We start from the raw sequence: 102,082 nt of genomic DNA on the forward strand, positions 1-102,082 counted from the left end.
GGCTTGCCCGCCGCCTTCTACGTTAACATGCTGAACTGTGACGGTCTGTTTGCCGCCGTTGCGATGTTTGCGCAGCGCCTCCATCTGAGCCGTGTAGGTGCGGGCCAGCTTTGTGTAGTTGGAGTTATACGCCGTCGCCTTTTCAACCGTGTCCGCTAACGCCAGCCAACGCCCTGCTCTGACCATCGCCACATGTGTTGCGGCCATCTGGACCGCCAGCATCCGCTCCACCGCATCGCGGGGCGCAAGCTCTTTGATTGCGGCCAGCATGAAGGCGCGTTCATCGTTTCCGGCAAAGTCGTCGCTTGCCTCATTGGCCTTGAGAACCTTGAGGCAGTGCGAAAGCAGGCCGTTTGCCATTTCCGGCAGATCTGTTTGGAACAGGTTTTCAAGAGTATCCTGCTTTGCAAGGTGGACTTGGTGACCCGCTTCTGGCGTTCCTTTTAGGCTGACTCCGAAAGAGCTAAGTTCGATGTTTGGTTCTCTGGTCATGGTCCTGCCTATGGCTAGATGTATAACTGTCCTGATTTTTGTGACGCCCGATTGAGCAAATGACTCCTTCACGTCACGGTTTTTGTGACGCTTTACCCCCCAACCACCCTCAACTTGCCTTTGGTGTCACAACCATTGTGTCGGGGTGGCACGTTTTTTGTGCGGGGGTTTTGTTTTGACTTCCATGCCAAGAAGGATTTGGGCGCGGTTTCTAGATTGTCCGTTGGCACTTCCTCCAGCGCCCAGCGCAAGGATTGCCGCACAAACTATCGAGAACCTGCTACCTCTTCGTTCTGCGGTGCCTCAGTTCCGGTCAAATTTGTAAAGAAATCTGTAACGGCGTTGCTGTCTGTTTTTTTGGGGGCGTTCTTTAGGGATTTCTTCTTTGCAGGTTTCTTCTTTTGGGGCTTTTTTAGAACACCTTCCATAGGGCTTTTGAGCCAGATGGTTGCAAGTTCAACCATTCGCTTTGCTTGTGCGAGTTCGGGGTTATTGGGGTCAATTTTCTTACTGTTATCCCTAATCCCTATGAGATAATCCAACTCTTCCGCCCAGAGTTCTCGCCAAAATTTCAAGGTATCGCGTCTATCCTTCTGCGCCGTCAATGTCCCCATGTAACCAATTACCTTAAGGGCATTCCTACGGTGCACCAAGATCAGCTCAAATATTACAGATGACATTCTTTTCGAAAAACCCTCGATCACGATACTATGCCCCTGACTATTGCCGCGTATAGCGGTCTTGAGGTCCTTATCTTTGACGTTCTTGAGGTTCTTCTGGGTGTAGATGACACTTATCTTTTTTGACTTTTTCTTGGGGGGTGTCTTGTCGATATTGTGTGATGAAGAGGGAGGCTCATTCGATTCCCCTGCGCCTTCCGCGTAGGTCACTTTACCAAACCCAGCCACTGCCATTGAGGCGCTCAAGCCAGACAATGCCCACCGTCTGGAGACATGGGTTACCCGCGTAACACTTTTCATGGGAGCACTCCTTCCAGAGGAATTTGGTCACCAACTTTAGCAAATTTGAGGTTTTCTGGCAAACCTGTATAGGTTCGAGCGCCTAACCTCCCACCACCCTAAGATTGCCCTTGGTGTCACAACCATTGTGACGGGGTGGCACGGTTTCTGTTCGGGGCTTCTGCTTGTCCCGCCACGCCATGAAGGACTTTGGCGCGGTTCTCATGTTGTCCGTTGGCACTTCCTCCAGCGCCCAGCGCGATGATTGCCCGATACCGGAAGGCCCAAGATGATGGCCTTGCGTCATGCGGATAAACCCGCGTTGCTCGAGTTCCTTGAACCACGCCCCCGGCGTATTGCGGCTCACGTTCAAGCGTTGAGCGGCCTCACGATGACTTAGGGCAATTTGCCCGTTGTTCGATCCTGTATAGCGCCGCTTTATCTCCACATAGAGCGCCCTTGGGCCGGGCTTGAGGGTTGCCCATGCCTCTGACGCTTGAAGCCACTCAGGAAGCTGGACGAAACGCCCAGCCCCCTTTTTCTTCGCTTTGTATGGCTTGCGACTCATTTGAGCGCCTCCCTTGCCTTGAGGGTCAGATAGACGCGCGTTGCTACGATCTGGTCAGGACAACCGCCCAAGGACAGCCAGAGCGCCTCTGTGGCCGCTCCAGCGCCCTTGCGGGCCATGACATGCCAAGTCCTGCCTTGACTGGCGAGTTTGAAGCGTTCAGCCATTGCGCGGCCCTCCATAGTGCAGGAAGGCCACCAAACGGGCTTGGGTTTCGGTCAATCCAAAACGGCGGCGCAGGCGGGCAATCTGATGACGGTTCATGCCTTGCCCTCCTCTACGCCCAGCGCCTTGGCTGATTTGGGAAAGCGCAACTTGCTGCGGTCCACGTCTGGCGCAAGGCTGTAAAGGGCGATCTGGCCGGGGCTGGAATACTCCGTCTTGATCGGCCAGCCATATTCCCAGCGCAGGCGGTGAATGATGGCCCCCAAGCGCCAGCCTTTCACGTTTTGGATTTGGGTCAGTTGGGAAATGGTGCGCCCTTCTGTGAGCGCCTTGCACGTCCAGTAGACGCTGGTAGGTTTTGAGTAGAAATATGCCTGTGTCATGGCTTTGCCTTTTTGTTGTAAAGGCGCGGCGCTGGGCGTAGGTGTAAGGAGTATCCTGCAAGATATATTCCTGTCCCATAGGCCCAGCGCAACCGCGCAGGGTGGGACGGGTCTTAACCCGCAAGGGATGCAATCGCTGCATCAACATCGGCCTCATTCCAATATAGGCGAGACCCGATTTTAGTGGGTTCTGGCAAACGGCCCAGCTCTACGTCACGGTATATGGTCGTGCGGCCGCGACCGCCGAGTTTTGCCTGTAAATCGCGAAAAGACAGGTAATGCATTGATACGCTCCATCGTGTTTCATGGTATCAACTTACAATCCTGAATTTCGGCGTCATGTTGCAGAAGTCCGCAGTTCGGCAACACTCACTCAAAAGCTGGCTATTGAATTCTCAGGCATTTAGAAATTGAACGCTCCCGTAGAAGGTTTCATTATAACGCCGCATCCTTTCACGGCGATTGGCTTTCTTAGGAGATACGCAAAGATCTTTAAGTTGAGCAACGGATATCTGAATATCCAATTCAGCCAATACTTCAGATACGACATCACAAGCACTGTGCGCTGGGGACACATCATTTCTAGTCATGGGAAGCCCATGCACGGTAATCGCAACTGTCAGAAGCTCAAACAAGACTAAATCAAAGATGAAATCTTCACTTTTTGGTCTGTTACGCGGAGATGGTCTGATCCACTCTGCATTGAGAACCTTGTTCGCAAATAGCCTAAAAGGGCACGGCATTTCCGCCGCATTTAAGATATTAGTTGTGCAAATTTCCACACAAATATCAAAGGCATCTGGATCTGACCGACTAAGACTTACCAAATGATTGGCGTGAAGTTCGTCAACTACATAACATGTCCTGGTTTCCCCACTAATAGAGAAATCGGTCAGATTGATATACTCTCTACTGGTCAGCCAATTATACAGATATAACTTCATAACGCGCGGGAACTTTTCTTGTTTTTCAAGCGAACGCTGGTATTCCTTCGCAATGACCAGCAAACTAGCAAACGCTTTGGAATAGTCAGTCATTCACTACTTCCTCTCCATCGTAGTTGTTGAATAGTCGCTCCAAGTGGCCTCGTAGTTAGCTCCCCCCACCGCTCCATCAAAATCCGCCGTTGCTCTAGAAAATCCGTCCGCCGATAGGCCCGCTCTACCTTGCCCCCCACAACATGCCCCAAGCAGGTTTCGGCTACGTCATGGGGTGTGTTGGTTGCTTCCGCCACCCAATCCCGAAAGGAGGAACGGAACCCGTGCGGGGTTTCGATCATACCGCGCCGGTGCATGTACTTGGACATGGTTGCATCCGAGATAACGCCACGCCGGACGCCGGGAAAAAGAAAGCCATCACGGGCAAAGGGTCTGGCCTGTTCAATCACCGCCTTTGCCTCTATGGACAGTGGCACCCGAAAGTCTGTGGTTGTGCCTTTGCGCCCTTTCATCAAGTCCGCTGGCACCGTCCAAACATCGCCTTCGATCTGGTCAAGGTGCATGAAGCGCAGGGGATTTGAACGCAGCGCAGTCAGGATAAGCAAGCGCAGCGCCAGTTCCGTTGTCGTGCCTTCGTTCAGCGATTGATAGAAAGCAGGCACGTCCTGCCAATGCAGCGCCGGGGTGTTCTGTGTTCGGTGGCGTTGCTGACCTAAAAGTGCCTTGGCCTTATCGGTTGCCTGCAAATCCACGTCCAAGCCCAGTGCGGCTGCATGGCGCAGGCAAATACCTAGTCGGTTCATGGCCTTCTTGGCGGTATGCGCCTTGTTATGCCAGATCGGTGCAAGGGTGTCGCGTATATCGCGCTGGTTAATCTCTGATACTGGAACCTTGCCCAGCTTGGGCAGCACATGGTTTTCCAAGGGCGAAAACCAGCGCCCCGCCATGCCATCGCCCTTCAACTCTGCTTTGCGGCTTTCGAAGGCATCCAGCGCCACGTCCTGCAAAAGATGCATGTTGCGCTCACTATCCCGGCGTTGCTTATCCCGCAACTTGATTGGGTCTTGCCCTTCACGGACAACGGCCCGCCACTTGTCCGCCTCCAGCCGTGCCTCCTTAAGCGATACGGCAGGATATGCACCCAAACCCATTTCACGCCGCCGTCCATGAACCACGACCCGCAAGAACCACTTGGAGTTTCCATCTTTGGCCCGTGCGAACCAAAGGCCACCACCATCGGAGTATTTGCCGGGTTCAGCCGCTTTGACAGCCTGTGCCGATAGCTTGTTCAATGCTCTTGTCATCTGGTCCACCTTCAGGTCCACCCTCAACATATAGTATGCTGTGGGGCATGGTGAAACACCTTGGGGCAAGAAAACTGAATAAAATATGGAATATTTGCCTTCGGCGATATGCCGTGGTGCCCCAAGATATAGGCTTACAATGCTCTCCAGCAGCACCATCAAACTCCTTTGAATAGCCGCACAAATAGACACGATCCGCTCCATGCACGGATGGATTGGCGTTGACGGATTTGTCGCCCTTCCGTCAATTGCAGCTCCGGCTACCCTTGAGGAACACAAATCAACAATAATTCTGCCTGCTTGTGAAATTGACCGACCCGTCACGAGAGCCAACTCAAAGACAAAGAGGCGCAAGTATGAACTTACCTCGTCAATTCTCGGTGGGCCGCAAAATGTGCCGCCTGCACAGGCCGGACCAAAGAACAAGTCCGCCAAAGCGGCGGAAGAGACCAACGGCCAAGGCAGAAGTTGCACAATCCCAATCGCCCGCGTCTGCGGGCTACGGCGCGGCTGACGCGGCTGCGTGATGACAAAGGGGTTAGTGAGCCGCCGATGGCAGGCGACGCTGCAAAGGCGCGGCGGCTCAATCAGCCGGAATGGTTCAGGGGCAGGACAACCATGAACACGCTGCCTTCACCTTCGACACTTGTTGCGCTCAATGTGCCGCCGTGCGCCTCGATGATCTCGCGGGAGATGGCAAGGCCGAGGCCGGTGCCGCCGATGCCGCGTTTGTTCGAGGAATCAACCTGGTGAAAGGGTTCGAATACTCTTTCGACCTGTTCGGGCGGGATGCCCATGCCGGTGTCTTTGATCCTGATCTCGATCTGGTCCCTGACCACTTCGGCGATCAGGGAGACGCTGCCTTTTTCGGTGAACTTTGCCGCGTTGCCCAGAAGGTTCATCAAAACCTGCTGGATGCGTTTGGCGTCAAGATTCAAGGTTGCCGATACAGGCTGAACGTTTAGTTCCAGACCCTTTTGTTCGACCATAGGTGCCATTTGGCCGGCAGCCGTTTGGATGATCTCACCAATGTCGTTGGACTGAATATCAAGCGAGAGGCCGCTGGCTTCGATCTTGGCGAAATCGAGGATCTCGTTGACCAAGAACAGCAAATGTTCGCCTGACCGTTCCAGCTTTTCCATCATGCCAGAGATCATATCGTAGACCCCGCTCAACTGGGTCTTGAGCGTTTCACTTTCGTCGCCGGGCAATGCCTCAATCGCGGCGGTGAGTTCTTTGGCCTTTGGCAGTCGGTCCACTTGTTTGGACAGACGGGCCGTGCCGAGGATCACGGTCAGCGGCGTGCGCAATTCGTGGCTGAGGACGGCCATAAAGTCCGACTTGGCCTTGTTCGCCGCCTCTGCGCCCAATTGCGCCTCTTTCAGCTCGGACACATCAATGCGCAGGCCCACAATGCTGCCATCGGGCATGGTCCGGTCCGAGGCTTTGATGACACGGCCATCCGACAAGAAATGCTCGGAATCAAAATCGCCGCCGCGCTTTGCGTTCCATTCGGCCAGCCATTCTTCTTCGCGGCCAACGGCGGTTGGGAAAACCCCACGTTTGAGGCCACGCAGCACCAGATCTTCATAGGATGCGCCGGGTTCGATGGCATCGCGGTTCAGATTGTAGATGTCGAGGTATTTCTTGTTGTTCAGCACCAGGCGGTCATTGGGATCGAACATGATGAACCCGTGATCCAATGCGTCAATGGCGTTGGACAACCGAACCTCAGCGATCCGGCGCGTGTCGGCCAGACGGATGATGTACCAAAGCAGAAACAACGCGAGGCCAATCAACACAAAGGCGAGCAAACGATCAGACATATGGTCTGGCTTGTGCAGGGGCCAGCCGCCAACCGGCACCGCCGCCAGTTCCCAGACCCCATAGGGAAAATCCAGCGTCAAAAGGACAGGCCCGGCAGCCAAGATTTCTTGTTGGCCGAAAAGAACCTGATCAGGCGCGCCTTCAGCCGAAACATCGTGAATCAGAATCTCATAGGCTTGCCCGATATCCGGCAACCCAAGCTTTGCGAGGAATTTCTCATAGTCTAGAACAACCGAAATGATGCCCCAAGGCGCCTTATCCGCCCCCTCGCCAATATAGACCGGCTGGCGCAGAATCAGGCCGCTGCCTCCTTGCACCAGATTGACTGGCCCAGTGATCAAACCCTTGCCGGTTTCCATGGCCTGTTTGACCATCGGATATTGCTGTTTGTTGCTGCGATAATCGAGGCCGATGGCGCGTTCATTGCCTTCGGCAGGGATCACGCGCGTGACAACCAGATCCGGCGCGATTCCGATGGAAATCAGATCCGGTGTGGTTTCGATCAATTCCTTAGCACGGGCAGAAAGCTGATCCCCGTCAATGGACGGGTTCTGGCTAACAATTGTAGCAAGTTCGCTTAATTTAAGGATCCGGTCGATGATCTCTTTGCGGATGTTCTCGCGCAGCTCGACCAGCTCCAGCGTGGTCTGCAACTTGGTGTCGTTCAGATAGGCATCATCACCAAGATGTTCGAGCCGTCCTACGATCAGGACGCCTATCAATGCGGCAATACTTAGAACCCCAACCATTCTTATGTTTGAAAACAGGGTAATTCCGCCGCTCATTGCAGGGTCAGTCTCTTCAATTGTTAATCTTCATTTCAGCAAAACCAAACATGGCTGCGGTGTCAACTTGAAGTCGACACCGTAACACATCTTTAAGGAGATGTGCCGCCACGTATGGTTGCAAAGCCTGTTACTGCAGTCTGACGCTTTGATCCAGATGATTTTTGACTGCATATAGAAGATACGAAGGCTCGACGCCCTCGGGCACTTCGTTGCCGTGAATCTGCCAGCTGCTGTAATCAGTGCTCAGACCTTCGGTCTTCAAGAGTTGGGCATCAACCTCGTCAATAGCTGTACCGATGGCATCCTTTAATGTTGTTGACGGTCTGCGCGTTGGTGCAAAGGACAAGATCAGGAACGCACCTTTGCCCAAGTACGTGACGATGCCCTGCCATGGTCCTGCATGGGTGGCGATCACGGAGGCAAGTTTCACCAGATACTGGTGGGTGTATGGTTCTTGCAGGGTCTGCGACACCTCAGGCAGGTTGTTCAGACGCAGCGCCATCAGGCTGACATTGCCGTGCAGAGTGTTGCTGATCCGGGCAAAACAGTTCTCAAACGCCCCCAGACCAACCAGACCGCTTTCGGTGATCTGCGATGGGGTCACCGGACGATGCAAAGCGCAGAACCGTTTCAATGTGACGTCACCGTTGCTGGCATCCTCTGCCACATCTTGCGAACGGCGGGCCAGTTCGACCATACGGGTTTCAACCCCATATAGGCGGGTCTCAAGTTCAAAGAATTCGAACGGTTTGGTGACGTAATCCCATGCGCCTGCCACAAATGCCTCTGCGATGTTCTTTTTGTCGTGCTGCGCGGTGAGCATGATAATCGGGACAAATTCGTACCCGCTGTATTGCCGGATCATCGGGATCAGTTCGATCCCGGTTTGCACCGGCATGTTGATATCAAGGAGAATACACTCAAACGGTGTGCTTGCCCCCTCAATCAATTGCAACGCCTCTTCGCCTGATTTGGCGAATTGGACGTTTTCATAGTCAATGGAGGAAAGAAATAGTTCTAGAATTTCGAGAATTAAAATATCGTCATCAACGACTAGGATCTTCATGGTTAGTATCCTTTGGCTTCTCGCATTCCTTTTGGCTGCTCGGTGCTGCCTAAACGGAGCCAATATTCGGTCCGCAAATAGGGAAGGTGCCTGAGGTGTGCTTCTGCATCAAACTTCATCCCATGACTTTGGGTGGCATCATTCTACCATAAAGGGAGTATTTTCCAAAGAAATAGTGGACGATGTCCACCACATCCACGAAATAAAGCGGCAGGGTTGAAGTTATCCACAGGGAATGTGGATATTCCGAACGACCACACTGCCATTTCTTTAATCTTGCTTAAACTCGCCAAATCTTCCGCCTGAGCGACGGGAAAACTTTCCATCGTTTCACAGGCGTTCGCGCCTCTCACCCAAGCGAGCGAAGCAGCTCTGCTGAGGGGTCACCTGTCGGTGTTTGGCCAATGCTGGACTGATAGGCTGCAATCGCTTTGCGGCTGTTGGGCCCAATCACCCCATCCGCGCCATCTGTGTCAAATCCACGGGCGGTCAGCCGTTCTTGCAGGCGCTGGCGGTCTGCCTTGGTCAACCCATACTTGTCCGGTGGGAAGCTGCCTTTGATCGGCCCGCCCCCGGCGATCCTGTCCGCCAGGTGCCCGACACCAATCGCATAGCTGTCGGAATTGTTATAGCGTTTGATCACCCGAAAATTTGAGGTCACGACAAATTTCGGCCCGCCAGGTTGCGGTTGCAACACCGAACCGGCGCTTGCTGGCAGAGTGCCAAGCTCTCCGCCCCATTTGCGCCCCCGCGTCCATCCGTTGCGGGACAGATAGGCGGCCGTGGAAGCCAGCGCATCGGATGGGTCTTCCGACCAGATATCGCGCCGTCCATCGCCGGTGAAATCCACGGCGAAAGCTTGATAGGAGGTCGGGATAAACTGGGTATGCCCCATCGCGCCTGCCCAGGATCCGGTCATCCTCCCGGCGCTGATGTCGCCGTTTTGCAAGATCTTGAGCGCGGCAATCAGTTGTTTTTCAAAGAACGCACCGCGCCGCCCGTCAAAGGCCAGCGTCGAGGTGGCAGAGATCACCGGAACATCGCCTCGCCGTTCTCCGTAATAGCTTTCCAATCCCCAAACCGCAGCGACTATTTCGGCGGACACACCGTAACGCGCCTCAATCGCCGCCAGCGTACCGCGATGGCGGGCATAGGCCGCGCGGCCTTTTGAGACCCGTTCATCCGAAGCGGCAATGGCAAGGTAGTCTTCTAAGGTACGTGTAAACTCAGTTTGGTTGCGGTCTCGTTTGACCACGCCAGGCAAATATCCGGCGCCACGAAAGGCATTGTTCAGGACTGAGGTTGAGATGCCCTGCGCCTCTGCCCGTCCACGAAAGGCGGCGACCCAAGCGTTGTACCCTGTATTGAATTGCGGCCGGAGATCGGCGGGCAACCCGCCCGTTTGCACCGGCGCCACGCTGCGCCCGCCAGTGGAGCAGGCCGAAAGGCCGAATGCGCCCAAACCCGCGATCATTGTTCTGCGTGAAATATCCATGTGCCTGCTGCCCTGCTTGTTTTCCGCCAGTATAGGGCAGGTTGAGACACGCGCATAGCGGGTACCTGCAGCCCAAGCAAAGATCAGCGGAACTTGGCGCGAGACCGCCCTATTGTGAGGCCTGGTAAAGCGGCACCGTGGACATCGACATCTTGGCAGAGCCGTTTTGAACATCCCGCGCGTGACTGATGTAGATCAGCGTGTTGTTTTCCGCATCAAAGATCCGTTTGACCCGCAGCGTTTTGAATATGATCGAGCGCCGTTCACTAAAGACGTTCTCGCCTTCGTCATCACGATCAATATCGCCAATTTCGATGGGCCCGGTCTGGCGGCAAGAGATTGAGGAATTTGACGGGTCTTCGAACCAATTGCCCTTTTGCAACCGGTCGATCAGGCCGCGCTCAAAATAGGACAGATGACAAGTGACGCCTTTGACCTTGGGGTCTTGCACAGCCTCTACGACGATATCATTGCCCAGCCAGTCCACATCAACGTTGCCGACAACATCGGCAAAGACGGGCACGGAAAGGGCACAGGCGAAGGCGGGGGCGATGATGCGTTTGAATGTCATACAGACAAACGCAATACCCCCGCCCCCGGTTCCATCTTATTGTCAGCCGTCGATGATGTTGTGAGCCGGCCCATAGGGGAAGCCGGTGATGTTCTCCACGCCATCCTCGCTGATCACCAGAATATCATGCTCCCGGTAGCCCCCTGCCCCGGCGGTCCCTTCGGGCACCCAAAGCATCGGCTCCATCGAGACAACCATGCCCGGCTCCAGAACCGTGTCGATATCCTCGCGCAGCTCAAGACCGGCCTCGCGGCCATAGTAGTGGCTCAGAATGCCGAAGGAATGGCCATACCCGAAGGACCGGTATTGCAGCAGGTTTTCCTGCGCGAAAAAGCGGTTGATCTCTTCGGTGATGCCGCTGCAAGTCGCGCCCTGTTTGATCAGGCTGATGCCCAGTTCGTGTGCGGCCACGTTGGCCTCCCACAGGCGCAGGCTTTCGGCGTCGGGCTGGCCGAGGAACAATGTGCGTTCCAGCGCGGTGTAATAACCCGAGATCATCGGAAAGGTGTTCAATGACAGGATGTCACCCTTTTGCAGGGCGCGTTTTGTGACGGGGTTGTGCGCGCCATCTGTGTTCAGGCCAGATTGGAACCACACCCATGTGTCGCGATATTCGGCATCAGGATAGGCGCGGGCGATTTCGGCTTCCATGGCATCACGGCCCGCCATCGCGATCTCAATCTCTGTGGCACCTTCACGGATCGCCGCGTGGATGGCCGCGCCGCCCACATCGGCGGTGCGTGCGCCACCTTTGATCAGGGCAATCTCTTCGTCCGATTTGATCATCCGGGCAGTCATGGTGTCAGGCGCGATGTCCACCAATTCGGTTGCGCCAAGCATTTCGGTCGCCTTGTCACGCATCGCCAGCGTCAGGTGATCGCCCTCGATGCCAATCCGCTTGGCCCCGCCGGTGAGGCCAGCCACAGCCCGCCAATAGTTGTCACGCTTCCAATCGGTGTAGATCACATTGTCTTCAACCGAACGCCGCCACGGCTGCCCTGCGTCAATGTTGGCCGAAACAGTGGTGCAGGCTTCTTGCGTCACGACACAGCCATAGGGACGCCCGAAGGAGCAGTAAAGAAAGCCGGAGTAATAGGCGATGTTGTGCATCGAAGTCAGCAGCACAACGGGAATGTCCCGCGCGGCCATGATGCTGCGCAGCTTGGCCAGACGGCGGGCGTATTCGGCCTTAGAAAACGGCAAAGGGGCTTTGTCACCATTGTGGGACGTGAAAAATTCGGGGCGGTTTGCGATATCGACCATTGTGGGTCTCCTGTCTCAAGGTCGGACAGAAGACGCCCGACCACACGTTCCGGCGTTCAGAACGGGGGAGGCATCGTAGGACGATGGCCGCGCGGCAAGCAGGGTCCACGACGCCATCGCGGGCAAGCTGCGCAAGGGGTTTGCTACTCCCCTTGGCAATTTACGTCAACATTTTTTGCGCGAGTTAAGCCGGAGACATGCCGCGAAGCCGCTCGGACCGGCGGCGCAGAACCTCGACCACAGTCAGCAGCGCGATGGAGACCACAACAAGGATCGTTGCAACCGCCAGAATGGTCGGGCTGATCTGTTCGCGCAGGCCGGTGAACATCTGCCATGGCAGGGTTTTCTGACCAGCAGAGCCCACAAAGAGCACGACAACCACTTCGTCAAACGAGGTGATAAAGGCAAACAGCCCGCCCGAGATCACACCCGGCAGGATCAGCGGCATCTGCACCCGGAAGAAGGTCGTCACCGGCCCTGCCCCCATATTCGCAGCGGCGCGGGTCAGCGAGTTGTCAAAGCCCACAAGCGTGGCCGTCACGGTGATGATCACAAACGGAATGCCAAGCGCAGCATGCGCGAGGACCACACCGATATAGGTGCCTTGCAGGCCAATCCGGCTATAGAAGAAGTACATGCCAGCGGCTGAGATGATCAGCGGCACAATCATCGGCGAAATCAGGATCGCCATGATCGCCCGGCGGAACGGCACGTGCGGCTGGCTGAGGCCAATCGCGGCCAAGGTGCCAAAGCTCACCGACAGAAGGGTCGCCATTGGTGCGATCTGTACAGAGTTCTTGAGCGCGTTCTGCCAGTCCGAGTTGGTCAGGAAGTCGCGGTAATGCTTGAGCGAGTACCCTTCAGGATCAAACCGCAGCATTTCGGGCGTGAAGGTAAAGAAATCCTCGGCGTTAAAGCTCAGCGGCATCACCACGAGGATCGGCGTGATCAGGAACACAAGAATAGCGCCGCAAATCACCCGAAAAGTGAAATGCCACAGCACCTGACCGGGGGTCAGATAGGGCGCAACCCGTGCGCGGTATCGCCCCTCATAGAGCCAGAAACTGAACCAACCAAAGAACCAGCCGAACGCCCCGCCGATGATCATTGCAGGAATGCCGCCCAGAAAGAACCCGACGATGGCCAGGATCACAACAAGACCCCAGCGGCTTGGGCTTTCCACTTTGATGATCTGGGTCATCACAAAGGCAGCTGCGGCCAGCAGGACCGCCCCAAGAACCACGCCGAGCAAGCTTGCCCCTTGCGCGGTGCCGACAAAAAGCCCTGCCACAGCACCAGCGGCGGCAACCACTGGCACATAGAACGAAACAGGCGTGCGGGAGATAGGTGTCAAAGCAGCCATGGATCAGCCCCCCAATTTTACGTTGTCGATGCCGACGATGCGGTCATAAGCCCAATACAGCCCCAGAACCACGGCCAGCAGGATCGCACCCAATGCGGCGGCAAGGCCCCAGTTGAGCGAGCTGGAAATGTGATAGGCAATCCGGTTCGAGATGAACGTGCCGGTCGTGCCGCCCACGATCTCGGGGGTGATGTAGTACCCGATGGACAGGATGAACACGAGGATCGACCCCGCGCCGATGCCCGGCACCGACTGCGGGAAATAGACCCGCCAGAAGGCGGTCCAGTTGGTTGCACCCAGTGATTTGGCCGCACGCAGATAGCTGGGCGGGATTGTCTTCATCACCGAATACAGCGGCAGGATCATAAACGGCAGCAGGATATGCGTCATCGCGATGATCGTGCCGGTTTGGTTGTTGATCAGCGCAAGCCGGCTGTCATCAGCCACAACGCCCAGCCAGACCAAGGTGTCATTCACCACGCCTTGCTGTTGCAGCATCACCTTCCATGCCGAGGTCCGCACCAAAAGGGACGTCCAGAACGGCAGCAACACGAGGATCATCAACAGGTTGGCCGTCCGCGCGGGCAGGTTGGCGAGGATAAAACCAACAGGATAACCCAACAGGATACAGCTGCCTGTGATCACAAGCGACATGAATAACGTCCGCACAAACAGCTTGAGATAAAGCTGTTCGTTTTCCGGGCGCATTTCCGGGCCGTCGATGGTTTTCTGCATATCCACCGCGTTCAGGAAATACCCGGCGGTGAATTCGGGGCTGTAGACCTGCAAGGTGCGCCAGACATCTACGCTGGCCCAATCTTTATCGATCTTGGTGAAGGCCGCGGTGAAATCCACGGTTTCAAAGGAGCTGACCGCGGCGGCGGCCTCTTGCAATTCTGCGGCACCTTCGCCGGAATAGCCCGCCACATTCGCACCGGCGGTCAGATCGTCATAAAGCGCGGAATAGACAATCGCCCATGGATCCTCTTTGGCCAGATTGTCGTTTTCATCCACCTGAACAAACTCGGCAAACAGCGTGAACATTTGCGCGGTCTGCGGAAGCAATGCTGCGATCTCGGGTTTTATCTCAAGTGTGGGCTGCGCGGTTTTGGAGGCCTTGTCCCATGCGTTCTGCGCGGCCAACCAGCTGGAGGTGCCCATCAGCACATTCCAGTTTTCGCCTTTCTTCCAGAACTTGTTGAGATCTTCGAACTGGTCTTGATAGACCTCTCCCATGTCCTCAACCTTGCGGCCGGATTTGCGGAACAGGCTGGAGACGCCCGTCAGTTCGTAATTGAGACGGGAGCCAAGGCGCGTGTGGAGTTTGCGCTCTTTGGCGATAAACATGTCTTCATAGAGATCTTTGAACACCGGCTCTGGCGGGGCTGTATCCCCCGTGGCGTCCCAATCGGCCAGCGCAGCCGTGGTGCGCGGCAGGGTTTCCGACACGATCTGGTTCTCGACAGAACGGAACAGCATGTCGGCAATCGGCGCGATAAAGGTCAACAGCACAAAGATCAGTAGTGGCGCGATCAGCATCAGTGCCCGCAGTTTCTGGCGGCGCAGGGCGCGGTTCAAACTGGATTTCAACGTTGTGCCATCGGCGGCCAGCATAGGGCCATCGGATGCGGTATTTGCGGTGTTGTCGGTCATTCTGCGCCCTCCACGACAAGGATCGTGCTGTCGGCGGTGCGTTGCCGGATCTTGGCAACCTCTTGATATTCGGGGTCGTTATAGGCGGCGAGCGCCTCTTCGTATGATGGGAACTCCAGCACGACGTGGCGCGCGAATGCGTCGCCTTCCATCAGCTGGCTTTGACCGCCGCGCACAAGGAACTTGCCGCCAAGACGTTTGAGGATCGGCGTGTCGCGCTCCACATACTCCTTGTAGGCTTCGGGGTCTCTGACCGTAATATGGCCAATGATATATCCCTTGGGCATCGAGGTGTTCTCCTATCGTAGGGGATCAGGGGCCAATGGCGGCCCCTGATGATAGTTTAGCCAGTCAAGGCTGGCTTATTGTGCCAACCACGCCTGGAATTTGGCGTCGATGTCATCGCGGTAGTCCGCCCAGAACTCGTAGTTATAAAGGAACGTGTTCTTGGCGTTGTTGGGATCTGTTGGCATGTGTGGTGCCATGTCGATACCCAGATCCGCGTGCTGACCGACCAGCGGTGCAGAAGATGCGCGTGCAGGGCCATAGCTGATGTACTTGGCCTGATCGGCCAGACGCTGTGTGTCTGTTGCGAACATGATGTAGTCAAGCGCACGGGCTTTGCGCTCATCGCTCAGGCCTGCTGGGATGATCCAACCGTCAAGGTCAAACACCTGCGCGTCCCAAAGCATCGCAACCGGCTGCTTTTGCTCTTCGATCACGGAGAACAGGCGGCCGTTGTAGGTAGAACCCATCACAACTTCGCCATCCGCCAGCAGCTGCGGTGTGTCGGCACCTGCGGACCACCAGATCACGTCGTCTTTGATCGTGCCCAGTTTGTCGAGCGCACGCTGCTGACCTTCGGCTGTTTCCAGAACGTCGTAAACGTCGTCCTTGGCCACACCGTCACAGATCAGAGCCCACTCCATGTTGTTGATCGGACGCTTTTCCAGCGAACGCTTGCCGGGATAGGCTTCGGTGTCGAAAACCGCGCAAACAGATGTTGGCGCCGTGGCACCGACCATGTCTGTGCGATAGCCGAATGTGGTGGAATAAACGATCTGCGGGATAAAGCAGTCGGAGACCAGCAGGTCACCAAAGTCATCCGCCGCAGATGTGCCATCGGGTGCTGCCGCCAGATGCTCATCCGGGTCGATTTCCATCGCCAGACCTTCGTCGCACAGACGGATCGCATCCGCCGCAACAACGTCAACCACATCCCATGTCACGTTGCCCGCTTCGTTCATCGCGCGCAGCTTGGCCACCGCTTCGGCGGAGGATTCATCGTTGATCACCTTGACGCCAGTCTTTTCCATATAGGGGTCATGGTAGGCTTTTTGTTGTGAGTTGGAGTATGCGCCACCCCAGCTTACGATGGTCATCTCGCTGGCCATGTGGCCATCAGCCGAGGCCATACCTGCCGCAACAGTCAGTGCGGTCGTGGCCAAAAGCGCTTTGGTCATTTTCATTGATAGTCTCCCAGTTATGTACCCGTTGAATGCTTGGCGTGACGGCAACGGGCTTGGCCGACGCGCCTTTGTGTTCGTGGCCCAACGTATTGGACCACGACAAACCCCATGCGCCCGCCCTCAGGCGTCCAGCGCACGGCAGTCCTCTGCAAGCCAGCCGATTTCGATCTGCTGGCCCGGTTTCAGACGCACCTGATCGGGTGCGTTCCGTGTCTTGATGACAAAATCATCCCGCCCTGCAACCCGCAGGCGGGTGCGGAAGATGTCACCCATATAAATGAATTCAAGCACTTCAGCGTTCAGCGTATGCGCATCTGCGCTCAGCCGGTCCTTGTTGTACTCCACCCGCTCTGGCCGGATCGACACGCGGGTCCGCTCACCGACTTTGCTGACGTTCACCGGCTTGGCATCAATCAAACCGCCGCCATCAAGCTGGACCAAGGCGCGATCGTTGTTGATCTCTTTGACCACACCCTCAAGGGTGTTGTTCTCACCGATAAACTGCGCAACGAAACTGTTTTCCGGCGCCTCATAAAGCTGATCCGGCGGGGCCAGCTGTTGGATGCGGCCATCGTCAAAAACCGCAACGCGGTCCGACATCGTCAGTGCTTCGGTCTGGTCATGGGTCACGTAAACAGTGGTAATGCCCAGATCATGGGCCAGATTGGTGATCTCGAACTGCAATGTTTCGCGCAGCTGTTTGTCCAAAGCGCCCAATGGTTCGTCCATAAGCACCAATTCCGGTTCAAACACCAAAGCGCGTGACAAGGCGATCCGCTGCTGCTGCCCACCGGACAATTGCGCCGGACGGCGACCGGCGAAATCGCCCATCTGCACCATGTCCAGCGCCCGTTTGACCTTCTCTTCACGCTCGGATTTGCCGATCTTGCGCACTTCCAACGGGAAAGACAGGTTTTCGGCCACAGTCATATGCGGGAACAGGGCGTAGTTCTGGAACACCATGCCGATGCCGCGTTTGTGCGGCGGGATGTTGTTGATGGATTTGCCATCAAGCCGGATGTCGCCATGGGTGGCTGTCTCAAATCCGGCAAGCATCATCAGGCAGGTGGTTTTGCCAGAACCCGATGGCCCAAGCATGGTCAGAAACTCACCTTTGGGCAGGGAAAGATTGAGATCCTTCACAACCAGAGCTTCGCCATCATAAGATTTTTGCACGCGTTCGAACTCGACGAAAGCCGCGTCGTTTGACGATGTATTCACGTCGTCTCCCTTCCCCGTTCTGACCGCAGCAGGTTCATCCCGCTGTCACATATGAACGATCCCAATTCAAACGGACCCCTGCCCAATACGCAACTAGAAACTTGATTTGACGCCAAGGATTCAGGTCAACCGGCGCTGTTCAATTGCGCCATATGCCATGCCAGCGCCTGATTGCTGGACAATACAGGTTTTCCAAGCATTTGAGAAACCTCATCAATTACGCCCAAGGTTCGCAAATTTGTGCAACTCATAAAGATGCCTTGAACCGAATCATCTCGGCCAAGGTTAATTGCCGCGTCAATCAAAGACCGCGCTGAAATTCTGACCACTTTTTCCTCTTCGGCGACCCCAAAACTGCCAAACACCGGTGTCTCGATACCTTCTGCCGCAAAGGCGCCGCGCAAGGTTTCATTGACCTCTGCGACATAGGGGGACAACAACGCCAGACGCGAGATGCCTTTGTGCGCGGCATAAGCCACCGCCGCCCGCAATGGGTTCGTCACCTCTCCCGTTTTGCAGGTCTTTTGGACCTGCTCAGCCACCGCTTGCGATCCGATAACCGAACTGGCGGAGGTGCATCCATAGCCCACAACCCGAAAGGGCCGCGCCTTGGGCAAAAGATCGGCGGCGGCGGATATGCCGCCCTTCATCGCGGCAAGGCTGCCTTGAGACACTTCCGGTGCGCTGGCAATGCGGGTCACATAAATCGGGTTCGCTGCGTCCGCGAAATAGTGGCGCATATCACCTTCAAGGGTCTCATCCGTTTGTAGTACAATCAGCCCCATCGGCGGCACGGCTGGATCGTCTGCATCAAGGCAATACGGCAGATGGGTCATAGCGTGGGAATCTCCGGTCCGATCCGGGGCGAAATGAAACGCGGTGCGCCATCCGTGATCACGATGTTTTCTTCATGCACGATGATCTTGTCCCCCACCGCGATCCCCGGCTCCAGCGTCAGAACCATGCCGGCCTCCAGTGGGGTGTGATCCTGCGCAATCAGGGAAGGCCATTCCGTCAATGACATACCAAGCCCATGCCCCAGCCGCCCGGCATCCGTCGCCTCTGCGCCCCGGGTCAGAACGTCATTCATCGCATGAAACAGCTCTGCCGCCGTGGCGCCCGGCCGCGCAATATCAAACGCGGCATCTGAGGCTTCGATCAATTGGGCATGGGCGGTCTGCACGGCAGATGATGCGTCACCAATCGACCAATTGCGATCATAATCACAAAAATACCCGTCCCAAACCATGCCAGTGTCCAGCATCAACACGTCTCCCGCCGCCAACGGGACAGGCCGTGCAGGCGAGATCACATCGGCATATCCGCCCTGCTCTGCCCCGCCCGCCAGATAAGGCACCCAATCGGCCCCTTCCTCCAGACACAACATTTGAAACCGGCGGAACACATCGTCCAATGGCACACCGGGACCGGCAATTTCCGGCACCCGCCCAAATGCGCGGCCTGCAATGGCGCAAGCGGTTTCGATCTTGGCGATCTCCGCCGCCGATTTGACCATCCGCAAGCCCCGCATGATCCCTGCATCCCCGACGATCTGCCGCGCGTCCACCAGCGTTTCAAGCCGCCGAAAGTCCGCCAAAGGCATGCGCAGATGGGTTTCATGCCCGTCCGGCACACCGATACGGCCCCGATCCGGTGTCAGCTCTCGCAATGTCTCGCCCAGCAGGCTTACACCATCGTCGGCCAGATCAGGTGCGCTCCAGCAACGGATATCCTCAATCCATGTCTGCCCCATCAGCGCCGCCCCGATGGATGGGATCACCGCAACTGGCTTGCCGCTGGCGGGAACAACCAAGAACCAAGGACGTGTCGGACTTTCCCAAAATCGTGTGAGGTAGCCGGTAAAATACCGAACCTCGGTCTCGGTCGTCAAAAGCAAGGCGTCAAGACCCGCCGCGCCCATCGCCGCCTGCGCCCGCGCCAAACGCGCCTCAAACTCTGCCTGCTCAAATCCGCGATTGCCCATGCGTTACTCCCTTCGGAAAAGGGAGCGGTAATTGCGCGGCTAAATCAAGAAGAAACTGGCGATCCCTGAAGGACTCGAACCCTCAACCTGCTGATTAGAAGTCAGCTGCTCTATCCAGTTGAGCTAAGGGACCGCTGGCGCGGTTGTCCAACATCGGGCATGGCTTGGCAAGCCTGATCATGGCCGGAAAATCACAAGGTCCGGGTCATAAAGGCACTGAGCGGATCAAGCTGGTAATCACCGAAGGGCGCGCAGGTCTCAAAGCCTTCCGCAGCGTAGAGATTTCGCGCAGCCTGAAACTCTGCCGCGCTGCCGGTTTCCAGACTGATCCGGCTCATGCCCTGATCGCGGGCCTCCTGCATCAACGCCTGCAACAACCGCCGCGCAACACCCTTGCCGCGGGCCTCTTGCGCCGTGTGCATGGACTTCAGCTCGCCCGCGTCATCGCCAATGCGCGTCAACGCACCTACGCCCAATAAAACGCCAGCCTCGCGCAGGCCCAGCAGGGTCGCGCCAGCGTCCAGCAATGTCTCGGGTGCCATCACGTGACAGCTTTCGGCAGGCGACAAGGAACGCATCAACGCAAAGTGCCGTTCCAGCAAGGCGCGAACATCAGCGGTGTCTGGTTGTTCTGATGTAACGTCTAGTGGGTCCATGCGCCGCGGCGTCCGGTCGCAAAGTTCTCACCATAGCCACCTGCGCGGATGTTCGGCTTGCGTTTGTTCGGACCCTGCACCTGTGCGTCGATGCCATGCTCGCGGGCATATTCCATCGCCTCTTCCTTCGACGAGAATTGCAACCGAACCTGTGACTGCGTGTCAGAGGATGAGGTCCACCCCATCAGCGGATCAACTTCCCGGCTTTCCGAAGGGGCAAACTCAAGCAGCCAGACGCGGGTTTTGGCGGTGCCTGATGACATCGCGGTGCGTGCGGGTTGGAAGATACGTGCGCGCATATCGGCCTCTTTGCTGCTAGCGTTACTGGCTTATCCGATATTCGCGGGCGCGGGGCAAGAGACAGCAGCGGGCTTTCCCTGTAACAAATCCCGCATTTGATCCAATAGGCACACCATCCGCACCAAAACCGCTCCTCTCCCTTTCTGGCCTTAAATACCTCCGGGGGATCCGGGGGGCTGGCCCCCCGGCATTTGCCGCGGGACCAAAAGCCTATTCTTGCTCACCTCCCCTGTCAGTTTGTGGCAGCAAACCGCCCCGGCCTCTTGATCCTGGGGCAAAAGACGTCACCTATGGGTCTCAGCCTCGCAAGGACCAAAAATGCCCTACGCACAGACCGACAAATCCGGCGGTAACCCCGACGCCATGCCGATCATGGCCAACCCAGCGCCCGATGTGCGCAGCCGGCCAAAGCTGGAGGGCGGGCGCAAGTTCGTCCTGCACACTGAATTTGAACCCGCGGGCGACCAGCCGACAGCCATTACGGAACTGTCTGCTGGCTTGAACGACGGTGACCGAGATCAGGTTTTGCTGGGCGCGACGGGCACGGGTAAAACCTTCACCATGGCCAAGGTTATTGAACAGACCCAGCGCCCGGCGATCATCCTTGCCCCGAACAAAACCCTCGCGGCGCAGCTTTATGGCGAATTCAAAGGCTTCTTTCCTGATAACGCCGTCGAATATTTCGTCAGCTATTATGACTATTACCAACCCGAAGCTTACGTGGCACGGTCCGACACCTATATCGAAAAAGAAAGCCAGATTAACGAACAGATCGACCGCATGCGCCACTCGGCCACGCGGGCGCTGCTGGAGCGGGACGATGTGATCATCGTGGCCTCAGTATCCTGTATCTATGGCATCGGCTCGGTCGAAACCTACGGCGCCATGACCCAGGATTTGAAAGCGGGTACCAGCTATGATCAAAGGCAGGTGATTGCCGATCTCGTTGCCCAGCAATACCGCCGTAATGATGCTGCGTTTCAGCGTGGCTCCTTTCGGGTGCGTGGCGATTCGCTTGAGATCTTCCCCGCCCACCTTGAGGACCGCGCCTGGCGGCTGTCCTTCTTCGGCGAAGAGCTGGAAAGCATTACGGAGTTTGACCCGCTCACCGGCGAGAAGACAGACACCTTTGAACAGATCCGCGTCTACGCCAACAGCCACTATGTGACGCCAAAACCCACGATGCAGCAGGCCGTGATCGGCATCAAGAAAGAGCTGCGCACCCGGCTGGATCAACTGGTCGCCGATGGAAAATTGCTTGAGGCGCAACGGCTTGAGCAGCGCACAAATTTCGATCTTGAGATGCTGGAAGCCACAGGCGTGTGCAACGGGATTGAAAACTATTCGCGCTATTTGACGGGCCGCGCACCGGGTGAACCGCCACCTACGCTGTTCGAATTCATCCCCGACAACGCAATTGTCTTTGCCGATGAAAGCCATGTGTCCGTGCCGCAGATCGGCGCGATGTACAAAGGTGACTACCGGCGTAAGTTTACTTTGGCCGAACACGGGTTCCGCCTGCCATCTTGTATGGACAATCGCCCGTTGAAATTTGAGGAATGGGACGCAATGCGCCCGCAGTCGGTTTTTGTTTCGGCGACCCCTGCCTCCTGGGAGATTGAGCAAACCGGCGGTGTCTTCACCGAACAAGTGATCCGGCCCACTGGCCTGCTCGATCCACAAGTGGAAATCCGCCCGGTTGAGATGCAGGTGGATGACCTGCTGGACGAGGTGCGGCGCATGGCGGCGGATGGTTATCGCACGCTTTGCACCACATTGACCAAACGCATGGCCGAAGATCTGACCGAATACATGCACGAACAGGGTATTCGCGTCCGCTATATGCACAGCGACATCGACACGATTGAACGGATCGAGATCCTGCGCGACCTACGGCTTGGCGCGTTTGATGTGCTGATCGGGATCAACCTGCTGCGCGAAGGGCTCGATATCCCTGAATGCGGGTTGGTGGCCATTCTGGATGCGGACAAGGAGGGCTTCCTGCGCTCGGAGACCTCCTTGATCCAGACCATCGGCCGTGCCGCGCGAAACGCCGAAGGCCGTGTGATCATGTATGCCGATCGGATCACCGGATCGATGGAACGGGCATTGGCCGAGACCGACCGCCGCCGTGCCAAACAGATCGCCTACAACGAGGAACACGGGATCACCCCGGCCACTGTCAAAAAGAACGTCGAAGACATTCTGTCAGGTCTCTACAAAGGCGATGTGGACATGAACCGTGTCACCACCCAGATCGACAAAAATCTGGCGGGCGGTAACATGCAGGCTGTTCTGGACGGTCTTCGGACCGACATGCGCAAGGCCGCCGAGAACCTTGAATTTGAAGAAGCGGCGCGGCTGCGCGATGAGGTCAAACGGCTTGAGGCGGTTGATCTGGCCATCGCGGACGACCCAATGGCGCGGCAATACATGGTCGACAAGGCGGTGGATGACGCACAGAAAGCTTCGGGGCGCAGCACCTTGGGCCGCGGCGGAATGCGCGGCGGGGTGAAACGGCGCAAGGGTCGCTGAGACTGGGATCGAAACAAAAAAAAGCCCCGCAGAATTGCGGGACTTTTTCACTCAGGTCGTCTGATTAGCTGTCGTCGGACGGTGGATTGATCTCCAGCGTCGGAACGGTCAGGCGTTTTTCTTCCATGGTCACTTCAACGTCTGGCACGTCGACAGTAACATCTTCCTGTTCCACGGAAACGGACCCAACCTCTGCTTCAAATTCCGGCAGCTGGCCACCATTCACCGAGACGTCCACATCAGGCATGCGTGTCTCTTGGGTTTGGTCGATATCAATCATGTAGATACCGGCGGCGATAACGACTGCGGCGGCTGCACCACCAATAATTGCTGTGGTCGATTTCATTGTCTTTTCCTTTCAAGTCCGTTGCGTTTGAACGTCATGGTGAAAGAACAGACGGCTCACGATTTGGTTCCCGAAATTTTCAGTGTTTCGATTTCAACGGTTGACGCTTCAGGGCAGTTAATCTTATTTAAGCCTATGTTTTTAAACAAAATATAATACCACAATAAATTCGCCGAACTCCCAAAGCCTCGCGCCCTTCCTTGTATAGGGTCTTTCCATCGCACGGAATTATTTTGCCGGAAATGGAACCGATTGATCCCAAGCGCGGTTAACTCAGCAGAACACCTGTTAACCACAAATGGAGAATAACAATGGAATATGGACTTCTTGGACTGATCATCCTGATCGCTGACATCTACGCCATCTATCAGGTTCTGACCTCCAGCACCTCAACGCTGAGCAAGATCCTCTGGACCCTTGGCATCCTGCTCTTGCCAGTTGTCGGCCTGATCGTCTGGCTGATCGCAGGTCCACGTGGTGGTTCCGTCCGCGTGTAAAATCTGGTCATCGACCACTTCAAAGGCCCGGGGCGCTTATCGCTCCGGGCCTTTTGTCATTCAAATCGCCGAGTCTTGTAAGGAATTGTTAACCTTCGTTTAGGACGATCAGGGTCGGAGGGCCCGATGCGTTATTACCTGCTGATTACCGCGATCCTGCACAGTTTTGCCGCGCCATTGGCCGCCGGCCCGTGGCTTCGCGAAGAGGGCAAGACCTTCTTATCGACCTCCATCAGCAGCACCCGAACCTTTGAAACCCAAAGCAGCACCTATTTGGAATTTGGCCTGACAAAAGAGACAACATTGGGCGCGGATTTGAATCTGGCGGCCAACGACCCCTCGGGCCAGAACGGCAGCGGCGTTTTGTTTTTTCGTCGCGCGCTCGGCCCGGCTGAGGGGAAAAATAAATTCGCCTATGAGATCGGTATCGGCGCAAATTGGGGCAGCTATGGCACGCGCCCAACCCTCAAAACCGGCCTGACATGGGGTCGTGGCATGCAGATGGGCGCGAAAGGCGGATGGGTCACCGTGGACGGGTCACTGCTGTGGGACGTCAAATCCAAGGACTACCGCGCCAAGCTGGATGGGACGTTTGGCCTCAATCTGGGAAAGGCCACCAAGGGCATTTTGGAACTCAATCTCGGTCACTCCGATGGCAGCACTTATGCCACTTTTGTGCCATCGCTGGTGGTCCGCCCGCCGATCACAGATTTCCAGATCCAGTTCGGGATCGAGGCACCGCTCAAAGGGGTCGCCGCAAACCGTATCAAGATCGGTTTGTGGCGCGAGTTCTGAGCAGCCTCTTTATCGTTTATCCATACGCACCATGGCCTGCACTGTTCCTTTGACAGGCGTCGGCCAGACCAGTTGGATATGATCGCCCTGCGTCCCATGCTGCAAATCGACATAGGCCATATCATATTGGCGCACGTTGTTGTCATTGCGGATTGGCCCAAACGGCATCACGCTGTCCACCTGCAACGCTTGTCCCGAGAACGGCAACTGAGCGCTGGCGTCGATCTCCCACGCCGTGGAGGGCTGGTTCTGCTCAAACTCGACATAAGCCGGATTTTCAACCGGGTTGGACACCGCATGAAACGAATTGGCCGCCATCACGATGTTTTTGCAGCGGCTCATGTCCAGATCGGCAAAACTGTCATCGACCCGCTCAACTCGGTCAATCGAACCATTCAAGCTGCGGAACCTGTTGCCGGTGATCGTGACCCCGCTCAGGAAATGTCCCGTGCCATGCGGCTTTACGATAAGATAGCTGAACCAAGGCGCCACCTCCCCTGACAAAAAGATGTTGTCGGTGATGCTGAGCGCGCTGAAGGAAAACTCCGAGTTAAACTCCGGCGCGGCGTCATGTTCATTGGTCCATTCAACGAAACAATTGTCGATGTAATTGCCTGAAATCACGCTGCTGACATGGGTGTTGGCCAGAATAAGCCCGGCAGACCGCACGCCATCTTGCACAGTATCACCTTGGAAAAAGTGATTGCCTGTCACGATGTTATTGGCCCCGGCCAGCAACCCGAAATGCCGGAACTTGGTCGCACGGTTATTGCGGATTTTCACATCATTGGTGTTAGCGTTGAAACCGATAGTCTTGCGGTTTGGCACATCCAGCGGGTCTTCGGCAGACAGGAACTGACACCGGTCCACCAACATCCCCTGACACCCCGTGCCAGCCGATGTGATGCCCCGGTCCATCGGGCGGCTGATGAAGCAATCGCGCAGATGGAAGGTAATACCCGATCGGGCCAGCATGATACCGCTACAACGGTCGTTGCACTGAAACTCGATATCCGCCATCACGAATTTGCTGAGCTGGTTAAAGCCACTGAAATCCACAAGGTATTTGAACCGCTTGAACGTATAGCTTTGGGTGCCCTCTGCATCGAACAAGGGCTGGGTCAGGGTCACTTGCTGCGTCGCTTCGTTCTTGTCCTGAACATAGACCTCTCGCCCCACGCCAGCGCCCTCGACCAAAGCGCCAATCTGCACGTTTGCCACATTGACCACATTGGTCAGCACCCGGTTGTTGCCCGCGTCATAGGTGGCCTGTGAGGTGACCGTATCGGTATTCCACGCTGCGGAATTTTCCGCCTCTAGCTGGCCGTTGCGGATCACCCGGCGCGTGGCATAGCTGTCCCGGTCTGGAACGGCGGCCTGCATATTGAGCGGCTCCGTGATCGTGACCTTGCGACCGCCCAGATCAAGGGTCTCATGATCCGAATTGCTCAGCAGTGCCTGAAACGCCTTGCGAAACGCCTCCGCCTCATCCTCGAAGGCTTCAATATAACTGGGCAGATCAAAGCTGCGGCGCAGCAGCAGTTTGGCGGCGGTTGCCATAGTGACCCGCCCTTCGAATTTGACCGCAGTGTCAAAGGTCACATCGTTGTCCAGACGGAAGACACCTGCTGGCACAAACACCTCGCGCCCGTTGGCCGCAGCATTGGCGACCTCAAATGCTGCGGTATTGTCGGTGGTGCCATCGCCGATGGCGCCATAGTCCGTCACATCAACGGTTGAGATCATCCCGCGCAGGAACACGGCAGTGACATCTTCAATCTCGATATCATCGACCCGAACAATGCCGCCATTGGGCCCCGTCAGGTCTATGCCAAAGTGGCCGTAAACCGGTTCATTGCCCCATGGCATATCCACACCGCCGCGGGTGCCGGTGCCAACAATGCCCCGCACCTCGACCACGTCGCCATAGCTTGTGAGATCAACCGAGGCCGAAAACTCCGTCAGCCCCGAAACCCGGTTGCCGTTGCCCAGCGCCGGATAGCCCGCAATCCGCACCGATGGCAGGTTGCCACTGATCGCCTTGATCCGCGCACGGATTTGCAAATAGCAGCCCGGCAGGATCGGCGTTTGCCCCATAAACCGGATTTTCTGCACCCCTTGCGTTTTCAGAAGTTCCAGAGCGCCGCCAAAATCCTGATCTGCTGGCACGAACAGGGCATTGGGATCGTTGTCATAGGTGTCGGATCCGGGCGTTCCGTCGCCGCTTGAATAGACATCCAGACCATTCGCATAGGGGGTCGGGGCCAACACCAGACCCTCGGTAATTGCCTTGTTCATCGCATTTTCCCTTTGTTCGGGGCCGCAAATCACGGACCGCCAGTTTGCCGCATCTCCCGGCGTTGCCGGGTCGGCTCAGGGAAGTATCGGGCAAGGGTTAACCCCGCCGGACGGGACCGTCCGGCGCAGGTGCAACGATGATGGTCTGTGCGTCAGGCAGTTCCGCCAGGCGCGGCCAACAATTGAACGCCGCCAATGCGCCATCCTTCGGAAGTCTGCTGCATCCGGTAAAGCAACAGGTGGGTGAACCCCTTGGCATCCGTGATCTGCACCTTTTGATAGACCACCGACCCATCCTGCACCTGTTCAAGATACCGCACCTCCGCAGGACGCCAGACCATCGGATACCCGTTGATCACCATCCGCTCGAAGTTCTGCGGGGATTGGAACAATCGTTGCAATGTCGGAGTGGCAAAGGTGAAGGCTTCGGCAAAGTCATCCGCCTTGAACGCCTCGATTTGCTGGTTGATGGTGTCTTCGACTTCGGGCACCTGCGCCGTCGCACCAAACACAAGGAGGGCCGACAGAACCAGCCCTCCGAACACAGATGTTATATAGCTTCGCATCTCTCTCGCTCCCTTACTGACATGACTTAAGCTAAGTCACGCCCGCATCAGGGCAAGAGTTTCAGCCCGCAGTCAGTTTTCCCGCCAGCGCGTCATCAATCAGCGCTACAGTTTCATCCACGCCATATAGCGCGATAAATCCACCGAAACGCGGGCCTTGGCTGGCGCCTAGCAGCACTTCATAGAGCGCCGTGAACCAATCGCGAAGCGGCTCGAACTTGGGTTTGCCGACCGCAAAGACCATGCTTTGCAGCGCCTCGGCGTCCAGCCCCCCATCCCAGGATTTCAGATTGTCGCGCAGCTCTTCCAGCGCGGTGCGTTCCAGATCGCTCGGCGCACGGAAGGTTTTGTTCGGCTTCACAAAATCGTTGTAATACGCCACCGCATGACCCGCCGCCGCATCCATACCGGGGTTGGTTTCCGGCGTCGCTTCCGGCGCATAACGCTGAATAAAGCCCCACAATTGCGACTTGTCCTCGGCGCTGGACACCGACGCAAGATTCAGCAACATCGAAAACGGCACAACCATGTCCGAGGTCGGAACATCGCCGCCGTGGATATGCCAAGCCGGGTTGTTCAGCCGCGCCTTGGTGTCTTGCGTCTCATAGGCCTTAAGCTGTTGATGGTATTCATCCACGGCCTTGGGGATCACGTCGAAATACATCCGCTTGGCCGTTTTGGGCTTAAGGAACATGAAATACGACAGGCTTTCGGTGCTGGCATAGGTCAACCATTGATCAATAGAAATGCCGTTGCCCGAAGATTTGGAGATCTTCTGACCGTTCTCGTCCAAGAACAATTCATAGCTGAAGTGATCCGGCTTCTTGCCGCCCAAAATCTCGCAAATCCGGTCATAGATCGCGGTGTTGGTGGCATGCTCTTTGCCATACATCTCGAAATCGACATCGAGCGCCGCCCAGCGTGCGCCAAAATCCGGCTTCCATTGCAGCTTTACGTTACCGCCGGTGACAGGCAGGGTCATTTCCTCGCCCTCTTCGGTGTCAAAGGTGATGGTGCCAGCCTTGGCGTTCACCTCTTTCATCGGCACATACATCACCCGCCCGGTTTCGGGGTGGATGGGCAAAAAGATCGAATAGGTCTGGCGCCGCTCTTCGCGCAGCGACTTGAGCATCACCGCCATGATATCATCGTACTTTTCTGCGGCCCTCAGCAGGATTTTGTCAAACTGCCCGGTGCGGTAAAACTCACGCGCGGAATAGAATTCATACTCGAACCCAAAGGTATCAAGAAACCGGCGCAGCATGGCGTTGTTGTGGTGGCCAAAACTTTCGTGCGTGCCAAACGGATCTGGCACCGAGGTCAGCGGTTTGTGCATATGTTCGGCCAGCATGTCCTGCTGCGGCACGTTGCCCGGCACTTTGCGCATGCCGTCCAGATCATCGGAGAAACAGATCAGCTTGGTCGGGATGTCTGAAATCTCTTCAAAGGCGCGCTTGATCATCGTGGTACGCAGAACCTCTCCAAAGGTACCAATATGCGGCAAGCCTGATGGCCCGTATCCGGTTTCAAACAGCACATACCCCTTTTCCGGCGGTGCCTTCTGATAGCGTTTGAGCACCCGGCGCGCTTCTTCAAAAGGCCAGGCTTTGCTTGTCATTGCGGCGTCACGCGTCTCGGACATAGGGGTCATCCATTTCATATTGCCCGGCACACTTTGCGCAGGACTGCGGGTCTACCTATTGCGTCACCGTCGAAGCGTCAATATTCTGCACTGCAACATGACCCCTCAAAGGATGCAGCACGATGACGGACACTCTCCCTTCCCCGCTCAGCCCACAAGATTGCCTGATTGCCTTGATGGTTGCGGTGTCCGCGTCTGATGCGGACATCGGAACCACCGAACTGATCAAGATTCAGACCGCCGTGAACATCCTGCCGATCTTTGCCGATTTTGATATCGACCGGTTGAGCAGCATCAGCAAAACTGTTTTTGACCTTTTTGATCAAGAGGATGGCCTCGATGCGCTGTTCGGCCTGATCCGGGGCGGACTGCCTGAGCGGCTTTATGAGACGGCCTATGCGCTGTCTTGTGATGTGGCGGCGGCGGATGGCACCCTCGAAGAAACAGAGCTGCGCCTGCTTGAAGAGATCCGGTATGAGCTCAACATCGACCGTCTGCATGCTGCCGCGATTGAACGCGGCGCGCGGGCACGGCACCTGATCTAAAGGCCGGCCTGCGCTCAATAAAGTTTCATCCCCAGCAGAACGATCTCTGAATAGAGGTGATCAACGTCTTCTGGGGGCAGGTTTCCCGGAGAATAGAATCGCGGCACCGGGATCGGCTCAGTCCGGTCTGGTGTGGTGCCCTCGGCAACAAACCGGCTGTCGACCGACAAAACCGCGGCATGATCATCCGGCAGTACGGCGTCGGCAATCTCGCGGGCATAACGGCCAAATAGGGTACGATTCCCAAGGTACATCACCTCATGGGTGAGGTATTCATCCACTTTTTGTTTGACCCAGACCATCATGAAACACGGCCCATCCGGCGTATCGACCACAACGGGGCGCAGATCCAGATCCGCATGATCCTTCACAATCTGCCGTTCCCGCGCTGAAAGGGCGCCTTCTTCGCCTTTCAGATCCGTGTGAACGCTCAACGGGGACGGCCCCGACCGTTCCCAGACAAATCGGGTGTCATCAAGCACCTGAAGACCAACATTGGCGACCACGCCCAAGGCGCCACGGGCGCTGCTGAGATTGGTGCAGGTCAGATCCGGGTCTGCGGTCACCAGTTGCATGACCTTTTGGCCAACGCCTTGGCCGCGATAAGCCTTGTCAACATACCAAGAGGTCATATTGCAGACCTTGACCGCGCCAAAATCCATCTGGCGCCGCGACATCACGAGGCCCAGAACGCCAACCAAAGCACCTTGATCGCACACGACAACGGCAAAGGGGTCACCTTCCTGTGCCCAGCGTCCGGATAGGAGCATACGCCAGCCCTCGATGGACCACCTGACGCGCGGGAACCGTTCAAACATGAACTGCACCACTGCCTCGCGTTCATCCGGCCTTGCAAAACGGATCTCAGCCATGTGCATGCCCTTGCTTCAACACAGATGCCAATGTGATCCACGTCCCGCCACCAACTCCGGTCAACCGATCCAACAGCGCTTCGGCAAAATCCCAGGTTGCGGCGTCAGTTTGTAGATGATGGGTGAGAAACCCCGTCGGCTCTTGCCGGTCAGCCTGCCCCGTTCGCCGCGCCGCAAGATGGGACACGGCCTGTTGCAACGTCTTGTCGGTCCCGCGAAAGACCGCGCCTTCTTTCCAGCGCACCGGATCGATATGGCAATTGACCTCCAGCAGCCCCTCGGCGGTCGTGGCGCTTGGGCGGGGATCGAAAGCGGACACCATTTGATAGCCCAGCTGCGGAAGCACCTGCACGGTGCGCGGCGCAATGCGGTTCCATGGCGGCACCACCACGGGCAATAAATTGGGCAGCTTGGCGGCCAACATCAGCTCCCACCCGGCCTGCAGATCTGTGATCTGCGATTGCAAATCACGGGTTACCCCGACCTCAGAGGCCCGCTTGCCTTTCGGTTCGTGGTTGATGTGGGCAAATCCGTGCTGCAACACAAAGACTTGCTTGCAAGGGTCAAGACGCGCCGCCAGTTCTGGCCCAACGCCCTTTGGCACCGCGGCCAAATGTAAAGGCGCACCAAAACGGTCCGATAGCCCAATCAATTGATCAAGCGCCGCGGTTGGCCGTTCCGCATCGTCGTCGCGCCACCAGAATGTCGGGATCTCATCGGCTTGCTTCCACAAGGAAAGCTCACGTTCCAATGCGGCCCAGCCGGTCAGATCAACTTCAGCTGCCATAAAGCACCGCCCAACGTTCAATTAGCCCCTGCTGGACCCGTTTGGCCCGCCTGTTCCATGTTTTTGCACCCGGTGCGCGTTCGCGTTCGTCGGGTCTGATCTTGGCGCGCGCGTCTTCGTCCGCTGCGAATATCGCAAAGGCCAACTCACGGCCGTCTTCCGCTGTAACATAGCCCGCCAGACCAGAGACAAAATTCAACGTGCCGGTCTTCGCGTTCACCGCAATTGGATGATCCTTGATCGGGCGTCCCTTTTTGTCGCGCATTTTGAAAGGTTTCAGAATGCTTCGTAGCGTGCTTTCCTGCACCTTGATCAAGGCCAGCGCCATATCCTGTGCAGTCATGCGGCTGGCATCGCCCAAGCCGGAATGGTCCACCAGTTTGGGTGCGCTCAACCCAAGATGATTGATCGCCCAACGGTTCATCTCTGCCGCCGAGCTTTGCAAATCCGCAACTTGGCCTATCCGGCTTTTCGTGGCCGCAAGGCCAACCATCTCGGCGGTGAGGTTCGTGGAATACTTCAGCATGTCCTGCAAAATACCGAGCAACGGGCCGCTTTGGTGGGTGACGATGACCTCGCCCTGCGGCAGCGCGTCAATCACCTCTGGCTTGGCCAGCCGGATCCCCTGCGCCCCGGCCAGTGTCGCAAAGACGTCCCCCGCATAGAGCCCCGGCTTGCGCACCGGCAACCAACGCGCACCGTTTTTGCCCAATGCCCCTTTCGCCACCGTCCAACTGTCGCGCTTTGGTTGATCCTCGTAGGTGTAGATCGGAGCGCGGCGGTCACGGATCTGCATGGAGGCCATGGTCACGGCAGGACGATACCGTTCGCTGCGCCCTTCCATTGTGATGGCATAGCCATTGCTGCCGCGTTTCCATTCGAAATGCACACGGTTGAAGTTCAGCGCCAGACCCGAGACCGCCGGATTATATCCAACCTGATCGGGTTGCGCCGGATCAATTTGCCGCAACACAGGAAAGGCCGCTTCGAACACCTTAAAGCCGCCTTTGACCCCGATAATCCCGGCCTCCTTCAATTGGGCCGCTATTTGCGCCAGGCCATCGGTATCAAGTGTCGGATCACCGCCGCCCACCAATACCAGATCGCCCTGCACTTCGCCGTTCAAGACACCGCCCGTCGCCAAAAGCGTTGTTTGGAATTGATGCGCTGCGCCCAGCGCCTCCAGCGCGTAAAGCGCGGTAAGAGCTTTGGTCACGCTGGCTGGTGCGGTTCCGGTCTGCTCGTTCTCGCATTCCAGCCATTTGCCGGATTTTGCATCCGCCACCGCAAAGGCCACCCGACCAGAAAGTTTTTCGCCGCCGATAATCTCTTGCGCAGAGGGGACCGCACGTTTGTAGAACCCCTCACCGCGTAAATGCGGCCGCAAACTGGTGGCTGGCGGCGCGGCCAATGCACCCGCACCAACAACCCCGAACCCGGCCAGACAGCCCAGAAAACCACGTCGTGAAAAATCGTTACCCATGGTCCGGTTAAACCGCAGTCCGCCGCCCGCCACAAGAACCCCAAGTACAGATTTTCAATCCTCTACCCCCATGCTAAGCGCATTCCATGCAACGTGCCGTTCTTATCATGCTGGTGGCTATGTCGCTGATCCCCGTGGGGGACAGTGCTGGCAAGATCCTGACGTCAGGGCTGGGCGTTGAGCCGGTTTTTGTGGCTTGGTCCCGGTTTGCCCTTGGCACGGTGCTGGTGCTGCCGTTTCTGCCAAAGGGCAGTTTTGCCCTGCTCGGCAATTGGCGGATCTGGGTGCGGGCCTCCATGCTGTGCTGCGGGATCACCTGCATTCAATTTGCCCTGCGCACCGTCGACATCGCCACGGTTTTTGCTGCGTTCTTTATTGGTCCGATGTTCAGCTATGTGCTGGCCACCCTGTTTCTACGCGAACACGTCACAATTGTGCGCAGTGTTCTGATATTGCTGGGCTTTGGTGGTGTTCTGTTGGTCGTCCGCCCCGGAACCGGCGGCGATGCTGATGTGCTTTGGGCGGTCGCTGCGGGGCTGTTTTACGGGGCGTTTCTGACCATGTCGCGCTGGCTTTCGCACTTGGGAAAGCCGCTGTCGCTGACCTTTACCCAACTGGCGATCAGCATGTTTTTGCTGCTGCCCTTTGGTCTGACCAATCTGCCGGAGGCAAGCCTGCCGATAGCGTCGATGACACTGGCCTCGGCGTTGTTTTCTATGCTGGGCAACCTGCTTTTGCTTTATGCCTACGGCTTGGCACCGGCCACGCGGCTGGCCCCGCTGGTCTATTTTCAGCTGATCGCGGCAGTGCTATTGGGTTGGGTTTTGTTCAGCACCCTGCCGGATGCGTTCACATGGGCTGGCTTGGCTTTAATCATCGGCGCGGGCCTTGCCTCAACCCGATTGCGCTGACCAGCCGCCCGTGGCCCGGATCGCCGTGGACGAGGCGTCATGCATCGGCACATTCACAAAACACCACGCGGGCGCATCGGCCCTGGCCAGCAGCTGTGAATAGCGCCCCGGAATGCGGTATGGCGCATAAAGAGCGGCGGCCCGGCTCATTCTTGCAGAAATGCGCTGGCCGGGGCGGGCCAGAATACCCATCGGCACGGTTTGCGCGATCTGCCGCCAATCCTGCCAAAGATGAAACTGCGCCAGATTGTCAGCACCCATCAGCCAGACAAAGCGGACCTTGGGGTAACTTTGGCGCAACTTAGCAAGCGTTTGCGCGGTATAGCGTGTGCCCAAAGCGGCCTCGATATCGGTGACCTGCACACGCGGATGCTGCATCACCTGCTGTGCCCGCTCCATCCGCTGATCCAAGGGCGCAGGCCCCCGCGCCTTGAGCGGATTTCCGGGGCTGACCAGCCACCAAACCTGATCAAGCCCAAACCGTTTGAGCGCCTCACGGGTGATATGCACATGCCCCGCATGAGCCGGATCAAACGATCCGCCCAATAACCCGACAACCTGCCCCGGCGCGGCGTATGGAAACTGATGGCGCACGTTGCGGCCCCCGTAAATGCCTCACAGGTTCAACGGTGTTTGCCTGCGCTTGTCAATCAAGAGGCCTCGATGACGCCGCCACCTTAACGGCCCACGTCCACCGTCAAATCGGGCAATCGTTCCAACGGGTAATCGGGATGCAAACGCCAGATCAGATCAGCATCTTCCTCAAGCGGGCGCAATTCACCTCCGGGAAAGGCGCGGGTGCGCAGCGCCAGAACGATATCGGACAGGACCGCCGGATTGGCACGGAAATAGGAATGGCTGTCGGATCCAATTGCGTTTTCCACCCGGATGAAATGGATCAATGCCTGTTTGCGCAGATACTGAAGCTCGCCCTCAGCAAAATCCTCATCCGTCGCCGCGCCGATGCGCGGTGCATTGGTCAGAATAGAGGACAGGCGCAGGGCAACATCATCCGGATTGACGTAGATGTTGATCTGCTCAAATGCCTCCGACACCCGTTCTGACAACAGGCGTTGCCGCACGATACCCGTGTCCAGATCAGGCGCAGCGAGGATCAACGTACCGGTCTTCATCGCAATCTTTGGCGCCCGCCCCTGCGCGCGATGAAAAATCACCAACTCGCGCAGTGCTTGCGTCATCACTGATGAGCCGCGCGAATGGGTGACAATATCAATGTCTTCAACCTCTGGGATCTCTGCAAGCAGGCGCAGGAACTCCTTGGCGTGGTAAACGCTAAAGTCACCGGATTCCCGGTCCCGGAAATATCCAAGGATGCCGTTGTTGCCTGCAGGCCATGAAAACACGATCGGCACGGACCGCCGCCCGGTGAAATGCCACAGATTGGCCAGCGTTTGGAGCGAGGCATCAAATTCATTGCGAACGCCATGTACAAAAATCAAAATGCGCCCGTTGCCTGTGCGGCGAACCTCGCTGCGGATGGCGCGTTGAAAGGCTTGGGCCTGTTCGTCATAAGCTGCCTGCGCCAGAGGCAGAACGTCAAATCTGCCATCCTCGCGTGCGGCCTCCAGTGGAATATCAGGGAAGCGAACGACCTCGCGAAGCGCCTGCACCTCCAGCCGCGAGATCCGGCCGCGTTCGCCCAGATGGGTGCGGGCCACAAGATCGGGCCAATCCACCGCGCCAAACCGCACCTCTGACGCGCCAAAGGCCATCGCGTCAGACCGGCCCGTGCCGTAGTTTGTTACGACACCATCCCGGTAAACCGGCTCGCGGTCGGTCATGTAAAAGATCGGCGGATCAACAACCTGCAACGAGATCGGCACCAGACTTTCAGGGTAGTTGCGGCCATCAAGGTACAAATTGGGTGGCGGCGCCAGCTCAATCGCGGCGCTACAGCCCGCAAGAACCAGCACCAATAGCCATTTGCACAGCCCCAACCCGACATGTCTGCGTTGATCTTGCCCCATTCGCGGGATATTGCGGTCTGAATCCACTTTTGACCAGACAGGAAACTCTCATGGCCGCCTACCAATTCGTCTATCACATGTCCGGCGTCTCAAAGACCTATCCGGGCGGTAAGAAAACCTTTGAAAATATCCACCTGAATTTCCTGCCGGGCGTGAAGATCGGTGTTGTCGGTGTGAACGGTGCAGGTAAATCAACTCTGCTCAAGATCATGGCGGGTCTCGACAAGGACTTCCAAGGCGAAGCATGGGCTGCCGAGGGGGCCAAAGTTGGCTATCTGCCGCAGGAACCCAAGCTGGACGAAAGCCTGACTGTACGCGAAAATGTTATGCTGGGCGTCGCTGAGAAAAAAGCCATCCTTGATCGCTATAATGAACTGGCGATGAACTATTCGGACGAAACCGCCGATGAGATGGCCAAACTGCAAGACGACATCGACGCGCAGAACCTTTGGGATCTGGACAGCCAGATCGATGTGTCGATGGAGGCCCTGCGTTGCCCACCAGACGACGCCAACATCAAAGATCTGTCGGGCGGTGAAGCCCGCCGCGTGGCGCTGTGCAAACTTCTGCTTGAAGCGCCTGACATGTTGTTGCTCGATGAACCGACCAACCACCTTGACGCCGAAACCATCGCATGGCTGCAACAGCACCTGATGGATTACAAAGGCACAATCCTGATCGTCACCCACGACCGTTACTTCCTCGATGACATCACCAGCTGGATTCTTGAGCTCGACCGCGGCAAAGGCGTGCCGTACGAGGGCAACTATTCCGACTGGCTTGAGCAGAAGGCAAAACGTCTGGCGCAAGAAGCCCGCGAAGACAAATCCAAGCAGAAAACGCTGGAGCGCGAACTTGAATGGATGCGCCAAGGGGCCAAGGCCCGCCAGGCCAAATCCAAGGCGCGTATCAACGCCTATAACGAAATGGCTGACCAGTCAGAGCGCGAGAAACTGACCCGTGCACAGATCGTCATCCCCAACGGCCCGCGTCTTGGCAACAAGGTGATTGAGGTCGCGAATCTGAACAAGGCGATGGGCGACAAACTGTTGGTCGAAGATCTGACATTCGATCTGCCTCCCGGCGGTATCGTTGGTGTGATCGGCCCGAACGGCGCAGGTAAATCGACACTGTTCAAAATGCTGACCGGTCAAGAAAAGCCTGACGCAGGCAGCATCGAATATGGCGATACGGTTGATCTGTCTTATGTGGACCAGTCGCGCGATGATCTGGGCGATGATGATACCGTCTGGCAGGCCATCACAAGCGGCGCCGAACTGATCAAGCTGGGCGATGCCGAAGTAAACTCCCGCGCTTATTGCTCTTCCTTCAACTTCAAGGGCGGCGATCAACAAAAGAAAGTTGGCAACCTCTCGGGCGGTGAACGGAACCGCGTGCACATGGCGCGTCTGCTCAAAGAAGGCGGAAACGTTCTGCTGCTCGATGAACCGACCAACGATCTGGACGTCGAAACCCTGCGCGCCCTCGAAGACGCGCTGGTGGATTTTGCCGGTTGCGCGGTTGTTATCTCGCACGACCGTTTCTTCCTCGACCGGATCTGCACCCATATCCTCGCCTTTGAGGGTGAGGCGCATGTGGAATGGTTTGAAGGCAATTTTGAAGACTACGAAGAAGACAAGAAACGCCGCTTGGGTGCCGATGCGCTGGAGCCGAAGCGTTTGAAGCATAAGAAGTTCGTACGTTAATCACGGGCCGAACACTTCAAAACAAGCAAAGGCGGGGCATGAGATGATCATGCCCCGCCTTTTCAATTCAATAAGACTTGGGTTTAAGCGGCGTCTTCAAGCTGTTCAAACAGCTCATTTTCGCGGTCAGCAGCCAATTCCTGCATCATGTCTTTGTTCTGGAGATGCTCACGCAGCATGTCGCTGGCGCTCAGCCCGGTCCACAGGCGTTTGTCCGTCATCGGAGCAACCTGAATTTCCGGTGGCATCGGTGTGCCGTTGGCTTCGATGTTCCAACCGTTGGTCAGCGCCTCATTCATATGGTCCTGCAAATCGGCGTGGTTCAACCGCGCACGGCCCATCACCACCGCAAGGAAACGGCCGCTGCCCGCATAGCCCATCTTCCAGACCCGGCCATCAAGCGCCTCCTTGGCGGCCTCGGCGACCAGTTCGAGGTTTTGGCGGAAGGCAGGGCTGCCCGCAGCACGCAAAACGCCGCGCAGGCCCATCACGTCGATGGCAACGAGGTTCATCGCGTAGACACCCGCAGGCATCCGCAGAAGTTCGTTTTCAAGGGCCAACAGATCAGTCACTCCGCCGGTGTCCAGCGTCACAGCTTGATCAAAGCGGATCTTGGTCTTTTCGGTCAGTTCCGCCAGCGTATGTTGCGCATGGCGTTCACGGTGCAGGCTGTCATTGAGCATGCCCGCGCTGTTGATCCGAGCGCCGAGTTCGATCCCGTCAAGCGGTTTGGATACAAAATCAGTGGCCCCGGCATGGAACGCGCGGCCCATCAGATCAGCTTCGCGGCTGGCAGTGATCATGATAATCGGAGTGGTGCGATAATATTTCATCGCACGGATCTGGGCACACAGTTCAATTCCGTCGATGCCCGGCAGCATGATATCCAAAAGGAAACAGTCAATCGGCGTGGTCTGGTTTTCGAGAACCACCAGCGCGTCTTCTGCCGTTTCGCAGCAGATCAAATCGCCGCTGTTGTCTTTGTTCAGTGAACCCTTGAGCAGATCAAGGATAATTGGGTCGTCATCAACCGCTAGAATGCGCATTTCTTTTCCCTCTCGTTCAAGATTTTGGTACCAACCCCCATTGGCACAACCTTCTGGCATATGGCCAAGTTATCCCCCTATTGCGGGCATCTTTGCGACCGATTTAAGACAATTGTAGGTCTTGGTGTTTTTCAATCTTTTCAGGCTATTCCTTAAAAAACTGGGATTATTCGCTTCAACTTGGCCGAGAATGAGGCGCAATTGGGCGAACTGCGCCATATGGGCGAGCTTTCGCCCGCTCCATTACGCCCTCTTGTGCGAATCTGACCAAACTGCCATAAGGCGGGTTGCAAACGTTATTCTATTTCGACCCCTGTCTCCTTTTACGGCGCTCAGTTTCGATCCAGACCAACAGAGCCGGGCCATCGCACCTACGCGGATGGCACTAAAATGGAGACTACGGATATGGCCACTGGCACCGTAAAATGGTTCAACACAACTAAAGGCTTCGGCTTTATCGCACCCGATGGCGGCAGCAAGGACGTTTTCGTTCACATTTCTGCTGTTGAGCGCGCAGGCCTGACCGGTCTGGCCGACAACCAGAAAGTGACGTTCGACGTTGAAGCAGGCCGTGACGGCCGCGAAAGCGCGACAAACATCGCACTGGCCTAAGGGCTGCGGGCATTTGCCCACACGCAAAATTGACCGGTCTACTGGCAACAGTAGGCCGGTTTTTTGTTGCCTAAGGGTTGCCAATGAGCCTTAGTTTGCGACAATAAAATCAGATTTTCATAACGAACATGGAGCGTCCTATGCGCCGCCGCACATTTATTGCCAGCACGCTGGCCGCCGCCACCCTTCCACAACTGGCAATGGCAGAGACCGCCGCCTATGATCCCACCCCGCAAGAGGTGCGCATCAAACGCCAGTATCAGCCGGGTCAATTGCTGATCCTGCCGCGCAGCCACTACCTGTATTTCGTGACCGCCCCAGGCAAAGCCATCCGGTATGGTGTAGGCGTTGGCAAAGCGGGCCTTGAGTTTACCGGCACCGCGACGATCGCGCTCAAGAAAGAATGGCCCACATGGCGCCCGACCGACGAGATGATCGAACGTGACCCCAAGGCCTACAAGCGGTTCATCGGCAACACCGAAGCGCAACCCGGCGGCCCCGGTAACCCGTTGGGCGCGCGGGCTCTGTATTTGTTCCAGAACGGCAAAGACACATATTTCCGCATCCACGGCACAACCCAGCCCAATTCCATTGGCCGTTCGGTTTCCAACGGTTGCATCCGGATGATGAATGAGCACGTGAAAGACCTATACGAACGTGTCCCTGTCGGGACGGTTGTGACCGTTCTGTAATCTTTGACGCGATATAGTTTGATGAAAGGGCTGGCCATGCGCCGGCCCTTTTGCGTCAATTCTACAACCCATTTTCTCAGGCCGCTAGTTTCAAGATCCTGAACAGGAAAAGGGCCGATGCATCGCATCGGCCCTTCCTTTTAGTCCGGTTGTAAGGCCGCTTTAGTTCAGCGCCTTGTCCGTGATCTGATGTGTCCAAGCCCCTTCTGGCGCTTTGGAGATCACAGGATCAGATCCACCTGACAGCAAGGATGCGACTGTGCGCTCATAATCCGCCGGATCAAGCGCGCCATTGCTGCCCGCAGTCAGCTTGGCCACTTCGCCCATCATGCGCTTTTGGTGCATTTCGGTCTGTGCGCCGGATGCATCGTTGTCCAGAACGATTTCCGCCGCTTCATCAGAATTGGCTTCGGCGTACTTCCAGCCCTTCATGGACGCCCGCACAAAACGGACCATTTTGTCTTCGAATGCCGGATCAGAAAGTTTATCTTCCAGAACATACAGACCATCTTCAAGCGTCGCGACGCCCTGATCTTCGTATTTGAACACCTGCAGATCGTCCGGTGTCAGGCCCGCATCAATCACCTGCCAGTACTCGTTGTAGGTCATGGTGGATACGCAAGCCGCTTGCTTTTGCAACAGTGGATCAACGTTGAAACCCTGCTTGAGCACAGTCACACCATCATCGCCGCCATCGGTCGAGATGCCCAGCTTGCTCATCCAGCTCAGGAACGGGAATTCGTTGCCAAAGAACCAAACGCCCAGCGTTTTGCCTTTGAAATCATCCGTGCTGGCCACGCCTGCGTCTTTGCGGCAAGTCAGCATCATGCCGGAGCTTTTGAACGGCTGCGCGATGTTCACCATCGCCAGACCTTTTTCCCGCGCGGACAGGGCGGATGGCATCCAATCAACGGTCACATCCGCGCCGCCGCCAGCCAGAACCTGCGTTGGTGCAATATCTGGGCCGCCCGGCTTGATCGTAACATTGAGGCCTTCTTCTTCGTAAAAGCCTTTGTCGAGTGCCACGTAATAGCCCGCGAACTGCGCCTGTGTGACCCATTTCAGCTGCAATGTGACATCGTCCGCCGCCTGCGCCATGGTCCCCCAGAGACCCAGCGCCGCACCGGCTGCCAATTTTGTAAACTTTTTCATTTTGTTATCTCCCTCTTGGTTGGTCTTCGTATCGTAGTTAATTTCGTTGGCTCGGGTGCCAGAATGTCACGCGCTTTTCGACCAAAGCCATCAAGCCATAAAAGGCCGATCCGACAATCGCCGCCACCACAATCTCGGCCCAGACCAGATCAAGCGCAAGCTGTCCGACGGATGTCGAAATGCGAAAGCCCATGCCTTTGACCGGAGAGCCGAAAAATTCAGCAACGATCGCCCCGATCAACGCCAGCGTTGTCCCGATCTTGAGCCCGTTAAACACAAACGGCATTGCCGCAGGCAACCGCAGCTTCAGCAGGGTCTTCCAATAACCCGCCGCATAGGTCCGCATCAGGTCGCGCTGCATCGCATCCGTTGATTGCAATCCCTGCACAGTATTCACCAACATCGGAAAGAACACCATGACCACAACAACCGCCGCTTTGGATTGCCAGTCAAACCCGAACCACATCACCAGAATGGGCGCCATCCCGATCACCGGCAGGGCGGCGACAAAATTGCCCACCGGCAACAGGCCGCGTTGCAGGAATGGAAACCGGTCGATGGCCACCGCAATCAGAAACGCAGAGCCGCATCCAATGATATAGCCCGAAAGGGCACCTTTGAGGACAGTTTGTACAAAGTCGACCCATAGGATCGCGGTAGACGAAGCAAAGCGCACCGCGATGACGCTCGGCGCGGGCAGCAAGACCTGATTGATTTCAAAGCCGTTCACGACCCCTTCCCAGACCGCGATCAAAGTGATGCCAAACACAATGGGTGAGGCCAGCCCAGTGAGCCGCGATGGCGGACGCCGCGCTAGCCAGACATTGAGCATCCAACCCACAATCCACGCGACCACTGCAAAGATAAGCCAGCCCATCACGCCATCCCCATCCGTTTCAGCGTGACCCGCTGAATGATCCCGATGATACCAACAAGGCTCGCCGCCAAGGCCGCCGCCATCAGCAGGGCCGACCAGATCTGGATCGTCTGTCCATAGTAGCTGCCTGCCAGCAGCCTTGCGCCCAATCCGGCGACAGCCCCCGTGGGCAATTCACCCACAATGGCTCCAACCAACGAGGCCGCCATGCCGATCTTGAGCGATGTAAACAAATAAGGCATCGACGCAGGCAAGCGCAGCTTCCAGAACGTTTGGGATTTGCTGGCAAACCAAGTGCGCATCTGATCCAGTTGCATCTGATCCGGGCTGCGCAGCCCTTTCACCATACCAACAACCACCGGGAAGAACGACAGATACATCGAAATCATCGCCTTGGGCAAAAGCCCCGAAATGCCAACGGCGTTCAGCACCACGATGATCATCGGTGCAATCGCCAGAATGGGGATGGTCTGCGAGGCAATGACCCAGGGCATCACGCTCATATCCATGGTGCGGTTGTAGACAATGCCAACCGCCAACAAAATGCCAAGCCCGGTGCCCATTACAAAGCCCAGCAAAGTTGCGCTGAGTGTCACCCAGGAATGATAGATCAACGATCGTTTGGAGGTGATCTTCTTCTCGACCGTGGTTTTCCAAATCTCTTTGCCCACCTGATGCGGTGCCGGCAGCTTGGGTTTCTCTTGTGACCATGTATCGGCCACAAGGGTCGAGGTGGTCAAAACCTCACCGCTGCGCGTCGCCTTGTCATAGGCCCAAGGTGCATTCAGCCAAACCGCAGCCGCATACCACATCACCAGCAAAAACCCGACAACGCTCAAAACAGGAACAACAGATCGCCTCATGCGCCGCCCTCCTGCTTCATTTGGCTAAAAAAACTCATCCGTCCTGCCTGCGCGCGCTGTGCGTCAATCATCTTGATGCCCCGCCCGCAGCCCTTCGCGCACCCGGTGCGCCACTTCGAGAAACTCTGGTGTGTCGCGAATGTCCAAAGGGCGATCCTTGGGCAGCGGGCTGTCAATCACATCCGTGATCCGCCCCGGACGTGGTGACATCACCACGATCTTCGTGCTCAGATAGACCGCCTCGGGGATTGAATGGGTGACAAAGGCGATGGTCTTGCCCGTCCGTTCCCACAGATGCAGCAATTGCTCATTCAGGTGATCGCGCACGATCTCATCCAACGCGCCAAACGGCTCATCCATCAACAGAATGTCCGCATCAAAACTCAACGCCCGCGCAATCGAGGCACGCTGCTGCATGCCGCCCGACAATTGCCATGGGAATTTCTTTTCAAAACCGGCAAGTTCAACAAGCTCCAGAACCCGGTTCACCCGCTCGGCCTGTTCTGATTTGGGAACGCCCATGATCTCAAGCGGCAGCCGGATGTTGCCACCGATTGTTCGCCAAGGGTAAAGGCCCGCCGCTTGAAACACATACCCATAGGCCCGCTGGCGGCGCGCCTCTTCGGGGCTGACACCATTCACCGTCACCGTGCCGCCCGTCGGTTGCTCCAGATCCGCCATGACCCGCAGAAACGTGGTCTTGCCACAGCCTGACGGGCCAATGAACGATACAAAATCGCCGTCCTTTATCTCAAGGTTCACGTCTTTCAACGCATGGACCGGCCCGTCATTGGTTTGAAAGGTCAGGTCTAGGTTTCTGGCGCTGATCACGCTCTGCTTTTCAGTCACTTCATGTCCCTCGCAAAGGGGCAGCGCCCGGCCACCCCTTTTGAATGTCTTGTCCTATCAGATACCCGCCGGAATGTTCAGCGGGTCTCGTTTGATCATCTTCGGGCTGGTCAGCGCCTTCCACTTGCTCAGCGCCACATTGGCGCTTGGGAACGCCGGACGCGGGATAAACTTGCCTCGGCCTGGTTGTGGCTGGCTGTTTTGACCCCAGGCCCAGATCACATCACCGCGGCTGAGGGTGTAACGGGCGTTGGCCGTGACCTCAAACCCCTCGAAAACGTTATAATCCAAAATCGAATGGTGATTGGCCGGGCTGATCGTCTTGGTGATCTTGGGATCCCATACCACGATATCGGCGTCCGCCCCTTCGACAATGGCACCCTTGCGCGGATAGATGTTGAGGATTTTCGCCACATTGGTCGAGGTCGCGGCGACAAATTCATTTGGCGTCAGACGTCCGGTTTCCACACCCTCGGTCCAAAGCACACCAAGACGTTCCTCAAGCCCGTTAGACCCGTTTGGAATGATCCGGAAATCATCACGCCCGGCGCGTTTCTGTTCGGTATTGAACGCCGCGTGATCCGTGGCCACCACTTGCAAGCTGCCCGCCTGCAACCCGGCCCACAGACTGTCCTGATGGTCTTTGGACCGGAACGGGGGCGACATCACCCGCCGCGCGGCATGGTCCCAATCCTTGTTGAAATATTCGCTCTCGTCCAAGGTCAGGAACTGGATCAGTGGTTCACCATAAACCCGCATCCCCTTCTGCCGTGCGCGGCGGATCGCCTCGTGGGTCTGCTCGCAGGACACATGCACGATGTACAAGGGCACACCTGCCGTATCGGCAATGGTGATCGCGCGGTTCGCCGCTTCGCCCTCAAGCTCAGGTGGACGGGAATAGGCATGACCCTCCGGGCCGGTGATCCCCTGATCGAAATACTTCTGCTGCAACTCGGCGACCAGATCACCGTTCTCGGCATGTACCATCGGCAATGCACCCAGTTCGGCACAGCGCTTGAAAGAGGCGAACATCTCATCGTCCTCGATCATCAATGCGCCTTTGTAGGCCATGAAGTGTTTGAAAGAATTGACCCCCATATCCACGGCATCTTTCATCTCGTTAAAGACATTCTCGTCCCAACCCGTGATCGCCATGTGATAGCCGACATCAGAACAGATCTGCGGCGCCGACTTGCGATGCCACTCGTTGATCGCATTCTTGATCGACCCATCCGCGCCGGGCAGGCAAAAATCAACCACCATGGTTGTCCCGCCGCAGGCCGCCGCCCATGTTCCGGTCTCGAATGTCTCTGCCGCAGTGGTGCCCATAAAGGGCATTTCCAAATGGGTGTGCGGATCGATGCCGCCGGGGATCACATAGGCGCCCTCGGCGTCGATGTATTCGTCCCCCTTGAGATCTTCACCGATCTGCTTGATCGTTTCTCCCTCGATCAGCACATCCGCTTTCCACGTCCGGTCTGCCGTGCACACCATTCCGCCTTTGATCACCTTGCTCATCGTCTTTCTCCCATCTTCTTTCTTTTTGGCCCCAAAATACTCCGGGGTTTGGGGCAGCGCCCCAAGTCAAACCGATCCAAAACACCCCAGCGCGGGCCCATGCACACCGATATCCAGAGGCCCAAAATCGCTTTCCACACACAGCGAGAAATATCCCGCCTTGGGCAGATAGACCACCCGGTAGGTGCCATCGCCTCGGCTGACGGACCAACAGCGCTGGGTCAGGCCGCCTGAAAAGTTCACGGTGACCTCGGCGGGCGTGCACCGAAGCGCCGCAAAGTCCTGCGCGGTGCGTCTCAGCACGTCGTCCTGACTTTTCGCGGCCGCGTCCAGTTCGGCATCCAGCAAAGTATCAATCCGCTGTGCGGCTGATGGCTGTTGGTCGTTGCCCGTCATCGCCGGAATTTTTGAAAATTCCGGCCCGATCTTTTCAAAAAGATCGGCGTCCGTGTCACCCCACAACCTCCGCTGTTTCTACCACTGCATGCAGCAACACATCCGCCCCGGCCATCGCCCACTCCCTGGAGATTTCCTCGGCCTCATTGTGGCTCAGACCATCAACACACGGGCACATAACCATCGCAGTGGGCGCAACGCGGTTGATCCAGCAAGCATCATGCCCCGCACCTGAGATTAGGTTCATATGTGAATAACCCAAACGCTCTGCCGCATTGCGCACCGCTGTTACACAGCCGTCATCAAAGGCCACCGGATCAAATCCGCCAACTTTCTCAAATTCGATCTGCAACCCCATGTCATCTGCAATCTTCTGCCCCTCAACACGCAACCGCGCCTCCATGTCTTCGATCACGTTCAATTCGGGCGACCGGAAATCAACCGTAAACACCACTTTGCCGGGGATCACGTTACGCGAGTTGGGATAGACATCGATATGCCCTGCCGCGCCCACCGCATGAGGCGCGTGGGACCATGCAATCTCATCCACCTTGTCCAGAATGCGCGCCATGCCCAGCCCTGCGTTCTTGCGCATCGGCATCGGGGTTGAACCAGTGTGACTGTCCTTGCCGTGGATCGTCACTTGCGTCCAGCTCAGACCCTGCCCATGCGTGACAACTCCGATGTCCTTGCCCTCAGCCTCAAGGATCGGGCCTTGCTCGATGTGCAACTCGAAAAACGCATGCATCTTGCGGGCACCGGTCTCTTCTTCGCCGCGCCAGCCAATCCGTTTGAGTTCATCGCCAAATTTCTTGCCCTCGGCATCTTCGCGGTCATACGCCCAGTCTTGCGTATGAATGCCCGCAAACACCCCCGATGACAGCATCGCGGGGGCATAGCGTGTGCCCTCTTCATTGGTAAAGTTGGTCACAACAATTGGATGTTTGGTTTTGATCCCCAGATCATTCATCGTGCGCAGAATTTCCAGCCCGCCCAGAACGCCCAACACACCATCATATTTGCCGCCCGTTGGCTGGGTGTCCAAATGGCTGCCCACATAGACAGGCAGCGCATCGGGATCGGTGCCTTCGCGGCGGGCAAACATATTGCCCATCTGATCCAGACCCATGGTGCAGCCTGCATCCTCACACCATTTTTGGAACAATGCCCGGCCTTCGCCATCCTCGTCGGTGACCGTCTGGCGATTGTTACCTCCCGCCACACCCGGCCCGATCTTGGCCATTTCCATCAGGCTGTCCCACAAACGATCAGGGTTGATCTTTAGGTTTTCTCCGGGGGCTGGCATGGGCGGGCTCCTTGATCGGCTAGCATCAGAAATTTTACCATTTGGTAAATCCACGATTGCGTCTACCATGTTCCCTGTCAAGAACTGGTTTTACATAGAAAGCCCGTATAGAGGTAAGATGCCTTTTTTTGCGGCAACAACAAGGATTTCGCCACGGTGCCTGATACGAAAAAGCCAAGTCGCATTCAAATGCGCAATCGCCGCGTTATTCTTGATGCCGCTCTGGATGTATTTTCCCGCCACGGCTATCGCGGTGCGACCCTTGACCAAATCGCGACAGAGGCCGGGCTAAGCAAGCCGAACATCCTGTATTATTTTAACGGCAAGGAAGAGATTCACGTCACCTTGCTGAGCCAGCTGATGGAAACCTGGTTGGATCCTTTGGTCGAGATGGACGCAGGCGGCGACCCGCTGGATGAAATCCTGGCCTATGTGCAGCGCAAGCTGGACATGACCCGCGATTTACCCCGCGAAAGCCGGCTCTTTGCCAATGAAATTCTGCAAGGTGCGCCGCGAATGGGCTCGCAATTGCATGATGGCCTCAAACCGTTGTTTGACGAAAAATGCGCGGTGATTACAGGCTGGGTCGCTGCGGGGAAACTGGCGCCGGTTGATCCGCGGCATCTGCTGTTCTCGATCTGGGCCACAACCCAGCACTACGCTGATTTCGAAGTCCAGGTGGATACCCTTTTGGGGGGCGGCGCCGAGGTGTTTGACGGCGCTGCCGCACATCTAGAGACCTTGTTCCGCAAGTTACTGACCCCGTAAACACTTGATTAACTGCAATTGCGACTGATCTGCCGCCTTAAGCTGCCATTTACACATTTGGCCCAAGGTGAATGCGGGTGGCGGGCTCCTCTTGATCAAGATCGGAGCACAGCATGAGTTCTATCTTACTTTCCAATCCGTTTGTCACACAGGCGCCTCCGCCCGGTGTTGCGGCAGAAACCACCAGCGTTCCCGTAATCGCGCCGACCATCGCCGCCTCGCAGGGGCGTGCGGCGGGCAACAGCACCGGTTTTTCCGGATCGGGCAACAGTGGCACAAGCGATCAAGGCGCAAACGTCGCGCTGTTTCGCAAGATGACCAACGGCGCGTTCCCCCGCCCGGCCGATGCGACCCGAAGTTCGGTTGTCGCGGCACAAACCCAAACAGAAAAACCGGCACCTTTGCCCGGTGCCGGCCTTCCCGAAGTGTCGATGCCTGACCCGCTGCCGACCTCGCCCTTTCTTAAGAAAGGATAAGGTCAACAGGTCGGGAGGAGCTGTTATTCTGCCGCGTTGGCGGCAGGGTTGTTGGGATGGGTTGTCCAATTGGCATAGTCCGGCTGGACAACTTTTCCTGTCCGCGGATCAGTCTCGCCCGGTGCCATGGCCTCCATCGTGATGCAGTCTTCGACCGGGCAAACATTGACGCACAGGTTGCAGGCCACGCATTCCTCGTCGATCACAGTAAAGGTGCGATCCTCGGACATAGCAATCGCCTGATGCGAGGTGTCTTCGCAGGCGGCAAAACAACGCCCGCAGGAAATGCACAGATCCTGATCAATCTTCGCCTTTGCGATGTAGTTCAGGTTCAACTGGTTCCAGTCGGTCACATTCGGCACCGCGCGGCCAACAATTTCGTCAACCGACGTGATGCCCTTGCTGTCCATATAATCGCTCAGACCTGAGATCATTTCCTGCACGATCTTGAAGCCATAGGTCATCGCCGCGGTGCAGACCTGCACATTGCCAGCCCCCAAAGCGAGGAATTCGGCCGCGTCTTTCCATGTTGTGACCCCGCCAATGCCGCTGATTGGCAGGCCTTGCAGGCCCGGATCACGCGCAATTTCCGCCACCATGTTCAGGGCGATGGGTTTGACCGCAGGTCCGCAATAGCCGCCATGGGCACCTTTGCCGTCGATGGTCGGTTCTGGCGCAAAGAGATCCAGATCAACAGATGTGATCGAATTGATCGTGTTGATCAGGCTCACCGCATCCGCGCCGCCGCGCTTGGCCGCTTCGGCGGGTTTGCGCACGTCGGTGATGTTTGGCGTCAGTTTCACGATTACCGGCATCCGCGTGTTCGCTTTGACCCAACGGGTGACCATTTCGATGTATTCCGGCACCTGCCCCACGGCCGATCCCATGCCCCGTTCGCTCATCCCATGCGGGCAGCCAAAGTTCAGTTCGACCCCATCTGCGCCGGTTTCTTCGACACGCGGCAAGATCATCTTCCACGGCTCTTCCTCACAAGGCACCATGAGCGAGACAATCATCGCTTGGGCAGGGTAGTCGCGCTTGACCTCTTTGATCTCGTCCAGATTGGTCTGCAACGGACGGTCGGTGATCAGCTCAATGTTGTTCAGCCCCAAAAGCCGGCGGTCCGCACCATAGATCGCGCCATAACGCGGGCCATTAACGTTGACCACATGTGGGTCTAACCCAAGGGTTTTCCACACCACACCGCCCCAGCCCGCATCAAAGGCGCGGCGCACGTTGTACGCTTTGTCCGTCGGCGGCGCAGAGGCCAGCCAGAACGGGTTTGGGGATTTGATCCCGATGAAATTGCTTGTCAGATCAGCCATTCTTCACTCTCCCGTTGGGTGGGGTTCAACCCACCAACACCCCATGCATATCCATTGCCGCATCACGGCCCTCGGCCACAGCGGTCACCGTCAGGTCATCGCCGCCAGATGCGCAATCGCCCCCGGCCCAGACACCGTCCAGCGACGTGCGCCCCGTGCCATCCACTTTGATCTTGCGGCCATCCAGTTCTGGCAGGTCATCCCCTTCAAGGGTCTGGCCGATTGCCTTGAACACCTGATCCGCAGCAAGGCGCAGCGTCTGGCCCGTGCCGTTCATGTCTTCGTCAACATATTCAAATTCGATCTCGCGCACCGCGCCATTGCCATGCACCGCCTTTGGCACCGCATGGGTTACGATCCGCACCCCCTTGGACGCGGCCAGATCCTGTTCAAAGGCACTGGCATTCATCCGGTCACGGCCACGGCGATAAACCAACGTGACATTCAACGCGCCCAGCAGCTTGGCCTGTACGGCGGCATCTACGGCAGTCATACCGCCGCCGATCACCACAACATCACGGCCAATAGGCACCGTTGCAAAATCGCTGGCTTGCCGCAGATCGGCGATGAAATCCACCGCATCTGTCACGCCGCCCTTATCCTCGCCCTCTGCGCCCAGCGCGTTAACGCCGCCCAGACCAATCCCGAGGAACACCGCGTCATACGCATCGCGCAGACCTTGCAGGGTGATCCCCTGCCCCAGTTTGGCATCATGTTGCAGCGTGATCCCGCCAATCTTCAGCAGCCAATCCACCTCGCCCTGCGCAAACCCATCCGGCGTCTTGTAGGCCGCGATCCCGTATTCATTGAGCCCGCCGGGCTTGGGCCGCGCGTCGTGCACCACGACATCATGCCCCATCATCGCCAAACGGTGCGCCGCCGATAGGCCCGCAGGCCCCGCGCCCACGACCGCCACTTTCTTGCCCGTGGCCGCACCGCGTTCAAACGGATGTATACCCTGCTCTTGCAAATGGTCGGTTGCATAGCGCTGCAACTGACCAATCAAAACAGGCTTGCCCTCCGCCAATTCCCGCACGCAGGCCTCTTCACAAAGCGTTTCTGTCGGACAAACGCGCGCGCACATACCGCCCATGATGTTCTGGCTCAGGATCGTTTTGGCGGCCGCATCAGGCGTGCCAGTGGCGATCTGGCGGATGAACAGCGGAATATCAATATCCGTCGGACAGGCCGTGATGCAGGGCGCATCATGGCAGAAATAGCAGCGGTCGGCCGCCACCAACGCCTCATGCGCATCAAGCGGCGGATGCAAATCCGAAAACTGCGCTTCGTAACTCTCTTGATCCAACCTGCCCGGTTTGATCCCTTCGGCAAAAACGTCTGATGACATCTGGTACACCCCTGAATGACCTGATTTTTCAAAACGGTCTCACGGATTCATTTTTTTATCAACTGGTAAAATTATTGCAGCGGCAAGAAATTGGTCTCCCGACCGTTACTGCACAGTCTTTGGGCGAAACACAAAGGCCGCTATTTCCGCGTTGTCTGTCAAATATTGGCTCTTGCGGCCCAAGCCCGCGCGGGCAAACTGATCTCGCCTCCACTGTCCAGTTGCCGTGCAAGCGCGGCTTTCAACGCATCGCGGTGATCCGGATCCAGACTTCCACAAAAGCCCGGCGCGGGACCGGCCCCCATGGTGAAGGGTTTCCAGAACGCCTCAAAATCCGGGAAAACTGTTGCGATTTCAATGGGGGCGACCTCAGGTTGCGCAAGCCCCGCTTCGGAGCAAAGATCCCGCAAGCCTGATCGCGTGCAAAACGGAAACCGTGCGCTTTCGTTCAGTTCAGTGGCAGCGGGATCAACCTCTGCTGCGGCGGTCCAGAAGGCATCAATGAACCCCATACCGCCGCCGGGATAGTCCCAAACATAAAACGACAACAGCCCACCAGGCCGCAGGACACGTTGGATCTCGTGCAGCGCAGCCGGCCTTTCGGGGACGAAATTCAACACCAAGGCTGAGGTGACAACATCAACACTGGCGTCCGCCGCAGGCAAATTCTGCGCCTGCGCCTGACCAAATGCGGCACGTGGATCGGCAATTTCCTTTTGCGCATGCTTCACAAAATCTTCGGATTGATCCGTGGCGAGGACTGATTTCGGATCTGCTTTGGCCAGTATTGCATTGGTCAGCGCCCCTGTGCCGCACCCGATCTCAAGCCAGTCAACTTGCGCTGGTGGTTTGAGCCATTCCAGATAGGAAGACGCAATTTTTCGACTCCAGCGCCCCATGTAATGCTCATAACTGTCCCCCATGCTCCACGCGTCATGTTTGCTGTCTGATGGCATTTTAGGTCCCTTTCCATAGCGATGTTGCTAGAGTGCGTGGCAGCATGCGCCTCAAACAGGGAATTTCAAAATGATATTTGACCGGGAACTTATCTCAAACGGCAACCCAATGGAAAAGATCGTCGGCTTTAGCCGCGCTGTGCGAGTCGGGCCTTTCATATCTGTCGGTGGCACCGCACCGGTTGGGGCAGACGGCAAAACCGTTGGCGTTGGCGATGTTGGCGCCCAAACGCGTCAATGTATCGAGATCATCAAACAAGCGTTGGAGCAGGCAGGATCAGGGCTACATGACGTGGTGCGCACACGGGTCATCCTGACCAATATTGACGATTGGAAAGCCGCCATTGATGTGCGCAAAGAGTACTTTGTTGATGTGCGTCCGGTGGACACGATCATGGCTGTAGACCGGTTCGTAAACCCCGAATGGCTGGTTGAGCTGGAGGCCGATGCGATCATCGGCGGCTGGGGCGGCGCGGGCTAGGCCCCGGACCAATCCACACCCTCGGCCTTTTCAATACGCAGTTGGCCGTCAGGCCACGGCACCATAAGGTTGTGGACATCGGATGCATCGCCCTGCAACCAAAGAGCAATATCGCTTGGCCCCAACAGTACACCCATGCGGTGATGGATCGGTTCAACATCTGCGTTTGGCGGGCAGGTCACCGTGGCGACCTGTTCCACCGTTACGCCGCCGGGGCCATTCCATACGTCGGTGATCGCCGCGAAAAACAGCAATCCACCGTCCCTTGGCGCGATGCGCCATGCGGTTTTCTTGCGTTTCTCACCGGTCCATTCGTACCAGCCATTCACCGGCACAACCGCCCGTCCCGTACCTTCATAGGCGGATTTATCAAAAACGGTTTCGGACCGGGCGTTGATCAACGTTTCCATCACCGGACGCCCCCGCGCATTGACCCGGCCCACCGGAATGATCCCCCACCGCATACGCGACAACCCAAGAGCCGTGACGCACAACAGCTCTTGCCCCGGTGCGATATTATGGCGGGGCGGCTCGCTCTCAAACGCAGATGTATCGGCGCCCAAAACATCGCGTAATTCAGAGACCGGCGATGTCAAAAACAGGCGTCCGGGCATCGGTTAGCCCTCAATCTGGTTGATCAGCTGCAACAGCTCTGGCCCGAACCGCGCAACAATCATCGCCACGCCCTCGGCATTGGGATGCACGCCATCACCCTGGAACAGTGCACGATAGGCGCTGAGGTCTTCGCTTTCCTGCTCCTCGGTCAGCCCCGCAAAGAAGCTGTCGAGATAGAGGGTGTCAAAGTCTTTGGCCAGATCTGGGTAGATCCCCTCAAAGTCGGCTTTGTAGTCTTCGCCATAGTTCCCCGGCGCTTGCATGCCGACCAGCAGAACCTCGACCTCTGCCACCTGGGCCGCAGTGAGGATACCTGTCAGATTGTGCCGCGCCTGTTCCGATGGCAACCCGCGCAGCACGTCATTGCCGCCCAGCGCCACGATCATTCCGTCCACATCCGGCGTCAGCGTCCAATCCACCCGCGCCAATCCGCCAGCCGTGGTATCGCCGGACACTCCGGCATTGATCAACCGCACCTCTGCGCCGTTGGCATCCAGCCAGGCTTGCAACTGCGGCACAAACCCCTGTTCGGCAGGCAATCCATACCCTTGGGTCAAACTGTCGCCCAACGCGGCAATAACCACCTCATCGGCTTGCGCAATTCCTGCGAAACTGACCACAATTCCAATCATTACCTTGCGCATTTCAAACTGACCTCCATATCCAGCAGATACCTAATTAAAGGCGGCCCTATGACAGACCTCGTGTTCCAGCTTAAAGATGTGGCTTTTTCGCTCAGAGGCAATGCCGGACAGGTCGATATCCTGCGCGGAATTTCCCTTAAGGTCCACAGCGGCGAAAGCGTTGCATTGGTTGGTCCCTCAGGGTCTGGCAAATCATCCTTGTTGATGGTCATGGGCGGGCTGGAGCAGGCCACAGGCGGCACGGTCGAGGCTTTGGGCCAGAACCTTAGCACGATGGACGAGGATGCGCTGGCGCGGTTCCGGCAGGGGCGCATGGGCATTGTGTTTCAATCCTTTCACCTCATCCCGACCATGACCGCGTTGGAAAATGTCGCCACGCCGTTGGAGATTTCTGGTCAGACGGATGCCTTTGACCGGGCGCGAGAGGCGTTGGGGGCGGTCGGCCTTGGCCACCGCGTTGATCACTACCCCGCACAGCTTTCAGGCGGCGAGCAACAGCGCGTTGCCCTTGCGCGGGCCTGTGCGCCGCGCCCGGCTATTTTGTTGGCCGATGAACCCACCGGCAATCTGGACAGCACCAATGGCAGCGCCATTATGGATCTGCTGTTCGAGATGCGCGACACCTACGGGGCCACGCTGGTGTTGGTGACCCATGATCCGGCGCTAGCAGAACGTTGTGATCGGTCCGTGGCTCTCGCCGATGGAAAAATCGCATGAGCCTGTCCCTCGCCAGCCGCTTTGCCCGCCGTGAAATGCGCGGCGGCCTCAAAGGGTTTCGCCTGTTTCTGGCCTGTCTTGCACTTGGCGTGGCCGCAATTGCCGCTGTCGGATCGGTCCGCGCCGCTATTGAGGCAGGTTTGCAACGGGAGGGCGCGGCCCTCTTGGGCGGCGCGGCAGAGCTGGATTTTACTTACCGGTTTGCAACGGAAGAGGAACAGGACTGGATCGCGACCCGCGCCACATCTGTATCCGAAATTGTTGAATTTCGGTCCATGGCAGTGGTGGGCGACGAACGGGCGCTGACGCAGATCAAAGGTGTTGATGATGCCTATCCATTGGTCGGGCAGATGGTGCTCGACCCCGCGATGCCGCTGGATGCGGCACTGGCGGATCGTGGCGGCAATCCCGGTGCGGTGATGGAACGGGCGCTGTCGGATCGGCTTGGCATTGCGGCAGGTGACACGTTCAAGCTAGGCAGCAAAGCCTATCATCTATCCGCTTTGATTGTTCGAGAGCCTGACAGCGCCGCCAGCGGTTTTGCCCTCGGGCCACGCACCCTATTGCGCCGAGAAGCGCTGGAGGGGTCCGGCCTTCTGGGCCCGGGCACGTTGTTCAACTCCAAATACCGGCTGACCTTGCCGCAGGGCACTGACCTTGACGGGCTGAAGACCGCCGCCTTGGAACAGTTTGAAAACAGTGGCATGCGCTGGACAGATGCCCGGAACGGCGCACCCGGCGTGGCCCGTTTTGTCAAACGTCTTGGGGCATTTTTGGTGCTTGTCGGGCTGTCCGGTCTGGCGGTGGGCGGCGTTGGTGTGTCGGCGGCTGTGCGGTCCTATCTGAATGGCAAGACAGGTGTGATTGCCACCCTGCGAGCCTTGGGCGCAGATCGCGCGACAATTTTCCAAACCTATTTTCTCCAGATCGGTATCCTGTCGATTTTGGGCGTTACCATTGGCGTCATCCTCGGTGCGGTCGCGCCAATGCTGCTGTCGCCGCTGATCGAGGCGCGTCTTCCGGTGCCTGCCCGGTTTGCCTTTTATCCGCTCCCGCTGATTGAGGCCGCGATCTATGGCTTGCTGACGGCGCTGGCTTTTACCCTCTGGCCACTGGCCCGCAGCGAGGACGTACGGGCCGCCACGCTGTTTCGGGACGCATGGCAAGGCGCACGGCGCCTGCCTGCGCCGCGATATCTGGCGGTGATCGGGCTGATTGTTGCGACGCTGGTGGGGCTGGCGGCGTGGTTCAACGGGTCGTGGATGCTGACGCTTTGGACATTGGGCGGCATTGCTGGGGCCTTGGTCTTGCTGGTTCTCGCGGCGGGTCTGCTGCGCCTGCTGTCGCGCCGGGCGGCGCGGTTGGCGCGGGGGCGTCCCCGCCTGCGATGGGCTCTTGCCGCGATCAGCGGTCAGGGCGAGGGGGCTGGCGCGGTTGTCCTATCATTGGGCCTTGGCCTGTCGGTTTTGGCCGCCGTGGGCCAGATCGACGGCAACCTGCGCAATGCGATCTCCGGCAATTTGCCGGAAGTGGCGCCATCCTATTTCTTTGTCGATATCCAGAAGGATCAAATCGGCGGCTATACCGAACGCTTGGAAAATGACCCTGCCGTCAGCCGCATCGACAGCGCGCCGATGTTGCGCGGTGTTATCACCAAGATCAACGGACAACCCGCTGACGAGGTTGCTGGCGATCACTGGGTTGTGCGCGGCGACCGCGGCGTGACCTACGCCGCAGCGCCTGACCCCGATGCCCGTCTCACCGCAGGATCGTGGTGGCCCGAAGATTATTCCGGTCCACCGCTGATCAGTTTTGCCACCGAAGAGGCCGAGGAAATTGGCCTGTCGTTGGGCGATACGCTGACCATCAATGTGCTGGGCCGCGATATCAAAGGCACCATCGCCAGCTTTCAGGAGGTCGATTTTTCCACCGCTGGCATCGGCTTTGTCCTGACGATGAACCCCGCCGCATTGTCCGGCGCACCGCATACGTTTATTTCAACCGTCTATGCCGAGGCAGAGGCGGAGGGCCAGATCCTGCGCGATCTGGCCAGCGCCTATCCCAACATCACTGCGATACGGGTGCGCGACGCGATTGACAGGGTCTCCGCCGTGCTGGCCGGTCTGGCCGCCGCCACGTCTTACGGCGCTTTGGCAACGCTTTTGACCGGTTTTCTGGTGCTGATCGGGGCTGCCGCCGCCGGGGCACAAGCCCGTACCTATGAGGCGGCCCTTCTCAAGACACTGGGTGCATCCCGCCGCGCCATTGCCGCCAGCTTTATGCTGCGCGCGGCCCTTTTGGGCGTGTTTGCAGGGGCGGTTGCCTTGCTCGCCGGGGTGCTTGGCGGCTGGGCGGTGAGCCGGTTTGTGATGGAAACCGACTTTACAATCATCTGGCCATCGGCCCTGATGATCATTGCAGGCGGCGTGTTGGCCACCGTCCTTGCCGGCCTTGGCTTTGCGCTGCGGTCCCTGAATGCCCGGCCCGCGCAGGTATTGCGTGCCCGTGAATAACAGCCGGATGTGACATGACCCAGGACTTGCCTGCCCCCCTGCCTCCCGCCTTGCGCCCCGCGCAGCAGCAGCACGTCCTGAACATTGTCCGCCGGGCCGCAAAGGCAGAAATCCTGCCACGCTTTCGCGCCTTGGCTGCGGCAGAGATCAGCAGCAAATCGCGCCCCGATGATCTGGTGACCACCGCCGATCTGCAGGCCGAGGCGATGATCACACGGGCGCTCAAGATCGCCTTTCCGGATGCCTTGGTGATCGGAGAGGAGGCCGTTGCCAAAGATCCGTCCTTGCTGGATGGGTTGGCCAATGCGCCGCTGGCGTTCATTATTGATCCGGTGGATGGCACGTGGAATTTTGCGCATGGGCTGGCGGTCTTTGGCGTAATCCTTGCGGTCACACAATTTGGCAAACCCGGTTTCGGGCTGATTTACGATCCACTTGCCGATGATTGGGCTATCGCAGACAGCGCCACGGGGCTTGCAGAGCTGCAAAAGGCCAACGGCAACAGCAGCCCCCTGAGGGTTGCGATGGGCAAGCAGATTGAGAACCTGTCAGGGTATATCCCGCTCAGTTTATTTGAAGGGCCGGTGTTGCGGCAGGTCGCGGCCACATTGCCAAGTTTTGCACGTGTGACCAGCCTGCGTTGTTCTGCCCATGAATATCGGATGGTCGCGCAGGGCCATGTGGATTTCCTGCTGACAGGAATGTTGCACCCGTGGGATCACGCCGCAGGGGCGTTGATCTGTGCGCAGGCCGGCGCTCATGTTGAGATGCTGGATGGCGGGCCCTATTCCGCTGCCCGCCGCAATGGTCATCTGCTGGTTGCGCCCGATCGCACCACATGGAACCGGCTGCGCAAGGTCTTTGATTTCCTTGTGGTGCAAGAACCAAGCGGCGCTTGACCGCTGCCGAAAACACAAAAGGCGGAGCGTTGAGCCCCGCCTTTTGCACTGTGTCAATCCCGCCAGATCATTCCGCCGCTTCGGCGTAATCCTCCATGGGCGGGCAGGTGCAGATCAAATTGCGGTCGCCATGCACGTTGTCAACGCGGTTGACCGGAGGCCAGTATTTGTCCACCCGGAACGCGCCCGGAGGGAAACAACCCTGTTCGCGGGTATAGGGACGGTCGCCCCATTCCAGCACCAGATCCTCAACCGTATGCGGCGCATTCTTGAGCGGATTGTTCTCGCGCGGCATGTCGCCTTTTTCAATCGCGTCAATCTCCGCACGGATCGCCAGCATCGCGTCACAGAACCGGTCCAGCTCTGCTTTGTTTTCGCTTTCGGTCGGCTCAACCATCAGCGTGCCAGCCACCGGCCAAGACATTGTTGGCGCGTGGAAGCCACAGTCGATCAGACGTTTGGCGATGTCATCCACCGTCACACCAGCGCTTTCGTCAAAGGGGCGGACATCAATGATGCATTCATGCGCCACGCGGCCTGATGGCCCTTTGTAAAGCACGTCATAGGCCCCTTCGAGCCGCTTGGCGATGTAGTTGGCATTCAGGATCGCAACGCGGGTGGCCTGGGTCAGCCCCTCACCGCCCATCATCAGGCAATAGGCCAATGAGATCGGCAACAGCGATGGCGAGCCGTATGGCGCCGCCGATACGGCGCTGCCGCCATCATTCGGATGGCCCGGCAGATGCGCAATCAGATGTTCCTTTACACCAATGGGGCCCATGCCGGGACCGCCGCCGCCATGCGGGATGCAGAAGGTCTTGTGCAGGTTCAGGTGGCTCACGTCACCGCCCAGATCACCGGGGCGGGACAGGCCCACCATGGCGTTCATATTGGCCCCGTCGATATAGACCTGACCGCCATGCTCATGGGTGATTTTGGTCACCTCGGTCACGGTTTCCTCAAACACACCATGTGTCGAGGGATAGGTGATCATGCAGCCGGCTAGGTTTTCGGCGTGCTGTGCGGCCTTGGCGCGGAAGTCATCCAGATCAATATCACCGTTGTCGGCAGATTTGATCGGCACAACCTTCCAGCCCACCATCTGCGCGGAGGCCGGATTGGTGCCATGGGCGCTCATCGGGATCAGACAGATATTGCGATGCCCCTCGCCGTTGGCGCGGTGATAGGCCGAAATCGTCAACAGACCCGCATATTCCCCCTGCGCGCCCGAATTTGGCTGCATGGAAATCGCGTCATAGCCGGTGATATCACAAAGCTTGGAGGACAGATCGTCGATCATCTCCTTATAGCCCAGCGCCTGATTGTCCGGCACAAATGGGTGCATCAGGGAAAACTCACGCCAGCTCACCGGCATCATTTCGGCGGCCGAGTTCAGCTTCATCGTGCAAGAGCCCAGCGGGATCATCGCCCGGTCCAGCGCCAGATCGCGATCCGCCAAACGGCGCATGTAGCGCATCATCTCGGTTTCGGCGCGGTTCATGTGGAAAATCGGATGGGTGAGGTATTCGGTCTGCCGGATCAGCTTTTCTGGCATGTGGTAATGCGGGGTGTAATCCTTGTCTGCACGGTCAATCCCAAAAGCCCGCCAAACCGCTTCAATGGTGACGGGTTTGCTGCGCTCATCCAGAGTGATACCAACCTTGGTATCGCCCACTTTGCGAAGGTTCACACCCTCTTCGACCGCTGATTTCATCACGGCCGACTGCAATGGGCCAACCTCAACAGTGATCGTGTCAAAGAATGTCGCAGGACGCACGTCAAAGCCCGCCTGTTTCAGCCCTTCGGCCAAACGCACGGTCTTGCGGTGGATGCGCTGCGCGATGGCCTTCAGGCCCTTTGGCCCATGGAACACAGCATACATCGACGCCATCACCGCCAACAAAGCCTGCGCAGTGCAAACGTTCGAGGTCGCCTTTTCGCGGCGAATGTGTTGTTCGCGGGTTTGCAAGGAAAGACGGTAGGCACGGTTGCCGTGTGCATCAATCGACACACCCACGATCCGGCCCGGCATGGAGCGTTTCATGGAATCTTTGCAGGCCATATAGGCGGCATGCGGGCCGCCGTATCCTTCGGGCACACCAAACCGCTGGGTTGTGCCAACAGCAATATCCGCGCCCATCTCCCCCGGTTCTTTGAGCAAGGTCAGGGACAAAGGATCAGCCGAAATAATCCCGACGCCCTTGTTCTCATGCAACGCAGCGATGTGGCTGGTGAAATCGCGCACATGGCCATAGGTGCCCGGATACTGGAAAATCGCGCCAAAAACCTTGTCCGCTTCCATCTTGTCCGGATCGCCGACGATGATCTCGATGCCCAAGGGGGCCGCGCGGGTTTTCATCACTGCGATGTTTTGCGGGTGGCAATCGTGATCGACAAAAAACGCGCTGACCTTAGCCTTGGACATCCGCTGCGCCATGGTCATTGCTTCGGCACAGGCGGTCGCCTCATCCAACAGCGAGGCATTGGCAACCTCAAGACCGGTCAGATCGCTGATCATGGTCTGGAAGTTCAACAGCGCCTCAAGCCGCCCTTGCGAAATTTCGGGCTGGTACGGCGTATAGGCCGTGTACCATGCCGGGTTCTCAAGGATGTTCCGCTGGATGGCCGGGGGCGTCACAGTGCCATGGTAGCCTTGCCCAATCAGGCTGGTCATCACCCTGTTCTTGGAGGCGGTCTTGCGCATATGCTCCAGCACCTCGCGCTCTGACATGGCCTTGCCGAAATCCAGCCCGCCTTTCATGCGGATGCCGCCCGGCAGGGTGTCATCAATCAGCGCATCAAGCGACTTGGCACCAACCGTGTCCAACATCTGCGTCATCTCTTCGGGTGACGGGCCGATGTGGCGGCGATTGGCAAAATCATACGGAAGATAATCGGTAGGCTTGAAGGTCATGGCACCCGCCCTTTTCTTTTTGGCTGTAAATATTCCCGCCGGAGGCATCCCCGGCGGGCATCATGCGTTACCCGATGAAGGCCTGATAACCGGCTTCATCCATAAACTCGTCCATCTGCGATGCATCGCTGACCTTGAGCTTGAAAAACCACGCTTCGCCCTGCGGGTCATCGTTGACCATGCTGGGGTTGTCGGTCAGGGCGCCGTTCACTTCGGTGATTTCACCGTCGATCGGGGCCAAAATGTCAGAGGCGGCTTTGACGGATTCGATCACCACCACTTCGTCATCTTTGCTGACGGTCGTGCCTTCTTCGGGCAGTTCCACAAATACGACGTCGCCCAATTGCTCTGCCGCGTGGATGGTGATGCCCACAACCACTTCGTCGCCTTCAACGCGCAGCCATTCGTGTTCTTCGGTAAATTTCATGTTGTCGTTCCCTTGTTGATTATCTTTTGAAGTTTGCCGCCACAAAGGGCAGCTTGGCAATCGTCAATGGCAGACGTTTGCCGCGCACTTCGCCCCAAAGCGGTGTGCCGGTTTTGCTGTGTTCCGTGGCGACATAGCCCATGGCAACCGGCCCGCCAAAGGTCGGGCCAAAGCCACCGGATGTGACTGTGCCGACCTGCGTTCCGCCCGCGTCAGCGTCAAAGATCGCCACGCCTTCGCGCATCGGTGCGCGTCCTTCGGGCAGCAGACCCACACGCTTGCGGGCTGCACCGTTTTCAAAGGCAGCCATCACGGCCTCGGCACCGGGGAACCCGCCAGCACGGTCGCCGTCCCGGCGGCGTACCTTCTGCACGGCCCAGTTCAATGCGCCCTCGACAGGGTTGGTTGTGGCGTCAATGTCATGCCCATAAAGGCAAAGCCCGGCCTCAAGACGCAAGGAATCCCGTGCGCCAAGGCCAATGGCCTCAACCCCGTCCTGGGCCAACAGCTTGCGCGTCAGCGCCTCGGCCTGCGCGTCCGGCACCGAAATTTCATAGCCGTCCTCACCCGTGTAACCGGACCGGGAGGCCCAGACCGCGATCCCGTCCAGTGTCAGGTCTCGCACATGCATAAACGTCATATCTGCCGCAGCGGCATCCATCGCGGAGACCGCGGCCTCTGCGCCCGGTCCCTGCACCGCGATCAGCGCGCGATCCGTCAGGGCAGTCACGGTGATCTCGGGCTCAAGCGCCGCCTTCATGCGGGCAATATCGGCGGTCTTGCATGCTGCATTGACCACAACGAACAGATCATCGCCGCGCCGGGCAAACATCAGGTCATCCTCGATCCCGCCCGCGTCATTGGTGAACAAGCCATAACGCTGACGACCATCGCCCAGCCCCAGCACATCCATCGGCACCAGCGTTTCAAATGCTGTTGCGACCGCTTGCCATGATTGGCCCGATAGGATCACCTGACCCATGTGGCTGACGTCGAACAGCCCCGCCGCATCGCGGGTGTGCTGGTGTTCTTTCATCACGCCAAGCGGATATTGCACAGGCATTTCATAGCCCGCGAAAGGGACCATCTTGGCGCCCAGCTCAACATGCAGATCAAAAAGTGGTGTGCGGTTCAGATCGCTCATCCGGTGTGTCCCCTTGTTCAACCGGATGTCGAAAATTGATCAACCGGCACCAATGCACCGCGACATGCGGCCCACGATGCCCCCTCTGTCCTTTCGCCTGAGATCGTTATCCCTTCGGCGGGTGCATCCTCGCACCACTCTCCAGAGTGTCGTTTGTCCATCACGGTCCTTGTGGCCTGAGAGTTTCCGGGGCGGTTGCTCCTTCGGCACCGGCGCTTTGCCGATTCTCCCATGACGGATGGCTATAGGTATGCCGCGGCATACCATTCCGTCAAGCGTGCTTGTGTTTGCGCCGCTTCCGGTGTTGTCTGCGGCGGAAATCCAATGGGCAGACCCTCATGACCCCCTACTTTTTCGGCTATGGCAGCCTCGTCAACCGCAACACCCACGCCTATCCTGATGCGCATCCCGCGCAATTGCAGGGGTGGCGGCGCAAATGGGTGCGCACCAGGTTGCGCGACGTGGTATTTTTGACCGTGGAACCGGACCCCGCATGCGCCATCGACGGATTGATTGCGGCTGTGCCCGATGCCGATTGGGCGGCGCTGGATTTGCGTGAAACCGGCTATGACCGGCAACACTCAGACGGAGCCGTAACGCATCCGCTCCCCCACGCGCCACAGATCGCCCACTACAGCGTCACACCCGAAAACCGCGTGGATGGTGGCGATCATTGCATCTTGCGCAGCTATCTTGATGTGGTGGTGCAAGGGTTTCTGCGCGAATTTGGTGATGAGGGGGTCCAGCGGTTTTTTGACACAACGTCAGGCTGGGAAACGCCTATTCTGGATGACCGTGCCGCCCCGATCTATCCACGGCACCAGACCATCACCAATGATGAAACTGCACTGGTGGATCTGCATCTCAACCGGCTACCTGCGCGCTTGAAATAGCGCCATCAGACGCCCCTCGCGGCCAAAAATCTCTTGTCCCGTTTTGCCGGGCTTGCCGCCCCGCGCGATGCATCGCAGCGCCAGCACCCAAGCGACGATGCCAAACAAAACCCCTGCCAAGGATTGCCCGATCAGCACCCCCTGCGGCCCCCAAATCATCGCGCCCAGCCAGACCAACGGGATCAGTGCCAGCGCATTGCGGCCCCAGTTGGTGAAGGTGGACAGGAACGGCTGACCCAGATTATTGAACGCCGCATTCGCAACAAACAAAACACCGGGAAAGAAAAACGCCAAGGACAGCGGCCCGCAAAACAGATAAATCAGATCGCGGGTGATGCCTGTGGCCTCAAACAAATTGGCAATCGGCACGCGCAGGGCAAAGAGCACCGCAGAGACAAAGATCGTGACCAGCGCCGTGAACAAGACCGCCGCGTTGAACCCGCGCCGCACCCGATCCAAGTTGCCCGCGCCGTAGTTCTGACCAATGATCGGCCCAACAGCCCCGGACAGCGCAAAGACCACGCCAAAAGCCACCGGTATCATCCGCCCGACGATCGCCATACCCGCCACAGCCTCTTCGCCATATCCGGCCATCGCGCGGGTGACATAGGCCTGACCGACAGGGGTGGCGATCTGCGCCAGAATCGCAGGAAAGGCGATGGCGAGCACCGGTGCCAGATCGCGGATCATACCGGCCAGACGCGGACGCACGATGCCGCCATAGATCCGGATCAACGGCAAGATCGCAACGACAGCAATCACCAAACGCGCCACGAAGGAGGCGATTGCCGCGCCGGTCAGTTCCAGATCCAGCCCGAATATCAAGATCGGGTCCAGCACCGCGTTGACCACGCCGCCCGAAATCGTCGCCATCATCGCCCGCCGCGCATCGCCGTGGGCACGCAATACTGCGCTGCCCATCATGCCGAGGATCAAGAACGGCACGCTCGGCACCACAATTTGCAGGAAATGCACGCTCAGTTCAGCGGTCTCCCCGGTCGCGCCCAAAAGCGCCACCATCCATTCCAGAGACAACCAAAAGATCACCGCAAAAACGATGCTGAACATAAACCCATATGTCAGGGCATGGGTGGTGCGTTCCCGCGCCAGTACGGCTTCCCCCGATCCAAGCGCCCGTGCCACCAAAGCCCCAGCAGAAATCGCCAATCCGATCCCGAAGGATGTGGTGAAAAACAAGATCGCGCCAGCATAGCCGACAGCGGCAGCCAGTTCCGATTTGCCCAGCATCGAAATGAAGATCATATCAACAAAATCGACAACAAAGACCGCCATCAAACCGATGGAGGCCGTCAACGCCATCACGGCAGTATGGGCAAACAAATTGCCGGTCAGGAATTTCGCCTGTGCATCAGCCATCTGCGGTCGCGCCGCTGATCTGGCCTTGGGCCGGATGTGTGATCCCCGGCCCGCTGATCATTTTTGCGCTTTGACCACTTGCAACAAGGGCATCACAGCGGCCATTTCCGGCCCGTGTTCCTGCCCCGTCAGGGCCAAACGCAATGGCCGGAACAGGCCGCGCCCCTTGCGGCCTGTGGCCTCTTTGACGGCGGCGGTCCAGTTGGACCAGGTGCTTTCGTCAAACGGCATATCGGGCAGCATCGCCATGGCCTCTTTGATGAAGTCCTCATCGCCCTCTTCGATCACCGGATCGGCGCCATCGCGGAACATCGCCCACCAACCGCTCAGGTCTTTGAGGGTCGAAATGTTTTCGCGAGTGACGGACCAGAACCGGTCAGCTTGATCCGCAGGTACGCCCAGCGCGGCAATCTCATCTGCCACGGCCTCAAGCGGCAATTGCTGCAAATAACGCCCGGTCAGCGGGAACAGATCCTGCACGTCAAATTTGGTCGGAGCAGAACCGAAGTGATTGATATCAAAGCCTTCGATCAGGCTTTCCATATCCGTGCGCAGTTCAACCGGATCGGACGATCCAAGCCGCGCCATCAAGCTAAGCAACGCGTAAGGCTGGATGCCTTGCGCGCGCAGATCACGCAAAGACAAGGTGCCAAGCCGTTTCGACAGCGCTTCACCTTGGGGGCCAGTCAACAGCGAATGGTGGGCAAAGCTTGGCACATTGCCCATGCCCAGCGCCTGCATGATCTGGATTTGCGTCGCGGTGTTTGTGACGTGGTCAGAGCCGCGCACAACATGGGTCACGCCCATCTCCGTGTCATCCACAACACTCGCCAGCGTATAAAGGATTTGCCCGTCACCACGGATCAGCACCGGATCGGAAACGGAGGCCGCATCAATGGAAATATCGCCCAGAATGCCGTCATTCCATTCGATCCGTTCTTGATCCAGCTTGAACCGCCAAACACCATCACCACGTTCGGCACGCAGGGCGTTCTTTTCATCATCGCTCAAGGCCAGCGCAGCGCGGTCATAGACCGGCGGCTTGCCCATGTTCAGCTGTTTCTTGCGCTTGAGGTCCAGCTCGGTCGGGGTCTCGAATGCCTCATAGAACCGGCCTTTGGCCCGCAGATCATCCGCCGCCGCGTGGTATTGATCAAGGCGCTCTGACTGGCGCTCGACGCGGTCCCAGTGCAGGCCCAGCCACGTCAGGTCTTCCTTGATCGCATCAACGTATTCTTCTTTGCTGCGCTCTGGATCGGTGTCGTCAATCCGCAGGATGAAAGTGCCGCCAGCCTTGCGGGCGATCAGATAGTTCATCAGGGCGGTCCGCAGGTTGCCCACATGGATATATCCGGTTGGGGACGGGGCAAAACGGGTAACGGTTTGGCTGGACATTTGGTATTCTCCTATCGCAACGGTCACCTGTCACAGCGCCGCCGAATTGTCCAGTAAGCAGCTGCGCCGCAGGGCTATGTTGGCTGCACCGGCCAATGTCCGTTCAGGTCTTTGAGACCAGCGCGGATCAGTTCGCCGAGGACGTCTGTATCAGCATCGGCCAGCTTGTTAAGGTAAAGGCATGACTTGCCTTTGCTGTGTTTGCCCAGCCGCGCCAAAATCGGATCGAAATTGGCATATCCCGGCATGATGTAGATCGACAACTTCGCCTTGCGGGGGGCAAATCCGGTGGCAAATGTGCTGCCGCTGCGGCCAGAGGCGTAGGTGTAATCGTAGCGCCCATACCCCAACATGCCGCCTTTGTAGAACCGTGGCTGCCAGCCGGTGACTTTGCGAAACAGCGCGTCGAGTTCGTCCGCCTCTGCATGGCGGCGCGGGGGCTCAACCTTTGCCAGAAACTCCGCAACCTCATCCATCGTGCGTCCTTTGCCGCTTGGTCAGCCGCCGTCGTTCAGCGCGCCGTTCTCCCAATCTCCGCTGGCTTCTTCGCCCGTGGCATATCGCATGGTGCCCGCACCTTGGCGTTTGCCTGCTTTGAAGGTGCCCTCATAGACGTCACCATTTGCATAGGTCGCTTTGCCCTGCCCTTCGATCTCGCCGCGGAACCATTGGCCTTCATAGACAAATCCGCTGGCCATGGTGATGTTGCCGGTGCCGTGACGCTGTCCCATATCGAACTCACCCACATAGATGGTGCCATCGGGATAGGTTGCTTTGCCCTGTCCATGGCGCTGGCCATCTTTCCAAGTGCCTTCATAGCGATAGCCATCGGCATAGGTCATAACGCCTTGTCCGTCGTTGCGCGCGTTCTTGAAGTTGCCCTCGTATACCACGCCACTGGGATAGGTCGCCTTGCCCTGCCCTTCGATCACACCGCCCGCCCAGGCACCTTCATAGGTTGAGCCGTCAGGATAGGTGATCTTTCCCTCGCCATCCGCCAGATCATTACGGAACGATCCGACATAGACCGACCCATCAGGATAGGTTACCGTGCCTTGGCCCTCAATCTGCCCCGCCACCCAAGAGCCGGAGTAGACATAGCCATCAGCCCCGGTGAACGTGCCCTGCCCGTCGCGGCGGTCATCCTTAAAGCTGCCCTCGTAGGTGTCGCCATTGGCATAGGTGACCTTACCGCGCCCTTCGCGGCGGCCACTGACAAGGATGCCCTCATAGACATCGCCATTGGCTTGGGTCAGCTTGCCGGTGCCGTCGATCTGGCCGTCTTTCCATGATCCGACATAAATCAAGCCGTCCGGCATTGTCAGCGTTCCGGTGCCGTGGCGTTTACCCTCGCGGATATCACCATCATAGACCGCCCCATCGGGATAGGTGATCGTGCCAACCCCGTGTTTGGCCCCATCCACCCAATCACCCTTGTATTCATAACCGCCCGGGCTTTGCATCACGCCTTTGCCGTGGTGTTTGGCATTGCGGAATTGCCCCTCATAGCGCACCCCATTGGCATAAAGCGCAACGCCCTGCCCCATGATCGCGCCGGCCTCCCATTCACCTTCAAAGGTGCCGCCATCGGCAAAGGTGATCTTGCCAAACCCGTCCGGTTTGCCCTTGGCGAAGTTGCCCTCATAGACCGATCCGTTGGGAAAGCGGGCGACGCCTTCGCCCTTGATTTCCCCGTCTTCCCAATTGCCACTGTACTCATAGCCATTGGGCAGTTTGTAGCTGCCCTGACCGTGCTGCAACCCGCCACGAAAACTGCCTTCGTAGATACCACCGTCTTCATATTGTTTGGTCTGGACCTGCGCCTCCTGTGCCAAGACAGGCAAAGGCAACAGCGAAAGGCAAAGCAACAAAGAACGGAGCGACATGGACATACCTGTTTTTCACGCGAAACTGCGCCGGATCGGTTTGGGCCGCACCCCCTGCGGCCTTTGAGCGGTAGCCTATGCAAAGGGACCAAAGGGGGCAATCGTCTTTTGTCGAGGTCGGTTGTGGCGCGGTTTGCGGCCCTCGACCCGCTGGAAAAAGCCGCCTAGGCTGTCGCAAACAGGAGGTTTTTATGACCGATGACACCCAAACCCCATACACAGGCCATTGTTACTGCGGAGCGCTGGCATATGCCGCCGAAGGCGCACCGGTCTTTAAGGCGCAATGCCACTGCCGCGAATGCCAGTATTTTTCGGGCGGTGGACCGAACTACTTTATGATGATGCCCAAGGATGGCTTTCGCTGGACCAAAGGCAACCCACAGGAATTCACCCGTTCGAATCTGGAAGGGGCCGTCACCCGCTGTTTCTGCGGTGAATGCGGCACCCATATCCTGACCAAACTGCCCGCGCGGGATCATGTGGTCCTCAAGGTTGGCACGCTGGATGAGCCATCACAATTTGGCGCAGCCAAGGCGGCGATCTATATGGTGGACCAACAGCCCTTTCATCTGGTTCCTGATGGCCTTCCCGCCTTTGAACGCCTGCCACCGCGCTGATCGGGCGCAACGCTTGGGCGCGATTGGGGTTTTCCCCCGCCGATGATCTGCTACATCACAGTGCAGACGTATTTATCTATCGAGGCAGCGCATGGCAGACCGGTTTCGCATCACATTGGGTCAGTTGAACCCAACCGTCGGGGATTTGGCGGGCAACGCCGCGCTGGCCCGCGAGGCTTGGCAGGCTGGCAAAGAGGCTGGTGCTGATCTGGTCGCCCTGCCGGAAATGTTCATCACCGGCTACAACGCGCAGGATCTGGTGATGAAACGCGCGTTCCAGCTGGATGTGATGACCCATATTGAGGCACTGGCCGCCGATTGTGCGGATGGGCCCGCACTGGCCATTGGTGCGCCGTGGGCCGAAGGCACCGCGCTGTATAATGCCTATCTGATCCTGAAAGGCGGCAAAATCGCCAGCCGGTCGCTCAAATACAATCTGCCCAACGAGACCGTTTTTGACGAAGTGCGCATCTTTGATGCCGGACCATTGGGCGGGCCATATTCCGTTGGCAACACCCGCATCGGATCGCCGATTTGCGAGGACGCATGGCACCCCGATGTGGCCGAAACGCTAGAAGAAACGGGCGCGGAGTTCCTGTTGGTGCCCAACGGGTCGCCCTATTACCGCAACAAGATGGAAACCCGCATGAACGTGATGGTCGCGCGGGTGATCGAGACCGGCCTGCCGCTGATCTATCTCAACATGATTGGCGGACAGGATGATCAGGTCTTTGATGGCGCGTCCTTTGCCCTGAACCCCGGCGGGCAACTGGCCATGCAACTGCCCGCGTTTGAACGGCAGATCACCCATGTCGATCTGGAACGCGGCCCCGAAGGTTGGCGCGTGGTCCAACAAGACCTGGCGCATCTGCCGGATGCCTGGGAACAGGATTACCGCGTGATGGTGCTGGGCCTGCGCGATTACATGCGCAAAACCGGGTTCAAGAAGGTGTTGCTGGGCCTGTCCGGCGGCATCGACAGCGCCATTGTGGCCACCATCGCCGTGGATGCCCTTGGCGCGGACAATGTGCGCTGTGTGATGTTGCCGTCTGAATATACATCGCAAGCATCCCTTGATGATGCTGAGGCGGTCGCCGAGGCTCTGGGCTGCCGTTACGACTATGTGCCGATTGCCGAGGGTCGCGGTGCGATCACCAACACCCTGGCACCGCTATTTGAGGGTCTAGAACCCGGTTTGACTGAGGAAAATATCCAGTCCCGTTTGCGTGGATTGTTGTTGATGGCGATGTCCAACAAATTTGGTGAAATGCTGCTGACCACGGGCAACAAATCCGAGGTCGCGGTGGGTTATGCCACGATTTATGGCGATATGTCGGGCGGCTACAACCCGATCAAGGATATGTACAAAACCCGCGTGTTTGAGACCTGCCGCTGGCGCAACACCAATCACCGCGACTGGATGATGGGGCCGATAGGCGAGATGATCCCGGACCGGATTATCACCAAACCGCCCACCGCCGAGTTGCGCGAAGATCAAAAAGATAGCGACAGCCTGCCGGATTATCCGGTGCTGGACGCGATCCTTGATATTCTCGTGGATCAAGACGGGTCGATTGAGGATTGTGTTGCCGCCGGATTTGACCGGGATATCGCCAAGAAAGTCGAGCATCTGATTTACATCTCCGAATACAAGCGGTTCCAGTCCGCCCCCGGCCCACGTCTGACCAAAGGCGCGTTCTGGTTGGACCGGCGCTATCCGATTGTGAACCGCTGGCGCGATCCGAGTTAAGGCGATGACGGCGCCGATCCTTGTTCCGATCCGGCGCAGCAGATCGCTGATGATCGCGGGTTCCTTTGCGGTGCTGGCGGCGTTCTGTTTGGGTTTTTTTGGTCTGGTTCTGACACGCGACGCCCCGATGGACGCATTGCCTTTTGTCACGTTCGCAGTAGGGGCCGGTTGTGCGGCGTTGGCGTTCTACTTTGCCGGTGTTGCCCTGCGTGCGCCTTTGGCGCTGCGCATGGATCAAAATGGCATCTCTGGCTACTACGCCGAACCGGCAGAATGGGCCGAGATCAGGGATATCAGCGTGATCACCGGCCAGAAGGGGCATCGTTTTCTGGGCTTTGCCCTGCATGACCCCATTGCCTTTCGGGACCGGCAAACCGCTTGGCGGCGGCTGACCTCTTGGTCCAACGGGCGCAGCACCGGCCATCATATCGTTATTCCTGAACTGATCCTGAAAGACCGATCCGTGGAGGATCTGGCGGCAGAGGCCAAGGCCCTGCATGCAAAGGCTGTGCACGGGGATGTGAATTGAGCCTTGGCGGCATGCGTTGCACTCTGCCCGTCATGCGTATTCTTGCCCTCCTTTTCAGCCTGCTTGCCGCCCCGGCCTTTGCTTGCGGCCCCGACAGTGATTGTGTCATCGGTGATCGATCCTACCGGATCTCATTGCCCCAATCGCAGGATGGCGCGGCCCCTGCAGGCGCGTTGATCTGGTCACACGGTTATCGCGGCAGCGCGGCAGGGGTGATGCGCAACCGCGCCTTGCGGCGGGTGGCAGCGGAGGCGGGAATGGCCCTGATCGCCGCGCAGGGTGTGAACGGATCATGGAACCTGCCCAACGGGCCGCGCACCATGGACAGCACCGGCGCGGCGGAGTTTGCCTATTTTGACGCGGTCATTGCCGATGCTGTTGCCCGTTTTGACATCGACCCCGCCCGTGTGGTCGCCAGCGGGTTTAGCGCGGGCGGCATGATGGTTTGGTATCTGGCCTGCCTGCACCCCGAACCCTTCGCCGCCTTTGTGCCGTTTTCCGGCACTTACTGGAAGGAACCGCCCGCAGACTGCTCCGCACCGGCCCGCAGCATTGTCCATGTCCACGGCGATGCCGACCGCACGGTGCCATTGAACGGCCGGCCTATTGGCGGGACACATCAGGGCCGGGTGATGGACGCCCTGACCCACTACCGCAGCTTTGGAAATTTCGGGAATCCGTCGCAAAGCCAGCCGTTGAACCTGTCTTGTGAAACCCGTGCAAACGCCCCCGGAGGCATTCTGGAATACTGCCTGTTTCCGGGTGGGCATTCGTTCAGCACCAAACACCTTGGCTATGCGCTTAAGCGGCTGAAGGCCAAAGGTCAGCTTTAAAGCCGGCCAAAAACATCTTGAAATGCGGCCTCACCTTCGGGTGAGAACCGGACCACCCGTGTGCCATCCTCACGCTGTGCCCAACCGAGGGTCTGCATCTGTGCCAGAATGGCCCGTCCGACACTGCCCGCCAGATGGGTTTGCCGGGCGCTCCAATCCAGACAGGACCGGCACAGCGGCGTCTTGCTGCGTTTGAGTGCCGCCAGATCGATGCCAAAATCCGTCAGGAACACCTCACCTTTTGCGGTCAGGGTCACGGCCTCTTCGGCCTCATGCAGCATGCCGCGGGCCAATAGACCCTGATAAAGCGTGATGCCCTTTTCACCTGCCAAATGGCTGTAGCAAACCCGCGCCTCCCGCAGTGCTGCATCGCGGGGGCCGGTGCGGGTGCGCAAGTGCCCCGCACCCGCAGCCAGACCCATCAACGCCTCTAGCGCATGAGCAACGTCATCGCTGCCAAGGGTGAAGTATTTGTGCCGCCCCGACTTGCGGCATTGGATCATCTCCGCCGCCTCAAGCTTGGCCAGATGGGCGCTGGCGGTTTGCACGGTCACACCCGCCTCACCGGCCAGTTCGGTGGCGGTCAGGGCCTTGCCCGCCATCAGCGCGGTCAGGATATTGGCGCGGGCCGGATCACCGATCAGCGCCGCAATGCGGGATATGTCTGGGCCGTCTTTCATACTTCGACCATAGCCGAAGCATTGCCGCCGATCAATCCGCTAGAACCGGGCCAGCAACAAGGAGACACCCATGCTGACCTGTATCATCAAGTACTACATCGACCCCACCAAGAAAGCCGCCTTTGAACACTATGCCCGCAACTGGGGGCAGGCGATCCCGCGCTGCGGCGCAGATCTGATCGGCTATTACGCCCCGCACGAAGGGTCCAGCACGCTGGCCTATGGCATCTACAACATCCCTGATCTGGCCGCATATGAGGCCTATCGCGCGCGGCTTGCCGCTGATCCATTGGGCCGCGAGAATTATGAGTTTGCCCAGTCCGAGAAATTCCTGTTGCGCGAGGACCGGACCTTTCTCAAACTGGTGTCCACCCCGCATGGAGCGCCCAAATGATTGCAGTGATTTTCGAAGTGATGCCGCATCCTGACCGCAAAGGCGACTACCTCGACCTTGCAGCCGAGATGAAACCGCTGGTCGATCAGGTGGAGGGGTTTATCTCTGTTGAACGGTTTCAAAGCCTGACCAACCCGGACAAGCTGCTGTCTCTTTCGTTTTTCCGCGATGAAGAAGCCGTGCAGAACTGGCGCAAGCTGACCGCGCATCGCAAGGCCCAGGCCAAAGGGCGGGCGGGGATCTTTACCGACTATCATCTGCGGATCGCCCATGTGATCCGCGACTATGGCCTCGCAGACCGGGATCAAGCACCAGACGACAGCCGCGCCAGCCACGGCTGATCCTGCGCCGCATTGTGACTGGCCCTTGTTTCACGCTAAACAGGGGCCGGACCAACACAGGAAGGAGCCGTGCAACATGGGCAAGGTATTTGTCACCGACCGCGAATTGCGCTTTGGCGATTGCGATATATCCGGCACCGCTTATTTCCCCTCCTACCTCAATCTGCTCAACGGCGTGAACGAGGAATACTGGGCGCACATCGGCTATCCTTGGCACGAGATCATCTGGAAAGAACGCTGGGGCACGCCCACGGTTCACCTGACCTGCGATTTCTCGATCCCGTCGCTGTTTGGTCAAACCCTGACGTTTGAATTACGTGTGGTGCGCGTGGGTCGATCCTCCGTGACGCTCAAGCATGAGATCAGTTGCAAAGGCGAAAAGCGCTGGAACAGTACGCAGGTTCTTGCGGCCTCTGATCTGGACAAACATACCTCGGTGGCATGGCCAGATGCCGTGAAGGCAACGCTGGACGATTGGCTGGTCACGGACGAGGGCGCCTAGGTCAAACCACCTCGCCCGCGTCCAAACGTTTGAGCCATTTGCGCGCATCTATTAAAACGGTTTCGCGCCGGTCCGCATCCATGCGGTCCCATGTGCGGTACATATTGCCCATCCGCGCATTGTCTTTGAACCGGTCCCGATGCCGGTCCAGAAAATGCCAATACAGCAGGTTAAACGGGCAGGCTCCCTCGCCGGTTTTCACGCTGACCTTGTAAGCGCAACCTTTGCAATAATTCGACATCCGGTTGATGTAGGCCCCCGATGACACATAGGGCTTGGAGGCAATGACCCCGCCATCGGCAAACTGGCTCATCCCGATGGTATTGGGTGCCTCGACCCACTCGAACGCATCGGCGTAAACCTCCAGATACCATTCGTGCACCTGCGCGGGGTCCACCCCGGCCAAAAGGGCAAAATTGCCCGTCACCATAAGCCGCTGAATGTGATGGGCATAGGCGCTGGTCTTGGTCTGGCGCACCGCATGGGCGATACAGTTCATATTTGTCTCAGCGCCCCAATAGAAGTCAGGCAAATCCCGGTCATGGCGCAGGGCGTTGCGGGTGACATAATCCGGCCCTTCCAGAAAATAGATGCCCCGCACATATTCGCGCCAACCGATGATTTGGCGGATGAACCCTTCAGCGGCGTTGATCGGTACGCTTCCATCCTGCCACGCCTTTTCTGCCGCTTGGCAGATCTCGATTGGGCCCAGCAATCCAATGTTCAGATAGGGCGACAGCACCGCATGATAGAGGGTTTCATGCTCTTCCAACATGGCATCCTGATAATCCCCGAATTTCGGCAGCGCATGAGTGATGAAGTGATCCAAAGCCTCCAGTGCCTGCGCTCGCGTGGTCGCAAATTCGAAGGGATAAAGATCACCAAAATGATCGGCAAAGCGGGCCTCAACCAGATCCAGCACCTCTGCCGTCTGGGCATCCGGCTCGAACCGCATAGGCCCGTCATGATCTACGTCATCAGGGGCAGGCTTGCGGTTGTCGTGATCATAATTCCACTGCCCGCCAGCGGGGTCATCGCCCTCCATCAACAGCCCGGTCTTACGCCGCATCTCGCGGTAGAAATATTCCATTCGCAAGGCTTTGCGTCCTTCGGCCCAGCCCTCAAAATCAGCATGGGACGCCAGAAAGCGATGATCAGGCAACATCTGTACCTTGATCGGCGCATACTTCAGCTTATCAATCAGCCGCCATTCGCCCGGCTCGGTACAGATCACCTCTTGCGCCCCGGTCTCTTCCGCCCGGCGCAGCAGTTCTCCGACGATGGAGCCAGCATTGTGCGTGTCGTCCAACTGCGTATAGCGCAGATCCCATCCGTCCTCTTTCAACGCCTGCGCAAATTTGCGCATTGCAGCAAAGACCAATGCGATCTTCTTGGGATGGTGGCGTACATATCCGGCCTCATCCGCAACCTCGGCCATGACAACAATATCGCTGCCCTTGTCCGCCTCAGCCAAGGCGCTGAGCCCTTCCGACAACTGGTCCCCCAACACCAAAATCAACCGGCTCACCACGGCACCTCGCTGCCCGCCCAGTCAAAAAAACCGCCAGTTTGTGCAGGCGTCAGGCCATCCATAACACCTATGAGATTTTGCGCAGCTTCCTCCGCTGGTACGGCGGGATGGCGGCCCAGATAGGCCTGGGTAAACGGGGTCGCCACAGTGCCCGGATGCAGCGCCACGCAGATGCTCTGCGGATGGCTGCGGGACAATTCAATCGCTGCTGTGTGGACAATCTGGTTCACCGCCGCCTTGGCACTGCGATAGCTGATCCAGCCGCCCAAACTATTGTCGCCGATGGACCCTACCCGCGCCGACAAAATCGCAAAAACCGCGCGGCGATCCTTGCGCAGCAAGCGATGCGCTTGAGCCAGCACCAGCGCCGGACCAACCGCATTGAGCGCAAATTGATCCATCATCGCGTCCTTGCGCACCGCACGAATGGTCTTTTCCGGCGCTGCGCCGCCAATCTCCAACGCGCCACTGGCGACAATCACCTGATCAAACGGCCCCGCCAGCCGCCCCAAATGATGCGCAACACTGTCAGGATCCGTCACATCGAACCCGTCGCCGGACCGCGACAGGCCCACCACACGATCCCCGCGTGCCTGATGCGCCTGCACCAGTGCCGAACCGATCCCGCCGCTGGCCCCAATGATCAAAACATCTTTCATATCCCGGAACTAGCGGTGCAAATGCGCGGATCAATGTTTCATTTGGCCAAAAAAACTCAATTCCGCACCCGCTGCTCTCACAGCAACAAAGATCATTCACCCCCTTTCCATTTGCAAATGCACGGGTATAACTACGCCCCATGACACACGCCGCCCATATCCCAACACCGCCGCGCCCCTGCGCGGCCATGCTGCGTGCCAACCTGCTGCTACTAATCCGCCTCTGAGCGTGCCATTCCGGCGCGCCCGCTCAGAGGGATGTGCCGCGCGCCAATGGATTTTAAGCAGACAAGAAAGACCCAGACATGACAGATACATCCAAACAAGACCGCGTTTTGATTTTTGACACTACGTTGCGCGATGGCGAACAATCCCCCGGCGCGACCATGACCCACGCCGAAAAGCTCGAGATCGCTGGGCTTCTGGACGAAATGGGCGTTGACATCATTGAGGCCGGTTTTCCCATCGCCTCCGATGGAGATTTCAATGCCGTCAGCGAAATTTCCCGCCTGTCAAAAAACAGCGTGATCTGCGGCTTGGCCCGGGCACAATTTGGCGACATCGACCGCTGCTGGGAGGCCGTGAAACACGCGCCGCAGCCACGCATTCACACCTTTATCGGCACCTCGCCGCTGCACCGCGCCATCCCGAACCTCACAATGGACGAAATGGCCGACCGGATCCATGAGACCGTGACCCACGCCCGCAACCTTTGCGACAATGTGCAATGGTCGCCGATGGATGCAACCCGGACCGAGCTGGATTATCTCTACCGGGTGGTCGAGATCGCGATCAAGGCGGGCGCAACGACGATCAACATCCCCGACACCGTGGGCTATACCGCCCCGCGCGAAAGCGCCGATCTGATCGCCAAATTGCTTGAAAACGTGCCCGGCGCGGATGAGATCATTTTTGCCACCCATTGCCACAACGATCTGGGCATGGCGACAGCCAACAGCCTTGCCGCCGTTGAGGCAGGTGCCCGCCAGATCGAATGCACAATCAACGGCCTTGGCGAACGCGCGGGCAATACCGCACTCGAAGAGGTCGTGATGGCACTGAAAGTGCGCAACGACATCATGCCGTTCCAAACAGGCATCGACAGCACCAAGATCATGAACATCTCGCGCCGCGTTGCGACGGTGTCGGGTTTTGCGGTGCAGTTTAACAAGGCCATTGTGGGCAAGAACGCCTTTGCCCACGAAAGCGGCATCCACCAGGACGGCATGCTCAAGAACGCCGAAACGTTCGAGATTATGCGCCCCGAAGACGTGGGCCTGACCGAAACCAACATCGTCATGGGCAAACATTCGGGCCGCGCGGCGTTGCGCTCCAAGCTCGAAAACCTCGGGTTCGAATTGGGCGACAACCAGCTCAAGGATGTGTTTGTGCGGTTCAAGGAACTCGCCGATCGCAAAAAGGAAGTCTATGACGACGACCTCATCGCCCTGATGCGCACCGCAACCGACAGCGACGCGGACCAGATCAAGCTCAAATCCATGCATGTGATCTGCGGCACCGAAGGCCCAAATCAGGCGCGGATGGTGCTGGACGTGAACGGCGAGGAGCACAGCACCGAGCAAACCGGCGATGGCCCGGTGGATGCGGCGTTCAATTGCGTCAAGGCACTGGTGCCCCACGATGCGCGCTTGCAGCTTTATCAGGTGCATGCGGTGACCGAAGGTACAGATGCGCAGGCCACGGTGTCTGTTCGCATGGAAGAGGACGGGCGCATTGTGACAGGCCAATCGGCAGACACCGACACGGTCGTGGCCTCGGTCCGCGCCTATATCCATGCGCTCAACCGTTTGCTGGTCCGCCGTGAGAAAGGCGGCACCGACAAGCGAGAGGTCAGCTACAAAGACGTGAGCTAAAATGGCTTCGGACCGCAAATGCGGTCCGATCCACCGGGGGCGCGGCCCCCGGACCCCCGAGATATATCTGACCTGCAAAAGAGAAGAAGTAGGCTGCCACGGATACGCCGGGGAACGACATGCGCCCCCCGGCCGAAAAAAGCAGTGCTTCTTCCGCAGGCACGGCCATCGGCGTCCCCGCCTGTACCGCAATTCTTAACCTCTTCGGTAAGCCTTAAGAAAAACTGAACAAAAGTTAGGACTCTTCAATCCCTTCTTTTGTAGGCCAAAAATATTCCTGGGGGGTTCGGGGGGCAAAGCCCCCCGACCGGTCGGGCCATGCCAATGGCCCGAACCCTTACCGATAGGGGTTCTTTGGTTCGCGATCATCACTTAGCGATTTCTGCGCACGTTCCACAATCAGGACAGATGCATCGGCCAGGTGTTCCCGTTCAATCGCTTTGGCTCCACGTGCGACCCGCAATTTATGCGCCTCCAGCATCACTTCGGCATGGCTGATCCCGCGCGGCGGGATAAAGGCATAACAAGCCAATTCAATCAGCAATCCCAATGGATCTTTGAAATAGACCGAATGCATGAACCCGCGGTCCTTGACCCCGGAATGACCGATCCCGCGAGCCTCCAACCGGTCGGTGATCTGATCGAACATCGCACGGTCCACTTCGAATGCGATATGATGCACACAACCCGGATCTGTGGGGGTGCGTTTGTGCACCGGTTTGCGCTCTTCGTTGGTAAAGATTGTGATCAGCCGCCCGTCACCGGGATCAAAATAGAGGTGCCCTTCGTTGGGGTCATCCAGATTGGGCTGGTCAAAGATAAAGGGCATGCCCAGCACCCCCTCCCAAAAGTCGATCGAGCTTTGCCGGTCTGCGCCGGTCAGGGTGATGTGATGCACGCCCAAGCTTTGAATTTTCTTCATTTCAGGCCTCTCTTTGATACCGCTTTGCCCTCCAATATAGGGCACCGGCGACAAGATGCCGAATGTCTTGGCCAAACCCCTTTCACCTGCCCTTGTGCGGGCCTATAAGAACCCCCAGCCCGCCACTGTCAGAGTCGCGGGCCATTATGGCTTTAACAAGGTGCGCGACCTGATGAATATCTTTGGAAACCTCGGCGGTTTGTTTTCGTCCGATATGGCAATTGACCTCGGCACGGCCAACACGCTGGTCTATGTCAAAGGCAAAGGTATCATCCTGTCAGAGCCATCTGTGGTGGCCTATCACGTCAAGGATGGCGTCAAGAAAGTGCTGGCCGTGGGCGAGGATGCCAAGTTGATGCTGGGCCGGACACCCGGCAGCATTGAAGCGATTCGTCCGATGCGTGAGGGTGTGATTGCCGATTTCGACACCGCCGAAGAAATGATCAAACATTTCATCCGCAAGGTTCACAAACGCTCCACCTTTTCCAAGCCCAAGATCATTGTCTGCGTGCCGCATGGTGCCACGCCGGTTGAAAAACGGGCAATCCGCCAATCGGTTCTGTCTGCAGGCGCCCGCCGCGCCGGCCTGATTGCAGAACCCATCGCAGCGGCCATTGGCGCTGGGATGCCGATCACCGATCCAACTGGTAACATGGTAGTGGACATCGGCGGCGGGACAACCGAGGTGGCGGTGCTGTCACTGGGCGATATCGTCTATGCCCGCTCCGTTCGGGTGGGGGGTGACCGCATGGATGAAGCGATCATCAGCTATCTGCGCCGCCAGCAGAACCTGTTGGTGGGTGAAACCACAGCCGAGCGGATCAAAACCTCTATCGGCACTGCACGGATGCCCGACGACGGGCGCGGCACCTCGATGCAGATCCGTGGGCGCGACTTGCTCAATGGGGTGCCAAAAGAGATCGAAGTCACGCAAGCACAGATCGCCGAAGCGCTTGCCGAACCGGTACAGCAGATTTGCGAGGCGGTGATGACCGCACTGGAAACCACCCCGCCAGATCTGGCCGCAGACATCGTAGATCGCGGTGTGATGCTGACGGGCGGTGGTGCGCTGCTTGGTGATCTGGATCTGGCGCTGCGCGAGCAGACAGGTCTGGCCGTGTCTATCGCGGACGAATCCCTCAATTGTGTGGCGCTTGGCACAGGCAAGGCGCTGGAATACGAGAAACAATTGCGCCACGCCATCGACTACGACAGCTAACTGCAACACCCACCGGCCCCCCGGTCAGGAGCGTAACACCCCATGGCCAAAGACCGTTCCCAGTCCAGTGATTACACCGGCCCGCTGCGCCGGTTGCTCTTGGCTGTGCTGGTGCTGGTGCTGGCGGCGGTGTTCCTGTTGTGGCGGATCGATAGCCCGCGCGTGGAGCGGTTTCGCGCCCAGATCACCGACCGTTTGGTGCCCAATCTGGATTGGGCGATGGCGCCGGTCACCGGCACAATCAACCTTTTACGGGATTATCAAAGCTATCAACGGCTGGCCGACCAGAACCTCGAATTGCGCAGCGAATTGCGCCAGATGCAGGCCTGGAAAGAGGCCGCGCTGCAGCTTGAGCAGGAAAACGCCCGACTGCTGGACCTCAACAACGTGCGGCTTGATCCGCGCCTGACCTTCATCACCGGCGTTGTGCTGGCTGACAGCGGATCACCGTTCCGGCAATCCGTGCTGTTGAATGTAGGGGCACGCGATGGACTGGTTGATGGTTGGGCCACAATGGATGGGATCGGGCTGGTTGGCCGCATTTCTGGCGTCGCCAAAAACACCGCACGGGTGATCCTGCTCACCGATGCCTCCAGCCGTATTCCCGCGATCATCCAACCCTCTGGCCAACGGGCGATTGTGGCCGGTGACAACACCGCCGCACCGCCGGTCGATTTTCTGGAGAACCCCGATCTGGTCCGCCCCGGCGACCGGGTGATCAGTTCCGGCGATGGGGGCGTGTTCCCGGCAGGTCTGTTGATCGGCCAGGTTGCCGCTGATCCGGGCGGACGTCTGCGGGTGCGTTTGGCCGCCGATTATGAACGGCTCGAATTTTTGCGGGTGCTGCGGCACCACGGCAACGAACAGGTCTCGGACACGGCGCAGGTGATCACCGACAGTGGCCCATTGCCAGCTGGGCAAGACAACGCCGAAACGGATGATCAGCCATGAACGATCTGTCGCAAACCCGGCTTTGGCTGATGCGGGCGGCGTTTTTGTTTCTGGCGCTGGTGATCCTGTTCTTTCACCTGCTGCCGCTCACCACCACGCCAAGCCGCTGGACAGGGCCGGATCTGCTTTTGGCTTTTGCCTGTGCTTGGTCCTTGCGGCGGCCAGAGTATGTGCCGGCGTTGGCGCTGGCCTTGGCGTTCTTGATGGCGGATCTCTTGTTACAGCGCCCGCCCGGTCTTTGGGCATTGCTGGCTTTGATGGGGTGTGAAAACCTCAAGTCGCGGGGCCGCAACCTGCGCGATTCAAGTTTTGCAGTGGAATGGCTGACGGTGGGCATTGTGATCATCATGGTGATGGTGGCGAACCGGCTGCTATTGGCCGTTGCACTGGTTGAGGTGCCGCATTTGCCACTGGTCCTTTCCGAACTGGGGATGACCTTGCTATTCTATCCACTGGTCGTTCTGATCACCCATGGGCTGATGCGGGTGCGCAAAACCGCGCCGGGTGATCTGGATGCCCACGGCCAACGGGCCTGACAGGGGAGACAGGTTTGAGACGCAACCGCGCCGAAAATGATGCCAGCCACAACAAGCTGACGCGCCGTGCCGCACTGCTTGGCGGGGCGCAGCTGTTGTTTATGGGCGGTCTTGCGGCACGGATGCGGTACTTGCAGGTCGATCAGGCAGATCAGTTCCGCCTTTTGGCCGAGGAAAACCGCATCAACATCCGTCTGATCCCGCCCGCCCGCGGCGAGATTTTCGATCGCAACGGGGTGCGGCTGGCGCAGAATGTGCCGTCTTACCGGATCGTGATTGTGCGCGAGGACGCTGGTGATGTTGAGGCGGTGCTGGACCGGCTGGCGCAGATCATCACCCTTGATCCCGAAGTGCGCGAACGTGTGTTGGCCGAGGTCAAACGCTCCGCGCCGTTTTTGCCCGTGACCATCATCGACGATGTCAGCTGGGAAGACGTGAGCAAGGTCAGTGTCAATGCGCCCGCCCTGCCCGGCGTGACACCCGAGGTTGGCCTCACCCGCGTTTATCCACGCGGCTCGCATTTTGCCCATGTGGTTGGCCGGGTCGGCAGGGTCAGTCAGGCGGATCTCGATGCCCTTGAAGACCCGGACCAATTGCTGCGCATTCCACGGTTCCAGATCGGCAAGATCAACGTCGAAGCCCGGCAAGAAGCCTTGTTGCGCGGCAGTGCTGGCACCAAGCAGGTCGAGGTCAATGCAACCGGGCGGGTGATGCGCGAGCTGGCTCGCCGCGAGGGGCAATCGGGCGCGGATCTGCAATTGACGGTCGATGCCAACTTGCAAGGTTATGTGCAGGCGCGGCTGGGCGAGGAATCTGCCGCCGTTGTCATCATTGATTGCGAAACCGGCGATCTGGTCGCCAATGCCTCTGCGCCCAGTTACGACCCCAACCTCTTTATCGGCGGCATTTCCTCTGCCGACTACAATCCGCTTTTGCAATCGCTCTATCGCCCGCTGGTCAACAAGACTGTGCAAGGCAGTTATCCACCCGGATCAACCTTCAAAATGATCGTGGCCATGGCCGCACTCGAAGAGGGCTTGGTTGGTCCCGATGACACCGCCTATTGTCCCGGCTTTGTCGAAGTGGCGGATCGCAAGTTCCACTGCTGGAAACGCGCGGGACATGGCTGGGTCGATCTGGGCAATTCGCTCAAACAATCTTGCGATGTTTATTATTATGATCTGGCGCTTAAGGTCGGGATCGAAAAGATCAGCGCCATGGCAAATCGCTTTGGCCTCGGGATCAGGCATGATCTGCCACTGTCGTCGGTGTCTTCGGGGCTGACCCCGACCAAGGACTGGAAAAAGACCGTGCGCGGGGCCGATTGGGTGATCGGCGATACCGTCAACGCCTCTATCGGTCAGGGTTTCATGCTGGCCTCGCCGTTGCAGCTGGCTGTGATGACCGCCCGCATCGCAACCGGGCGCGAGATCACGCCGCGGCTGATCAAATCCGTTGATGGGGTAGAACAACCCCAAGGCGTGGGTGCGCCATTGGGCTTGAATGAGAACAACCTGCGCCAGATGCGGCGCGGCATGTATGACGTGGTCAACAACCGGCGCGGCACAGCGTATAAGTCGCGGATCATCGCCGACGGGATGCGCATGGCGGGCAAGACCGGCACCAGTCAGGTGCGCAATATCACCGCCGCCGAACGGGCGCGCGGTGTAACCCGCAACCGCGACTTGCCTTGGGAACGGCGTGATCATGCGCTTTTTGTCAGCTTCGCGCCCTATGACAAACCGCGTTATGCGGTATCGGTGTTGGTGGAGCATGGCGGCGGCGGGTCTACGGCAGCAGCGCCCATCGCCCGCGATGTGATGCTGCAGGCTCTTGCCGGAGGAGAGCCTCCGCTGGAGGCCTATCCAACCGGCGACCGCGACCGCATCCGCGAGCAGCAGCGCAAGTTGCGTAATATTCAGCCGATGGCCAAGATTGACGGCAAGGATCAGGCATGAGTTATCTTGAGCATTCCGTCAAATCCGTTCCGACAGGCCTGCGCAAGGTGTTGTTCCTGAACTGGCCGCTTGCGCTTTTGCTGGCCTCGGTCTGCGGTATCGGCTTCCTGATGTTGTATTCCGTTGCGGGCGGATCATTCTCGCCATGGGCAGAACCGCAGATCAAGCGTTTTGCGCTGGGGCTTGGGGTGATGTTTACTGTGGCCTTCGTACCGATCTGGCTGTGGCGCAACCTGTCCGGCGTGGCTTACGGCGTATCGTTTCTGCTACTGCTTGCCGTGGCCTTCATCGGGGAAGAGCGTAAAGGCTCGCAGCGCTGGCTCGACCTTGGCTTTATGGATCTTCAGCCTTCCGAGTTGATGAAAATCACCTTGGTAATGTTTTTGGCCGCCTATTATGATTGGCTTCCGGCCAAGAAAGTATCGCGCCCGTTCTGGGTATTGCTGCCGGTGTTGATCATCTGCATACCCACTGCTCTGGTTCTCAAGCAACCTGATCTCGGCACTTCTATCCTGCTGCTGACCGCTGGCGGAGGGCTGATGTTTCTGGCCGGTGTGCATTGGGCGTATTTTGCTGCCGTCATCGCGTCGGGTGCGGGGCTAATCACCGCAGTGTTCCAATCGCGCGGGACAACATGGCAATTGCTCAATGACTATCAATACCGGCGCATCGACACCTTTCTGGACCCTTCTGCCGATCCGCTGGGCGCAGGCTATCACATCACTCAATCCAAGATCGCCCTTGGCTCTGGCGGCTGGACCGGGCGGGGATATATGCAAGGCACGCAATCGCGGCTGAACTTCCTGCCGGAAAAACACACCGACTTTATCTTTACCACGCTGGCCGAAGAATTTGGTTTTATCGGGGGTGTGTCTCTGCTGAGCCTTTATGCGCTGATTATTGTGTTTTGCATCGGCACTGCGCTGCTCAACAAAGACCGGTTTTCATCCCTCCTGACACTGGGCATTGCGCTGAATTTTTTCCTGTTTTTCGCGGTCAATATGTCGATGGTCATGGGCCTTGCCCCCGTGGTGGGTGTGCCCTTGCCACTGGTCAGTTACGGCGGCTCTGCGATGCTGGTGCTGCTGTTGGCGTTCGGCCTTGTGCAAAGTGCGCATATACACCGGCCGCGTTGATCCCCCACTTCTCCATTTCAAGGAACTGTAATGAGCATCTTTCACTTGGCCTATAACGTCCGCGATCTGGACAGCGCCCGCACATTCTATGGCGAAACGCTGGGCTGCACGCCGGGCCGGTTCACCGAGACATGGGCCGACTTCAACTTTTTCGGTCATCAGATTTCCCTGCATCTGGGGGAGCCGTTTGCCACCGCCGCCACGGGCAAGGTTGGCGAACATCTGGTGCCGATGCCGCATCTCGGTGTGATCCTCCCGCTTGAGGAATGGCAAACCTTGGCTGACCGGCTCACGCGGGCAGGCGTGGACTTTGTGATCCCGCCCAGCAGCCGCTTTGCCGGAGAGCCGGGCGCGCAAAGCACGATGTTCTTTCGCGATCCGTCGGGCAATCCGATCGAGGTCAAGGGATTTGCCGATATGTCAGGGGTGTTTGCCACATGATTAATGTTCTGTTTGCCGCGCGGCCCGAACGCTGGACCACCTACGAACAACCATTGCGCGATGCACTGGTCAAGGCGGGGGTCGAGGCCAATCTGGCCGTGGAACTGCCCCCCGAAGAGGTCGATTATATCGTCTATGCCCCCAACAGCGATTTGCAGGATTTTACCCCCTTCACCCGCGCCAAGGCAGTGCTGAACCTTTGGGCCGGTGTGGAGAATATCACCGGCAATAAGACCCTGAGCATCCCTCTGGCCCGCATGGTGGATCCCGGCCTGACCAAAGGCATGGTGGAATGGGTTACAGGCCATGTGATGCGTTACCATTTGGGGATCGACACGGACATCCTGCGCAGCGATGCGCAATGGCAACCGCGCACACCGCCTTTGGCGCAGGAACGTTCGGTCGTGATTTTGGGTCTCGGGGCATTGGGCGCGGCGGTGGCACGGACTTTGCTTGGTTTGGGCTTTGAGGTATCCGGCTGGTCGCGCAGTGCCAAATCCATCGAAGGCGTCACCTGCTACTCTGGCGATGCGGGCCTGACGCAAGCTTTGTCACGGGCCGAGATTGCTGTGCTTCTGTTGCCGGATACACCCGCGACAGAAAACACGCTGAACGCTGACACATTGGCGGAGATGCCGCGCGGGGCATTCATCATCAATCCCGGACGCGGGCCTTTGATTGATGACGATGCTCTGCTGGCCGCATTGGATGATGGCCAAATCGCCCATGCCACCTTGGACGTGTTTCGCATCGAACCGCTGCCGCAGGAGCATCCCTATTGGGCGCATCCGCAGGTCACGGTCACCCCGCATATCGCCGCCGAAACCCGTGCCAGCACCGCGTCTGAGGCCATCGTGGAAAATATCCGCCGCGGTGAGGCAGGCGAGCCCTATCTCAATCTCGTGGACCGGTCATTGGGATATTGACCGGCCCGTAGGCGCCAATCAGGCTGCCAGCCCGCGCCCCTTAAGCAGGGCCTCAACCCCCGGCAACCGTCCGCGAAACGCGACATAAAGCTCTGCTGCATCGCGGCTTCCGCCAGTGGACAGGATGTGCTCTTCCAACGCTTTGGCCCGTTCAGGGTCAAAGGCACCGCCTGCCTCCTCAAAGGCTTCAAAGGCATCGGCATCCATCACCTCGGACCACATGTAGCTGTAGTACCCGCTAGAATAGCCATCCCCGGAAAAGACATGGGCAAACTGCGGCGTGGCATGGCGCATGCGGATCGCCTCGGGCATGCCCAACGCGCCCAGCACCTCGGCCTGTTTCGCCATTGGATCGGCGGGAGGCGGGCCATCGTGAAACGCCAGATCGACCAGCGCCGAGGCGACATATTCCACCGTCTGGAACCCCATATCGAAGGTCGCGGCGCCCAGAACTTTCTCTAGCATTTCCTGCGGCATCGGCGCGCCGGTTTTGGCATGGGTCGCGAACTCACCCAGCACCTCTGGCACCTCCAACCAATGCTCATAAAGCTGGCTCGGCAGTTCCACAAAGTCACGCGCCACCGATGTGCCGCTGACGCTTTCGTAGGTCACATTCGACAACATTTGATGCAGCGCATGACCAAACTCATGAAACAACGTGCGCGCATCATCATAAGACAGCAGCGCCGGATCGGACTTGGCAAAGTTGCAAACGTTGATCACCACCGGGCTTTGCACCTTGGGGAATTTCGCTTGTGCGCGCATCGCGGAACACCATGCGCCAGACCGCTTTGACCCACGGGCAAAATAGTCACCGATGAACACCGCCACATGGTTGCCATCGCGGGTGACCTCCCAAGCGCGGCAATCGGGATGATAAAGCGGCACATCAAGGGGCGCGAAATTCAGACCGAACAAACGGGTGGCGCAGGCAAAGGCCGCGTCAATCATCCGGTCCAATTGAAAATACGGTTTCAACGCGGCCTCATCGAGATCATGTTCGGCGGCGCGGCGTTTTTCGGCGTAATAACGCCAGTCCCATGGGGCCAGATCGCCGTTGATGCCATCGTCATGCATCATTTGCGTCAGCACGTCGGCGTCGGCGTTGGCTTGGCGCTTTGCAGGCTCCCACACATCCATCAACAAGCCGCGCACAGCGTCCGGCGTTTTGGCCATTTCGGTTTCCAGTTTGAAATCCGCAAATGTGCCATAGCCCAAAAGATTTGCACGTTCTTCGCGCAGGGCCAGCGTTTCGGCGGCGATGGCGCGGTTGTCGGTGTCACCGCCATTGGCACCGCGTGCCTCCCAAGCGAGAAAAGCCTTCTCGCGCAGGTCTCGGCGCGGCGAGAATTGCAGGAACGGCACGATTAGGGATCGCGACAGGGTTACAACCGGCCCTGCTACACCTTTTTCCTCGCCGGCCGCACGGGCCGCACCCACCACAAAATCGGGCAAGCCCTCCAGATCATCTTCGGACAGTTCCATGAACCAGCTGCGTTCATCTGCCAGCAGGTTTTGGGTGAATTGCGTGCCCAGCACGGCCAGCCGCGCCTTGATGTCTTTCATGCGCTGTTCTTCTGCGCCCTCCAGCGCGGCGCCCGCACGGACAAACCCGCGATGGGTCAGCATCAGAACCCGCGCCTGTTCCTCCGTCAGGCCAAGATCATCACGTCCGGCCCAAAGCGTGGCCACCCGTGCAAACAGGGCCTTGTTGCTGGAAATCTCGGAAAAATGCGCGGCCAGCTTGGGCGAGAAATCGCGCTGCAATGCCTCGCGGGCCGGGTTGCTGTCCGCCCCCGCAACGGTGAAGAACGCGCCCAGAACCTTATCAAGCGCCCCGCCCGCCGCTTCCATAGCGCCGATTGTGTTGTCAAAATCCGGCGCATTTGGATCACCCGCGATGGCGTCAATCTCGGCCCGATGGGCCGTCAGCGCCTCATCCAGTGCGGGGGCAAAATCATCATCAGAAATGGCGTCAAACGGGGCCAGTCCAAAGGGCGTGTCCCAGTCTTGCAAAAGCGGGTTTGTCATGCGGTTCTCCTTTGCGCTCAAGCTAGGGCGCAGGTCCGCAGGTTACAATCGGTGAAGCGCTGCCGCGTGATTAAATCCGCCCATGACCATGGGCGGTCATTCACTTAGGTTTCCGAAGTCGGTTTTCCCCCACAGACCGGGCAATCCTTGCGCCTCGACAGGGTTATGGTGCGGCTTTCGCCATAAAGCGCATCATAGATCAACATTTGCCCTCGCGCAGGGGTGCCTGCGCCGGTGATCAGCTTGATCGCCTCAACCGCCATCATCGCCCCAATCACCCCCGGCAAGGGGCCAATGACCCCCGCCTCGGCACAGCTTGGCGCAAGATGTGCGGCAGGGGCTTGGGGGAAAATACACTGATAGCAAGGCGCATCCAGCGCCGGATCAAACACGCTGAGCTGCCCTTCCCATTGGCTCAGCGCGCCAGACACAAGGGGTGTTTTTTCCGCAACGCAGATCGCATTCACCAGATAGCGGGTGTCAAAATTATCAGTGCCATCCAGCACCAGATCATAGTCGGCAATCAGCTCTGCCGCGATTTCTTCGCTCAGGCGGCGGTGATAAGGGCGGACGGTGATAAAGGGGTTCTGCGCTTCCATTTCCGCTTGGGCGGAGAACACTTTAGGCGTGCCGATGGCGGCGTCTTTGTGAATGACCTGCCGTTGCAAGTTGGCGTTTTCGACGGTGTCGTCGTCAATCACACCGATGGTGCCAACCCCCGCCGCCGCGAGATACTGCAGCGCCGGTGCGCCAAGACCGCCCGCTCCAACCACCAGCACTTTGGCATCCTTGAGTGCCCGCTGACCTGCTCCGCCAATTTCGCGCAGCACGATATGGCGGGCGTAGCGGTTCAATTCGGTATCGGAGAAGGCGGCGGATTTTTCTGGCGCATTCGTTGCGCCTTGCGCATTTGGCGTCGCCCGCTGGCGCAGGTTTTTCAGAATCGCCCGGTATCCCGCCACGATCAGGGCAAGACCACCCAGCAACAGCCAAGGCGCAGGGCTTTGCCCCGTCATCATCCGCAGAGGGTGCAGGTCCGGAAAGGCCAGTTGAGTGCCCAAGACCGCAACATAAAGGATCGCCAGCAACGTGAGGCGCAACCGCCGCGGCACGTCAAACAACATTCCGCCAAACCAGATGCCAGCAGCAATGAGCAGAACCAGAACCATCAGCCAACCCCGGTCGAGCCAAAACCGCCGCTGCCCCGTGCGGTTTCGCCTAATTGGGTTGCCTCTTCAAATGTAGCTTGCACCACCGGGGCAACAACCATCTGCGCGATGCGCATGCCGTGCGTCACCTCAAACGGCTCTGCGCCGGTGTTCAGCACGATCACCCCCACGGGCCCGCGATAATCACTGTCGATGGTGCCGGGGCTGTTGGGCAAGGTGATGCCATGTTTCAGCGCCAGACCAGAGCGTGGACGCACCTGCACCTCAAAGCCAAGCGGGATTTCCATGTGCAACCCGGTCGGGATCAGCGCCCGCCCCATCGGCGGCAGGATCACCGCGCCGCCGGGCAGGTTGGCCCGCAGGTCCGCGCCCGCCGCGCCGGGCGTTTCATATGCAGGCAGGCCCAGCGCAGTGTCCGCGCTTTCGGCCCATGTCATCTTGATGGTTACCACGTTCTACCCCTATGCCGCCTAGCCCAGGACCGCGTCAGCGATCCGCGCGGCCAATTTGCGGGCCACCTCATCCTTGCCCATGCGCGGCCAGCTTTCTGCGCCTGCATCGGTGATCAAGGTCACGGCGTTTTCAGTGCCGCCCATAATGCCTGTGCCGGGAGAGACATCATTTGCCACGATCCAGTCACAGCCTTTGCGTTTGCGTTTTGCCGTGGCGTGGTCAATCACGTCGTTGGTCTCTGCTGCAAAGCCGACCATGAGCGGTGGGCGGCCTTTGGTCATCTGGCTGACGGTTTTGAGGATGTCGGGGTTTTCGGCAAAGGACAGGCTCGGCAACCCATCTTTGGATTTCTTCAGTTTCCGGTCGCTGGCCCCGTCGACGCGCCAATCCGCCACGGCGGCGGCAAAGACACCTGCATCCACTGGCAAGGCATCTTGCACAGCTTCAAACATCTGTTTAGCGGTTTCCACCTTGATGACCGTCACACCCTCGGGCGGCGGTACATCTGCGGGACCGGTGACAAAGATCACCTCAGCGCCCAGCGCCGCCAGAGCCGCGCCAATGGCACTGCCCTGCGCACCGGAGGACCGGTTGGCGATGTAGCGGACAGGATCAATCGGTTCATGGGTCGGGCCAGAGGTGACCAGCACCCGCTTGCCCTTTAACGGACCATCCGCCAGCTTCGCCTCAATCGCCGCGACGATCTCAAGCGGTTCGGCCATGCGGCCCGGGCCAAATTCACCGCAAGCCATGTCGCCCTCATTAGGGCCAACCACGGCAATGCCATCAGATTTCAGAATGTCCAGATTGCGCTGGGTTGCGGGGTGATCCCACATGCGCACATTCATTGCTGGCGCGATCATCACGGGGGTATCTGTGGCCAGCAAAAGTGTTGAGGCCAGATCATTGGCATGACCCTGCGCCGTCTTGGCCATCAGATCGGCGGTCGCAGGGGCCACCACCAACAGATCGGCAACGCGGCTGAGCTGGATATGACCCATCTCGGCCTCGTCACCCAAATCAAACAGATCCTGAAAAACCTTTTTGCCCGCCAGCGCAGAGACGGACAGGGGCGTGACAAATTCCGTTCCGGCCCGCGTCAGAACCGGCGTGACCTCGGCGCCGCGTTCGCGCAGGCGGCGGATCAGGTCAAGCGATTTGAAGGCGGCGATGCCGCCGCCGATGATCAGCAGAATATGTTTGCCTGCCAGCATGATGCGCCCTTTCGCGGCCCCGTTCGGGACAAATCATAGGGCGCGGGGCGGCAATCTGCCAGCCCTTGCGCGCGACTGCGTCAATTCAGGAAATGCCGGATCTCTTTGGTCTGCCCCTCAAGCGATTTGCGCATCTTGCCAAAGGCTGCCGCCTCAAGCTGGCGCACACGTTCTTTGGACAGGCTCAGCTCATCGCCGAGACTTTCCAAGGTGCGGGGTTTGTCGCGCAATTTCCGTTCGCGCAGGATGAACTGTTCACGGTCGGTCAATTCGCCCATCGCAGACACCAACCAGCTGCGCAATTGCGCGATGTCATGGCTTTCCTCGACCACCTCTGCGGCCTGCGCACTGTCATCAACCAGCGTATCTATCCACTCACGGCCCTCGTCCTCGGCCGATTGCGTAGCGTTGAGCGAAAAATCGGAACCCGACAGACGTCCGTCCATCATCTCCACGTCATGCAAGGGCACGCCAATCTCGGTCGAGATCATCTGCCGCAGCTGATGCTGATCAAGGGTTTCACCATTGGAAGAGGCCGTGCGCTCCAGCTGCGCTTGAACCCGGCGCATGTTGAAAAACAGCGACTTTTGGGAAGAGGTGGACCCGGTGCGCACCATGGACCAATTGCGCATCACATGGTCCTGAATGCTGGCCTTGATCCACCATATTGCATAGGTCGAGAACCGCACTCCGCGATCGGGGTCAAACTTGTCCGCTGCTTTCATCAGGCCTAGCCCGGCCTCTTGAATCAGATCATTCATCGGAGCGCCGTAGCGTTTGAACTTGCCCGCCATCGAAATCGCCAGCCGCATATAGGCGGTGATCAAACGGTGAAGCGCGGCCTCGTCACGATTGTCGCGCCATGCATAGGCCAGCTCAAGCTCCGTTTCAGCGTCCAGAAGTTCCGCTTTCATCGCCGTTCGGGTCAATGAAAACTCACGCGCGGATTGCATTGTCATTGGATGATCTCCCCTCCCAGAAGCGGCGCACCTTGTGGTTTACCTTTGTGAAAGATACGCATGAGCCTCAGGTTTGGTTCACTTCTGGAACGAAAAAATGTTGCCGCGATCTACCTTCGTGCTAGGAGGCGCCGCCTCTGGCAAATCAAGCTGGGCTGAAGAGCTCTTGAAAAATGATGCCCGGCCAATGGTTTACCTTGCCACAGGTCAAATCTTTGATGACGAGGTCGCGGCAAAGGTAGAGATTCATAAAAATCGACGCGATGCGCGGTGGCGGACCGTTGAGGCGCCGCTTGACCTTGCGCCCACCCTTGCCAATTTGACCGACACGGAAACCGTTTTGATCGACTGCGCCACCATGTGGCTGACCAATCATTTGATGCAGGAAAGCGATCTTGCCGCCGCCCAATCCGATCTTCTGCAAGCTTTGCGCAATTGCGCTGCGCCATGGGTGATCGTGTCAAACGAAGTGGGCCACGGCATCGTACCCGAAAACGCGCTCGCCCGGCGGTTCCGAGAGGCGCAGGGGCGGCTCAATATCGCGCTGGCGGCCGAGGCTGATCTGGTGGTTCAAGTTACGGTTGGCCTGCCCCATGTTTTGAAAGGCACCTTGCCATGACCGTTTGGCATTGGGTGCGCCATGGCCCGACCCACGAAAGGACCTTTGTCGGTTGGCGCGATGTGCCGGCGGATCTGACGGACTCCGCGCAGATTGCCCGGTTGTCGGATCATTTGCCCACGCCCGCCATCGTAATCTCGTCAGATCTGATCCGTGCCAGTGCGACCGCAGATGTGCTGCACCACCCAGAACGCGAGCGACTGCCCCATACCGCCGACTTGCGCGAGCTGCATTTCGGAGTTTGGGACGGGATGCATTTCACCGAAGTTGCGGCCCGCGATCCTGAACTGTCCCGCGCCTATTGGGAAACCCCCGGCGATGTGATCCCGCCCGGCGGCGAGAGCTGGAACCAAACCGCGGCGCGGGTGAACGCAGTGGTGGATCAATTGAACGCCGTCCATCCAGACGCGCACATCATTGCGGTGGCGCATTTTGGTGTGATCCTGACACAGGTGCAGCGGGCCATGGGCGCGTCTCCGACACAGGCGATGGCCCATAAAATTGACAACCTGTCGGTGACACAGCTGTCACATCACAATGGTGAATGGGACATCCGGCATATCAATCACGTTCCGTGATGACCCTCCCCACGAAACAGCGATTGTCTCTGCTAGAATGCCGCGGTTATCTGCGCGTATGACATATGACCTATATATCGGCGATCGCACCTTCTCTAGCTGGTCCGTGCGGGGCTGGCTGATGTTGGAAAAATTCAACCTGCCATATCAGGCGCATCTGGTCGGTCTCTATGGCGGCACGATGGCGCAGGAGATGGCCGATCTGGCCCCTGCCGTTTTGGTGCCTGCCTTGCGCACACCCGAAGGCACGGTTGTGGGCGAAAGCCTCGCCATTGCCGAAACGCTGGCCGAGCGGCACCCGGAGGCCGGGCTTTGGCCACAAGATGCCGCAGACCGCGCCGCGGCCCGTTGGCTTTGCTCTGCGATGACCGCTGGCTTTGGCGCATTGCGCGATGCCTGCCCGATGCAGCTTCAGCACGTGAATGAAGGATTCTCGGTTTCCGATGCGGTGCAAAAAGACCTCGACCGGCTTGAGGTGCTTTGGCAGCACGCGTGGGACAGCCGGACAGAAGACGGCCCGTGGCTCTTTGGCGCCTATAGCCTTGCCGATGCGTTTTATGCGCCGATCAGCGCCCGTATCGTGGGCTATGATCTGCCGGTCAGCGACGCCGCGCGGCGGTATTGCGAGACCACGATCAATGATCCCGCGTTCAAGGCATGGCGGGCCGAAGGGCTCAAGGTGACCTATGATCCCTTCCCCTATGACATGGGCGTGCCAATCAAAAGCTGGCCTGTCGCGGATTGATCAATCTCCTGAACGCCTGTCCTTTACTGGGGCAGGCGTTAACCATTCCTAAAGACCCCTTGCCTAATCCTTAACCCTCAGACTTTGGGGGGCATATGGTATCACGCGCCTATTCGGTTGCGTTTCAGGGGGTAGAGGCCCGAATGGTCGAGGTGCAATGCGCCGTGACCGCAGGTCTGCCCGCGTTTTCCATCGTGGGCCTGCCAGACAAGGCCGTGTCCGAAGCCCGCGACCGGGTGCGCACCGCCCTGACGTCGATGGCAATTGCGCTCCCGTCCAAACGTATCACCGTGAACCTCAGCCCGGCGGATCTACCCAAAGAAGGCAGCCATTTTGACCTGCCCGTTGCAATGGCTCTGTTGGCCGCGCTGGATATCCTGCCCGACGATGTGACCCAAAACACCGTGGCCTTGGGAGAATTGTCACTGGACGGTACCTTGGTTCCGGTGGTCGGCGCCCTGCCCGCTGCAATGGCCGCAGCCGAACACAATCGTGGCCTGCTTTGCCCGGCAGGATCAGGGGCCGAAGCGGCATGGGTTGGATCCACCCAAGTGATCGCGGCCGCCACTTTGGGCGATGTGGTGCGTCATTACACAGGGCAAAACCCGCTGCCGCCCGCCGAACCCGGCGAAGTGCCGGATGCGCCACAGGGCCGTGATCTGCGCGATGTTAAGGGGCAGGAACGGGCCAAACGCGCGCTTGAGATTGCGGCGGCGGGACGCCATCACCTGATGTTTGTCGGCACACCGGGGTCGGGCAAAAGCATGCTTGCGGCGCGGCTCCCCTCTATCCTCCCGCCCCTGACCCCGGCAGAGGCGCTGGAAACCTCGATGATCCATTCTTTGGCCGGGTTGCTGGATGAGGGCGGAATTTCCCGCGCCCGCCCGTTTCGCGAACCGCATCACACCGCGTCCATGGCCGCGATCATTGGCGGCGGACGTCAGGCCAAGCCGGGTGAGGTCAGTCTGGCGCACAACGGTGTGCTGTTTATGGATGAGTTTCCGGAATTTCCCCGCATGGTGCTCGAAACGCTGCGACAACCGATTGAGACCGGAGAGGTGATGATTGCCCGCGCCAACGCGCATGTAAAATACCCCTGCCGGTTCATGCTGGTGGCCGCAGCAAACCCCTGCAAGTGCGGCTACCTCAGTGACCCCGAACGGGCCTGCGCCCGCGTGCCGCAATGCGGAGAAGACTACCTTGGCCGCATTTCAGGTCCGCTGATGGACCGGTTTGATCTGCGCGTAGACGTGCCGCCCGTGGCCTTCACCGATCTGGATTTGCCGGCAAGTGGCGAAGGCTCTGCCGAGGTTGCCGCAAGAGTTGCCGAGGCGCGTGCGGCGCAAACCTCACGCTATACCGGTATGGCCAATATGCGGGTCAACGCAGATGCCGAAGGCGATCTGCTGGAAGAAATCGCAACCCCCGACAGCGAAGCACGGGCGTTGTTGGTGAAGGCCGCAGAGCGGTTTAATCTGTCGGCACGGGGCTATCATCGGATGATCCGCGTGGCGCGGACCATCGCCGATCTGGATGGATCGGAAACCGTGCGCCAACCCCATATCGCAGAGGCGATCAGCTTTCGCTTGGCCGCTCCGGCAATTGCCTGATCCAGCTGGCCAAATCATCCAAAGTTTGCCGTGCTTCGGGCAGGATATTGTGCAGGATCGGCCAGACATGCGGCAAGTTATGCTTTTCGTCCAACTGCACTGTCACACCGCATTCGCGCAGCCGGGCGGCGATGGCATGGGCATCATCGCGCAATATCTCGGTGTCACCAACCGTTATCCAGACCGGTGGCGCACCGGTAAAATCTGCATGAACCGGGCTGACCGCCGGATCAGCCGGGTCGCAGCCGCCGAGATACGCTTCGCTGCATTCTGCGGCGCGGCTTGCGGGCAACACCGCCTCACGCCGGGCGTTCAGGGTAAAGCTCTCGCTGCTATGCGCCATATCCGTGAGCGGGGAAAAACCGAACAACGCGGCTGGTCCGCCTGCCCCATCGGCACACAGTTCGGCCAAAAGGCCCAGCGCCAAAGCGCCGCCCGCGCTGTCTCCGCCCAATACGATATCGGAAGGGGCAATCCCCTGGGCCAGCAACCCATCCCATGCTTGGCGCAGATCTTGCTTCGCTGCTGGAAAAGGCGCTTCCGGGGCCAACCTGTATTGCGGCAAAAACACCCGTGCCCCGGTGCGCCGCGCCAGTTGCGCCATCATCGCAGCATGGGTGCGCGGGCTGCCAAAAACAAAGGCGCCGCCATGAATGTAAAGAATGACGCGCTTGGCCTGCGGTTTTTTGGGACGCACTTCCAAGGCGTCGACAACGCCACTTGCACTGCTCAGCTTGAGCCAATTCTGCTGTGTGCCACGCGGCGCGTGGAATAGGAACTTTGCCTTCAGCTCAAGCGAACGGCGCAATGCAGCGGCATCTTTGGCGCGGGCCATGGCCGGTTTTTCCACCTGACGCATCCAGAAATTGATCAATGGTCGGCGCAGGCTCATGCGCGGCGGGCCTCGATTGCGTCCCAGATTTTTGCGGCGATGTTGACGCCATCAAACCGTTCCAACTCCTGAATGCCGGTGGGCGAGGTCACGTTGATCTCGGTCAGGTAATCACCAATCACGTCGATGCCGACAAAAACCTGGCCCTTTTCTTTCAGCAGCGGACCAATCGCATCGCAAATCTCAAGATCACGATCGCTCAAACCGATCTTTTCGGGCCGCCCGCCCACATGCATATTTGACCGGGTTTCACCTGCGGCCGGCACGCGGTTGATCGCGCCAACCGGTGCGCCATCGACCAAGATCACGCGTTTGTCGCCCTTGGACACCGCTGGTAAAAACTTTTGCACGATAAGCGGCTCACGAGAGAAACCTGTGAACAATTCATGCAAGGACGTCAGGTTGCGATCCTGCGCATCAAGACGGAACACCCCCGCGCCGCCATTGCCATAAAGCGGCTTGAGAATGACATCGCCATGTTTGGCCTTGAACGCCTTGATGGTTTCAAGATCCCGCGCAATCGTGGTGGGCGGTGTCAGGTCAGGGAAATCCAGCACCAACAGCTTTTCAGGGTAATTCCGCACCCAGAAAGGATCATTGACCACCAATGTGGTCTCTTTCAGCCGGTCCAACAGATGGGTCGAGGTGATGTAATGCATGTCAAAGGGCGGGTCTTGCCGAAGCCAGACAACATCATAGTCCGCAAGATCCACTTCGATCTCCGGGCCAAGCTGGGCATGATCACCCTGAACCCGCTGCACCGTAAAGGCATGTCCGCGGGCGGTGATCCGGCCCTCTTGATAGGCCAGATGATCGGGCGTGTAGAAAAACAGCTCATGCCCCCGCGCCTGCGCCTCCTCAGCGAGACGAAAGCTGCTGTCGGCGTCGATATTCACGTCCCCAATGGGGTCCATCTGAAAGGCGATTTTCATGGGCTTATCCTTACTGCGTTCTCCTTAGATGGCGCAGGAAGGCGGCTTTCGCAATGGTCAGCCGTGCCCGAAAGCGTTTTCGATGATACGGGTGTCGCCGCTACCATCAACCAACGCAACGTCAAAGCGGACCTCTGTCAGACTTCCGGCTGGTTCAAATCCAATAAATTCTTCGGCGGATGCATAAATGCGGCGCATCTGGCGGATGCTCAGGCTGTCGGCTGCACGGTCAAAATCGCGGCTTTGCTTAACTTCGACAAAAATCAACCCGTTGCCATCACGCACAATCAAGTCAATTTCGCCACCTTTGCCACGCCACCGACGCCGCGCGACGGCAAAACCGCGCCGCTCATAGTCTTGTGCGATACGGTTTTCAGCGGCCATCCCGGCATGAAAAGCCGCCTTGCCCCGATGATGTCTGGCGCCTTGTATCATGAATCGCCCTTTCCCATGGCCAATGCGGCTTGATAAACCTGTCTGCGTGGCAGCGCATGTGCCTGCGCCACCATATCGACGGCATCGCGCATAGACATATTTGCCAGGGCTTGCCGCAGGTCTGTTTCTAGGTCCGAAGAATTAACGGAGTGTTGACGATTTCGGTCAATCAAGACCACGACCTCGCCTTTGGGGGCCTTGTTTGCAAAAACATCGGCCAGATCGGTCAGCGGCCCGCGCTGCACCTCTTCGAATTTCTTGGTCAACTCGCGGCACATTGCGCCCTGCCGGTCGGGACCAAGTACCGTCGCCGCGTCGCGCAGCATCGCGCCAAGCCGTTTGGGGGATTCGTAGAACACCAAAGTGCCGGGAATGTCGCGGAGTGCCTCAAGGGCGCTGCATCGTGCCGCTTTTGCGTTTGGCAGGAAACCGGCAAAGAAAAACGCATCCGTTGGCAATCCGCCCAACGCCAGCGCGGTGAGCACCGCCGACGGGCCTGGCGCACAGGTCAGCACCACACCAGCCGCAGCCGCCGCGCGGGCCAGCTCGAAACCCGGGTCTGCAATCAGGGGCATCCCCGCCTCCGAGGCATAGGCGACCGATTTCCCCTCGGTCATCAAGGCAATCAGCTTTTCCTGCACGCCGCTGCCACTGTGATCATGCAGCGCCAGAACCCGGCGTTCCCCCAAGGGCACCCCATGAATATCCATCAGACGGCGCAGGCTGCGTGTGTCTTCGGCGGCCAGCACATCGGCTGAGGCCAGCACATCCAGCGCCCGCAGGGTGATGTCCCTTGCTGTGCCAATCGGCACGCCGACAAAATACAAACCCGCCGATAAGGGTGTCTTTTGATAATTCACGCTGGACCAGCCTTTCGCACTCACTATGATTGCGGCACATCCTGTTTTTGTTTGCGCCGTTGCGCCGTCCTACCACCGGGGGAGTGAGTTTAGAATGATTGCTTTTTTTGATAAGTGCCGCAAGCGGGTGCGGTTGATAGTCCTGCCGCTTTTTGCGATGGCTTTGGCGGCCTGTGATCCGGCGGCAATGGGCAGTTTGGCCAACACCGGCGGGGCCAAAATCGACACCGATGCGCCCGTTCCTGTGGCGCTTTTGATTCCGCGTGGCGGCTCGGCCAGTGACGAATTGCTGGCAAAGAACCTTGAAAATGCCGCACGCTTGGCGATGCGTGATCTGGGCGGCGTGGAAGTAGATCTGCGGGTCTACGGCACGGCGGGCAATGCAGCCACAGCGGCCAGCGCGGCAACCAAGGCGGTCAATGACGGGGCCAAGATCATTCTGGGGCCGGTTTACGGCGAGGCCGCCAATGCCGCTGGCGTTGCCGTGGCCAAGCAGGGCGTGAACGTTCTGTCGTTCTCCAACAATCCTACAATCGCGGGCGGCAACGTTTTTGTTCTGGGGCCAACCTTTGGCAACACAGCCAACCGTCTGGTGCGCTACGGCAAGCGCAACGGCAAGGACCGGATCGTCATCTTGCACAGCCAAGATGTTGCAGGCCAACTGGGACGCAACGCAATCCAGCAGGCGATCTCGGCCAATGGTGCCACGCTTTCAGGCACGGTTGATTACGCGTTGAGCCAGGAATCGGTGATCGCATCTGTGCCGCGCGTTAAATCCACCATGGACGCGTCCGGTGCAAATGCGCTGTTCCTGACCACCTCGTCGGCCAGCGCCCTGCCGTTGTTTGCACAGCTTTTGCCAGAGGCAGGCGTGAGCGCCGCCAACACTCAGTACATCGGCCTGACCCGTTGGGACATCCCGCCACAAACACTGGATCTGCCGGGCGTACAGGGCGGCTGGTTTGCCTTGCCTGATCCGTCAGCCTCAGGCGCGTTCCGCCAGCGGTACAGCGCGGCCTATGGATCTGATCCACACCCGTTGGCCGGGCTGGCCTTTGATGGCATCGCAGCTGTGGGGGCATTGGCCAAATCCGGCAAGGCCACCGCGCTGACCGGCGCAAGCCTGACCCAAGGGGCAGGCTTTCGCGGGGCGACCGGGATCTTCCGTCTGCGCAAGGATGGCACCAACGAACGCGGGCTGGCCGTTGCAACAATCCGCGACAAAGCCGTGGTTGTTGTAGAGAATGCGCCGCAGTCCTTTGGTGGGGCCGGGTTCTGAGTTGCCCGCACAAACCGCAATAAACACCGGATCAGGCGCAGTGACCACGCTGCGCCTGATTTGCGATCCGGCCTTGATTGTCGATCCGCCCGCCGTGATTGCCGCAATCGAAGCCGCCTGCGCCGATCTTGACCCCGCCGGCCAACGCGCCGCCGCTGTGGCGATTTTGCGCGACGTGCAAAAACAGGGCCGCAGCACCATTGCCGAGGCATTTGCAAAAGCGCCCTTTGATGCGCGCGGCATGACGCGAGCCTATACCTATTTGACCGACACTTTGGTGCGTAGCACCATGCATGTCGCCACACAGTTGCTGCATCTCAAACCCAACCCGACCGAAGGCGAACGGCTTTCGGTGATTGGTGTAGGCGGCTATGGCCGGGGGGAAATGGCGCCGTTTTCGGATGTCGATCTGCTGTTCTTGATCCCATACAAAGCCACAGCATGGTCCGAAAGCGTGATCGAAAGCATGCTGTATATCCTGTGGGATCTAAAGCTCAAGGTTGGCCACGCAACGCGCAGCATTGCCGATTGTGTGCGTCTTGGCACCGAAGATTACACCATCCAGACCGCATTGCTGGAACAGCGGTTCATCATTGGTGATACTGGGTTGGCGACGGAATTGCATGACACGCTGGCCCGTGAATTGTTTTCTGCCAAGGGCCGCGCCTTTATCGAAGCCAAACTGGAGGAACGCGACAACCGCCACCTCAAACAGGGCGAGCGTTATGTGGTGGAGCCGAACGTCAAAGAGGGCAAAGGCGGGCTGCGCGACCTGCATTCGCTGTTCTGGATCGCCAAGTTCATCTACGAGGTCGAGAATATCGCCGATCTGGTGGACAAGGGCGTGTTTCGCCCCGATGAGTTTGAAACCTTCCGCGCCGCTGAGGAGTTTCTGTGGGCTGTGCGCGGGCATTTGCACCTGCTAACGGGGCGCGCGACTGAACAGTTGACCTTTGACATGCAGGTTCAGGTCGCCCAAGCGCTGGGATACAACGACACCGCAGGCCGCCGTGCCGTCGAGGTCTTTATGCAGGCCTATTTCCGCTATGCGACGGCTGTGGGTGATCTGACGCGGATTTTCCTGACCGGGCTGGAGGCAATCCACCTCAAGGCAGAACCGCTGCTTGAGCGGATATTCCGCCGACGCCCCCGTATTCGCAAAGGATATGAGGTGGTGCACAACCGCATCTCAGTCACCGATGAGGCGGAGTTTCTGTCAGACAAGCTGAACCTGCTGCGGATCTTTGAAGAGGCCCTGCGCACGGGGATGTTGATCCATCCCGATGCCATGCGGCTGATCAAGGCGAACTTGAATCTGATCGATGACAGTATGCGCCACGAACCCGAGGCGCGGCGGATATTTCATGATCTGCTGCTCAAACACGGCAACCCGGAACGGGCGCTGCGCCGGATGAATGAACTGGGCGTTCTGTCTGCGTTTATCCCCGAATTCGAGCCGATTGTGGCGATGATGCAGTTCAATATGTATCACAGTTACACCGTCGATGAGCATACGATCCAATGCATCGCAAACCTTGCCCGGATTGAGCGGGGAGAGCTGGAAGAGGAGTTGCCCATCGCATCCTCGATCCTGCAACGCGGGGTCAATCGCAAGGTTCTTTACATCGCGCTGCTGCTGCATGACATCGGCAAAGGACGACCTGAGGATCACTCCATTCTGGGTGCAAAGATCGTGCGCAAGGTGGCGCCGCGATTGGGGTTGAAACCGGATGAGGTGGACACCATTGAATGGCTGGTGCGTTATCACCTGTTGATGTCCGATATGGCACAAAAGCGCGATATCGCCGACCCGCGCACGGTGCGTGATTTTGCCAAAGCGGTGCGCACGGTCAAACGGTTGGAACTGCTGTGTGTTTTGACGGTCTGTGACATTCGCGGCGTTGGACCGAACACCTGGAACAACTGGAAGGCCGTTTTGATCCGGGGGCTGTACAACCAGACCGAACGGGCGCTTGAGACCGGGCTGGAAGATCTCAATCGTGCCAACCGTGGCGCAGAGGCCAAAAAGACGTTGCGCGAAGCGCTCAAAGACTGGCCGCGCAAGGCGTTGCAGACCGAAACCGGGCGGCATTACGACCCCTATTGGCAGGGCCTGCATGTCACCGCTCATGTCGCCTTTGCCGAATTGCTGCGCGACATTGGCGAGGACGTGGTGCGCATTGATCTGCACCCTGACGATGACCGCGACGCCACCCGTGCCTGTTTCGTGATGCCGGATCATCCGGGCATCTTTTCACGTCTCGCGGGGGCACTGGCGTTGGTGGGTGCCAATGTGGTTGATGCCCGTAGCTATACGACCAAAGACGGCTATGTGACCGATGCCTTCTGGATACAAGACGCCGATGGCAACGCCTATGAGGCGGCGCGGCTGCCACGGCTGCGACAAGTCATTGAAAAGACGCTGCGCGGCGAGGTTGTCGCCCGTGAGGCGCTCAAATCCCGCGACAAGGTTAAGAAGCGCGAAAAAGCCTTTCGGGTGCCGACCCATATCACCTTTGATAATGAAGGCTCAGAGATCTACACGATCATCGAGGTGGACACCCGCGACCGTCCCGGATTGCTGTATGATCTGGCGCGGACACTGGCGGATTCAAACGTCTATATCGCCAATGCCGTGATCGCGACCTATGGCGAACAGGTGGTTGATACCTTCTATGTCAAAGATATGTTCGGCTTGAAGTACTATTCCGAAAGCAAGCAACGCACCTTGGAAAAACGTCTTCGCCAAGCGATCACAGAGGGCGTGGAGCGGGCGCAGGCCTAAGATTTTTTGCGGCCACTGCGCACCCAAACCTCACGAAAATCATCGCTGAAATTGCGCGCAGAACACCTTTTTACCAAAGGGTTTGGGGGGAATTCTGCCTTGTGACCTGCTCCCCTGAAACGTCCGGTGTTTTGAGTTAGCCTGTTCTCCAACAAGGAGACAGACGATGAAGAGAAGCCGTTTCAGTGAAGAGCAAA

99 protein-coding genes, 1 tRNA gene and 1 riboswitch (1 of these 101 only partly in view) are annotated in these 102,082 nt (G+C 58.3%); of the genes, 36 read left to right on the plus strand and 64 right to left on the minus strand.

Annotated elements, in window-relative coordinates; genetic code table 11:
* The 22 genes from C8N31_RS11665 to C8N31_RS11770 all read right to left on the minus strand — a co-directional run.
* Positions 1-360, minus strand: the 5' portion of a protein-coding gene (locus C8N31_RS11665; protein ID WP_051544655.1) for a hypothetical protein. Its footprint begins 39 nt before the window's first position; only the first 360 of its 399 coding nucleotides appear in the window; its start codon is at positions 358-360; its stop codon lies off the left edge, out of view.
* A 398-nt stretch (positions 361-758) separates the two neighbouring features.
* Positions 759-1,472, minus strand: coding sequence for a hypothetical protein (locus C8N31_RS11670; RefSeq protein ID WP_146173132.1), 714 nt, complete (start codon positions 1,470-1,472; stop codon positions 759-761).
* An 82-nt stretch (positions 1,473-1,554) separates the two neighbouring features.
* On the minus strand, positions 1,555-2,019 hold the full coding sequence (locus C8N31_RS11675; protein ID WP_025049608.1) for a helix-turn-helix domain-containing protein: 465 nt from the start codon (positions 2,017-2,019) through the stop codon (positions 1,555-1,557).
* A complete protein-coding gene (locus C8N31_RS20365) occupies positions 2,016-2,186 on the minus strand; it encodes a hypothetical protein (protein ID WP_156026916.1) in 171 nt (56 codons plus the stop codon). Before C8N31_RS20365 ends, C8N31_RS11675 begins: the two co-directional genes overlap by 4 nt.
* Positions 2,187-2,279: 93 nt before the next feature.
* On the minus strand, positions 2,280-2,567 hold the full coding sequence (locus tag C8N31_RS11680; protein ID WP_025049607.1) for a helix-turn-helix domain-containing protein: 288 nt from the start codon (positions 2,565-2,567) through the stop codon (positions 2,280-2,282).
* A gap of 395 nt (positions 2,568-2,962) precedes the next feature.
* Positions 2,963-3,604 (minus strand): hypothetical protein, encoded by a 642-nt coding sequence (locus C8N31_RS11690; RefSeq protein WP_025049606.1) that lies wholly within the window; start codon positions 3,602-3,604, stop codon positions 2,963-2,965.
* Complete coding sequence (locus C8N31_RS11695; RefSeq protein WP_025049605.1) at positions 3,601-4,809, minus strand: tyrosine-type recombinase/integrase; 1,209 nt, start codon at positions 4,807-4,809, stop codon at positions 3,601-3,603. Before C8N31_RS11695 ends, C8N31_RS11690 begins: the two co-directional genes overlap by 4 nt.
* 587 nt (positions 4,810-5,396) lie before the next feature.
* Positions 5,397-7,421, minus strand: a complete 2,025-nt coding sequence (locus C8N31_RS11700) for an ATP-binding protein (RefSeq protein WP_081785737.1) — start codon at positions 7,419-7,421, stop codon at positions 5,397-5,399.
* 130 nt (positions 7,422-7,551) lie between these two features.
* A complete protein-coding gene (locus C8N31_RS11705; protein WP_025049603.1) occupies positions 7,552-8,490 on the minus strand; it encodes a response regulator in 939 nt (312 codons plus the stop codon).
* Positions 8,491-8,839: 349 nt separating this feature from the next.
* Positions 8,840-9,985 carry a lytic murein transglycosylase gene (locus C8N31_RS11710; protein ID WP_025049602.1) on the minus strand — a complete coding sequence of 382 codons (1,146 nt, stop codon included), beginning with the start codon at positions 9,983-9,985 and terminating at the stop codon, positions 8,840-8,842.
* A 109-nt stretch (positions 9,986-10,094) separates the two neighbouring features.
* Positions 10,095-10,556 (minus strand): CreA family protein, encoded by a 462-nt coding sequence (locus C8N31_RS11715; RefSeq protein ID WP_025049601.1) that lies wholly within the window; start codon positions 10,554-10,556, stop codon positions 10,095-10,097.
* Between the two features lie 42 nt (positions 10,557-10,598).
* Positions 10,599-11,819 (minus strand): aminopeptidase P family protein, encoded by a 1,221-nt coding sequence (locus tag C8N31_RS11720; RefSeq protein WP_025049600.1) that lies wholly within the window; start codon positions 11,817-11,819, stop codon positions 10,599-10,601.
* 184 nt (positions 11,820-12,003) lie between these two features.
* Entirely contained in the window at positions 12,004-13,182 is a 1,179-nt protein-coding gene (locus tag C8N31_RS11725) for an ABC transporter permease (RefSeq protein ID WP_025049599.1), read from the minus strand.
* A 3-nt stretch (positions 13,183-13,185) separates the two neighbouring features.
* On the minus strand, positions 13,186-14,835 hold the full coding sequence (locus C8N31_RS11730; protein WP_025049598.1) for an ABC transporter permease: 1,650 nt from the start codon (positions 14,833-14,835) through the stop codon (positions 13,186-13,188).
* Positions 14,832-15,122: a DUF1330 domain-containing protein gene (locus C8N31_RS11735; protein ID WP_025049597.1), complete on the minus strand. Its 291-nt coding sequence runs from the start codon at positions 15,120-15,122 to the stop codon at positions 14,832-14,834. Before C8N31_RS11735 ends, C8N31_RS11730 begins: the two co-directional genes overlap by 4 nt.
* Before the next feature lie 75 nt (positions 15,123-15,197).
* Entirely contained in the window at positions 15,198-16,304 is a 1,107-nt protein-coding gene (locus C8N31_RS11740; protein ID WP_025049596.1) for an extracellular solute-binding protein, read from the minus strand.
* A gap of 120 nt (positions 16,305-16,424) precedes the next feature.
* Entirely contained in the window at positions 16,425-17,525 is a 1,101-nt protein-coding gene (locus tag C8N31_RS11745) for an ABC transporter ATP-binding protein (protein ID WP_025049595.1), read from the minus strand.
* 125 nt (positions 17,526-17,650) lie between these two features.
* The gene (locus C8N31_RS11750; RefSeq protein WP_025049594.1) at positions 17,651-18,361 is read right to left on the minus strand and encodes a maleate cis-trans isomerase family protein; all 711 of its coding nucleotides are present in this window, start codon (positions 18,359-18,361) and stop codon (positions 17,651-17,653) included.
* Complete coding sequence (locus tag C8N31_RS11755; protein WP_025049593.1) at positions 18,358-19,509, minus strand: M24 family metallopeptidase; 1,152 nt, start codon at positions 19,507-19,509, stop codon at positions 18,358-18,360. Before C8N31_RS11755 ends, C8N31_RS11750 begins: the two co-directional genes overlap by 4 nt.
* Positions 19,510-19,565: 56 nt before the next feature.
* Positions 19,566-19,642, minus strand: a tRNA-Arg gene (locus tag C8N31_RS11760).
* 58 nt (positions 19,643-19,700) lie between these two features.
* The gene (locus C8N31_RS11765; RefSeq protein ID WP_025049592.1) at positions 19,701-20,165 is read right to left on the minus strand and encodes a GNAT family N-acetyltransferase; all 465 of its coding nucleotides are present in this window, start codon (positions 20,163-20,165) and stop codon (positions 19,701-19,703) included.
* Positions 20,153-20,464 (minus strand): ETC complex I subunit, encoded by a 312-nt coding sequence (locus tag C8N31_RS11770; protein WP_025049591.1) that lies wholly within the window; start codon positions 20,462-20,464, stop codon positions 20,153-20,155. Before C8N31_RS11770 ends, C8N31_RS11765 begins: the two co-directional genes overlap by 13 nt.
* Before the next feature lie 319 nt (positions 20,465-20,783).
* Between C8N31_RS11770 and uvrB the strand changes: the two genes are divergently transcribed.
* Positions 20,784-23,000, plus strand: coding sequence for an excinuclease ABC subunit UvrB (gene uvrB, locus C8N31_RS11775; protein ID WP_025049590.1), 2,217 nt, complete (start codon positions 20,784-20,786; stop codon positions 22,998-23,000).
* A 64-nt stretch (positions 23,001-23,064) separates the two neighbouring features.
* On the opposite strand, the gene C8N31_RS11780 is transcribed toward uvrB, so the two are convergent.
* The gene (locus C8N31_RS11780; RefSeq protein WP_025049589.1) at positions 23,065-23,346 is read right to left on the minus strand and encodes a hypothetical protein; all 282 of its coding nucleotides are present in this window, start codon (positions 23,344-23,346) and stop codon (positions 23,065-23,067) included.
* A gap of 311 nt (positions 23,347-23,657) precedes the next feature.
* Here C8N31_RS11780 and C8N31_RS11785 point away from each other — a divergent pair, with 311 nt between their 5' ends.
* Together C8N31_RS11785 and C8N31_RS11790 are read left to right on the plus strand one after the other, a co-directional pair.
* Positions 23,658-23,843, plus strand: coding sequence for a PLD nuclease N-terminal domain-containing protein (locus tag C8N31_RS11785; protein ID WP_025049588.1), 186 nt, complete (start codon positions 23,658-23,660; stop codon positions 23,841-23,843).
* Positions 23,844-23,969: 126 nt separating this feature from the next.
* Positions 23,970-24,638, plus strand: a complete 669-nt coding sequence (locus tag C8N31_RS11790) for a hypothetical protein (protein ID WP_025049587.1) — start codon at positions 23,970-23,972, stop codon at positions 24,636-24,638.
* Between the two features lie 9 nt (positions 24,639-24,647).
* Here the strand turns inward: C8N31_RS11790 and C8N31_RS11795 are convergent, their stop codons facing one another.
* The 3 genes from C8N31_RS11795 to C8N31_RS11805 form a co-directional block, all read right to left on the minus strand.
* Positions 24,648-26,936 carry a glycosyl hydrolase family 28-related protein gene (locus tag C8N31_RS11795; RefSeq protein WP_025049586.1) on the minus strand — a complete coding sequence of 763 codons (2,289 nt, stop codon included), beginning with the start codon at positions 26,934-26,936 and terminating at the stop codon, positions 24,648-24,650.
* 152 nt (positions 26,937-27,088) lie between these two features.
* On the minus strand, positions 27,089-27,502 hold the full coding sequence (locus tag C8N31_RS11800; RefSeq protein WP_025049585.1) for a DUF4864 domain-containing protein: 414 nt from the start codon (positions 27,500-27,502) through the stop codon (positions 27,089-27,091).
* A gap of 61 nt (positions 27,503-27,563) precedes the next feature.
* The gene (locus C8N31_RS11805) at positions 27,564-29,144 is read right to left on the minus strand and encodes a lysine--tRNA ligase (RefSeq protein WP_025049584.1); all 1,581 of its coding nucleotides are present in this window, start codon (positions 29,142-29,144) and stop codon (positions 27,564-27,566) included.
* A 122-nt stretch (positions 29,145-29,266) separates the two neighbouring features.
* Between C8N31_RS11805 and C8N31_RS11810 the strand changes: the two genes are divergently transcribed.
* A complete protein-coding gene (locus C8N31_RS11810; RefSeq protein ID WP_025049583.1) occupies positions 29,267-29,689 on the plus strand; it encodes a tellurite resistance TerB family protein in 423 nt (140 codons plus the stop codon).
* Between the two features lie 14 nt (positions 29,690-29,703).
* Here C8N31_RS11810 and C8N31_RS11815 read toward each other — a convergent pair whose 3' ends face one another.
* Genes C8N31_RS11815 through dacB form a run of 3 tightly spaced genes read right to left on the minus strand, consistent with a single transcriptional unit; the run spans position 29,704 to position 32,831 of the window.
* On the minus strand, positions 29,704-30,561 hold the full coding sequence (locus tag C8N31_RS11815) for a GNAT family N-acetyltransferase (protein ID WP_025049582.1): 858 nt from the start codon (positions 30,559-30,561) through the stop codon (positions 29,704-29,706).
* Complete coding sequence (locus C8N31_RS11820) at positions 30,554-31,348, minus strand: polysaccharide deacetylase family protein (protein ID WP_051544654.1); 795 nt, start codon at positions 31,346-31,348, stop codon at positions 30,554-30,556. The genes C8N31_RS11815 and C8N31_RS11820 overlap by 8 nt, the downstream gene beginning before the upstream one ends.
* Positions 31,338-32,831 carry a D-alanyl-D-alanine carboxypeptidase/D-alanyl-D-alanine endopeptidase gene (dacB, locus tag C8N31_RS11825; protein WP_025049580.1) on the minus strand — a complete coding sequence of 498 codons (1,494 nt, stop codon included), beginning with the start codon at positions 32,829-32,831 and terminating at the stop codon, positions 31,338-31,340. Before dacB ends, C8N31_RS11820 begins: the two co-directional genes overlap by 11 nt.
* Positions 32,832-32,917: 86 nt before the next feature.
* Here dacB and C8N31_RS11830 point away from each other — a divergent pair, with 86 nt between their 5' ends.
* Positions 32,918-33,742: a DMT family transporter gene (locus tag C8N31_RS11830; RefSeq protein WP_025049579.1), complete on the plus strand. Its 825-nt coding sequence runs from the start codon at positions 32,918-32,920 to the stop codon at positions 33,740-33,742.
* Here C8N31_RS11830 and C8N31_RS11835 read toward each other — a convergent pair.
* Both C8N31_RS11835 and C8N31_RS11840 read right to left on the minus strand, forming a co-directional pair.
* Positions 33,725-34,336, minus strand: a complete 612-nt coding sequence (locus tag C8N31_RS11835; protein ID WP_025049578.1) for a nicotinate-nucleotide adenylyltransferase — start codon at positions 34,334-34,336, stop codon at positions 33,725-33,727. The genes C8N31_RS11830 and C8N31_RS11835 overlap by 18 nt on opposite strands.
* Positions 34,337-34,419: 83 nt before the next feature.
* Positions 34,420-35,757 carry an alpha/beta hydrolase gene (locus tag C8N31_RS11840; protein ID WP_249031125.1) on the minus strand — a complete coding sequence of 446 codons (1,338 nt, stop codon included), beginning with the start codon at positions 35,755-35,757 and terminating at the stop codon, positions 34,420-34,422.
* A 23-nt stretch (positions 35,758-35,780) separates the two neighbouring features.
* Between C8N31_RS11840 and ettA the strand changes: the two genes are divergently transcribed.
* Positions 35,781-37,436 carry an energy-dependent translational throttle protein EttA gene (ettA, locus tag C8N31_RS11845; RefSeq protein ID WP_025049576.1) on the plus strand — a complete coding sequence of 552 codons (1,656 nt, stop codon included), beginning with the start codon at positions 35,781-35,783 and terminating at the stop codon, positions 37,434-37,436.
* Positions 37,437-37,519: 83 nt separating this feature from the next.
* On the opposite strand, the gene C8N31_RS11850 is transcribed toward ettA, so the two are convergent.
* Positions 37,520-38,482, minus strand: a complete 963-nt coding sequence (locus C8N31_RS11850) for a response regulator (RefSeq protein WP_025049575.1) — start codon at positions 38,480-38,482, stop codon at positions 37,520-37,522.
* A gap of 405 nt (positions 38,483-38,887) precedes the next feature.
* On the opposite strand from C8N31_RS11850, the gene C8N31_RS11855 reads away from it, so the two are divergent.
* Positions 38,888-39,094 (plus strand): cold-shock protein, encoded by a 207-nt coding sequence (locus tag C8N31_RS11855; RefSeq protein WP_025049574.1) that lies wholly within the window; start codon positions 38,888-38,890, stop codon positions 39,092-39,094.
* A gap of 140 nt (positions 39,095-39,234) precedes the next feature.
* A complete protein-coding gene (locus C8N31_RS11860; protein ID WP_025049573.1) occupies positions 39,235-39,786 on the plus strand; it encodes a L,D-transpeptidase in 552 nt (183 codons plus the stop codon).
* 162 nt (positions 39,787-39,948) lie between these two features.
* Here the strand turns inward: C8N31_RS11860 and C8N31_RS11865 are convergent, their stop codons facing one another.
* The 7 genes from C8N31_RS11865 to C8N31_RS11895 all read right to left on the minus strand — a co-directional run bounded on the left by C8N31_RS11865 (position 39,949) and on the right by C8N31_RS11895 (position 46,747).
* Complete coding sequence (locus tag C8N31_RS11865) at positions 39,949-40,938, minus strand: ABC transporter substrate-binding protein (RefSeq protein WP_025049572.1); 990 nt, start codon at positions 40,936-40,938, stop codon at positions 39,949-39,951.
* Between the two features lie 37 nt (positions 40,939-40,975).
* Entirely contained in the window at positions 40,976-41,815 is an 840-nt protein-coding gene (locus tag C8N31_RS11870) for an ABC transporter permease (RefSeq protein ID WP_025049571.1), read from the minus strand.
* On the minus strand, positions 41,815-42,678 hold the full coding sequence (locus C8N31_RS11875; RefSeq protein WP_025049570.1) for an ABC transporter permease: 864 nt from the start codon (positions 42,676-42,678) through the stop codon (positions 41,815-41,817). Before C8N31_RS11875 ends, C8N31_RS11870 begins: the two co-directional genes overlap by 1 nt.
* A gap of 63 nt (positions 42,679-42,741) precedes the next feature.
* The gene (locus C8N31_RS11880) at positions 42,742-43,509 is read right to left on the minus strand and encodes an ABC transporter ATP-binding protein (RefSeq protein WP_231013955.1); all 768 of its coding nucleotides are present in this window, start codon (positions 43,507-43,509) and stop codon (positions 42,742-42,744) included.
* 75 nt (positions 43,510-43,584) lie between these two features.
* Complete coding sequence (hydA, locus tag C8N31_RS11885; RefSeq protein WP_025049568.1) at positions 43,585-45,045, minus strand: dihydropyrimidinase; 1,461 nt, start codon at positions 45,043-45,045, stop codon at positions 43,585-43,587.
* 66 nt (positions 45,046-45,111) lie between these two features.
* Positions 45,112-45,441: a hypothetical protein gene (locus C8N31_RS11890; RefSeq protein ID WP_146173133.1), complete on the minus strand. Its 330-nt coding sequence runs from the start codon at positions 45,439-45,441 to the stop codon at positions 45,112-45,114.
* A 55-nt stretch (positions 45,442-45,496) separates the two neighbouring features.
* Positions 45,497-46,747: a Zn-dependent hydrolase gene (locus C8N31_RS11895; RefSeq protein ID WP_025049566.1), complete on the minus strand. Its 1,251-nt coding sequence runs from the start codon at positions 46,745-46,747 to the stop codon at positions 45,497-45,499.
* A 189-nt stretch (positions 46,748-46,936) separates the two neighbouring features.
* Here C8N31_RS11895 and C8N31_RS11900 point away from each other — a divergent pair, with 189 nt between their 5' ends.
* Positions 46,937-47,515, plus strand: a complete 579-nt coding sequence (locus C8N31_RS11900; RefSeq protein ID WP_107992373.1) for a TetR family transcriptional regulator C-terminal domain-containing protein — start codon at positions 46,937-46,939, stop codon at positions 47,513-47,515.
* A 113-nt stretch (positions 47,516-47,628) separates the two neighbouring features.
* The gene (locus tag C8N31_RS11905) at positions 47,629-47,991 is read left to right on the plus strand and encodes a hypothetical protein (RefSeq protein WP_025049564.1); all 363 of its coding nucleotides are present in this window, start codon (positions 47,629-47,631) and stop codon (positions 47,989-47,991) included.
* 23 nt (positions 47,992-48,014) lie between these two features.
* Here the strand turns inward: C8N31_RS11905 and preA are convergent, their stop codons facing one another.
* The 3 genes from preA to C8N31_RS11920 form a co-directional block, all read right to left on the minus strand.
* Entirely contained in the window at positions 48,015-49,316 is a 1,302-nt protein-coding gene (preA, locus tag C8N31_RS11910; protein ID WP_025049563.1) for an NAD-dependent dihydropyrimidine dehydrogenase subunit PreA, read from the minus strand.
* 25 nt (positions 49,317-49,341) lie between these two features.
* Positions 49,342-50,664 carry an NAD(P)-dependent oxidoreductase gene (locus C8N31_RS11915; protein ID WP_025049562.1) on the minus strand — a complete coding sequence of 441 codons (1,323 nt, stop codon included), beginning with the start codon at positions 50,662-50,664 and terminating at the stop codon, positions 49,342-49,344.
* Positions 50,665-50,822: 158 nt separating this feature from the next.
* Entirely contained in the window at positions 50,823-51,620 is a 798-nt protein-coding gene (locus tag C8N31_RS11920) for a class I SAM-dependent methyltransferase (protein ID WP_025049561.1), read from the minus strand.
* Positions 51,621-51,690: 70 nt separating this feature from the next.
* Here C8N31_RS11920 and C8N31_RS11925 point away from each other — a divergent pair, with 70 nt between their 5' ends.
* Positions 51,691-52,101 (plus strand): RidA family protein, encoded by a 411-nt coding sequence (locus tag C8N31_RS11925; RefSeq protein ID WP_025049560.1) that lies wholly within the window; start codon positions 51,691-51,693, stop codon positions 52,099-52,101.
* On the opposite strand, the gene C8N31_RS11930 is transcribed toward C8N31_RS11925, so the two are convergent.
* Both C8N31_RS11930 and C8N31_RS11935 read right to left on the minus strand, forming a co-directional pair.
* The gene (locus C8N31_RS11930; RefSeq protein ID WP_025049559.1) at positions 52,098-52,715 is read right to left on the minus strand and encodes an SOS response-associated peptidase; all 618 of its coding nucleotides are present in this window, start codon (positions 52,713-52,715) and stop codon (positions 52,098-52,100) included. The two genes, C8N31_RS11925 and C8N31_RS11930, sit on opposite strands and share 4 nt — an antisense overlap.
* Positions 52,716-52,718: 3 nt before the next feature.
* Positions 52,719-53,360: an arylesterase gene (locus tag C8N31_RS11935; protein ID WP_025049558.1), complete on the minus strand. Its 642-nt coding sequence runs from the start codon at positions 53,358-53,360 to the stop codon at positions 52,719-52,721.
* Between the two features lie 48 nt (positions 53,361-53,408).
* Between C8N31_RS11935 and C8N31_RS11940 the strand changes: the two genes are divergently transcribed.
* From C8N31_RS11940 to C8N31_RS11950, 3 genes are read left to right on the plus strand one after another with little or no spacing between them, the layout of a single operon-like run.
* Entirely contained in the window at positions 53,409-54,077 is a 669-nt protein-coding gene (locus tag C8N31_RS11940; protein ID WP_025049557.1) for an ABC transporter ATP-binding protein, read from the plus strand.
* On the plus strand, positions 54,074-56,590 hold the full coding sequence (locus C8N31_RS11945; RefSeq protein ID WP_025049556.1) for an ABC transporter permease: 2,517 nt from the start codon (positions 54,074-54,076) through the stop codon (positions 56,588-56,590). Before C8N31_RS11940 ends, C8N31_RS11945 begins: the two co-directional genes overlap by 4 nt.
* A gap of 14 nt (positions 56,591-56,604) precedes the next feature.
* Entirely contained in the window at positions 56,605-57,489 is an 885-nt protein-coding gene (locus tag C8N31_RS11950) for an inositol monophosphatase family protein (protein ID WP_025049555.1), read from the plus strand.
* Between the two features lie 67 nt (positions 57,490-57,556).
* On the opposite strand, the gene gcvP is transcribed toward C8N31_RS11950, so the two are convergent.
* The 3 genes from gcvP to gcvT form a co-directional block, all read right to left on the minus strand.
* Entirely contained in the window at positions 57,557-60,403 is a 2,847-nt protein-coding gene (gene gcvP, locus C8N31_RS11955; protein ID WP_025049554.1) for an aminomethyl-transferring glycine dehydrogenase, read from the minus strand.
* Between the two features lie 67 nt (positions 60,404-60,470).
* Positions 60,471-60,830 carry a glycine cleavage system protein GcvH gene (gene gcvH / locus C8N31_RS11960; protein ID WP_025049553.1) on the minus strand — a complete coding sequence of 120 codons (360 nt, stop codon included), beginning with the start codon at positions 60,828-60,830 and terminating at the stop codon, positions 60,471-60,473.
* Positions 60,831-60,849: 19 nt separating this feature from the next.
* A complete protein-coding gene (gene gcvT / locus C8N31_RS11965; RefSeq protein WP_025049552.1) occupies positions 60,850-61,974 on the minus strand; it encodes a glycine cleavage system aminomethyltransferase GcvT in 1,125 nt (374 codons plus the stop codon).
* A gap of 153 nt (positions 61,975-62,127) precedes the next feature.
* Positions 62,128-62,216: riboswitch (glycine riboswitch) on the minus strand.
* A gap of 96 nt (positions 62,217-62,312) precedes the next feature.
* Between gcvT and C8N31_RS11970 the strand changes: the two genes are divergently transcribed.
* Positions 62,313-62,867, plus strand: coding sequence for a gamma-glutamylcyclotransferase family protein (locus C8N31_RS11970; protein ID WP_025049551.1), 555 nt, complete (start codon positions 62,313-62,315; stop codon positions 62,865-62,867).
* On the opposite strand, the gene C8N31_RS11975 is transcribed toward C8N31_RS11970, so the two are convergent.
* The 4 genes from C8N31_RS11975 to C8N31_RS11990 form a co-directional block, all read right to left on the minus strand.
* Complete coding sequence (locus C8N31_RS11975) at positions 62,847-64,244, minus strand: MATE family efflux transporter (protein ID WP_025049550.1); 1,398 nt, start codon at positions 64,242-64,244, stop codon at positions 62,847-62,849. The genes C8N31_RS11970 and C8N31_RS11975 overlap by 21 nt on opposite strands.
* Before the next feature lie 57 nt (positions 64,245-64,301).
* A complete protein-coding gene (gene gltX, locus C8N31_RS11980; protein WP_025049549.1) occupies positions 64,302-65,639 on the minus strand; it encodes a glutamate--tRNA ligase in 1,338 nt (445 codons plus the stop codon).
* A 74-nt stretch (positions 65,640-65,713) separates the two neighbouring features.
* Positions 65,714-66,115, minus strand: a complete 402-nt coding sequence (locus C8N31_RS11985) for a DUF1801 domain-containing protein (protein ID WP_025049548.1) — start codon at positions 66,113-66,115, stop codon at positions 65,714-65,716.
* Positions 66,116-66,136: 21 nt separating this feature from the next.
* Positions 66,137-67,525 (minus strand): MORN repeat-containing protein, encoded by a 1,389-nt coding sequence (locus tag C8N31_RS11990; RefSeq protein ID WP_051544661.1) that lies wholly within the window; start codon positions 67,523-67,525, stop codon positions 66,137-66,139.
* Positions 67,526-67,716: 191 nt separating this feature from the next.
* Here C8N31_RS11990 and C8N31_RS11995 point away from each other — a divergent pair, with 191 nt between their 5' ends.
* From C8N31_RS11995 to C8N31_RS12010, 4 genes are all read left to right on the plus strand, one after another.
* Complete coding sequence (locus C8N31_RS11995; protein ID WP_025049546.1) at positions 67,717-68,142, plus strand: GFA family protein; 426 nt, start codon at positions 67,717-67,719, stop codon at positions 68,140-68,142.
* 91 nt (positions 68,143-68,233) lie between these two features.
* On the plus strand, positions 68,234-69,892 hold the full coding sequence (locus tag C8N31_RS12000; RefSeq protein ID WP_025049545.1) for an NAD+ synthase: 1,659 nt from the start codon (positions 68,234-68,236) through the stop codon (positions 69,890-69,892).
* Positions 69,893-69,896: 4 nt separating this feature from the next.
* A complete protein-coding gene (locus C8N31_RS12005) occupies positions 69,897-70,421 on the plus strand; it encodes a hypothetical protein (protein ID WP_025049544.1) in 525 nt (174 codons plus the stop codon).
* 32 nt (positions 70,422-70,453) lie between these two features.
* The gene (locus C8N31_RS12010) at positions 70,454-71,254 is read left to right on the plus strand and encodes a CE1 family esterase (protein ID WP_025049543.1); all 801 of its coding nucleotides are present in this window, start codon (positions 70,454-70,456) and stop codon (positions 71,252-71,254) included.
* On the opposite strand, the gene C8N31_RS12015 is transcribed toward C8N31_RS12010, so the two are convergent.
* On the minus strand, positions 71,251-71,934 hold the full coding sequence (locus tag C8N31_RS12015; protein WP_025049542.1) for an ArsR/SmtB family transcription factor: 684 nt from the start codon (positions 71,932-71,934) through the stop codon (positions 71,251-71,253). The genes C8N31_RS12010 and C8N31_RS12015 overlap by 4 nt on opposite strands.
* 70 nt (positions 71,935-72,004) lie before the next feature.
* Here C8N31_RS12015 and C8N31_RS12020 point away from each other — a divergent pair, with 70 nt between their 5' ends.
* The 3 genes from C8N31_RS12020 (at position 72,005) to C8N31_RS12030 (ending at position 73,171) form a co-directional block, all read left to right on the plus strand.
* Positions 72,005-72,328: an NIPSNAP family protein gene (locus C8N31_RS12020; RefSeq protein WP_025049541.1), complete on the plus strand. Its 324-nt coding sequence runs from the start codon at positions 72,005-72,007 to the stop codon at positions 72,326-72,328.
* A complete protein-coding gene (locus tag C8N31_RS12025; RefSeq protein ID WP_025049540.1) occupies positions 72,325-72,669 on the plus strand; it encodes an antibiotic biosynthesis monooxygenase family protein in 345 nt (114 codons plus the stop codon). The genes C8N31_RS12020 and C8N31_RS12025 overlap by 4 nt, the downstream gene beginning before the upstream one ends.
* Before the next feature lie 76 nt (positions 72,670-72,745).
* Positions 72,746-73,171, plus strand: coding sequence for an acyl-CoA thioesterase (locus C8N31_RS12030; protein ID WP_025049539.1), 426 nt, complete (start codon positions 72,746-72,748; stop codon positions 73,169-73,171).
* 1 nt (position 73,172) lies between these two features.
* Here C8N31_RS12030 and C8N31_RS12035 read toward each other — a convergent pair whose 3' ends face one another.
* Both C8N31_RS12035 and C8N31_RS12040 read right to left on the minus strand, forming a co-directional pair.
* Positions 73,173-74,702, minus strand: coding sequence for a cryptochrome/photolyase family protein (locus C8N31_RS12035; RefSeq protein ID WP_037918898.1), 1,530 nt, complete (start codon positions 74,700-74,702; stop codon positions 73,173-73,175).
* On the minus strand, positions 74,696-75,361 hold the full coding sequence (locus C8N31_RS12040; protein ID WP_025049537.1) for an SDR family NAD(P)-dependent oxidoreductase: 666 nt from the start codon (positions 75,359-75,361) through the stop codon (positions 74,696-74,698). Before C8N31_RS12040 ends, C8N31_RS12035 begins: the two co-directional genes overlap by 7 nt.
* Positions 75,362-75,666: 305 nt before the next feature.
* On the opposite strand from C8N31_RS12040, the gene C8N31_RS12045 reads away from it, so the two are divergent.
* Positions 75,667-77,235, plus strand: a complete 1,569-nt coding sequence (locus C8N31_RS12045) for a 2-isopropylmalate synthase (protein WP_025049536.1) — start codon at positions 75,667-75,669, stop codon at positions 77,233-77,235.
* 337 nt (positions 77,236-77,572) lie between these two features.
* Here the strand turns inward: C8N31_RS12045 and C8N31_RS12050 are convergent, their stop codons facing one another.
* Complete coding sequence (locus C8N31_RS12050; protein ID WP_025049535.1) at positions 77,573-78,157, minus strand: VOC family protein; 585 nt, start codon at positions 78,155-78,157, stop codon at positions 77,573-77,575.
* 172 nt (positions 78,158-78,329) lie between these two features.
* On the opposite strand from C8N31_RS12050, the gene C8N31_RS12055 reads away from it, so the two are divergent.
* Genes C8N31_RS12055 through C8N31_RS12085 form a run of 7 tightly spaced genes read left to right on the plus strand, consistent with a single transcriptional unit; the run spans position 78,330 to position 85,324 of the window.
* Positions 78,330-79,376 (plus strand): rod shape-determining protein, encoded by a 1,047-nt coding sequence (locus C8N31_RS12055; protein ID WP_025049534.1) that lies wholly within the window; start codon positions 78,330-78,332, stop codon positions 79,374-79,376.
* Positions 79,377-79,418: 42 nt separating this feature from the next.
* Positions 79,419-80,327, plus strand: coding sequence for a rod shape-determining protein MreC (mreC, locus tag C8N31_RS12060; protein WP_025049533.1), 909 nt, complete (start codon positions 79,419-79,421; stop codon positions 80,325-80,327).
* A complete protein-coding gene (locus C8N31_RS12065) occupies positions 80,324-80,863 on the plus strand; it encodes a hypothetical protein (RefSeq protein WP_025049532.1) in 540 nt (179 codons plus the stop codon). Before mreC ends, C8N31_RS12065 begins: the two co-directional genes overlap by 4 nt.
* A 14-nt stretch (positions 80,864-80,877) precedes the next feature.
* Entirely contained in the window at positions 80,878-82,821 is a 1,944-nt protein-coding gene (gene mrdA, locus C8N31_RS12070) for a penicillin-binding protein 2 (RefSeq protein WP_025049531.1), read from the plus strand.
* Positions 82,818-83,957 carry a rod shape-determining protein RodA gene (gene rodA / locus C8N31_RS12075; protein WP_025049530.1) on the plus strand — a complete coding sequence of 380 codons (1,140 nt, stop codon included), beginning with the start codon at positions 82,818-82,820 and terminating at the stop codon, positions 83,955-83,957. Before mrdA ends, rodA begins: the two co-directional genes overlap by 4 nt.
* Positions 83,958-83,987: 30 nt before the next feature.
* Positions 83,988-84,398: a VOC family protein gene (locus C8N31_RS12080; RefSeq protein ID WP_025049529.1), complete on the plus strand. Its 411-nt coding sequence runs from the start codon at positions 83,988-83,990 to the stop codon at positions 84,396-84,398.
* The gene (locus C8N31_RS12085; RefSeq protein WP_025049528.1) at positions 84,395-85,324 is read left to right on the plus strand and encodes a 2-hydroxyacid dehydrogenase; all 930 of its coding nucleotides are present in this window, start codon (positions 84,395-84,397) and stop codon (positions 85,322-85,324) included. Before C8N31_RS12080 ends, C8N31_RS12085 begins: the two co-directional genes overlap by 4 nt.
* A gap of 18 nt (positions 85,325-85,342) precedes the next feature.
* Here the strand turns inward: C8N31_RS12085 and C8N31_RS12090 are convergent, their stop codons facing one another.
* The 5 genes from C8N31_RS12090 to C8N31_RS12110 form a co-directional block, all read right to left on the minus strand.
* On the minus strand, positions 85,343-87,355 hold the full coding sequence (locus tag C8N31_RS12090; RefSeq protein WP_025049527.1) for a M3 family metallopeptidase: 2,013 nt from the start codon (positions 87,353-87,355) through the stop codon (positions 85,343-85,345).
* Between the two features lie 104 nt (positions 87,356-87,459).
* The gene (locus tag C8N31_RS12095; protein WP_025049526.1) at positions 87,460-88,524 is read right to left on the minus strand and encodes a HesA/MoeB/ThiF family protein; all 1,065 of its coding nucleotides are present in this window, start codon (positions 88,522-88,524) and stop codon (positions 87,460-87,462) included.
* Positions 88,524-88,961, minus strand: a complete 438-nt coding sequence (dut, locus tag C8N31_RS12100; RefSeq protein WP_420834955.1) for a dUTP diphosphatase — start codon at positions 88,959-88,961, stop codon at positions 88,524-88,526. Before dut ends, C8N31_RS12095 begins: the two co-directional genes overlap by 1 nt.
* 33 nt (positions 88,962-88,994) lie before the next feature.
* Positions 88,995-90,191: a bifunctional phosphopantothenoylcysteine decarboxylase/phosphopantothenate--cysteine ligase CoaBC gene (gene coaBC, locus C8N31_RS12105; RefSeq protein ID WP_025049524.1), complete on the minus strand. Its 1,197-nt coding sequence runs from the start codon at positions 90,189-90,191 to the stop codon at positions 88,995-88,997.
* Positions 90,192-90,271: 80 nt separating this feature from the next.
* Entirely contained in the window at positions 90,272-91,150 is an 879-nt protein-coding gene (locus tag C8N31_RS12110; RefSeq protein ID WP_025049523.1) for an RNA polymerase factor sigma-32, read from the minus strand.
* Between the two features lie 97 nt (positions 91,151-91,247).
* Here C8N31_RS12110 and cobU point away from each other — a divergent pair, with 97 nt between their 5' ends.
* From cobU to C8N31_RS12130, 4 genes are all read left to right on the plus strand, one after another.
* Positions 91,248-91,769 carry a bifunctional adenosylcobinamide kinase/adenosylcobinamide-phosphate guanylyltransferase gene (cobU, locus tag C8N31_RS12115; RefSeq protein ID WP_025049522.1) on the plus strand — a complete coding sequence of 174 codons (522 nt, stop codon included), beginning with the start codon at positions 91,248-91,250 and terminating at the stop codon, positions 91,767-91,769.
* Positions 91,766-92,347, plus strand: a complete 582-nt coding sequence (locus C8N31_RS12120) for a histidine phosphatase family protein (RefSeq protein ID WP_025049521.1) — start codon at positions 91,766-91,768, stop codon at positions 92,345-92,347. Before cobU ends, C8N31_RS12120 begins: the two co-directional genes overlap by 4 nt.
* Before the next feature lie 58 nt (positions 92,348-92,405).
* Positions 92,406-93,092 (plus strand): glutathione S-transferase, encoded by a 687-nt coding sequence (locus tag C8N31_RS12125; protein WP_025049520.1) that lies wholly within the window; start codon positions 92,406-92,408, stop codon positions 93,090-93,092.
* A gap of 95 nt (positions 93,093-93,187) precedes the next feature.
* The gene (locus C8N31_RS12130; protein WP_025049519.1) at positions 93,188-94,702 is read left to right on the plus strand and encodes a YifB family Mg chelatase-like AAA ATPase; all 1,515 of its coding nucleotides are present in this window, start codon (positions 93,188-93,190) and stop codon (positions 94,700-94,702) included.
* On the opposite strand, the gene C8N31_RS12135 is transcribed toward C8N31_RS12130, so the two are convergent.
* Genes C8N31_RS12135 through rsmI form a run of 4 tightly spaced genes read right to left on the minus strand, consistent with a single transcriptional unit; the run spans position 94,668 to position 97,821 of the window.
* A complete protein-coding gene (locus C8N31_RS12135) occupies positions 94,668-95,594 on the minus strand; it encodes an alpha/beta hydrolase (protein ID WP_025049518.1) in 927 nt (308 codons plus the stop codon). The two genes, C8N31_RS12130 and C8N31_RS12135, sit on opposite strands and share 35 nt — an antisense overlap.
* On the minus strand, positions 95,591-96,526 hold the full coding sequence (gene gshB / locus C8N31_RS12140; protein WP_025049517.1) for a glutathione synthase: 936 nt from the start codon (positions 96,524-96,526) through the stop codon (positions 95,591-95,593). The genes C8N31_RS12135 and gshB overlap by 4 nt, the downstream gene beginning before the upstream one ends.
* Positions 96,527-96,583: 57 nt before the next feature.
* Positions 96,584-96,961, minus strand: coding sequence for a YraN family protein (locus C8N31_RS12145; protein ID WP_025049516.1), 378 nt, complete (start codon positions 96,959-96,961; stop codon positions 96,584-96,586).
* The gene (rsmI, locus tag C8N31_RS12150; protein ID WP_025049515.1) at positions 96,958-97,821 is read right to left on the minus strand and encodes a 16S rRNA (cytidine(1402)-2'-O)-methyltransferase; all 864 of its coding nucleotides are present in this window, start codon (positions 97,819-97,821) and stop codon (positions 96,958-96,960) included. Before rsmI ends, C8N31_RS12145 begins: the two co-directional genes overlap by 4 nt.
* A gap of 94 nt (positions 97,822-97,915) precedes the next feature.
* Between rsmI and C8N31_RS12155 the strand changes: the two genes are divergently transcribed.
* The gene (locus C8N31_RS12155; RefSeq protein ID WP_025049514.1) at positions 97,916-99,100 is read left to right on the plus strand and encodes a penicillin-binding protein activator; all 1,185 of its coding nucleotides are present in this window, start codon (positions 97,916-97,918) and stop codon (positions 99,098-99,100) included.
* The gene (locus tag C8N31_RS12160) at positions 99,066-101,885 is read left to right on the plus strand and encodes a [protein-PII] uridylyltransferase (RefSeq protein WP_025049513.1); all 2,820 of its coding nucleotides are present in this window, start codon (positions 99,066-99,068) and stop codon (positions 101,883-101,885) included. Before C8N31_RS12155 ends, C8N31_RS12160 begins: the two co-directional genes overlap by 35 nt.
* Positions 101,886-102,082 lie beyond the last annotated feature (197 nt).

Source organism: Sulfitobacter mediterraneus (genome assembly GCF_003054325.1).
Classification (GTDB): Bacteria; Pseudomonadota; Alphaproteobacteria; order Rhodobacterales; family Rhodobacteraceae; genus Sulfitobacter; species Sulfitobacter mediterraneus.

What these genes read in the sequence shown, in the direction of transcription:
- C8N31_RS11670 (WP_146173132.1), bottom strand. Translation starts at nt 1,472, where the DNA reads ATGAAAAGTGTTACGCGGGTAACCCATGTCTCCAGACGGTGGGCATTG.
- C8N31_RS11675 (WP_025049608.1), bottom strand. Translation starts at nt 2,019, where the DNA reads ATGAGTCGCAAGCCATACAAAGCGAAGAAAAAGGGGGCTGGGCGTTTC.
- C8N31_RS20365 (WP_156026916.1), bottom strand. Translation starts at nt 2,186, where the DNA reads ATGGCTGAACGCTTCAAACTCGCCAGTCAAGGCAGGACTTGGCATGTC.
- C8N31_RS11680 (WP_025049607.1), bottom strand. Translation starts at nt 2,567, where the DNA reads ATGACACAGGCATATTTCTACTCAAAACCTACCAGCGTCTACTGGACG.
- C8N31_RS11690 (WP_025049606.1), bottom strand. Translation starts at nt 3,604, where the DNA reads ATGACTGACTATTCCAAAGCGTTTGCTAGTTTGCTGGTCATTGCGAAG.
- C8N31_RS11695 (WP_025049605.1), bottom strand. Translation starts at nt 4,809, where the DNA reads ATGACAAGAGCATTGAACAAGCTATCGGCACAGGCTGTCAAAGCGGCT.
- C8N31_RS11700 (WP_081785737.1), bottom strand. Translation starts at nt 7,421, where the DNA reads ATGAGCGGCGGAATTACCCTGTTTTCAAACATAAGAATGGTTGGGGTT.
- C8N31_RS11705 (WP_025049603.1), bottom strand. Translation starts at nt 8,490, where the DNA reads ATGAAGATCCTAGTCGTTGATGACGATATTTTAATTCTCGAAATTCTA.
- C8N31_RS11710 (WP_025049602.1), bottom strand. Translation starts at nt 9,985, where the DNA reads ATGGATATTTCACGCAGAACAATGATCGCGGGTTTGGGCGCATTCGGC.
- C8N31_RS11715 (WP_025049601.1), bottom strand. Translation starts at nt 10,556, where the DNA reads ATGACATTCAAACGCATCATCGCCCCCGCCTTCGCCTGTGCCCTTTCC.
- C8N31_RS11720 (WP_025049600.1), bottom strand. Translation starts at nt 11,819, where the DNA reads ATGGTCGATATCGCAAACCGCCCCGAATTTTTCACGTCCCACAATGGT.
- C8N31_RS11725 (WP_025049599.1), bottom strand. Translation starts at nt 13,182, where the DNA reads ATGGCTGCTTTGACACCTATCTCCCGCACGCCTGTTTCGTTCTATGTG.
- C8N31_RS11730 (WP_025049598.1), bottom strand. Translation starts at nt 14,835, where the DNA reads ATGACCGACAACACCGCAAATACCGCATCCGATGGCCCTATGCTGGCC.
- C8N31_RS11735 (WP_025049597.1), bottom strand. Translation starts at nt 15,122, where the DNA reads ATGCCCAAGGGATATATCATTGGCCATATTACGGTCAGAGACCCCGAA.
- C8N31_RS11740 (WP_025049596.1), bottom strand. Translation starts at nt 16,304, where the DNA reads ATGAAAATGACCAAAGCGCTTTTGGCCACGACCGCACTGACTGTTGCG.
- C8N31_RS11750 (WP_025049594.1), bottom strand. Translation starts at nt 18,361, where the DNA reads ATGACCCATCTGCCGTATTGCCTTGATGCAGACGATCCAGCCGTGCCG.
- C8N31_RS11755 (WP_025049593.1), bottom strand. Translation starts at nt 19,509, where the DNA reads ATGGGCAATCGCGGATTTGAGCAGGCAGAGTTTGAGGCGCGTTTGGCG.
- C8N31_RS11765 (WP_025049592.1), bottom strand. Translation starts at nt 20,165, where the DNA reads ATGGACCCACTAGACGTTACATCAGAACAACCAGACACCGCTGATGTT.
- C8N31_RS11770 (WP_025049591.1), bottom strand. Translation starts at nt 20,464, where the DNA reads ATGCGCGCACGTATCTTCCAACCCGCACGCACCGCGATGTCATCAGGC.
- uvrB (WP_025049590.1), top strand. Translation starts at nt 20,784, where the DNA reads ATGCCCTACGCACAGACCGACAAATCCGGCGGTAACCCCGACGCCATG.
- C8N31_RS11780 (WP_025049589.1), bottom strand. Translation starts at nt 23,346, where the DNA reads ATGAAATCGACCACAGCAATTATTGGTGGTGCAGCCGCCGCAGTCGTT.
- C8N31_RS11785 (WP_025049588.1), top strand. Translation starts at nt 23,658, where the DNA reads ATGGAATATGGACTTCTTGGACTGATCATCCTGATCGCTGACATCTAC.
- C8N31_RS11790 (WP_025049587.1), top strand. Translation starts at nt 23,970, where the DNA reads ATGCGTTATTACCTGCTGATTACCGCGATCCTGCACAGTTTTGCCGCG.
- C8N31_RS11795 (WP_025049586.1), bottom strand. Translation starts at nt 26,936, where the DNA reads ATGAACAAGGCAATTACCGAGGGTCTGGTGTTGGCCCCGACCCCCTAT.
- C8N31_RS11800 (WP_025049585.1), bottom strand. Translation starts at nt 27,502, where the DNA reads ATGCGAAGCTATATAACATCTGTGTTCGGAGGGCTGGTTCTGTCGGCC.
- C8N31_RS11805 (WP_025049584.1), bottom strand. Translation starts at nt 29,144, where the DNA reads ATGTCCGAGACGCGTGACGCCGCAATGACAAGCAAAGCCTGGCCTTTT.
- C8N31_RS11810 (WP_025049583.1), top strand. Translation starts at nt 29,267, where the DNA reads ATGACGGACACTCTCCCTTCCCCGCTCAGCCCACAAGATTGCCTGATT.
- C8N31_RS11815 (WP_025049582.1), bottom strand. Translation starts at nt 30,561, where the DNA reads ATGGCTGAGATCCGTTTTGCAAGGCCGGATGAACGCGAGGCAGTGGTG.
- C8N31_RS11820 (WP_051544654.1), bottom strand. Translation starts at nt 31,348, where the DNA reads ATGGCAGCTGAAGTTGATCTGACCGGCTGGGCCGCATTGGAACGTGAG.
- dacB (WP_025049580.1), bottom strand. Translation starts at nt 32,831, where the DNA reads ATGGGTAACGATTTTTCACGACGTGGTTTTCTGGGCTGTCTGGCCGGG.
- C8N31_RS11830 (WP_025049579.1), top strand. Translation starts at nt 32,918, where the DNA reads ATGCAACGTGCCGTTCTTATCATGCTGGTGGCTATGTCGCTGATCCCC.
- ettA (WP_025049576.1), top strand. Translation starts at nt 35,781, where the DNA reads ATGGCCGCCTACCAATTCGTCTATCACATGTCCGGCGTCTCAAAGACC.
- C8N31_RS11850 (WP_025049575.1), bottom strand. Translation starts at nt 38,482, where the DNA reads ATGCGCATTCTAGCGGTTGATGACGACCCAATTATCCTTGATCTGCTC.
- C8N31_RS11855 (WP_025049574.1), top strand. Translation starts at nt 38,888, where the DNA reads ATGGCCACTGGCACCGTAAAATGGTTCAACACAACTAAAGGCTTCGGC.
- C8N31_RS11860 (WP_025049573.1), top strand. Translation starts at nt 39,235, where the DNA reads ATGCGCCGCCGCACATTTATTGCCAGCACGCTGGCCGCCGCCACCCTT.
- C8N31_RS11865 (WP_025049572.1), bottom strand. Translation starts at nt 40,938, where the DNA reads ATGAAAAAGTTTACAAAATTGGCAGCCGGTGCGGCGCTGGGTCTCTGG.
- C8N31_RS11870 (WP_025049571.1), bottom strand. Translation starts at nt 41,815, where the DNA reads ATGGGCTGGCTTATCTTTGCAGTGGTCGCGTGGATTGTGGGTTGGATG.
- C8N31_RS11875 (WP_025049570.1), bottom strand. Translation starts at nt 42,678, where the DNA reads ATGAGGCGATCTGTTGTTCCTGTTTTGAGCGTTGTCGGGTTTTTGCTG.
- hydA (WP_025049568.1), bottom strand. Translation starts at nt 45,045, where the DNA reads ATGAGCAAGGTGATCAAAGGCGGAATGGTGTGCACGGCAGACCGGACG.
- C8N31_RS11890 (WP_146173133.1), bottom strand. Translation starts at nt 45,441, where the DNA reads ATGACGGGCAACGACCAACAGCCATCAGCCGCACAGCGGATTGATACT.
- C8N31_RS11895 (WP_025049566.1), bottom strand. Translation starts at nt 46,747, where the DNA reads ATGCCAGCCCCCGGAGAAAACCTAAAGATCAACCCTGATCGTTTGTGG.
- C8N31_RS11900 (WP_107992373.1), top strand. Translation starts at nt 46,937, where the DNA reads ATGCGCAATCGCCGCGTTATTCTTGATGCCGCTCTGGATGTATTTTCC.
- C8N31_RS11905 (WP_025049564.1), top strand. Translation starts at nt 47,629, where the DNA reads ATGAGTTCTATCTTACTTTCCAATCCGTTTGTCACACAGGCGCCTCCG.
- preA (WP_025049563.1), bottom strand. Translation starts at nt 49,316, where the DNA reads ATGGCTGATCTGACAAGCAATTTCATCGGGATCAAATCCCCAAACCCG.
- C8N31_RS11915 (WP_025049562.1), bottom strand. Translation starts at nt 50,664, where the DNA reads ATGTCATCAGACGTTTTTGCCGAAGGGATCAAACCGGGCAGGTTGGAT.
- C8N31_RS11920 (WP_025049561.1), bottom strand. Translation starts at nt 51,620, where the DNA reads ATGCCATCAGACAGCAAACATGACGCGTGGAGCATGGGGGACAGTTAT.
- C8N31_RS11925 (WP_025049560.1), top strand. Translation starts at nt 51,691, where the DNA reads ATGATATTTGACCGGGAACTTATCTCAAACGGCAACCCAATGGAAAAG.
- C8N31_RS11930 (WP_025049559.1), bottom strand. Translation starts at nt 52,715, where the DNA reads ATGCCCGGACGCCTGTTTTTGACATCGCCGGTCTCTGAATTACGCGAT.
- C8N31_RS11935 (WP_025049558.1), bottom strand. Translation starts at nt 53,360, where the DNA reads ATGCGCAAGGTAATGATTGGAATTGTGGTCAGTTTCGCAGGAATTGCG.
- C8N31_RS11940 (WP_025049557.1), top strand. Translation starts at nt 53,409, where the DNA reads ATGACAGACCTCGTGTTCCAGCTTAAAGATGTGGCTTTTTCGCTCAGA.
- C8N31_RS11945 (WP_025049556.1), top strand. Translation starts at nt 54,074, where the DNA reads ATGAGCCTGTCCCTCGCCAGCCGCTTTGCCCGCCGTGAAATGCGCGGC.
- C8N31_RS11950 (WP_025049555.1), top strand. Translation starts at nt 56,605, where the DNA reads ATGACCCAGGACTTGCCTGCCCCCCTGCCTCCCGCCTTGCGCCCCGCG.
- gcvP (WP_025049554.1), bottom strand. Translation starts at nt 60,403, where the DNA reads ATGACCTTCAAGCCTACCGATTATCTTCCGTATGATTTTGCCAATCGC.
- gcvH (WP_025049553.1), bottom strand. Translation starts at nt 60,830, where the DNA reads ATGAAATTTACCGAAGAACACGAATGGCTGCGCGTTGAAGGCGACGAA.
- gcvT (WP_025049552.1), bottom strand. Translation starts at nt 61,974, where the DNA reads ATGAGCGATCTGAACCGCACACCACTTTTTGATCTGCATGTTGAGCTG.
- C8N31_RS11970 (WP_025049551.1), top strand. Translation starts at nt 62,313, where the DNA reads ATGACCCCCTACTTTTTCGGCTATGGCAGCCTCGTCAACCGCAACACC.
- C8N31_RS11975 (WP_025049550.1), bottom strand. Translation starts at nt 64,244, where the DNA reads ATGGCTGATGCACAGGCGAAATTCCTGACCGGCAATTTGTTTGCCCAT.
- gltX (WP_025049549.1), bottom strand. Translation starts at nt 65,639, where the DNA reads ATGTCCAGCCAAACCGTTACCCGTTTTGCCCCGTCCCCAACCGGATAT.
- C8N31_RS11985 (WP_025049548.1), bottom strand. Translation starts at nt 66,115, where the DNA reads ATGGATGAGGTTGCGGAGTTTCTGGCAAAGGTTGAGCCCCCGCGCCGC.
- C8N31_RS11990 (WP_051544661.1), bottom strand. Translation starts at nt 67,525, where the DNA reads ATGTCGCTCCGTTCTTTGTTGCTTTGCCTTTCGCTGTTGCCTTTGCCT.
- C8N31_RS11995 (WP_025049546.1), top strand. Translation starts at nt 67,717, where the DNA reads ATGACCGATGACACCCAAACCCCATACACAGGCCATTGTTACTGCGGA.
- C8N31_RS12000 (WP_025049545.1), top strand. Translation starts at nt 68,234, where the DNA reads ATGGCAGACCGGTTTCGCATCACATTGGGTCAGTTGAACCCAACCGTC.
- C8N31_RS12005 (WP_025049544.1), top strand. Translation starts at nt 69,897, where the DNA reads ATGACGGCGCCGATCCTTGTTCCGATCCGGCGCAGCAGATCGCTGATG.
- C8N31_RS12010 (WP_025049543.1), top strand. Translation starts at nt 70,454, where the DNA reads ATGCGTATTCTTGCCCTCCTTTTCAGCCTGCTTGCCGCCCCGGCCTTT.
- C8N31_RS12015 (WP_025049542.1), bottom strand. Translation starts at nt 71,934, where the DNA reads ATGAAAGACGGCCCAGACATATCCCGCATTGCGGCGCTGATCGGTGAT.
- C8N31_RS12020 (WP_025049541.1), top strand. Translation starts at nt 72,005, where the DNA reads ATGCTGACCTGTATCATCAAGTACTACATCGACCCCACCAAGAAAGCC.
- C8N31_RS12025 (WP_025049540.1), top strand. Translation starts at nt 72,325, where the DNA reads ATGATTGCAGTGATTTTCGAAGTGATGCCGCATCCTGACCGCAAAGGC.
- C8N31_RS12030 (WP_025049539.1), top strand. Translation starts at nt 72,746, where the DNA reads ATGGGCAAGGTATTTGTCACCGACCGCGAATTGCGCTTTGGCGATTGC.
- C8N31_RS12040 (WP_025049537.1), bottom strand. Translation starts at nt 75,361, where the DNA reads ATGAAAGATGTTTTGATCATTGGGGCCAGCGGCGGGATCGGTTCGGCA.
- C8N31_RS12045 (WP_025049536.1), top strand. Translation starts at nt 75,667, where the DNA reads ATGACAGATACATCCAAACAAGACCGCGTTTTGATTTTTGACACTACG.
- C8N31_RS12050 (WP_025049535.1), bottom strand. Translation starts at nt 78,157, where the DNA reads ATGAAGAAAATTCAAAGCTTGGGCGTGCATCACATCACCCTGACCGGC.
- C8N31_RS12055 (WP_025049534.1), top strand. Translation starts at nt 78,330, where the DNA reads ATGAATATCTTTGGAAACCTCGGCGGTTTGTTTTCGTCCGATATGGCA.
- mreC (WP_025049533.1), top strand. Translation starts at nt 79,419, where the DNA reads ATGGCCAAAGACCGTTCCCAGTCCAGTGATTACACCGGCCCGCTGCGC.
- C8N31_RS12065 (WP_025049532.1), top strand. Translation starts at nt 80,324, where the DNA reads ATGAACGATCTGTCGCAAACCCGGCTTTGGCTGATGCGGGCGGCGTTT.
- rodA (WP_025049530.1), top strand. Translation starts at nt 82,818, where the DNA reads ATGAGTTATCTTGAGCATTCCGTCAAATCCGTTCCGACAGGCCTGCGC.
- C8N31_RS12080 (WP_025049529.1), top strand. Translation starts at nt 83,988, where the DNA reads ATGAGCATCTTTCACTTGGCCTATAACGTCCGCGATCTGGACAGCGCC.
- C8N31_RS12085 (WP_025049528.1), top strand. Translation starts at nt 84,395, where the DNA reads ATGATTAATGTTCTGTTTGCCGCGCGGCCCGAACGCTGGACCACCTAC.
- C8N31_RS12090 (WP_025049527.1), bottom strand. Translation starts at nt 87,355, where the DNA reads ATGACAAACCCGCTTTTGCAAGACTGGGACACGCCCTTTGGACTGGCC.
- C8N31_RS12095 (WP_025049526.1), bottom strand. Translation starts at nt 88,524, where the DNA reads ATGGTTCTGGTTCTGCTCATTGCTGCTGGCATCTGGTTTGGCGGAATG.
- dut (WP_420834955.1), bottom strand. Translation starts at nt 88,961, where the DNA reads ATGACATGGGCCGAAAGCGCGGACACTGCGCTGGGCCTGCCTGCATAT.
- coaBC (WP_025049524.1), bottom strand. Translation starts at nt 90,191, where the DNA reads ATGCTGGCAGGCAAACATATTCTGCTGATCATCGGCGGCGGCATCGCC.
- C8N31_RS12110 (WP_025049523.1), bottom strand. Translation starts at nt 91,150, where the DNA reads ATGACAATGCAATCCGCGCGTGAGTTTTCATTGACCCGAACGGCGATG.
- cobU (WP_025049522.1), top strand. Translation starts at nt 91,248, where the DNA reads ATGTTGCCGCGATCTACCTTCGTGCTAGGAGGCGCCGCCTCTGGCAAA.
- C8N31_RS12120 (WP_025049521.1), top strand. Translation starts at nt 91,766, where the DNA reads ATGACCGTTTGGCATTGGGTGCGCCATGGCCCGACCCACGAAAGGACC.
- C8N31_RS12125 (WP_025049520.1), top strand. Translation starts at nt 92,406, where the DNA reads ATGACATATGACCTATATATCGGCGATCGCACCTTCTCTAGCTGGTCC.
- C8N31_RS12130 (WP_025049519.1), top strand. Translation starts at nt 93,188, where the DNA reads ATGGTATCACGCGCCTATTCGGTTGCGTTTCAGGGGGTAGAGGCCCGA.
- C8N31_RS12135 (WP_025049518.1), bottom strand. Translation starts at nt 95,594, where the DNA reads ATGAGCCTGCGCCGACCATTGATCAATTTCTGGATGCGTCAGGTGGAA.
- gshB (WP_025049517.1), bottom strand. Translation starts at nt 96,526, where the DNA reads ATGAAAATCGCCTTTCAGATGGACCCCATTGGGGACGTGAATATCGAC.
- C8N31_RS12145 (WP_025049516.1), bottom strand. Translation starts at nt 96,961, where the DNA reads ATGATACAAGGCGCCAGACATCATCGGGGCAAGGCGGCTTTTCATGCC.
- C8N31_RS12155 (WP_025049514.1), top strand. Translation starts at nt 97,916, where the DNA reads ATGATTGCTTTTTTTGATAAGTGCCGCAAGCGGGTGCGGTTGATAGTC.
- C8N31_RS12160 (WP_025049513.1), top strand. Translation starts at nt 99,066, where the DNA reads ATGCGCCGCAGTCCTTTGGTGGGGCCGGGTTCTGAGTTGCCCGCACAA.